The organism is Pseudomonas sp. B7 (genome assembly GCF_016735645.1).
Taxonomy (GTDB): domain Bacteria; phylum Pseudomonadota; class Gammaproteobacteria; order Pseudomonadales; family Pseudomonadaceae; genus Aquipseudomonas; species Aquipseudomonas glycinae.
The window spans coordinates 1-115343 of sequence record NZ_JAERRE010000004.1; the positions used below are offsets into that span (position 1 = coordinate 1).

Annotated in this window: 101 protein-coding genes and 1 tRNA gene (1 of these 102 running past the window's edge); 58 read left to right on the forward strand and 44 right to left on the reverse strand. The window is 60.8% G+C overall.

The window, feature by feature from the left end:
* Window positions 1-162: 162 nt before the first annotated feature.
* Window positions 163-1362, reverse strand: a complete 1200-nt coding sequence (gene tyrS, locus JKA62_RS10995; RefSeq protein ID WP_011336180.1) for a tyrosine--tRNA ligase — start codon at window positions 1360-1362, stop codon at window positions 163-165.
* Window positions 1363-1572: 210 nt separating this feature from the next.
* Here tyrS and JKA62_RS11000 point away from each other — a divergent pair, with 210 nt between their 5' ends.
* Both JKA62_RS11000 and JKA62_RS11005 read left to right on the forward strand, forming a co-directional pair.
* Complete coding sequence (locus tag JKA62_RS11000; RefSeq protein WP_041475440.1) at window positions 1573-2997, forward strand: peptidoglycan DD-metalloendopeptidase family protein; 1425 nt, start codon at window positions 1573-1575, stop codon at window positions 2995-2997.
* Window positions 2998-3000: 3 nt separating this feature from the next.
* Entirely contained in the window at window positions 3001-4092 is a 1092-nt protein-coding gene (locus JKA62_RS11005; RefSeq protein WP_011336182.1) for an anhydro-N-acetylmuramic acid kinase, read from the forward strand.
* A gap of 72 nt (window positions 4093-4164) precedes the next feature.
* On the opposite strand, the gene erpA is transcribed toward JKA62_RS11005, so the two are convergent.
* Both erpA and argC read right to left on the reverse strand, forming a co-directional pair.
* Window positions 4165-4515, reverse strand: a complete 351-nt coding sequence (gene erpA / locus JKA62_RS11010; RefSeq protein ID WP_003228776.1) for an iron-sulfur cluster insertion protein ErpA — start codon at window positions 4513-4515, stop codon at window positions 4165-4167.
* Window positions 4516-4683: 168 nt separating this feature from the next.
* A complete protein-coding gene (gene argC / locus JKA62_RS11015) occupies window positions 4684-5718 on the reverse strand; it encodes an N-acetyl-gamma-glutamyl-phosphate reductase (RefSeq protein ID WP_011336183.1) in 1035 nt (344 codons plus the stop codon).
* Window positions 5719-5853: 135 nt separating this feature from the next.
* Between argC and hemJ the strand changes: the two genes are divergently transcribed.
* The 6 genes from hemJ (at window position 5854) to coq7 (ending at window position 10330) form a co-directional block, all read left to right on the forward strand.
* On the forward strand, window positions 5854-6282 hold the full coding sequence (gene hemJ, locus JKA62_RS11020; protein WP_011336184.1) for a protoporphyrinogen oxidase HemJ: 429 nt from the start codon (window positions 5854-5856) through the stop codon (window positions 6280-6282).
* 33 nt (window positions 6283-6315) lie between these two features.
* Window positions 6316-7284 (forward strand): NAD(P)H-dependent flavin oxidoreductase, encoded by a 969-nt coding sequence (locus JKA62_RS11025; RefSeq protein ID WP_011336185.1) that lies wholly within the window; start codon window positions 6316-6318, stop codon window positions 7282-7284.
* Between the two features lie 70 nt (window positions 7285-7354).
* Window positions 7355-8305, forward strand: a complete 951-nt coding sequence (locus tag JKA62_RS11030; protein WP_011336186.1) for a DUF805 domain-containing protein — start codon at window positions 7355-7357, stop codon at window positions 8303-8305.
* 61 nt (window positions 8306-8366) lie between these two features.
* Window positions 8367-9155 carry an SDR family NAD(P)-dependent oxidoreductase gene (locus JKA62_RS11035; RefSeq protein ID WP_007956321.1) on the forward strand — a complete coding sequence of 263 codons (789 nt, stop codon included), beginning with the start codon at window positions 8367-8369 and terminating at the stop codon, window positions 9153-9155.
* 81 nt (window positions 9156-9236) lie between these two features.
* Entirely contained in the window at window positions 9237-9575 is a 339-nt protein-coding gene (locus JKA62_RS11040; RefSeq protein ID WP_007956318.1) for a histidine triad nucleotide-binding protein, read from the forward strand.
* A gap of 107 nt (window positions 9576-9682) precedes the next feature.
* On the forward strand, window positions 9683-10330 hold the full coding sequence (gene coq7 / locus JKA62_RS11045; RefSeq protein ID WP_007956317.1) for a 2-polyprenyl-3-methyl-6-methoxy-1,4-benzoquinone monooxygenase: 648 nt from the start codon (window positions 9683-9685) through the stop codon (window positions 10328-10330).
* 61 nt (window positions 10331-10391) lie between these two features.
* Here the strand turns inward: coq7 and speD are convergent, their stop codons facing one another.
* Together speD and JKA62_RS11055 are read right to left on the reverse strand one after the other, a co-directional pair.
* Window positions 10392-11186: an adenosylmethionine decarboxylase gene (gene speD / locus JKA62_RS11050; protein WP_007956315.1), complete on the reverse strand. Its 795-nt coding sequence runs from the start codon at window positions 11184-11186 to the stop codon at window positions 10392-10394.
* A 237-nt stretch (window positions 11187-11423) separates the two neighbouring features.
* Entirely contained in the window at window positions 11424-11846 is a 423-nt protein-coding gene (locus tag JKA62_RS11055) for an OsmC family protein (protein ID WP_003228794.1), read from the reverse strand.
* A gap of 236 nt (window positions 11847-12082) precedes the next feature.
* On the opposite strand from JKA62_RS11055, the gene crp reads away from it, so the two are divergent.
* Window positions 12083-12727: a cAMP-activated global transcriptional regulator CRP gene (gene crp / locus JKA62_RS11060; RefSeq protein ID WP_011336190.1), complete on the forward strand. Its 645-nt coding sequence runs from the start codon at window positions 12083-12085 to the stop codon at window positions 12725-12727.
* Window positions 12728-12737: 10 nt separating this feature from the next.
* Here the strand turns inward: crp and JKA62_RS11065 are convergent, their stop codons facing one another.
* The 4 genes from JKA62_RS11065 to JKA62_RS11080 all read right to left on the reverse strand — a co-directional run bounded on the left by JKA62_RS11065 (window position 12738) and on the right by JKA62_RS11080 (window position 16017).
* On the reverse strand, window positions 12738-13436 hold the full coding sequence (locus JKA62_RS11065; protein ID WP_011336191.1) for a lipoate--protein ligase family protein: 699 nt from the start codon (window positions 13434-13436) through the stop codon (window positions 12738-12740).
* Window positions 13437-13531: 95 nt separating this feature from the next.
* Window positions 13532-14368, reverse strand: a complete 837-nt coding sequence (gene trpC / locus JKA62_RS11070; protein WP_201817798.1) for an indole-3-glycerol phosphate synthase TrpC — start codon at window positions 14366-14368, stop codon at window positions 13532-13534.
* Entirely contained in the window at window positions 14365-15414 is a 1050-nt protein-coding gene (gene trpD / locus JKA62_RS11075; RefSeq protein WP_011336193.1) for an anthranilate phosphoribosyltransferase, read from the reverse strand. Before trpD ends, trpC begins: the two co-directional genes overlap by 4 nt.
* A gap of 9 nt (window positions 15415-15423) precedes the next feature.
* On the reverse strand, window positions 15424-16017 hold the full coding sequence (locus tag JKA62_RS11080) for an aminodeoxychorismate/anthranilate synthase component II (protein ID WP_007956309.1): 594 nt from the start codon (window positions 16015-16017) through the stop codon (window positions 15424-15426).
* Window positions 16018-16420: 403 nt separating this feature from the next.
* On the opposite strand from JKA62_RS11080, the gene estP reads away from it, so the two are divergent.
* Window positions 16421-18331 (forward strand): esterase EstP, encoded by a 1911-nt coding sequence (gene estP / locus JKA62_RS11085; protein WP_201817799.1) that lies wholly within the window; start codon window positions 16421-16423, stop codon window positions 18329-18331.
* A gap of 67 nt (window positions 18332-18398) precedes the next feature.
* Here the strand turns inward: estP and trpE are convergent, their stop codons facing one another.
* From trpE to JKA62_RS11135, 10 genes are all read right to left on the reverse strand, one after another.
* Entirely contained in the window at window positions 18399-19877 is a 1479-nt protein-coding gene (gene trpE, locus JKA62_RS11090) for an anthranilate synthase component I (RefSeq protein WP_201817800.1), read from the reverse strand.
* 71 nt (window positions 19878-19948) lie between these two features.
* On the reverse strand, window positions 19949-20767 hold the full coding sequence (locus tag JKA62_RS11095) for a phosphoglycolate phosphatase (protein ID WP_201817802.1): 819 nt from the start codon (window positions 20765-20767) through the stop codon (window positions 19949-19951).
* Window positions 20764-21438, reverse strand: a complete 675-nt coding sequence (rpe, locus tag JKA62_RS11100; RefSeq protein WP_007918813.1) for a ribulose-phosphate 3-epimerase — start codon at window positions 21436-21438, stop codon at window positions 20764-20766. The genes JKA62_RS11095 and rpe overlap by 4 nt, the downstream gene beginning before the upstream one ends.
* 114 nt (window positions 21439-21552) lie before the next feature.
* The gene (locus JKA62_RS11105) at window positions 21553-22701 is read right to left on the reverse strand and encodes an iron-containing alcohol dehydrogenase (protein ID WP_201817803.1); all 1149 of its coding nucleotides are present in this window, start codon (window positions 22699-22701) and stop codon (window positions 21553-21555) included.
* 108 nt (window positions 22702-22809) lie between these two features.
* Window positions 22810-23634: an ABC transporter permease gene (locus JKA62_RS11110; RefSeq protein WP_011336198.1), complete on the reverse strand. Its 825-nt coding sequence runs from the start codon at window positions 23632-23634 to the stop codon at window positions 22810-22812.
* A gap of 12 nt (window positions 23635-23646) precedes the next feature.
* Window positions 23647-24894: an ABC transporter permease gene (locus JKA62_RS11115; protein ID WP_011336199.1), complete on the reverse strand. Its 1248-nt coding sequence runs from the start codon at window positions 24892-24894 to the stop codon at window positions 23647-23649.
* A gap of 66 nt (window positions 24895-24960) precedes the next feature.
* Window positions 24961-26004 carry an ABC transporter substrate-binding protein gene (locus tag JKA62_RS11120; RefSeq protein ID WP_007959933.1) on the reverse strand — a complete coding sequence of 348 codons (1044 nt, stop codon included), beginning with the start codon at window positions 26002-26004 and terminating at the stop codon, window positions 24961-24963.
* A gap of 48 nt (window positions 26005-26052) precedes the next feature.
* Window positions 26053-27177 carry an ABC transporter ATP-binding protein gene (locus JKA62_RS11125; protein ID WP_007959931.1) on the reverse strand — a complete coding sequence of 375 codons (1125 nt, stop codon included), beginning with the start codon at window positions 27175-27177 and terminating at the stop codon, window positions 26053-26055.
* A gap of 218 nt (window positions 27178-27395) precedes the next feature.
* Window positions 27396-28025 carry a response regulator gene (locus JKA62_RS11130; protein WP_011336200.1) on the reverse strand — a complete coding sequence of 210 codons (630 nt, stop codon included), beginning with the start codon at window positions 28023-28025 and terminating at the stop codon, window positions 27396-27398.
* Window positions 28026-30425, reverse strand: a complete 2400-nt coding sequence (locus tag JKA62_RS11135; protein ID WP_011336201.1) for a PAS domain-containing sensor histidine kinase — start codon at window positions 30423-30425, stop codon at window positions 28026-28028.
* A gap of 73 nt (window positions 30426-30498) precedes the next feature.
* Here JKA62_RS11135 and JKA62_RS11140 point away from each other — a divergent pair, with 73 nt between their 5' ends.
* Window positions 30499-31488, forward strand: coding sequence for an alpha/beta hydrolase family protein (locus tag JKA62_RS11140; RefSeq protein WP_011336202.1), 990 nt, complete (start codon window positions 30499-30501; stop codon window positions 31486-31488).
* Between the two features lie 63 nt (window positions 31489-31551).
* Here the strand turns inward: JKA62_RS11140 and JKA62_RS11145 are convergent, their stop codons facing one another.
* The 3 genes from JKA62_RS11145 to JKA62_RS11155 are packed head-to-tail and all read right to left on the reverse strand — an operon-like array spanning window position 31552 to window position 34008.
* On the reverse strand, window positions 31552-32319 hold the full coding sequence (locus JKA62_RS11145; RefSeq protein WP_007959923.1) for a TerB family tellurite resistance protein: 768 nt from the start codon (window positions 32317-32319) through the stop codon (window positions 31552-31554).
* A gap of 1 nt (window position 32320) precedes the next feature.
* Complete coding sequence (gene murU / locus JKA62_RS11150; protein WP_201817804.1) at window positions 32321-32992, reverse strand: N-acetylmuramate alpha-1-phosphate uridylyltransferase MurU; 672 nt, start codon at window positions 32990-32992, stop codon at window positions 32321-32323.
* A complete protein-coding gene (locus JKA62_RS11155; RefSeq protein WP_201817805.1) occupies window positions 32989-34008 on the reverse strand; it encodes an aminoglycoside phosphotransferase family protein in 1020 nt (339 codons plus the stop codon). The genes murU and JKA62_RS11155 overlap by 4 nt, the downstream gene beginning before the upstream one ends.
* Window positions 34009-34138: 130 nt before the next feature.
* Here JKA62_RS11155 and JKA62_RS11160 point away from each other — a divergent pair, with 130 nt between their 5' ends.
* The 11 genes from JKA62_RS11160 to JKA62_RS11210 all read left to right on the forward strand — a co-directional run bounded on the left by JKA62_RS11160 (window position 34139) and on the right by JKA62_RS11210 (window position 48348).
* On the forward strand, window positions 34139-36952 hold the full coding sequence (locus tag JKA62_RS11160) for an LPS-assembly protein LptD (RefSeq protein ID WP_011336205.1): 2814 nt from the start codon (window positions 34139-34141) through the stop codon (window positions 36950-36952).
* Entirely contained in the window at window positions 36933-38249 is a 1317-nt protein-coding gene (gene surA / locus JKA62_RS11165; protein ID WP_041475441.1) for a peptidylprolyl isomerase SurA, read from the forward strand. Before JKA62_RS11160 ends, surA begins: the two co-directional genes overlap by 20 nt.
* Window positions 38246-39235 (forward strand): 4-hydroxythreonine-4-phosphate dehydrogenase PdxA, encoded by a 990-nt coding sequence (pdxA, locus tag JKA62_RS11170; protein ID WP_011336207.1) that lies wholly within the window; start codon window positions 38246-38248, stop codon window positions 39233-39235. The genes surA and pdxA overlap by 4 nt, the downstream gene beginning before the upstream one ends.
* Entirely contained in the window at window positions 39232-40050 is an 819-nt protein-coding gene (rsmA, locus tag JKA62_RS11175; protein ID WP_011336208.1) for a 16S rRNA (adenine(1518)-N(6)/adenine(1519)-N(6))-dimethyltransferase RsmA, read from the forward strand. The genes pdxA and rsmA overlap by 4 nt, the downstream gene beginning before the upstream one ends.
* A gap of 116 nt (window positions 40051-40166) precedes the next feature.
* Window positions 40167-40547, forward strand: coding sequence for a Co2+/Mg2+ efflux protein ApaG (apaG, locus tag JKA62_RS11180; protein ID WP_011336209.1), 381 nt, complete (start codon window positions 40167-40169; stop codon window positions 40545-40547).
* On the forward strand, window positions 40547-41428 hold the full coding sequence (locus JKA62_RS11185) for a symmetrical bis(5'-nucleosyl)-tetraphosphatase (protein WP_011336210.1): 882 nt from the start codon (window positions 40547-40549) through the stop codon (window positions 41426-41428). The genes apaG and JKA62_RS11185 overlap by 1 nt, the downstream gene beginning before the upstream one ends.
* Before the next feature lie 33 nt (window positions 41429-41461).
* A complete protein-coding gene (gene glpE, locus JKA62_RS11190) occupies window positions 41462-41791 on the forward strand; it encodes a thiosulfate sulfurtransferase GlpE (protein ID WP_007959911.1) in 330 nt (109 codons plus the stop codon).
* 296 nt (window positions 41792-42087) lie between these two features.
* A complete protein-coding gene (locus tag JKA62_RS11195; RefSeq protein WP_011336211.1) occupies window positions 42088-44010 on the forward strand; it encodes a PrkA family serine protein kinase in 1923 nt (640 codons plus the stop codon).
* 205 nt (window positions 44011-44215) lie between these two features.
* Complete coding sequence (locus JKA62_RS11200; protein WP_011336212.1) at window positions 44216-45487, forward strand: YeaH/YhbH family protein; 1272 nt, start codon at window positions 44216-44218, stop codon at window positions 45485-45487.
* Window positions 45484-47055, forward strand: coding sequence for a SpoVR family protein (locus tag JKA62_RS11205; protein WP_011336213.1), 1572 nt, complete (start codon window positions 45484-45486; stop codon window positions 47053-47055). Before JKA62_RS11200 ends, JKA62_RS11205 begins: the two co-directional genes overlap by 4 nt.
* Before the next feature lie 63 nt (window positions 47056-47118).
* Window positions 47119-48348 carry a multifunctional CCA addition/repair protein gene (locus JKA62_RS11210; protein WP_011336214.1) on the forward strand — a complete coding sequence of 410 codons (1230 nt, stop codon included), beginning with the start codon at window positions 47119-47121 and terminating at the stop codon, window positions 48346-48348.
* 39 nt (window positions 48349-48387) lie between these two features.
* On the opposite strand, the gene folK is transcribed toward JKA62_RS11210, so the two are convergent.
* The gene (gene folK / locus JKA62_RS11215; RefSeq protein WP_201817807.1) at window positions 48388-48906 is read right to left on the reverse strand and encodes a 2-amino-4-hydroxy-6-hydroxymethyldihydropteridine diphosphokinase; all 519 of its coding nucleotides are present in this window, start codon (window positions 48904-48906) and stop codon (window positions 48388-48390) included.
* Window positions 48897-49253, reverse strand: a complete 357-nt coding sequence (folB, locus tag JKA62_RS11220) for a dihydroneopterin aldolase (RefSeq protein WP_011336216.1) — start codon at window positions 49251-49253, stop codon at window positions 48897-48899. The genes folK and folB overlap by 10 nt, the downstream gene beginning before the upstream one ends.
* A 74-nt stretch (window positions 49254-49327) precedes the next feature.
* Here folB and plsY point away from each other — a divergent pair, with 74 nt between their 5' ends.
* Window positions 49328-49897 (forward strand): glycerol-3-phosphate 1-O-acyltransferase PlsY, encoded by a 570-nt coding sequence (gene plsY, locus JKA62_RS11225; protein ID WP_007959895.1) that lies wholly within the window; start codon window positions 49328-49330, stop codon window positions 49895-49897.
* Between the two features lie 23 nt (window positions 49898-49920).
* On the opposite strand, the gene tsaD is transcribed toward plsY, so the two are convergent.
* Window positions 49921-50946, reverse strand: coding sequence for a tRNA (adenosine(37)-N6)-threonylcarbamoyltransferase complex transferase subunit TsaD (gene tsaD / locus JKA62_RS11230; RefSeq protein WP_011336217.1), 1026 nt, complete (start codon window positions 50944-50946; stop codon window positions 49921-49923).
* Between the two features lie 199 nt (window positions 50947-51145).
* Here tsaD and rpsU point away from each other — a divergent pair, with 199 nt between their 5' ends.
* The 18 genes from rpsU (at window position 51146) to JKA62_RS11320 (ending at window position 72684) form a co-directional block, all read left to right on the forward strand.
* The gene (gene rpsU / locus JKA62_RS11235; protein ID WP_002551877.1) at window positions 51146-51361 is read left to right on the forward strand and encodes a 30S ribosomal protein S21; all 216 of its coding nucleotides are present in this window, start codon (window positions 51146-51148) and stop codon (window positions 51359-51361) included.
* Between the two features lie 480 nt (window positions 51362-51841).
* Window positions 51842-53809, forward strand: coding sequence for a DNA primase (gene dnaG / locus JKA62_RS11240; RefSeq protein ID WP_011336218.1), 1968 nt, complete (start codon window positions 51842-51844; stop codon window positions 53807-53809).
* 67 nt (window positions 53810-53876) lie between these two features.
* A complete protein-coding gene (gene rpoD, locus JKA62_RS11245) occupies window positions 53877-55724 on the forward strand; it encodes an RNA polymerase sigma factor RpoD (protein WP_011336219.1) in 1848 nt (615 codons plus the stop codon).
* Window positions 55725-55850: 126 nt separating this feature from the next.
* Complete coding sequence (locus JKA62_RS11250; RefSeq protein WP_011336220.1) at window positions 55851-59597, forward strand: bifunctional diguanylate cyclase/phosphodiesterase; 3747 nt, start codon at window positions 55851-55853, stop codon at window positions 59595-59597.
* Between the two features lie 15 nt (window positions 59598-59612).
* A tRNA-Ile gene (locus JKA62_RS11255) sits at window positions 59613-59689 on the forward strand.
* A gap of 375 nt (window positions 59690-60064) precedes the next feature.
* Window positions 60065-60280 carry a hypothetical protein gene (locus JKA62_RS11260; RefSeq protein WP_041475442.1) on the forward strand — a complete coding sequence of 72 codons (216 nt, stop codon included), beginning with the start codon at window positions 60065-60067 and terminating at the stop codon, window positions 60278-60280.
* Between the two features lie 60 nt (window positions 60281-60340).
* Window positions 60341-61306 carry a HesA/MoeB/ThiF family protein gene (locus tag JKA62_RS11265; protein WP_011336221.1) on the forward strand — a complete coding sequence of 322 codons (966 nt, stop codon included), beginning with the start codon at window positions 60341-60343 and terminating at the stop codon, window positions 61304-61306.
* A 22-nt stretch (window positions 61307-61328) separates the two neighbouring features.
* A complete protein-coding gene (locus JKA62_RS11270; protein WP_011336222.1) occupies window positions 61329-61793 on the forward strand; it encodes an HIT family protein in 465 nt (154 codons plus the stop codon).
* A 147-nt stretch (window positions 61794-61940) separates the two neighbouring features.
* Window positions 61941-62402, forward strand: a complete 462-nt coding sequence (locus tag JKA62_RS11275) for an Lrp/AsnC family transcriptional regulator (protein ID WP_011336223.1) — start codon at window positions 61941-61943, stop codon at window positions 62400-62402.
* Window positions 62403-62548: 146 nt separating this feature from the next.
* Complete coding sequence (locus tag JKA62_RS11280) at window positions 62549-64231, forward strand: flavin monoamine oxidase family protein (protein WP_011336224.1); 1683 nt, start codon at window positions 62549-62551, stop codon at window positions 64229-64231.
* Between the two features lie 12 nt (window positions 64232-64243).
* Complete coding sequence (locus JKA62_RS11285) at window positions 64244-65038, forward strand: carbon-nitrogen hydrolase family protein (RefSeq protein WP_201817809.1); 795 nt, start codon at window positions 64244-64246, stop codon at window positions 65036-65038.
* 38 nt (window positions 65039-65076) lie between these two features.
* Window positions 65077-67503: a pyrroloquinoline quinone biosynthesis protein PqqF gene (pqqF, locus tag JKA62_RS11290; protein WP_201817812.1), complete on the forward strand. Its 2427-nt coding sequence runs from the start codon at window positions 65077-65079 to the stop codon at window positions 67501-67503.
* A 159-nt stretch (window positions 67504-67662) separates the two neighbouring features.
* On the forward strand, window positions 67663-67737 hold the full coding sequence (gene pqqA / locus JKA62_RS11295; RefSeq protein WP_003444522.1) for a pyrroloquinoline quinone precursor peptide PqqA: 75 nt from the start codon (window positions 67663-67665) through the stop codon (window positions 67735-67737).
* An 84-nt stretch (window positions 67738-67821) separates the two neighbouring features.
* Complete coding sequence (gene pqqB / locus JKA62_RS11300) at window positions 67822-68733, forward strand: pyrroloquinoline quinone biosynthesis protein PqqB (protein ID WP_011336227.1); 912 nt, start codon at window positions 67822-67824, stop codon at window positions 68731-68733.
* Window positions 68734-68753: 20 nt separating this feature from the next.
* The gene (gene pqqC, locus JKA62_RS11305; RefSeq protein WP_011336228.1) at window positions 68754-69506 is read left to right on the forward strand and encodes a pyrroloquinoline-quinone synthase PqqC; all 753 of its coding nucleotides are present in this window, start codon (window positions 68754-68756) and stop codon (window positions 69504-69506) included.
* Window positions 69503-69778: a pyrroloquinoline quinone biosynthesis peptide chaperone PqqD gene (pqqD, locus tag JKA62_RS11310; RefSeq protein WP_201817815.1), complete on the forward strand. Its 276-nt coding sequence runs from the start codon at window positions 69503-69505 to the stop codon at window positions 69776-69778. The genes pqqC and pqqD overlap by 4 nt, the downstream gene beginning before the upstream one ends.
* Entirely contained in the window at window positions 69771-70910 is a 1140-nt protein-coding gene (gene pqqE, locus JKA62_RS11315) for a pyrroloquinoline quinone biosynthesis protein PqqE (protein ID WP_442962198.1), read from the forward strand. The genes pqqD and pqqE overlap by 8 nt, the downstream gene beginning before the upstream one ends.
* Window positions 70876-72684: a S9 family peptidase gene (locus JKA62_RS11320; protein WP_041475444.1), complete on the forward strand. Its 1809-nt coding sequence runs from the start codon at window positions 70876-70878 to the stop codon at window positions 72682-72684. Before pqqE ends, JKA62_RS11320 begins: the two co-directional genes overlap by 35 nt.
* 3 nt (window positions 72685-72687) lie before the next feature.
* Here JKA62_RS11320 and JKA62_RS11325 read toward each other — a convergent pair whose 3' ends face one another.
* A complete protein-coding gene (locus JKA62_RS11325) occupies window positions 72688-72846 on the reverse strand; it encodes a YqaE/Pmp3 family membrane protein (RefSeq protein WP_003228885.1) in 159 nt (52 codons plus the stop codon).
* 206 nt (window positions 72847-73052) lie between these two features.
* Complete coding sequence (locus JKA62_RS11330; RefSeq protein WP_011336232.1) at window positions 73053-74336, reverse strand: aspartate aminotransferase family protein; 1284 nt, start codon at window positions 74334-74336, stop codon at window positions 73053-73055.
* A gap of 169 nt (window positions 74337-74505) precedes the next feature.
* Here JKA62_RS11330 and JKA62_RS11335 point away from each other — a divergent pair, with 169 nt between their 5' ends.
* Window positions 74506-75435: a LysR family transcriptional regulator gene (locus JKA62_RS11335; protein WP_201817819.1), complete on the forward strand. Its 930-nt coding sequence runs from the start codon at window positions 74506-74508 to the stop codon at window positions 75433-75435.
* Between the two features lie 227 nt (window positions 75436-75662).
* Here the strand turns inward: JKA62_RS11335 and JKA62_RS11340 are convergent, their stop codons facing one another.
* The 11 genes from JKA62_RS11340 to bioB all read right to left on the reverse strand — a co-directional run bounded on the left by JKA62_RS11340 (window position 75663) and on the right by bioB (window position 90374).
* Complete coding sequence (locus tag JKA62_RS11340; RefSeq protein WP_011336234.1) at window positions 75663-77441, reverse strand: acyl-CoA dehydrogenase C-terminal domain-containing protein; 1779 nt, start codon at window positions 77439-77441, stop codon at window positions 75663-75665.
* 184 nt (window positions 77442-77625) lie between these two features.
* On the reverse strand, window positions 77626-79422 hold the full coding sequence (locus JKA62_RS11345; protein WP_201817821.1) for an acyl-CoA dehydrogenase C-terminal domain-containing protein: 1797 nt from the start codon (window positions 79420-79422) through the stop codon (window positions 77626-77628).
* Between the two features lie 90 nt (window positions 79423-79512).
* Window positions 79513-80802: a GGDEF domain-containing protein gene (locus JKA62_RS11350; protein WP_201817823.1), complete on the reverse strand. Its 1290-nt coding sequence runs from the start codon at window positions 80800-80802 to the stop codon at window positions 79513-79515.
* A gap of 210 nt (window positions 80803-81012) precedes the next feature.
* A complete protein-coding gene (locus JKA62_RS11355; RefSeq protein WP_064380303.1) occupies window positions 81013-83127 on the reverse strand; it encodes a cytochrome-c peroxidase in 2115 nt (704 codons plus the stop codon).
* A 260-nt stretch (window positions 83128-83387) separates the two neighbouring features.
* Window positions 83388-85193, reverse strand: a complete 1806-nt coding sequence (locus JKA62_RS11360; protein WP_011336238.1) for a phenylacyl-CoA dehydrogenase — start codon at window positions 85191-85193, stop codon at window positions 83388-83390.
* 275 nt (window positions 85194-85468) lie between these two features.
* Window positions 85469-85765 (reverse strand): hypothetical protein, encoded by a 297-nt coding sequence (locus JKA62_RS11365; RefSeq protein ID WP_011336239.1) that lies wholly within the window; start codon window positions 85763-85765, stop codon window positions 85469-85471.
* 106 nt (window positions 85766-85871) lie between these two features.
* Complete coding sequence (gene bioD, locus JKA62_RS11370; RefSeq protein ID WP_201817824.1) at window positions 85872-86552, reverse strand: dethiobiotin synthase; 681 nt, start codon at window positions 86550-86552, stop codon at window positions 85872-85874.
* On the reverse strand, window positions 86549-87355 hold the full coding sequence (gene bioC, locus JKA62_RS11375) for a malonyl-ACP O-methyltransferase BioC (protein ID WP_011336241.1): 807 nt from the start codon (window positions 87353-87355) through the stop codon (window positions 86549-86551). The genes bioD and bioC overlap by 4 nt, the downstream gene beginning before the upstream one ends.
* Window positions 87348-88079: an alpha/beta fold hydrolase gene (locus tag JKA62_RS11380; RefSeq protein WP_201817825.1), complete on the reverse strand. Its 732-nt coding sequence runs from the start codon at window positions 88077-88079 to the stop codon at window positions 87348-87350. Before JKA62_RS11380 ends, bioC begins: the two co-directional genes overlap by 8 nt.
* A complete protein-coding gene (bioF, locus tag JKA62_RS11385) occupies window positions 88072-89250 on the reverse strand; it encodes an 8-amino-7-oxononanoate synthase (RefSeq protein WP_201817827.1) in 1179 nt (392 codons plus the stop codon). The genes JKA62_RS11380 and bioF overlap by 8 nt, the downstream gene beginning before the upstream one ends.
* A 68-nt stretch (window positions 89251-89318) precedes the next feature.
* The gene (bioB, locus tag JKA62_RS11390; RefSeq protein WP_011336244.1) at window positions 89319-90374 is read right to left on the reverse strand and encodes a biotin synthase BioB; all 1056 of its coding nucleotides are present in this window, start codon (window positions 90372-90374) and stop codon (window positions 89319-89321) included.
* Window positions 90375-90465: 91 nt separating this feature from the next.
* Here bioB and JKA62_RS11395 point away from each other — a divergent pair, with 91 nt between their 5' ends.
* The 5 genes from JKA62_RS11395 (at window position 90466) to rarD (ending at window position 96045) form a co-directional block, all read left to right on the forward strand.
* Window positions 90466-91206: a ComF family protein gene (locus JKA62_RS11395; protein WP_201817829.1), complete on the forward strand. Its 741-nt coding sequence runs from the start codon at window positions 90466-90468 to the stop codon at window positions 91204-91206.
* A 58-nt stretch (window positions 91207-91264) separates the two neighbouring features.
* A complete protein-coding gene (locus tag JKA62_RS11400; protein ID WP_201817831.1) occupies window positions 91265-92029 on the forward strand; it encodes a TOBE domain-containing protein in 765 nt (254 codons plus the stop codon).
* Window positions 92030-92098: 69 nt separating this feature from the next.
* Window positions 92099-94000: a PhoX family protein gene (locus tag JKA62_RS11405; RefSeq protein ID WP_064380288.1), complete on the forward strand. Its 1902-nt coding sequence runs from the start codon at window positions 92099-92101 to the stop codon at window positions 93998-94000.
* A 116-nt stretch (window positions 94001-94116) separates the two neighbouring features.
* The gene (locus JKA62_RS11410; protein ID WP_011336248.1) at window positions 94117-95091 is read left to right on the forward strand and encodes a serine/threonine protein kinase; all 975 of its coding nucleotides are present in this window, start codon (window positions 94117-94119) and stop codon (window positions 95089-95091) included.
* A 66-nt stretch (window positions 95092-95157) separates the two neighbouring features.
* The gene (gene rarD, locus JKA62_RS11415; RefSeq protein WP_011336249.1) at window positions 95158-96045 is read left to right on the forward strand and encodes an EamA family transporter RarD; all 888 of its coding nucleotides are present in this window, start codon (window positions 95158-95160) and stop codon (window positions 96043-96045) included.
* Window positions 96046-96268: 223 nt separating this feature from the next.
* Here the strand turns inward: rarD and JKA62_RS11420 are convergent, their stop codons facing one another.
* Window positions 96269-96787: a glycine cleavage system protein R gene (locus JKA62_RS11420; protein ID WP_011336250.1), complete on the reverse strand. Its 519-nt coding sequence runs from the start codon at window positions 96785-96787 to the stop codon at window positions 96269-96271.
* Between the two features lie 454 nt (window positions 96788-97241).
* On the opposite strand from JKA62_RS11420, the gene JKA62_RS11425 reads away from it, so the two are divergent.
* On the forward strand, window positions 97242-99419 hold the full coding sequence (locus JKA62_RS11425; protein WP_011336251.1) for a malate synthase G: 2178 nt from the start codon (window positions 97242-97244) through the stop codon (window positions 99417-99419).
* A 71-nt stretch (window positions 99420-99490) separates the two neighbouring features.
* On the opposite strand, the gene JKA62_RS11430 is transcribed toward JKA62_RS11425, so the two are convergent.
* Window positions 99491-99937, reverse strand: a complete 447-nt coding sequence (locus tag JKA62_RS11430) for a response regulator (RefSeq protein ID WP_011336252.1) — start codon at window positions 99935-99937, stop codon at window positions 99491-99493.
* A gap of 253 nt (window positions 99938-100190) precedes the next feature.
* On the opposite strand from JKA62_RS11430, the gene JKA62_RS11435 reads away from it, so the two are divergent.
* The 8 genes from JKA62_RS11435 (at window position 100191) to JKA62_RS11470 (ending at window position 109108) form a co-directional block, all read left to right on the forward strand.
* On the forward strand, window positions 100191-102131 hold the full coding sequence (locus tag JKA62_RS11435; RefSeq protein WP_201817837.1) for a putative nucleotidyltransferase substrate binding domain-containing protein: 1941 nt from the start codon (window positions 100191-100193) through the stop codon (window positions 102129-102131).
* Window positions 102128-102835, forward strand: coding sequence for a 3'-5' exonuclease (locus JKA62_RS11440; protein WP_011336254.1), 708 nt, complete (start codon window positions 102128-102130; stop codon window positions 102833-102835). The genes JKA62_RS11435 and JKA62_RS11440 overlap by 4 nt, the downstream gene beginning before the upstream one ends.
* Before the next feature lie 110 nt (window positions 102836-102945).
* Window positions 102946-103464, forward strand: a complete 519-nt coding sequence (locus tag JKA62_RS11445) for an RNA polymerase sigma factor (RefSeq protein WP_011336255.1) — start codon at window positions 102946-102948, stop codon at window positions 103462-103464.
* Window positions 103461-104432: a FecR domain-containing protein gene (locus tag JKA62_RS11450; RefSeq protein WP_201817840.1), complete on the forward strand. Its 972-nt coding sequence runs from the start codon at window positions 103461-103463 to the stop codon at window positions 104430-104432. Before JKA62_RS11445 ends, JKA62_RS11450 begins: the two co-directional genes overlap by 4 nt.
* A gap of 175 nt (window positions 104433-104607) precedes the next feature.
* Window positions 104608-107034, forward strand: coding sequence for a TonB-dependent siderophore receptor (locus tag JKA62_RS11455; RefSeq protein WP_201817843.1), 2427 nt, complete (start codon window positions 104608-104610; stop codon window positions 107032-107034).
* Window positions 107035-107107: 73 nt separating this feature from the next.
* A complete protein-coding gene (locus JKA62_RS11460; RefSeq protein ID WP_201817846.1) occupies window positions 107108-108238 on the forward strand; it encodes a PepSY-associated TM helix domain-containing protein in 1131 nt (376 codons plus the stop codon).
* Entirely contained in the window at window positions 108235-108414 is a 180-nt protein-coding gene (locus JKA62_RS11465) for a hypothetical protein (protein ID WP_085697754.1), read from the forward strand. Before JKA62_RS11460 ends, JKA62_RS11465 begins: the two co-directional genes overlap by 4 nt.
* A gap of 64 nt (window positions 108415-108478) precedes the next feature.
* A complete protein-coding gene (locus tag JKA62_RS11470; protein ID WP_041475616.1) occupies window positions 108479-109108 on the forward strand; it encodes a glutathione S-transferase in 630 nt (209 codons plus the stop codon).
* An 87-nt stretch (window positions 109109-109195) separates the two neighbouring features.
* Here the strand turns inward: JKA62_RS11470 and creD are convergent, their stop codons facing one another.
* Window positions 109196-110566, reverse strand: a complete 1371-nt coding sequence (gene creD, locus JKA62_RS11475; RefSeq protein ID WP_201817849.1) for a cell envelope integrity protein CreD — start codon at window positions 110564-110566, stop codon at window positions 109196-109198.
* A gap of 167 nt (window positions 110567-110733) precedes the next feature.
* Here creD and JKA62_RS11480 point away from each other — a divergent pair, with 167 nt between their 5' ends.
* The gene (locus JKA62_RS11480; protein ID WP_201817852.1) at window positions 110734-111744 is read left to right on the forward strand and encodes an acyltransferase family protein; all 1011 of its coding nucleotides are present in this window, start codon (window positions 110734-110736) and stop codon (window positions 111742-111744) included.
* Between the two features lie 24 nt (window positions 111745-111768).
* Here the strand turns inward: JKA62_RS11480 and creC are convergent, their stop codons facing one another.
* The 3 genes from creC to rloA2 all read right to left on the reverse strand — a co-directional run bounded on the left by creC (window position 111769) and on the right by rloA2 (window position 114444).
* Window positions 111769-113187, reverse strand: a complete 1419-nt coding sequence (gene creC / locus JKA62_RS11485; RefSeq protein ID WP_201817854.1) for a two-component system sensor histidine kinase CreC — start codon at window positions 113185-113187, stop codon at window positions 111769-111771.
* Window positions 113187-113867 carry a two-component system response regulator CreB gene (gene creB, locus JKA62_RS11490; protein WP_007959816.1) on the reverse strand — a complete coding sequence of 227 codons (681 nt, stop codon included), beginning with the start codon at window positions 113865-113867 and terminating at the stop codon, window positions 113187-113189. Before creB ends, creC begins: the two co-directional genes overlap by 1 nt.
* A 73-nt stretch (window positions 113868-113940) precedes the next feature.
* Window positions 113941-114444 (reverse strand): retropepsin-like aspartic peptidase RloA2, encoded by a 504-nt coding sequence (gene rloA2 / locus JKA62_RS11495; RefSeq protein ID WP_011336265.1) that lies wholly within the window; start codon window positions 114442-114444, stop codon window positions 113941-113943.
* A 175-nt stretch (window positions 114445-114619) separates the two neighbouring features.
* On the opposite strand from rloA2, the gene JKA62_RS11500 reads away from it, so the two are divergent.
* Window positions 114620-115343, forward strand: the 5' portion of a protein-coding gene (locus JKA62_RS11500; RefSeq protein WP_201817857.1) for an acyltransferase. Its footprint extends 164 nt past the window's final position; only the first 724 of its 888 coding nucleotides appear in the window; the start codon lies at window positions 114620-114622; its stop codon lies off the right edge, out of view.

Below are 115343 nucleotides of genomic sequence, written 5' to 3' on the forward strand. Positions count from 1 at the left end.
AGACCGGCATTTCCAACTCCTTCCAGTCTTCGATGAACTGAAGCAACCCGCTTCGAAACCTACTTAACTCATTGAATCTCAAGGAGTTTTCCGTTTCGACTGCGCCGGAAGTGGGGCGAATTATAGACCTCTGGAATTCGCCGTCAACCCCTTATTTCATCTTTACTCAGATTTCAGCGTAATCCGTGCAAAAGCCTTCTTGCCGGCCTGACAAACGTGAGTCGCGCCCAGTACGTATATAAAGGAGCGATCAACCACCTCACCATCTACACGCACACCACCGGAGGCCAGCAGATCACGAGCAGCTGCCGAGTTCTTCACCAGACCTGCCTTATTAAGGACAGCAGCAATCGGCATATCCTCGGCAGCAGTCAGCTCAACCTCTGGCAGATCATCCGGCAACTCGCCATCCTTCATACGATTGCCCGCACCACGGTGAGCATTGGCCGCGGCCTCTTCACCATGGAAGCGCGCAACAATCTCTTCGGCCAGCTTGATCTTGATATCACGCGGGTTAGCACCCGCTTCAACATCAGCACGGAAAGCATTTATCTCATCCATCGAACGGAAGCTGAGCAACTCGAAGTAGCGCCACATCAACGCATCGGGAATCGAAACCAGCTTGCTATACATGACACCTGGCGCTTCCTGGATACCGACGTAGTTGCCCAGCGATTTGGACATCTTCTTCACGCCATCCAAACCCTCAAGCAGCGGCATCGTCAGAATGCACTGGGCTTCCTGGCCATAACCACGCTGCAGCTCACGCCCCATCAGCAGATTGAACTTCTGATCAGTACCACCCAGCTCAACGTCAGCGCGCAACGCTACAGAGTCATAACCCTGAACCAGCGGATAGAGGAATTCGTGAATGGCGATTGGCTGATTGGTGGTATAGCGCTTATCGAAATCGTCACGCTCGAGCATACGAGCAACGGTGTACTGCGAGGTCAGACGAATAAAGTCCGCAGGCCCCATCTGATCCATCCAGGTGGAGTTGAACGCAACTTCGGTTTTCGCCGGATCAAGAATCTTGAACACCTGAGTCTTGTAAGTCTCGGCGTTTTCCAGAACCTGCTCACGCGTCAGCGGAGGGCGAGTGGCGCTCTTGCCGCTCGGATCACCGATCATTCCGGTGAAGTCACCTATAAGGAAGATCACCTGATGACCCAGTTCCTGGAACTGGCGCAGCTTATTAATAAGCACGGTGTGACCAAGGTGCAGATCCGGCGCAGTTGGATCGAAGCCGGCCTTGATTCGCAGCGGCTGGCCACGCTTGAGCTTTTCGATCAGCTCGGACTCGACCAACAGTTCTTCCGCACCACGTTTAATCAGCGCTAGCTGCTCTTCAACCGACTTCATAACAGACCCGCAAGGCTCAGATTCAAAGGGAACCAACCATACAAGATCGCGCACCAAATACAAGGTTTGCCCGGCGCACGGACGCCAATCCACGGACAGAGCGCCCGCAGACTTGCTTCAGAGATGATTTGGTTATATTTTATACAGTTATTTCATCTTCATCATGTCATTAATCTTTTCCAATTCATCTTTTTCAAAGTCAAATTACTTATGACCACTGAACCGTCTAAAGCGCCACCGCTTTACCCGAAGACCCACCTGCTCGCCGCAAGTGGGATCGCCGCCCTTCTCAGTCTGGCGCTCCTGGTGTTTCCATCCAGTGATGTTGAAGCCAAAAAGACAACGCTGAGCCTTGAACTGGAAAGTCCTGCTGAACAACTGACACAAGATCAAGACGCTGCCGACGCAGCTCAAGCCACAAACGAATCCGTAGCCTCTCCTTTCGCGCAGATCGAAAACAGCACCGAAGAGACGCAGGAAACCGCTCAGGCCGCACCGGCGCCGATACCGGTAGTCGAAGAAAAGAAGGCCCCGAATCACAGGGAAGTGATCGTCTCCAAGGGCGATACGCTTTCTACACTGTTCGAGAAAGTCGGCCTGCCGGCCGCGGCCGTCCATGAAGTGCTGGCCAGCGATAAACAGGCCAAGCAATTCAGCCAGCTCAAACATGGCCAGAAACTCGAATTCGAATTGAACCCACAAGGCCAGCTGACCAACCTGCACAGCAAGGTCAGCGACGTTGAAACCATCACCCTGACCAAGAACGACAAGGGTTATGTGTTCAACCGCGTTACCGCCAAACCGACTGTTCGCACCGCCTATGTACACGGCGTGATCAACAGCTCGCTGTCGCAGTCCGCCGCCCGCGCAGGCCTGTCCCACAGCCTGACCATGGACATGGCCAGTGTCTTTGGCTACGACGTCGACTTCGCCCAGGATATCCGCCAGGGCGACGAATTCGATGTGATCTACGAACAGAAAGTGGTGAATGGCAAAGCGGTTGGCAACGGCCCGATCCTGTCAGCCCGCTTCACCAACCGCGGCAAGACTTACACCGCCGTGCGTTACACCAACAAACAGGGCAACAGCAGCTACTACACTGCTGATGGCAACAGCATGCGCAAGGCGTTCATCCGTACACCGGTGGACTTCGCCCGCATCAGCTCGAAATTCTCCATGGGCCGCAAACACCCGATCCTCAACAAGATCCGCGCCCACAAAGGCGTCGATTACGCCGCCCCACGTGGCACGCCGATCAAGGCTGCCGGCGACGGCAAAGTGCTGTTGGCCGGCCGTCGCGGCGGTTACGGCAACACCGTGATCATCCAGCACGGCAACACTTACCGCACGCTGTATGGCCACATGCAGGGCTTCGCCAAGGGCGTGAAGACTGGCGGCACCGTCAAACAAGGCCAGGTGATCGGTTACATCGGCACCACCGGCCTGTCCACCGGCCCGCACCTGCACTATGAATTCCAGGTCAACGGCGTTCACGTCGATCCATTGGGGCAGAAGCTGCCGATGGCCGACCCGATCGCCAAATCCGAACGCGCTCGCTTCCTGGCGCAGAGCCAGCCGTTGATGGCGCGCATGGATCAGGAAAAAGCCACCATGCTGGCTTCGAGCAAACGTTAAGCCATGGCTCTGTATATCGGCGTGATGTCCGGCACCAGTCTCGACGGGCTGGACATCGCCCTGATCGAGCAGTCCTCGGCGATCAATCTGGTCGCCACGCACTACATCCCTATGCCTGACACCCTGCGCGCCGAGCTGCTTGGCTTGTGCGCCGGCGGCCCTGACGAGATCGCCCGCTCGGCGATTGCCCAGCAAAACTGGGTAAAGCTCGCCGCGCAAGGGATCCACACCCTGCTCGAACAACAACAGCTCAAGCCCGAAGCCATTCGCGCGATCGGCAGCCACGGCCAGACCATTCGCCATGAGCCGGCGCGTGGTTTCACCGTACAGATCGGCAACCCCGCCCTCCTCACTGAACTGACCGGTATCACCGTCGTCAGCGACTTCCGCAGCCGCGATGTGGCCGCGGGCGGCCAGGGCGCTCCTTTGGTGCCAGCCTTTCATGAAGCGTTGTTCGAAGAGCGTACCGGTAACCGTGCGGTCCTGAATGTCGGCGGTTTCAGCAATCTCAGTCTGATCGAGCCGAACAAGCCTGTAGCCGGTTTCGACTGCGGGCCGGGGAATGTGCTGATGGATGCCTGGATTCATCAGCAACGGGGCGAGAACTACGACCGTAACGGGCAGTGGGCAGCCAGCGGCAAGGTCGAACCGACCCTGCTGAAAGCCCTGCTCAGCGATCCGTTTTTCGTGACCCAAGGCCCGAAGAGCACCGGCCGCGAAGTTTTCAACCTGCCATGGCTGGAGCAGCAACTGTCGTGCCTGCCAGGTTTCGCAGCCGAAAACGTACAGGCAACACTGCTCGAACTGACGGCGCTGACCATCGTCGAATCGCTGCAAAGCGCTCAATCGAATACCGAAGAGCTCCTGGTTTGTGGGGGCGGCGCCCACAACGTCACACTGATGAAGCGCTTGGCCGACCTGCTGCCCAACGCCAAAGTCGCCAGTACCGCAACCCACGGCGTCGATCCGGACTGGGTCGAGGCGATGGCCTTCGCCTGGCTGGCCCACTGCTGTCTGGAAGGCATTGCCGCCAATCGCCCGAGTGTCACCGGTGCCAAAGGCCTGCGCGTACTCGGCGCCATCTACCCCAACTGACAAATCGCAGATAACAAAACGCCGCAGAACCGTGAGGTTCTGCGGCGTTTTGTTGTGTACGGTGAAGCGCGATCAGATCGAGAACGAGGAGCCGCAACCACAAGTGGTGGTGGCATTCGGGTTCTTGATCACGAAACGCGAACCTTCCAGACCTTCCTGATAATCCACCTCGGCACCTGCCAGGTACTGGAAGCTCATCGGATCGACCACCAGACTGACGCCTTCGCGCTCGACGATGGTGTCGTCCTCGGCCACATCTTCATCGAAGGTGAAGCCGTACTGAAACCCTGAACAACCGCCGCCCGTAACGAATACGCGCAGCTTCAAGCGATCATTCCCCTCTTCATCGACCAGGCTCTTCACCTTGTGCGCGGCACCTTGAGTGAATTGCAAAGCCGTGGGGGTGAAGGATTCGACGCTCATGCTGACTATCTCCCGGCGTTACGCCGCCATAATGCGTGATGACGCGCATTATCCGCTTGTCCTAGAAAATCGGTCAACTATTGTTACGGTATATCAATAAAGCTGATCAACCGACCAGAATGCAAAAAGGCCCGTCAAACGGGCCTTTTTGCCAAGCAAGATCAGTCGTTACGGCAGCATGCCGGCGTGGGACAGACCCAAACGCTCATCCAGCCCGAACAGAATGTTCATGTTCTGCACCGCCTGGCCCGACGCGCCCTTGACCAGGTTGTCGATCACCGACAGCACCACCACCAGATCACCATCCTGTGGACGGTGAACCGCGATGCGGCAGACGTTGGCGCCACGCACGCTACGGGTTTCTGGATGGCTACCAGCCGGCATCACGTCGACGAACGGCTCATTGGCATAACGCTTTTCGAACAGCGCCTGCAGATCCACCGAGCGGTCCACCACGGTCGCGTAAAGCGTGGAGTGAATGCCACGGATCATCGGCGTCAGGTGTGGCACGAACGTCAGACCGACATCCTTGCCTGCGGCACGACGCAGCCCCTGGCGAATTTCCGGCAGATGACGGTGACCTTTCACCGCATAGGCCTTCATGCTTTCCGACGTCTCGGAGTACAGCGAGCCTACGGCAGCACCACGACCGGCACCGCTGACACCGGACTTGCAGTCGGCGATCAGGTGGGAAGCGTCGGCAATGCCTGCCTCAAGCAACGGCAGGAAACCCAGCTGTGTCGCGGTCGGATAGCAACCCGGCACCGCGATCAGGCGCGCTTTCCTGATTTGCTCACGATTGACTTCCGGCAAGCCGTAAACCGCTTCGTCCAGCAGCTCCGGTGCACCGTGCGGCTGGCCGTACCACTTGGCCCATTCATCAGCGTCCTGCAGACGGAAGTCTGCCGACAGGTCGATGACCTTGGTGCCGGCCGCCAGCAACTCGCCGGCCAGTGCGTGGGCAACGCCGTGCGGAGTGGCGAAGAACACCACGTCGCAAGCGCCCAGGGTCTTGATGTCCGGCACGCTGAATGCCAGACCGTCGTAGTGACCGCGCAGGTTCGGGTACATATCAGCCACGGCCAGACCGGCCTCGGATCGGGAAGTGATCACTACCACTTCTGCCTGCGGATGCTGTGCCAACAGACGCAGCAGTTCGACACCGGTGTAACCCGTGCCGCCGACGATACCGACCTTGACCATAAACCTGCCCTCAACGAACCCACTGGAAAGCCGTCGATAATAGGGGCCGCGCGCGCCTGCGACAACCGCCAAGGTGACGTGCGGACGCTCAAGCCTCTACTATCCGGCCTACCGTGAATCAGGGAATAACCCAAAATGCTCTATCTGTGGATCAAAGCGCTGCATATCGTCAGCATCGTGTGCTGGTTTGCCGGCCTCTTCTATCTTCCGCGACTGTTCGTTTATCACGCGCAAAGTGAAGACACGATCAGCAAGGAACGCTTCAGCATCATGGAGCGCAAGCTCTATCGCGGCATCATGGGCCCGGCAATGATCGCCGCGCTGATCTTCGGTGGCTGGCTGATCTATCTGAACCCGAGCATCTTCAGCAGCGGTGGCTGGATCCACGCCAAACTGACCCTGGTCGTGCTGTTGATCGGCTACCACCACATGTGCGGCGCGCAGGTAAAACGTTTTGCCCGTGGCGAGAACACCCGCAGCCATGTCTTTTATCGCTGGTTCAATGAAGTGCCGGTTCTGCTATTGCTGGCTATCGTAATTCTGGTCGTGGTCAAGCCGTTCTAACTTCAACAAATACAACTTTCCGGGGTACTTCCGATGTCGCTGCCCGCTCTGCTCGAACAACGTCTGCGCCTGCCCGTAGTGGCAGCACCGATGTTTCTGATCTCCAATCCTGAACTGGTGCTGGCGTGCTGCCGTAACGGCGTGGTCGGCAGCTTCCCGGCGCTGAACCAACGCGAAAGCAGCGGATTCAAGGCATGGCTGGAGCAGATCGAAGCGGGACTGGCGACACTGGAGAACCCGGCGCCTTATGCCGTGAACCTGATTGTTCACAAGAGCAATCCACGTCTGGAGGCGGACCTGAACATCTGCGTCGAACACAAAGTCCCCATCGTCATCACCAGTCTTGGTGCCGTGAAGGAAGTGGTAGACGCCGTGCACAGCTACGGCGGCCTGGTCTTCCACGACGTGACGACCCGCCGCCATGCCGAGAAAGCCGCCGAGGCCGGTGTCGATGGCTTGATCGCCGTCGCGGCCGGTGCCGGTGGGCACGCCGGGACCTGGAGCCCGTTCTCGCTGATCGCCGAGATCCGCGAGTGCTTCGACAAAACCCTGTTGCTTGCAGGATGTTTGAACCATGGGCATGAGATTCTCGCCGCACAACTGCTCGGCGCGGATCTGGCCTACTTCGGCACGCGATTTATCGGCACCACTGAAAGTCATGCGCCTGACGCCTACAAGCAGATGCTGCTGACTGCCAAAGCCGCCGACATCATTCATACTCCTGCCGTGTCCGGTGTTCCGGCCAGTTTTATGCGTCAAAGCCTGGAGGCCGCCGGTTTCGACATGGCAGCCCTGCAGGGCAAGGGTGAAGTGAACTTCGGCGACAAGCTCAAGCCGATCAACGACGAAGCCAAGGCCTGGAAAACCGTGTGGTCGGCAGGTCAGGGCGTCGGGCAGATCGACGATCTGCCAAGCGTGGATCAACTGGTGGCGCGTCTCGATGCCGAATACCGCCAGGCCCTGGAGCACGCAGCGCAACTGCCGAAACGCTGGCCACGTTGAATGAAACCAGGCCAGTCGCTGTTTGACTGGCCTTAGACTCACTTTATCTCGCGACAAGGATGCCTCGGCCATGAGCGAACCCCGTTACAAGATCGTTTTCGACGGCGCGCTCCAGCCCGGCGTCGATATCACCACGGCCAAGCTTAACCTGGCCGACCTGTTCAAAAGCGATGTCGCCGCCATCGAACGCCTGTTCAGTGGCCGCACCGTCGCGCTCAAGCGTGACCTGTCGCACAGCGATGCGCAGACCTATCTGCAAGCGCTGGGCAAGACCGGGATCGATGCCCGGATCGAAGCGGAAACGCCCATCGAGCTGAATCTGTCGGATGTCCACGAGCAAAGCGCTGCCGTCGCGGAGCCTGACTCGCCTTATGCTCCCCCTCGCGCCGCCGTCGGTGAAAGCCTGCCGGCATTCGCGCCTCTCAAGCCGCTCAGCGTCGAAGGCCGGATCGGCCGCTTGCGTTACCTGGCATGGTCGATGGTGTTAAGCCTGGCCGCCCTGCCGATCGTCAGCGTGTTCGCATTGATCGGCCTGGGCCTGGTGAGCGCCGACTCGACCACTGGCCTGATCATCGGCGGTCTCCTCGCCTTCTTCCTGTTTCTGGCCTTCGCGATTGTCGGGATCCTGTTCAGCATCCAGCGCTTGCACGATATCGGCTGGTCGGGATGGCTCTGGCTGCTGACGCTGGTGCCGTTCGTGGGCAGTTTCTTCCCGCTGGTGATCATGGTCGTGCCGGGCAATACCGGCGCCAATCGCTATGGCCCACCACCTCCGCCGAACAGCACGGCAGTCAAAGTGCTGTGCTCGCTGTGGATCGTGTTTATCGGGCTGTTTTTCGTGGGTGGCATGCTGGGCGGGATTACTGCCATCCAGCAGGAATATGAAAGCAGCCTTGAAAGCAGCTACGAGAGCGGTTCGGTGACCACCGATGAAATCGATGTCGAAGTCGAACCCGCCGCGAATTCGGCAGACGATGCAGCCGAAGCTGCTCTCACCCCTGTAGACTCTGCGAAAGAATGAACAACGCTCCCCGCCGTGACACCTGCGTCCACGGCGCGGCGCTGTTGCGATGGAGATTTGCATGACCCGTTACGCTCTGATCACCGGCGCCTCCAGCGGCATCGGCCTGGCCATGGCCGAAGCCCTGGCACGCCGTGGCCGCAGCCTGATTCTGGTGGCTCGCCAGCGTGATCAGCTGGAAAGCATTGCGATTGAACTGACCCAGCGCTTCGGTGTGGAGGTACTGTTCCGCGCCTGCGATCTCGGCGAGCCGCTGCGCCTGTCCGGTTTCCTGCTGGAGCTTGAAGAAGGCGACCGGCAGATCGATCTGCTGGTCAACTGTGCCGGCATCGGTACTTGCGGCCCGTTCCTGGCCCAGGACTGGATGACCGAACAGGACCTGATCGAAGTGAACATCCTCGCCCTCACCCGGCTCTGCCATGCCATCGGCAACAGCATGGCGTTGCAGGGTGGCGGGCAGATTCTCAATGTCGCGTCGGTGGCGGCCTTCAACCCCGGGCCCTGGATGAGCACCTACTACGCCAGCAAGGCGTACGTGTTGCACTTCTCGGAAGCACTGCGGGTGGAACTGAAGAAGTGTGCAGTCAAGGTGTCGGTGCTCTGCCCCGGCCCGACCCGCACCGCGTTCTTTCGCACCGCGCAACTGAACAACGACAAGCTCAACGCCAGCAAACTGTTGATGAGCCCCGAGGAGGTCGCGCTGTATACCGTGCGCGCCCTGGAGAAAAACCGCGCGATCATCATTCCCGGACGCCGAAACCGCTGGTTCGCCTTTCTGCCTCGGCTCGGTTCGCGCTGGCTCAATCGCACGATTGTCGGCATGGTCAACAAGGCTTACTGCCCGCGCTGAAAAGCCCTACGGCAAAACACTGGGCGGGCTTATCCCCCTATGAGTACACTCAGGCCAGCCCAAACAACGGAGAAAACAGCTGTGGATACTCTGTTCACCAAGATCATCAACCGGGAAATCCCGGCGAAGATCATCTACGAGGACGACCAGGTTCTGGCGTTCCACGACATCGCCCCACAGGCACCGGTGCATTTTCTGGTGATCCCGAAGAAGCCGGTGCGCACCCTCAACGACCTGACCGAAGACGACAAGGCACTGGCCGGGCACATCCTGTTCACCGCCCAACGTCTGGCGCTGGAGCTGGGTTGCGAGGAAGGCTTCCGGGTGGTGATGAACTGCAATGAAATGGGCGGACAGACGGTCTACCACATTCACATGCACGTGCTCGGCCAACGCCAGATGAACTGGCCTCCGGGCTGATTGAACTGCAGGCTCGGTGGGAGCGCCCTGCTCCCACATGACCCAGCGCAAACCTTCCCCGGCCGATTCGGTTAAACTGGCCGCCGAGATTCTTCCCGGAGGTCAGCATGACTACCCAACGTCACTATTCGCCCATTGATCGTCTTCTGCTGCAAGCCGATGCTGCGATGCGTACCCTGCTGCCCTTCAGCGGCCAGCCGTACCGTCCGTCGCCGGCGATCGTGCAGCCCGATGTGCAGATGAGCGATGAAGACACCCGCCACGTCGCCGGTCTGATGCGCATCAACCATACCGGCGAAGTCTGTGCCCAGGCGCTGTATCAGGGCCAGGCGCTGACCGCCAAGCTGCCGCAAGTGCGTGAGGCCATGGAACATGCGGCCGAAGAAGAGATCGATCATCTGGTCTGGTGCGAGCAGCGCATTCACCAGTTGGGCAGCCACACCAGCGTGCTCAATCCGCTTTTCTACGGCATGTCGTTCGGGATCGGCGCAGTCGCCGGGTTGATCAGCGACAAGGTCAGCCTCGGGTTTGTCGCTGCCACCGAGCATCAGGTCTGCAAGCATCTGAACGAACATCTGGAACAACTGCCGGCCGAGGATGAAAAATCCCGGGCGATTCTGGAACAGATGCGTATCGATGAAGAACATCACGCGGAAAGTGCACTGGAGGCCGGCGGTTTCCGCTTCCCGGCACCGGTGAAGTTCGGCATGAGTCTGTTGGCCAAGGTGATGACCAAGAGCACTTACCGGATCTGAAAAACGCCCATAAAAAAGGCGACTGCCGCGAAGCAGTCGCCTTTTTTTGTGCCCGGATTTCTTAGCTCGGCATATTGCGCGCGTAGAAGATTTCCAGCATTTCGTGTTTCACACGCTCGGTCACCTGAGCGCGTTGCTCGGAAGACAGGTTGCTGGTGGCATCGCCGAACAGGTAGTTGTCCAGTTCGAAGTTCTTCAGCAGCATCTTGGTGTGGAACAGGTTTTCCTGATAAACGTTCACGTCGGTCATCTGGTACGCGTCGCGGGTGTCTTCGGAGAGGTAGTTCTGGATCGAGTTGATCTCGTGGTCGATGAAGTGCTTGTTGCCTTCAACGTCACGGGTGAAGCCGCGCACACGGTAATCCACGGTCACGATGTCCGAATCGAACTGGTGAATGAGGAAGTTGAGCGCTTTGAGCGGTGAAATGACACCACAGGTCGACACGTCGATGTCCACACGGAAAGTCGCAATACCGGCGTCCGGATGGATTTCCGGGTAGGTGTGCACCGTGATGTGGCTCTTGTCGAGGTGGGCCAGGATGATTTCGGGCAACGGGCCCGGGGACTCTTCGATCTGGCTTTCGGTCGGGGTCACCGGCTCTTCCGAGATCAGAATCGTGACGCTGGCACCCTGAGGCTCATAGTTCTGACTCGCAATGTTCAGAATGTTGGCACCAATGATTTCGACAACTTCCGTGAGGATCTGCGTCAGGCGTTCGGCGTTGTACTCTTGATTGATGTACTCGACGTAAGCCTGCTGGTCTTGCGGGGTTTCCGCGTAGCAGATGTCATAGATGTTGAAGCTCAAGGTCTTTGTCAGGTTATTGAACCCGTGGAGCTTGAGTTTGCTTTTCACCGTTAAAAACTCTCTATGTATGCGGCACGGCCGCGTGATCAAGCATGCCCGTCAAGTGCGAACAACGCACCTGCGTAGGACGGTTAACACCTCTTCGCGATGGCGATTTTGGTTATCTGTTCAGGCGGATGACCCGTCGGTTGACTGATCACGGCCCTGAAAAAAGTGGCGCATTATGCAGACGTCAGCGGGGGATCGCCAGAGTCTGCACTGCTTTTATGATAGTTGAATGTCGGCTCAGCCGAGTTCGACGATTTCATAGTCGTGGGTGATCGCTACACCGGCGGCGCCGAGCATGATCGAGGCCGAGCAATACTTCTCGGCAGACAGTTCGATGGCGCGTTTGACCTGAGCTTCTTTCAGGCCACGGCCCTTGACCACGAAGTGCATGTGAATCTTGGTGAATACCTTCGGATCTTCAGTCGCGCGTTCGGCTTCCAGAAACGCCTCGCAGCTTTCAACGGCCTGACGGGACTTCTTCAAAATGCTGACCACGTCGAAATTGCTGCAACCGCCGACGCCCAGCAGGAGCATTTCCATCGGGCGGACACCCAGGTTACGACCACCGGCGTCCGGCGGACCGTCCATGACCACGACATGACCGCTGCCGGATTCGCCGAGGAACATGGCTTCGCCAGCCCATTGGATGCGTGCCTTCATCGCCAAGACTCCACTGTAGAAAAAAGGGTCGCCAGCTTAGCACAGGGCCCTGCCCGGACAGCGAGCAGGTTCCTAGGACGGATGCACCTTTAACGTAGGTGATTTCTCGAAATTTCGACGAAGTGTCTGGTAAGCTGGCGCCAATTCACTGGCGCCTTTGCCAGACTGTGTAGCAACCGCCTCAGCGCCTCATATAAAAACCAAATATAACCGTGCAGTTTTTTCGGGATACAACCATGGTTGGTATTACCCCCACACCCAAAATCAAAAACCTCGACAAGCTGCTGATGCATTGCCAGCGCCGGCGTCACGCGGCCAAGAGCAACATCATCTGCGCCGGGGATCGCTCCGACACGCTGTACTTCATCATCCGCGGTTCGGTCACGATCCTGATCGAGGACGACGACGGCCGCGAGATGATCATCGCGTACCTGAATGCCGGGGACTTCTTCGGCGAGCTGGGCCTTTTCGAAGAGGCCGGCCAGGAACAGCAGCGCAGCGCCTGGGTGCGGGCCAAGGTTGAATGCGAAGTCGCGGAAATCAGCTACGCCAAGTTCCGCGAACTGTCGCAGCAGGATCCAGACATTCTTTACGTGCTCAGCGGACAAATCGCACAACGCCTGCGCAACACCACGCGCAAGGTTGGCGACCTGGCGTTCTTCGACGTCACCGGCCGTGTCGCTCGCTGCCTGCTGGAACTGTGCAAACAACCGGACGCCATGACTCACCCGGACGGCATGCAGATCAAAGTGACCCGTCAGGAAATCGGCCGGATTGTCGGTTGTTCGCGAGAGATGGTCGGTCGCGTGCTCAAGGATCTTGAGGAACGCAACCTGGTGGATGTGAAAGGCAAGACCATGGTGGTCTTCGGCACTCGCTGAGTGCCAAAACTCAGCCGGCGTAGATCTGCGCCAGCATCAAACGGAAGAGTTCATCAAGACGCGCCAGCGCATGGGGCGCCGGGAATTTTTCATGCAGAGCGATGTGGCTGGCGGCACGAACCCGTTGCTCCAGGCCACACGCTTCGTTGAAGCGGTTGACCGCCGCGACCATCGACTCACGTTCGTCATCCACCAGCATCGCCCCGTGCACCAACCCCACCGGACGCTGACCACCCTGACTCTGGCGCCAGCGTTGGGCGGTGCCGACCATCTTGCGACCGTCGAGATTGACGTTAAAACGACCGTCGCAGAACGCACCGTCGATTTCCCCCAGCGACGAAGTGCCACCCAACTCATCCAGCAACTCACAGATCGGATCACACAGACGCCGGTAACCGGTTTCGATACGGTTCAGATCGCCTTCGCTGCGAGGCGGTGCGTAGACCAGTGCAATGTTGATGGTCGACGCCGATTGCGGAACAGGTTCGCCGCCGGTTTCACGCAGCAGTACCGGCCAGCCGGCAGCAGCGGAGACTTCGCAGGCGTGATCGAATCCGGGCAAGCGATTCAAACGGCGCGGCATGACCAAGGCGCGGTCGCTGGGCTGCCAGAACAACAAGCCGAATTCGGCATCACCCGCGCAGACCGAGGCCAGCAAATCCTGTTCGGCTTGCAGACCGGCTTCGATGGTCAGGGACGTGGGGATCATAAGGTTTCCATAGGACGTTGAGTCTGAGGTGAATCTTATGCCGCCTTCGCGGGCAAGCCCGCTCCCACAGGGGACGGGCGCCTGCGAAGACTCGATCAGTCGAGGGTCGAACCGCTCACCGGTACGCCGCGCTCAGGGAAGAACAGACGTTGTAGTTCGATGCCCGGGTTTTCGGCGCGCATGAACGCTTCGCCGACCAGGAACGCGTAAACGTCGCTGATTTCCATCAGCTCGACATCGGCACGGTTGAGGATCCCGCTCTCGGTGATGACCAGACGATCGCGCGGAATGCGCGGCAGCAGGTCGAGGGTGGTTTCCAGGCTGACGTCAAAGGTGTGCAGGTTGCGGTTGTTGACCCCGACCAGCGGCGTGTCGAGGGTTTTCAACGCGCGCTCCAACTCATCGCCGTCGTGCACTTCCACCAGCACATCGAGGCCGACGTCTTTGGCCACAGACGCCAGCTCGGCCATTTTTACGTCATCCAGTGCGGAGACGATCAGCAGCACGCAATCGGCGCCCAAGGCACGGGCCTCAACGATCTGGTACGGATCGATCATGAAGTCTTTGCGGATCACCGGCAGCGAGCAGGCAGCGCGGGCCTGTTGCAGGTAGGCATCGGCGCCCTGGAAGTAGTCGATGTCGGTCAGCACCGACAGGCAGGTCGCCCCGCCCTTCTCGTAGCTTTTGGCGATATCGGCAGGAACGAAGTTCTCGCGGATCACGCCCTTGCTCGGCGACGCCTTCTTGATTTCGGCGATCACTGCCGGTTGTTTTTTCTTGGCCTGCGCCAGCAATGCCTGGGCAAAACCACGGGGTGCATCGGCCGCCTTGGCCAGACTTTCCAGCTCGCTCAGGCTCACACGGGCGCTACGCTCGGCGACTTCCTGAAACTTGCGGGCCAGAATGTTTTCCAGAACCGTCGGTACACTCATCCCTCATTCTCCACTTTGAATACCGCGGTAAAGGCACCCAACTCCTCGAGTTTTTCCCGAGCAAGACCGGTGTGCAGAGCGTCGTGGGCCAGTGCCACGCCCTCTTTCAGACTTGTCGCCAGGTCGGCTGCGTACAGCGCCGCACCGGCATTGAGCACGATCATTTCGGCAGCCTTCTGACCGTTCTCGGTCTTGCGCTTGCCGAGTGCATCGCGGATCAGCGCCAGCGAGGCTTCCGGGCCTTCGACCGACAGACCGTGCAGGCTCTGGCTCTTCATGCCCAGATCTTCCGGCTCGACCCAATATTCGGTGATCTGATCGTCCTTCAGCTCGGCGACAAAAGTCGGCGCCGCCAGACTGAATTCGTCCAGACCGTCCTTCGAATGCACCACCAGCACATGCTTGCTGCCCAGACGCTGCAAGACTTCAGCCAACGGCCGGCACAGCGCCGGGGTGAACACGCCCACCACCTGATGTTTCACACCGGCCGGATTCGTAAGCGGGCCGAGCATGTTGAACAGGGTACGCAGGCCGAGATCGCGACGCGGGCCGGCGGCGTACTTCATGGCTTTGTGGTGAGTCTGGGCAAACATGAAGCCGATGCCGACGTTGTCGATGCAGCGCGCCACCTGAACCGGGGTCAGGTTGAGGTAGATGCCGGCGGCTTCCAGCAAGTCGGCACTGCCGCTCTTGCCCGACACTGCACGGTTACCGTGTTTGGCCACGGTGCAGCCAGCCGCGGCGACCACGAAGGAAGACGCGGTCGACACGTTGAAAATGTTCGCCCCGTCACCGCCGGTGCCGACCACATCGACCACGCGGTCGAGGGTCTTGAGTTCGACCTTGTCCGCCAGTTCGCGCATCACCGACACGGCGCCGACGATCTCGTCGATGCTCTCGCTCTTCATGCGCATGGCCATCATGAACGCGCCGATCTGCGCGTCAGTGCATTGGCCGGTCATGATTTCGCGCATCACGTCGCGCATTTCATCGGTGCTGAGGTCGAGGTGATCGACGATACGGCTCAGGGCTGTCTTGATATTCATGGAAAGTCCTTAGCGCGTGCCGCCGGTTTGTTTGAGGAAGTTGGCGAACAGTTCATGGCCCTGTTCGGTGAGGATCGATTCCGGGTGGAACTGTACGCCCTCGATGTTCAGGGTCTTGTGACGCAGGCCCATGATTTCGTCGACCGAACCGTCATCGTGCTGGGTCCACGCCGTCAGCTCCAGGCAATCGGGCAACGTTTCGTGTTTAACGATCAGGGAATGATAGCGGGTGACGGTCAGCGGGCGATTCAGACCGGCAAACACGCCCTTGTCCTCGTGGAATACCGGGCTAGTCTTACCGTGCATCACTTGACGGGCGCGAACGACATCGCCGCCAAAAGCCTGGCCGATGGACTGATGGCCGAGGCAGACACCGAGGATCGGCAGCTTGCCGGCAAAATGCTTGATGGCTTCGATGGAGATGCCGGCTTCGGTCGGTGTGCACGGGCCCGGGGATACGACGATCCGCTCCGGGTTGAGCGCTTCGATTTCGGCAATGGTCAGTTCGTCGTTGCGCACCACCTTGACCTCGGCACCCAGCTCGCCGAGGTATTGCACAACGTTGTAAGTAAAGGAGTCGTAGTTGTCGATCATCAGCAACATGGCGTTTCGAACCTCTTGAATTCTGACTTGAAGACAGCCTTCGGATGACTTGCCAGGGCGCTGCACACTGCCGGACGCGCAGGTCGCATCGGCACAGCGGCATTTCAAACGGGCAAGGAAGGCAAAGCGATACAGATCCGGCGGGGCCGGCAGAAAAGATTCAGGCGCGCCAACGCCAGCGGGCGTGTGCCTTGATGACTTGATCCAGAAGTTTGCTGGTGATCAACACGGGGAAGGTCTCGTTCATACGTTTCGGCACAGTAACTTAGCTGGGCGGAGCGCGCAATATGGCCGGGGCCGTGGGGGATAAAACAATGGGAGGCTTGACGACCGATGGCAAAGCGCCGGAAGTTTTTGGTACTGTCGTTTCGTTCACTACAACAATAAATAAACGGACTTGCTCATGATCAAACAGACGTTGTTTGTACCGCTCGCCGGATGCCTGCTCGCGATGGCCTGCGCCCAGGCGAACGCCGCACCCAATCCTTATTCGAATTTCGTGGTCTTCGGCGACAGCCTGAGCGATGCGGGGACTTTCACCGACAGCGGCGGCCCGGCCGGCGCCACACAGCGCTACACCAACCGCACCGGTCCGGTGTATTTGGACGGCAGCGGTGAACTCCGCTCGCTGAACTCGACGCAACTGCTCGGTGGCCGACTCGGCTTCACACCGGATCAAACCGCCTCCTCGTCCTCAGCAGTACGTGCCGGCCAAGGCCAGCCGGATGGTAACAACTGGGCTGTCGGCGGCTACCGCACCGACCAGATTCTCGACTCGATCACCAGCCAGTCCGCCACCGGCGAACGCACCCGCGCCGGTTATCTGCCGTCGAACGGTTTCCGTGCTGACCCGAATGCCTTGTATTACCTGACCGGGGGCGGCAACGACTTCCTTCAGGGCCGCGTCACCAGCCTGCCTCAGGCGAATGCCGCCGCCGATCGACTGGTCGACAGCGTTCGCACACTGCAAGGTGTCGGCGCCCGCTACATCATGGTCTGGCTGTTGCCGGACATCGGCCTGACCCCGGCCATCAACGGCTCGCCGCTGCAGGCCTTCACCTCGCAACTCAGCACCCAGTTCAACACCGAACTGGTCAGCCAGTTGCAGAGCGTCAATGCCAACGTGATTCCGCTGAACGTCCCGGTTCTGCTCAAAGAGGCGTTCGCCAATCCGGCGCAATTCGGTCTGGCGACCGACCAGAATCTGGTCGGCACCTGCTTCAGCGGCAGCGGCTGCACCGAGAACGCCCGGTATGGCATCAACAGCGCCACCCCGGATCCGACCAAGCTGATCTACAACGACGCCGTCCACCCGACCGAAGCCGGGCAACGCCTGATTGCCGATTACGCTTACTCGCTGCTGGCCGCGCCATGGGAAGCGACTCTGCTTCCGCAAATGGCCCAGGGCACCTTGCGCTCGCATCAGGATGAACTGCGCAACCAGTGGCTGGCGGATTGGGAAAACTGGCAGGCCGTTGGCCAATGGCGGGCGATTGTTGCCGGTGGTGGCCAGCATCAGGACTTCGACAGCCAGCGCAGCGGCGCCAGCGCCGACGGTAACGGTTACAACCTGAACATCGGCGGCAGCTACCGTCTCAACGACGCCTGGCGCGTGGGCGTGGCGGCCGGTTTCTACAATCAGAAGCTCGAGGCCGGCGACAACGACTCGGACTACAAACTGAACACTTATCTGGGCACCGCGTTCGCCCAGTACCAGCAGAACCGCTGGTGGGGTGACGCCGCCGTGACCGCCGGACATCTGGATTACGACAGCCTCAAACGCAAATTCCAGCTGGGGGTCAACGAACGCGGCGAGAAAGGCGATACCGACGGCTATGTTCTGGCCTTCAGTGGACGCGTGGGTTACGACATTGCGCCAGAGGCAAGCAGCCCATGGCACCTGTCGCCGTTCGTCAGCGCCGATTTCGCCAAGGTTGAAGTCGATGGTTACTCGGAAAACGGCGCCGACTCCACCGCGCTGACGTTCGATGACCAGTCGCGCATCTCCCGGCGCCTGGGCCTCGGGATCCAGGGCAAGTACCAGATCACCTCGCAGACCCAGGTGTTCGGCGAACTGGCCCACGAACGTGAGTACAACGACGACACCCAGAATGTGACGATGAACCTCAACAGCCTGCCGAACAACCGCTACACCCTGGCCGGCTATACCCCTCAGACCAACCTGAACCGCCTGAACCTGGGCGTGAGCCACAACCTCACCAAGGATCTGGCATTACGTGCCAGCTACGACATCCGCAAGGATGACGACTTCACCCAGCAAGGGATCAACGTCGGCGTAGCGCTCGACTTCTGATTCGCAGGCAAAAAAAATGCGGCGCCTTCACAGGCGCCGCATTTTTTTAGGCTGAATCATCAATGACTCAGTCCGGGGTTTGCTCGGCCAGCGCAACAGCGCGGAACATCGCCCGGCGCTTGTTGATGGTTTCTTCCCACTCCAGCGCCGGCACCGAATCGGCGACGATGCCGCCACCGGCCTGCACATGCAACTCGCCGTTCTTGATCACGGCGGTACGGATCGCAATCGCGGTGTCCATGTTGCCGTTCCAGGCGAAGTATCCGACCGCGCCGCCGTACACACCACGCTTGACCGGCTCCAGCTCGTCGATGATTTCCATCGCGCGGATCTTCGGCGCGCCGGACAAGGTGCCCGCCGGCAGGATCGCCCGCAGTGCGTCCATCGCCGTCAGCCCGGCCTTCAACTGGCCGGTGACGTTGGACACGATGTGCATCACGTTGGAATAACGCTCGATGACCATTTTCTCGGTAAGTTTCACCGAGCCGATTTCCGATACGCGCCCGGTGTCGTTGCGACCGAGGTCGATCAGCATCAGGTGCTCGGCGATCTCCTTGTCGTCGGACAGCAGGTCTTCTTCCAGCGCCACGTCCGCTTCTTCGGTGGCCCCGCGAGGACGGGTGCCGGCAATCGGGCGCACGGTGATCAGGTTGTCTTCGACCCGCACCAGCACTTCCGGCGAACTGCCGACGACGTGGAAGTCGCCGAAGTTGAAGAAGTACATGTACGGCGTCGGGTTGAAGCAACGCAGCGCGCGGTACAGATCGATCGGCGCCGCCTTGAAGTCGATCGACATGCGCTGGGACGGCACGACCTGCATGCAGTCACCGGCGAGGATGTATTCCTTGATGGTGTCGACGGCTTTTTCGTAGTCGTCCTGGGTAAAACTGGAGCGGAACACCGGCTCGGCCGCCTGCTGCTTTCTGAAATCCAGGCCACGGCGCGGGGTGATCGGCTGACGCAGTTTTTCCAGCAGTTGCTGCAATTGCGCCTGGCCCTGTTCGTACGCATCGGCCTGCGCCGGATCGGCCAGCACAATCGCGTGCATCTTGCCGGCGAGGTTGTCGAACACCACCACCGCATCGGAGACCATCAGCAGAATGTCCGGCACGCCCAGCGGATCCGGATTCGGGCATTTGCCGAGGCGCTTCTCTACATAACGCACACAGTCGTAACCGAAGTAACCCACCAGACCGCCGTTGAAGCGCGGCAGGCCGGCGATGGTCGGCACGTTGTAGCGGGCCTTGAAGGTTTCGACGAAGGCCAGCGGATCTTCGACGTCGTGGCTTTCGGTTTCGACGCCATCGACGGTGATGCTCACGTGATGATCGTGAACCCGCAGCACGGTGCGGCACGGCAGGCCGATGATCGAGTAACGACCCCATTTCTCGCCGCCCTGCACCGATTCGAGCAGGTAGGAGTTGGGCTGGTCGGCCAGTTTCAGGTAGATCGACAGCGGCGTGTCGAAGTCGGCCAGGGTTTCGCAGGCCAGCGGGATGCGGTTGTAGCCGTCAGCGGCCAGACGCAGGAATTCTTCGCGGATCATAAGGTGCCTCGTGGTGTGAGGTGCAAATCAGTCAGGTGTGCAAACGCGCCGGCAAGCCGGCCAGGAACAAGTCAGGCGCGCCAACGCCAGCGGGCCAGGGCCTTGATGACTTTCATCCAGAGTTTGCGGGTGACCACCACGATGGCGTTTCCAGAAGGGGATTGAGCAGCGTCGGGCAACGTTATCTCAGCGGCCGTATCCAGGCAACCGGGAATTAGCTTGCGCAGATCGTCGATCACCAGCGCCGGGGATTCCTCGGCAATCGGTCGGCCATGGTTGTAGCCATAACTCAGCCCGACACATTTGACCCCCGCCGCTTTCGCCGCCAGCACGTCGCTGCGCGAATCGCCGACGAACAGCGATTGCGAGGCTGGAATCCCGGACATCTTCATGACGAAGAACAGCGCCGCCGGATCGGGCTTCTTCTGCGGCAGGGTATCGCCGCCGATGATCCACTTGAAGTAGCGGCCGATCTTCATCTGATCCAGCAGCGGCGCGACGAAGCGCTCCGGCTTGTTGGTGATCAGCGCCATGGCCACGCCCTGCTTGTGCAGCCATTTCAGGGTGTCGCGCACGCCGGGATAGACCACGGTCAGCTCATGGCTGGCGCCGTAGGCCTCCATGAAAACCTCCAGCGCATGCTCGGCTTCGACGTCATCCACGGCGGAATGATCGATGCCACCGGCCAACGCACGGCGCACCAGCACCGGCGCACCGTTGCCGACCCACTCGCGCACCGACTCGATACCGGCAGGCTTGCGCCCGAGGGAGAGCAGCATGTTATCCACCGCCGCCGCCAGGTCGGGTACCGAATCGATCAGCGTGCCATCCAGATCGAACATCACCAACCGCGGCAGTTGCCCCGGGAACAGCTGCTCAAAACCGCTCATGGGCGAGCCAGCGCCAGTTCGGAACGCATCTTGTCGATGACTTCCTGATAGTTCGGCGCATTGAAGATCGCCGAACCGGCCACGAAGGTATCGGCGCCAGCGGCAGCGATTTCGCGGATGTTGTTGACGTTGACGCCGCCGTCGATTTCCAGGCGGATGTCACGGCCCGAGGCATCGATGATCGCGCGGGCTTCACGCAGCTTGTCGAGGGTGCCGGGGATGAATTTCTGCCCGCCGAAGCCCGGGTTGACGCTCATCAGCAAGACCATGTCGACCTTGTCGATCACGTACTTGAGCACATCCAGCGGGGTCGCCGGGTTGAACACCAGGCCGGATTTGCAGCCGCCTTCACGGATCAGTTGCAGCGAACGATCGACGTGCAGCGTGGCTTCCGGGTGGAAGGTGATGTAGGTGGCGCCGGCTTCAATGAAGTCGCCGACGATGCGATCCACCGGGCTGACCATCAGGTGCGCGTCGATCGGCGCGGTCACGCCGTACTTGCGCAGCGCGGCGCAGACCATCGGGCCGATGGTCAGGTTCGGCACGTAGTGGTTGTCCATGACATCGAAGTGGACGAAGTCGGCACCGGCGGCCAGAACATTGTCCACTTCCTCGCCCAGGCGGGCGAAGTCGGCGGAGAGAATCGACGGAGCAATAACGAAGGGCTGCATGACGCACCTTTTCTGAGCTAAATCACGATGGCGCGCATTGTATACCTCAAGTTTCCGCGCGCGCACCGTGACCGCGATGATTGGGTTGTGCCATGACCGATGACCGGCAGGTTCTCAATACGCCGCCCGGTAGATCTTCTCGATGTCGGCGGCGCTGAGCTTGCGCGGATTGTTGCGCATCAGGCGCTCGATGCCGGCGGCCTCCACGGCCATGGCCGGGATCGCCTCTTCGGGCACGCCGAAGCTGCGCAGCCCCAGTGGAATTTCCACCGCCGCGCACAGTTCGGTCATCGCCGCGACGGCGCTATCGGCGGCTGCATTGAGACTCAGATGAGCGGTCTTCACTCCCATGGCTTCGGCAATATCCTGCATCCGCTCGACGCAGGCCATCTTGTTCCAGGTCATGACATACGGCAGCAGCAACGCATTGCTGACGCCGTGAGCAATGTTGAATCGCCCGCCCAGCGGATACGCCAGCGCATGCACCGCGCCGACCCCGGCATTGCCGAACGCCATGCCGGCCATCAGGCTGGCGGTGGCCATGTCTTCCCGGGCCTGCAGGTTGGACGGGTTGGCGTAGGCCTTGGGCAATGACCGGGCGATCAACTTGATCGCGCCGATGGCCAGCGAATCGGTGATCGGCGAGGCATTCAGTGACAGATAGGATTCGATGGCATGCACCAGCGCATCGACGCCACTGGCGGCGGTGACACTGCGCGGGCAGGTCAGGGTCATCTGCGGACTGACCAGCGCCACGTCCGGCAACAGGTAATCGCTGACGATGCCTTTCTTCAGTTGGGCGACCTTGTCCGAAAGGATGGCGACGTTGGTCACTTCAGAACCGGTGCCGGCAGTGGTCGGGATCGCAATCAACGGTGGGCCTTTGCGCGGCACCTGATCGACGCCGAACAGATCTTCCAGCGCACCGTGATAGCCGGCGTACGCCGCGACGCTCTTGGCGATGTCGATGGCACTGCCGCCACCGAGGCCAATCAGACCGTCATGCCCGCCTTCGCGGTAGACGCGCATGCAATCCTCGACGATGGCGATTTCCGGATCCGGCAATACCCGGTCGAAGATTTCGTACTCGCGCTCGCCGATCTGCGCCAGCGCCAGCTCCACCGTGCCGGACTTGACCAGCGCGGCATCGGTAACGATCAGCGGGTTATCGATGTCCAGCCGCGTGAGTTCGGCCGCCAGTTGCTCGATGGCCCCGGCGCCGGTGATCAGTTTGTGAGCGATCTTGAACGAGGAAAGACTCATCGTGCGCAGCCTCTTATAGATGTGGGAGCTGAGCACAAGCGTAGCTGGGGAAATCGGGTTGTCTGTCATTCAGCGCATGAATGGCAGACAACCCGGATTGTGCAGTTGTCAGACCTGAGCGGTGCGCAGCTTCTCACTCCGCCCACGCAACCACTCCAGCGTCAGCAACAGAATCACCGAGAAGGCAATCAGCAGAGTCGCAGCCGCCGCAATCGTCGGGCTCAGGTTCTCGCGAATCCCGCTGAACATCTGCCGAGGCAACGTCGCCTGCTCGGGACCTGCAAGAAACAGCGTCACCACCACTTCATCGAACGAGGTTGCAAAGGCAAACAGCGCACCGGAAATCACCCCCGGCGCAATCAGCGGCAAGGTCACCCGACGGAAAGTGGTCAGTGGCGAGGCGCCAAGGCTGGCGGCCGCCCGCACCAGGTTGTGATTGAACCCCTGCAGGGTCGCCGACACCGTGATGATCACGAACGGCACACCCAGCACCGCGTGCACCACGATCAGCGAAAAGAAACTGTTGCCCAGGCCCAGCGGCGCGAAGAACAGGTAACTGGCCACACCGATGATCACCACCGGCACCACCATCGGCGAAATCACCAGCGCCATCACCAGCGGTTTGCCGGGGAAGTCGCCACGGGTCAGGCCGATGGCCGCCAGCGTGCCGAACACCATTGCCAGCACGGTCGCGGCCGGGGCGACGATGATGCTGTTCTTCAGCGAGCGCATCCATTCCGCCGAAGCGAAGAAGTCCTGATACCAGTGCAGCGAGAAACCTTGCAGCGGGTACACCAGGAAACTGCCCGAGTTGAACGACAGCGGCACGATCACCAGCACCGGCAGGATCAGGAACAACAGGATCAAGCCGCAGAGGATCCGCAAGCTGTAGAACCACACCCGCTCGACGGGCGACATATAAGGACTCAGCATTTCAAATTCCCCTTAGCTCAGGCGCAGGCGACTGGCGCCCACCAGCCAGCTGTAGATCAGATAAAGCACCACGGTCGCCAGCAGCAACAGCCCGCCGAGCGCGGTCGCCATGCCCCAGTTGATGCTGGTGTTGGTGTAGAACGCGACGAAGTAGCTGACCATCTGATCGTTCGGGCTGCCGAGCAGCGCCGGGGTGATGTAGTAGCCGATGGCGAGGATGAACACCAACAGGCAACCGGCGCCGACACCGGCGTAGGTCTGCGGGAAGTACACCCGCCAGAAACTGGCGAACGGATGGCAGCCGAGGGAAATCGCGGCACGCATGTAGGTTGGCGAGATGCCTTTCATCACGCTGTAGATCGGCAGGATCATGAACGGCAACAGGATGTGCACCATCGAGATGTAGACCCCGGTGCGGTTGAACACCAGCTCCAGCGGTTTATCGATGATGCCCATCGCCATCAACGCGCTGTTGATCAATCCGCCGGATTGCAGCAACACGATCCACGCGGCGACCCGCACCAGGATCGACGTCCAGAACGGCAGCAGCACCAGAATCATCAGCAGGTTGCTTTGACGCGACGGCAGGTTGGCCAGCAGGTAAGCCAGCGGATACGCCAGCACCAGGCAGATCACGGTGATGATCAGGCCCATCCAGAAGGTCCGGGCGAAGATGTCGAGGTAGATCGCCTGATCCGGGGTCGCCGGGGCAATTTCGCCGAGGTCGTCGATGCGATGATCCACCGCTGCCAGCAGATAGAACGGGGTGATGCTGCTGGTGTTGCGCTTCACCGCTTGCCAGTAGGCCGGATCGCCCCAACGCTCGTCGAGGCCTTCCAGCGCTTCTTTATAAGAGGCCGGTTCACTGGCGAATGGCAGCGAGCGGGCGGTTTTGGTCAGCAGGCTGCGATAGCCGGCCAACTCCATGTTCAGGCGCTTGGACAGATCGCCCAGGGTCTGGTTTTTCCGCGCTTCGGCGAGGTCTTCGCTGGCGGCTTTATAGACCGGTTCTGCGGGCAGGCCTCGGCCGTCCCACGCGGCAATCGCAGTCACGGTGCGCGGCATGCCGCTGACCACTTCCGGGTTGCCGACGCTTTTATAGAGCAGCGCCACGATCGGCACCAGGAACACCAGCAACAGAAACAGCACCAGCGGCGCGATCAGCGCCTGGGCCTTCCAGCGGTTGACCCGCTCGGCGTGCTTGAGCCGCTGCTTCAAGGTGGGGCTGTTGCCCTCGTTCAGGGGAACGGCGATGGCCATGACGTACTCCGCAAATCTTTTAAATGACGGCGTCACCCTGGGGGTGACGCCGCGTATGCATCAGCCTTACTTCGCAGCCCAGGAATTGAAGCGCTGCTCCAGTTGCTCGCCGTTGTCAGCCCAGAAGCTGACATCGATCTGCACCTGGTTGGCGATGTTTTCCGGGGTGGTCGGCATGTCTTTCAGGATCGCCTTGTCCAGCAATGGCACTGCCTGAGAGTTGGCCGGGCCGTAGGCGATGTTCTCCGAGTAGGTCTTCTGTTGTTGTGGCTGCACCGAGAACGCGATGAATTTCTTCGCCGCTTCGGCGCGCTTGGCGTCCAGGCCTTTCGGGATGGCCCAGGCGTCGAAGTCGTAGATGCCGCCGTTCCACACCACTTTCAGGTTGGACTCTTTCTGCACCGCAGCGATACGACCGTTGTAGGCCGAGCTCATGACCACGTCACCGGAAGCGAGGTATTGCGGCGGCTGAGCGCCGGCTTCCCACCACTGGATGTTCGGTTTCAGCTCATCCAGTTTCTTGAATGCGCGATCCTGACCGCCCTTGCTGGCCAGTTCCTTGTACACGTCTTTCGGCGCAACGCCGTCGGCCATCAGTGCGAATTCGAGGGTGTACTTGGCGCCTTTGCGCAGGCCGCGCTTGCCCGGGAATTTCTTGGTGTCCCAGAAATCCGCCCAGCTGGTCGGTGCGGTTTTCAGCTTGTCGGCGTTGTAGGCCAGCACGGTCGACCACACGAAGAAGCCCACGCCGCACGGCTGGATCGCGCCTTTGACGTAATCTTCGGATTTGCCGAACAGCGCAGGATCCAGTTGTTCGAACATGTCTTCGTCGCAGCCACGGGACAGCTCCGGCGATTCAACCTCGACCAGATCCCAGGACACGCTCTTGGTGTCGACCATGGCTTTGACCTTGGCCATCTCACCGTTGTACTCGCCGGCGACGATCTTGCCGTTGCCCGCTGCTTCCCACGGTGCGTAGAAGGCTTTGACTTGCGCCGCCTTGTTCGCCCCGCCAAACGACACCACGGTCAGATCCGGCCCAGCGGCCATTGCGCTTGCCGCACCCATCAGGCCCAGGGTCAGGGCTGTGAACTTCAGGGATCTCAACATTTATTGTTCTCTCCACGTGCAGGGTTGGTGTTGGTATTGCGGGGCGTCTCAGTGCGCCTCTAGAAGAGGATCGAGCGCGCGAACGTGCTCGACCTGCCAGCCAAGCGGAACCACGTCACCGACTGCGAGCGCAGGATCGAGCTCGGCAATCGGTTGTTTCACGAAGAAGTCGGTCTTGCCGCAGACTTCCAGGCGCACCCGGACGTGGTCGCCCAGATAGATGAATTCGGCCACCCGCCCGGAGAAGCGGTTGACGCATTGGTCGCTCGAACCGTTGAGGCTGACGCGCTCGGGGCGGATAGACAGGGTGACCGGTTCGCCGGTCTGGCCGATGTTGACCGCCAGCGCCTCGACCTTTTCCCCGCGCCCCAGCTCGACCACGCAGCGCTCGCCGTTCTGGCTGAGCAGGCGACCGTTGAGGCGGTTGTTCTCGCCGATGAAGTTGGCGACGAAGGTGTTTTTCGGTTCTTCGTAGAGGGTGCGCGGCGGGGCGATCTGCTGGATCTCGCCCTGGTGGAACACGGCGACGCGGTCGGACATGGTCAGGGCTTCGCCCTGGTCGTGGGTCACATAGACCACGGTTACGCCAAGGCGCTGGTGCAGGTGTTTGATTTCCATCTGCATGTGTTCGCGCAGTTGTTTGTCGAGGGCGCCGAGGGGTTCGTCCATCAGCACCAGCTGCGGCTCGAACACCAGCGCACGGGCCAGTGCTACACGTTGTTGCTGGCCGCCGGACAACTGCGCCGGATAACGCGATGCGAACGCGTCGAGCTGAACCATGCTCAGGACTTTCTTGACCTTGTCGCTGACGTCGCTCTTGTTCAGGCCGCGTACGGTCAGCGGAAACGCCAGGTTTTCGGCGACGGTCATGTGCGGAAACAGCGCGTAGTTCTGGAACACCATGCCGATGTCGCGCTTGTGCGGCGGCACGTTGTTGATCGCCCGCCCGGCAAGGAGAATTTCGCCGGCGGTCGGCGTCTCGAAACCGGCGAGCATCATCAGGCTGGTGGTCTTTCCGGAGCCGGACGGTCCGAGCAAGGTGAGGAATTCGCCCTTGCGAATGTCCAGGTTGAGGTCTTTGACGATCAGGTTCTCGCCGTCGTAGCTCTTCTGCACTCCACGAAAGCTGACCAGCACATCGCTGGCCCCTGCGTTTGATTCGACCTGGCTCATACCCACACCTTTGTTATTGATGACTGCTGTGGGAGTAAGCCTAGTGGCTGCTTGCAGTCACGCAAATCGGGGCGCAGGAGAGAATCGCCTCAGCCGGATGGAAGGCCGGGGGTAGGGATTGCCCTACACGGATGGCGCGTTTTGGCAAACCCGGCGCATGGGTCGGGGCTCAAGCCGCCAGAACCGGCAAAAGCGCCTGTCGCTAATGGATATGTCGCTCAGAGCAGCTTGTGTTCCATCGCGTACTTCACCAGCTCGGCGAGCGAAGTGATGTTGAGTTTCTGCATCAGCCGCGCCTTGTGGGTGCTGATGGTCTTGCTGCTCAGGGCCAATTGCTGGGCGATGTCGTTGACGTTGGCGCCTTGCGCCAGCCGTTCGAACACCGAGAACTCGCGCTCCGACAGCAACGAGTGCAGCGGCCGCGCATCGGTCAGGCCGACTTCGAAGACCATGCGGTCGGCCAGCTCCGGGTCGATGTAACGCCCACCTGCAGCGACCTTGCGAATTGCCGTCAGCAGCAGCGCCGGATCACTGTCCTTGGTCGCATACCCGGCGGCGCCGATCTTCAGTGCCCGGGCGGCCATCTGCGCTTCGTCGTGCATCGACAGCACCAGAATCGCCGGCGGATGGTTCAGCGCGCGGATCCGCGGAATCGCTTCGAGCCCGTTGACGCCGGGCATCGAGATATCCAGCAGCACCACTTCGCAGGGCACGTTGCGCAGGGTTTCCAGCAACTGCTCGCCATTGCTCGCCTCCCCCACCACTTGCAGATCCTTGGCCAGGCCGATCAATTGCTTGATGCCTTCGCGAACGATGGTGTGGTCTTCGGCTACCAGTACACGGATCACTTACTTCTCCTCATCCAGTGGCACCCGCACGCTCAGCGTGGTGCCCTCGCCCGGTTCGCTGTCGAGTGACAGCTGCCCGCCCATGATCAACACCCGCTCGCGCATGCCCACCAGCCCAAAGGATGTCGGCCTGCCGGCAGCGGCGACAAATCCTACGCCATCATCGCTGACCGTCAGACACAATTCGTCACCTTCCTGCGTCAGCGTCAGTTCTACAGTATGCGCCTGGGCATGGCGCATGACGTTGGTCAACGCCTCCTGAAGAATGCGGAACAGGCCGATGGCCTTGGCGTCGCTGAGCGGTGCAAGGTTGTCCGGCACCTGCACCAGACACGGAATCTGCGTGCGCGCCTCGAACCGCCGCGCCTGCCACTCGATGGCCGAGGCGATCCCGGCATCGAGGATCGGCGGGCGCAATGCCGTCGCCACATCGCGCACCAACTGGAACAACTGGGCGATCAGGCGCTTCATGCTGTTCAGCCGCTCGTTCAGGCCTGGGTCGAGTTGCGCGTAGGCCAGTTCGCACATCGACGTCTCCAGTTTCAGCACCGTCAGCATCTGCCCCAGCTCATCGTGAACCTCGCGGGCGATGCGCGCCTTTTCCTCTTCCCGCACGCTTTCCAGATGCGCCGACAATTCGCGCAATTGTTCACGGGAGGCCGCCAGCTCCAGTTCGATGCGTTTGCTTTCGGTGATGTCCCAGACGATGCCGTCCCAGACATAGGACCCGCCTTCCAGCTGACGGGTGATGGCCTTGATTTCGGCCCAGCGCTGCTCGCCCTGACGCGTGAGAATTCGGCCCTGCCACGACCAGTCGCTGTCGGTGTCCAGCGCCTGATCCTGGGTCTGGTGATAGGCGGCCCGGTCATCCGGATGCACCAGACTGCGCAAGCCCATGTCGCGATGGGCGATGGCGGCCGGCGCGTAGCCGACCAGACTTTCGCTGCCCTCGCTGATGTAGGCAAAGTCGATCTGCCCGGTGACCGGTGCGCGCTCGAGACGGAACACCAGCCCCGGCACATTGGCCGCGATGCCTTGCAGCCGCGCCTCGCTTTCCTGCAACGCCGCCAGGGCACGACGGCGCTCGGTGACATCGGTGAGGTAAACCACCAGGTACTCGCCATCGCGAAATCGCAGGAAGCTCAGCGACACGTCGGCCGGCAGCACACTGCCATCGGCCCGCACGCAGTTGGTTTCAAAACTCAGCGGCCCTTCTTCGCTGGCCCGGGCGCGCTTCCACAGGTTGAGCCAGCGATCCATGTGCAGGCCCGGTTCGAAGTCGATCAACGGTCGATCGATGATGGCGCCCTGCGGATAACCGAGCATGTTTTCTGCCGCACGGTTGGCGTAGCGCACATGGCTGTCCCAGTTGACCCAGAGAATGCCGACGGTGCTCTGATCGATGGAAAACTGGGTCAGGCGCAGGGCTTCTTCGCTGGCGGCACGCAGGGCGATGTCTTCACGCGCGTCGAACAAACGTTGTTCAAGACTGCGTTGCTGGCGGCGTTGCCAGAACACGATGGCCACGCAGCTGAGCAGCAACACTGCGAACAACAGACTCAGGTTCTGCCAGAAGCCCGGCGACTCGGAAAGCCGTGGATACTTGGGTTGCAGCCATTGCGCATGCAGGCGTTCCAGATCCTTGGCCGGGATTGCGCGCAGGGCGCTTTCAACGATTCCGGCCAGTTCCGGCCAGTCGCGGCGGGTGCCGATGCGCAGCAGTTGCGGCAGACCGATATCACCGACCACCACCAGCCCGGCAAACTCCGGCTCCGCCGACAGTCGACCGAGCTGCGCCTCATCGACCACCGCGTAGGACGCCTGCTGACTCAGCAACAGTTGCAGCGCCTGACGCTCCATCGGTACGCCTTGCAGATTCAGGTGCGGATAGTTGCCGCGCAGGTAATCGGCGGTGACGCCGGGCATGCGCACGGCGACGCGGGTCTGGCTGTCGAGTTTTTCCAGCTCCACGGTCGCGCTGCTTTTCTGGTCGCTGACCACCAGTTGCGGCACGCGCATGTACGGGTCGGAGAACTGCCACAGACGCAGCCCGCCCGGGGTCTGGGTCAGGCCCGGAGCGATGTCGATCTCGCCGTCCCGGGCAGCGGCCTCGAGTTGGGCCAGATCCTGAAAGTTGCGCCAGCTCAGCTCGACATTCAGCGCCCTCGCCAATGCCTTCATCACCTCGACGTTGGCCCCCGACAGCCGCTGCAAGCGCCGGTCGTATTGCGCGTACGGCGCCTGCAACACCAGGCCCACGCGCAATTCATTGTGCTGTGCGAGCCACTGTTGTTCGCTCGCCGACAACCGTGCGAGGTGACTCGGGGGCGCAGGCGCCGCCCAGCCCATCAAGGGAAACGCCAGACAGCCGATAACCCACAGGCAGCAAAAACGCATCATTGAAGTCTCATACACTGACAAATTCTGACCAACCCATTAGGCTGCCGGGATAACTTCTGGCCTGGAATAACCGATGCCCCCTGTCTATCGCCTGGCAATGCCAGCATTGTGCCTGTCGCTGATCCTGCCTTGTGCGTTTTCCGTCGAAGCCGCGGATCCGGCATCCGCCCCCGCCGCAGAAAAAGCCACCGAAGAAAAACCGGTCGAACGCCAGCCTCTGCTTGAGCGTAGTCAGGAAGAAGCCGCGGCACTCGAACGCAAGGTTCCGGCCCAGGAACAACAGCAATTGCAAGCCGGCAGCGACACCTTCCTCGCCCTGTGGAAACCGGCCAACACCGCCGAACCCAAAGGAGCGGTGATCCTCATTCCCGGCGCCGGCGAAACCGCCGACTGGCCCCAGGCGATCAGCCCGTTGCGCCGCAAGTTGCCGGACGTCGAGTGGAGCAGCCTGAGTATCACACTGCCCGATCTGCAAAGCGATGCCATCGCACCGCGCGTGGTCGAAGCACCCGCCGCGCCGAAAACCGTCGACCCGGGCAGTAAGGATTCGACCACCGCCGAGCCGATCGAACAAGCCGCCGGTGGCGAAGCCGATGTGGCCGACAAGGTCGTGGCTGAATCCACCGAGGAACAGTCCAAGGCCGACGCCGAGCGAATCTTCGCCCGCATCGACGCCGCGCTGGCCTACGCCGAACAACAGAGCGCGCGCAGCATCGTCGTGCTCGGTCATGGCACCGGCGCTTACTGGGCGGCGCGCTACATGAGCGAGAGACAGAGCTCGCAGGTCGAGAAGCTGCTGCTGGTGGCCGCGCAGACCCCGGCCAAGGCCAAACCGGAGCTGGTGGAACTGACGCCGACCCTGAAGCTGCCGACGGCGGACATTTTCTACATGGATAAAGCGCTGGACCGCAACGCGGCACTGGAGCGCCTGCAGGCGAGCAAGCGACTGAAGACGTCCGCGTTCAGTCAGGTCGCACTCAAGGCCTTGCCGGACAACAAGGCCGAACAGGAGCAATTGTTCCGCCGGGTGCGTGGCTGGCTGAATCCGCAGAGCCCAGACTAATAGTCCGGACCGTCAAAACGCAGACAAAAAAAATCGCAGCCCGACGCTGCGATTTTTTTATGCCTAACGAAAATCCCGCCGTTCGCGAATCAACGTGTAGGCATTGTGCAATTCGCGGGTCCTCTCGGTGGCCTCACGCACCTGCGCCGGCGTGGCACCCGTCCCGGCGACCTTGTCCGGGTGATGCCGGCTGAGCAGGCGTCGATAGGCACGTTTGATCTGCGCCGGTTCGCTGGTGGCTGAGACACCGAGCAGGCGCATCGCCTCCTGATAGCTCACCGCCGCGCTGACGATCGGACGCTTGTGCGGCTCGTAGTCCGCCGCCAGCGCCTGGATCTGATGGGTCGTCCAGCCCAGCCACTTGCCCCACTGCGCCAGCAATTCTCGCTCGCTGACGCCGGCCCGGCCATCGGCCCAGACCATTCGCCAGCAGGCGCGCAATACACCTTCAGCCGCATGGGGTTGAGCACTCAAGCGACGCAGATAACCGCGCAGATTGTCGTTGCCGGACTTGCCGCGATTGAACGCGGCAATCGCACGGCGCTGTGCCGGTTCGCTCATTTCCAGCGCGCGCATCTCCTGCCGCGCCTGCTGAATGTGACCGTCCGTGACCCGCCCGTCGCTCTTGGCCAGACGCCCGAGCAACACAAACAACAATTCGTCGTTGCGCAGCATCGGCCGGCCGCCGAGTTTTTCCCGCAAATGCCCCCAGCTCTGCAAATGCAGGCGCCGATCCAGCGCCTGCCCCAACAAAGCCCCAAGCATGGCCCCCGGAATGCTGGCGATAGCAAAACCCGCTCCGGCTCCAATCAGAGTCCCTGGCCACAACATATCAGCGACTCGCTTCTATCAAGGCTTCAGCTTCGGCCAGACGCTCGTGCGTACCGACATCGACCCAGTGCCCCTTCAACCGCTCGCCGGTCACCTGCCCGTCCGCCATGGCTTTACGCAACAGCGGCGCCAGTTTGAAGGCACCGTCGCGGCAGCCGTCGAACAACTGCGGATGCAGTACGGCTATGCCGCTGTAGGTCAGGGTTGCCAAATCGGCCTGGCCATCACGCACCAGGCCGTCGGTCAGGGTGAAATCCCCTGTCGGGTGATGCGCCGGATTGTCCGCCAGCACCAGATGCGCCAGGCCGTTGATCGGCTGATGCAGCACGCTGAAGTCGTAATCGGTCCAGATGTCACCGTTGACCACCAGAAACGCGTCTTCGCCCAACAGCGGCAAGGCGCGGAAAATTCCGCCGCCGGTTTCCAAAGGTTCCCCTTCAGGCGAGTACTGGATCGACACGCCGAATTGCGAACCATCGCCCAGATGATCTTCGATCTGCTGTCCGAGCCAGGCATGGTTGATCACGATCTCGTTGAAACCGGCCGCGGCCAGGGCACGCAGGTGATATTCAATCAGCGGCACGCCGCCGGCTCGCACCAGCGGTTTGGGGGTGGTCAGGGTCAGCGGGCGCATGCGCTCGCCTTTGCCGGCCGCCAGAATCATTGCCTTCATGCCGTCGCTCCACCACGCAGGCTGGCGAGCAGTGCCTGCAAATCCGCCAACTCGGGACGGCGCGCGATGACCGCTTCTATATAAGAGAAGAACCGCGGCACATCGCCGAGGTAACGCGGCTTGCCGTCGCGATGGCAGATGCGGGCGAAGATTCCGATGACTTTCAGATGACGCTGCACGCCCATCAGGTCGCTGGCGCGCAGGAACTCCTCGAAGTCCGGCTGCACCGGGATGTTCAGTGCTGACGCCTGCTGCCAGTAGCTTTCCAGCCAGCCGCGCACTCGCTCTTCAGGCCAGCTGAGGAAGGCGTCCTTGAACAGGCAGGTCACGTCGTAGGTCACCGGGCCGTACACAGCGTCCTGGAAATCCAGCACACCGGGGTTCGGCTCGCTGAGCATCAGGTTGCGCGGCATGTAGTCGCGGTGCACCAGCACTTTCGGCTGGGCCAGGGCACTGTCGATCAGCAGTTCACTGACCTTTTGCCACTGCTGCTGTTGAGTGGCATCGAACTCGACGCCCAACTCGCGTTTCACGTACCACTCGGGAAACAGTTCCAGCTCGCGGCGCAACAACGCGACGTCATAGCTCGGCAGTGGTGCCACCATCGGCAGCTGCTGAAAAGCCAGCAGCGCTTGCAAGGCATCGCTGAATAACGCGTCGGCATTTTCGCTGTCGATCACGTCCAGATAGGTCTTGTTGCCCAGGTCATTGAGCAAAAGAAAACCGCGTCCGAGGTCCTCGGCATAAATTTTCGGCACGTTGATGCCGGATTTCGCCAGCAAAAAAGCGATATCCACGAACGGTTTGCAGTTTTCCTGAGGCGGCGGCGCGTCCATCACGACGAAACTGCGACCGGCGCCTTCCCAGCGGAAATACCGGCGGAAACTCGCGTCGCTGCTGGCCGCGGTCAACGTGGCCGGGGGTACGGCTCCCCAGCCCTGAGCTGCAAAAAGGGTTGCCAGCTGTTCATCGAGCCAAACTTTCAGGTGTTGCAAGCGTACATCTTGATCAGGCATTGCAAGGGTCTCCGACGGCGCTAGCCGTCAAGCGGGTCATGCTTTATTATCCAGCATCTTTTTCAGACCATCGAGAGGCGTGCGGCCCACACCGCGGGCAGATGGCACGCAGGAAGCCCGGACTAATAAGATGGCATTGAAATCCCCCGCGTTTCGTAAAAAATTTCCGTTGTTGGTAACCGGCAGTCTGCTGGCTATGCAACCTCTGGCCAGTTCATTCGTTGTTGCCGCCGAGCAGTATGACTGCGCCGTCTCGGCAACGGGTGGCTGGGCCTGCTCGCCGAAGACGCCGGCCGCTGCCTTGCCGCCGCGTCCCGTGCATGACGGCAGTGCCGTCAGCGCCGCTGGCGAAGCCCCGGCCGAGAGCGGCTCCACTGCGGAGTCCGGGCCCAAGCCGGTACTGGTTACCGAGTCCAAGGGCCGTGGCCTGAAATCCCGTAGCGAAGACTACAGTCACCTCGACTGGGTTCCGCGCGAGAAGCTCACCGCCGCCCAACTGGCCGAGACCGGTCCTTACTGCTCTGGTTCCTATATCGAACCGATTCGTCCTGGCATGAATGACAAGACGAATAAAAGTGACGCCCCGACCTTCATCGGCGCCAAGGCGTCGCGTTATCAGCAGGATTCGCAGGTTGCGAGTCTGGCCGGTGACGTGGTCATGCGTCAGGGCAGCATGCAGGTCGAAGCCGACGAGGCCAACCTGTATCAGGCCGAAAGCCGTGGCGAACTGGCCGGCAACGTGCGCATTCGCGACAACGGCGCGCTGATCGTCGGTGACCACGCCGATGTGCAGCTCGACACCGGTGAAGCCAAGGTCGATAACGCCGAATACGTCATGCACAAGTCGCGCATCCGCGGTAACGCGCTGTACGCCAAGCGTGCCGAAAACGCGATCATCCGTCTGAAGGACGGCACGTACACCACGTGCGAACCGAACAGCAACGCCTGGCAGCTCAAGGGCAACAACATCACCCTGAACCCTGCCACCGGCTTCGGTACCGCGACCAACGTGACGCTGCGGGTCAAGGACATTCCGGTCCTGTACACCCCGTACATTTACTTCCCGATCGACGATCGTCGTCAGTCGGGTTTCCTGCCGCCGACCATCGGCACCGGCAGCGACACCGGCTTCATGCTGGTGACCCCGTACTACTTCAACCTGGCACCGAACTACGATGCCACGTTGTATCCACGCTACATGGCTAAACGCGGTCTGTTGATGGAGGGCGAATTCCGCTACCTCACCAAGTCCAGCGAAGGGCAGTTCGGTGCGGCGTTCCTCAACGACGAGGAAACCGAGCGCAGCAAACAGACCGACTACCAGAAGAATCGCTACATGTACAACTGGCAACACAAGGGTGGTCTCGACTCCCGCGTGTTCACCCAGGTGGACTACACCAAGATCAGCGATCCGTACTACTTCCAGGATCTGCAGACCGATCAGATCGGTGTGAAGAGCGCCGACTTCGTGAACCAGCAGGGCTCGGTTACCTATCGTGGCGACAACTACACCGCGCGCCTGAATGCGCAGGCCTACCAACTTGCCACCGTATCGAACATCACACCGTATGACCGTCTGCCGCAGATCACCTTCAATGGTCAGCTGCCGTATCACCCGGAAGGTCTGAACTTCGATTACGAGACCGAGGTCGTTCGCTTCGACCGTGACCTGCAAAATGGCAACTTCGTTAATGAAGACGGCACTGTGGAACGCCGCCTGGACAATAACGTCATCGGCCTGGCCCGTGCCAACGGCGATCGTTTGAACCTGAAGCCAAGCGTCAGCCTGCCGCTCAACTGGACCTACGGTTTCCTCAAGCCATCGCTCAAGTACCAGTACACCCAGTACCAGCTGGATCTGGACGGGACCGGCAAGAGCCAGATCGTCGCTCAACAGAACGCGGCAGCCGCGACCGGCACCCGCTATGTCGGCGGTGAATTCGGCAGCAGCCAGAACCGTGGCGTACCGATCGCCAGCATCGATGGCGGCCTGTACTTCGACCGCAACACCACCTGGTTCGGCAAGAATTATCGCCAGACCCTGGAACCTCGCCTGTTCTATCTCTATGTACCCGAGAAAGACCAGGAAGACATTCCAGTCTTCGATACCAGCGAATACACCTTCAACTATGCGTCGCTGTTCCGTGACAACCGCTTCTCCGGCTCCGACCGCGTCGGTGACGAGAACAAACTGTCGCTGGGCATCGACAACCGCTGGATCGAGGAAGACGGCTTCGAGCGTCAACGCATCAGTATCGGTCAGGCACTCTACTTCAAGGATCGTGAAGTCCAGTTGCCGGGCATTGATCCGAAGACCCGCGACGACGCGCATTCCAATGTTTCGCCGTACGCTCTGGAATACGAGTACCGCTGGAACCGCGACTGGCGCACCACTGCCGATTACAACTGGGATCCGGACAGCCGCAGCCCACGCTCCGGCAGTGCAATGCTCCACTACCAGCCTGAAGACAACCCGAACAAGGTGGTCAACGTCGGTTATCGCTATCGCAACGACCAGGTTCGTTACGACCAGAACACCGGTAAATGGTCGGTGGGCGGCGGTGACTACGGCACACCGGGCCAGCCTGGCTACGTGAAGGACTACTACAAGATCCAGCAGCATGACTTCTCGGTCATCTGGCCGATCGTTCCGCAGTGGAGCGCGATCAGCCGCTGGCAGTACGACTACAACCGCAATCGCACGCTGGAAGCCTTCGGTGGTTTCGAATATGACAACTGCTGCTGGAAACTGCGCCTGATCAACCGTTACTGGGTCAGCTATGACGAATTCAGTCAGAACGCCCCGGAAAACGAAAAAGGCGACCACGGCGTCTTCCTCCAAATTGTTCTGAAGGGACTCGGCGGCCTCACCGGCGCCAAGGTAGAGAGCTTCCTCGACAAAGGCATCCAAGGTTATCGTCAACGTGAAGACCAAGCTTTCTGATTGTCTGCGCCCGCTGATGCTGGGCGCGCTGTTCCTGGGTACCGCGGCCAACGCCGCGGTGCAGTCCATCGATAGAGTGGTGGCCATCGTCGACAACGATGTGGTCATGCAGAGCCAGCTGGATCAACGCGTCCACGAAGTTCAGCAAACCATCGCCAAGCGTGGCGGCGGTCTGCCGCCTCCGGGCGTGCTGGATCAACAGGTGCTCGAGCGCCTGATCGTCGAAAACCTGCAACTGCAGATCGGCGAACGCTCCGGTATCCGCATCACCGATGAAGAACTGAACCAGGCTGTCGGCACCATTGCCCAGCGCAACAACATGACCCCGGAACAGTTCCGTATCGCCCTGTCCCGTGATGGCCTGTCCTATGAGGACGCTCGCGAGCAGATCCGCCGCGAAATGGTCATCAGCCGTGTGCGCCAGCGCCGCGTGGCCGAGCGCATTCAGGTCTCGGAACAGGAAGTGAAGAACTTCCTCGCCTCCGATCTGGGCAAGATGCAACTGTCCGAAGAACTGCACCTGGCCAACATCCTGATTCCGACCCCGGAAAGCGCCAACTCCGAAGCGATTCAGAGTGCTGCCCGCAAGGCGATGGAGGTTTACCAGCAGCTCAAGCAAGGTGCTGACTTCGGCCAGATGGCCGTGGCCAACTCCGCCAGTGACAACGCGCTGGAAGGCGGCGATATGGGCTGGCGTAAAGCCGCTCAACTGCCACCGCCGTTCGACCGTGAACTGAGCAGCATGGCGACTGGCGACATCACTCAACCGGCACGCACTCCGGGTGGTTTCATCATCCTGAAGCTGCTGGAAAAACGTGGTGGCGAGAGCCAGATGCGCGACGAAGTGCATGTGCGCCACATTCTGGTCAAGCCAAGTCCGGTTCGCGACGAAGCCAAGACCAAGGAACTGGCCCAATCGCTCTACAACCGCATCGAAGCCGGTGAAGATTTCGCCGAACTGGCCAAGAAGTATTCGGAAGATCCGGGCTCTGCCCTCAACGGCGGCGACCTGAACTGGATCGACCCGAACGCACTGGTACCGGAATTCCGCGCCGTGATGGCCAAGTCCCCGCAGGGTCAGCTGTCCAAGCCGTTCCAGACCCAGTACGGCTGGCACGTTCTGGAAGTCCTTGGCCGTCGCGCCACTGACAGCACCGAACAGGCCCGTGAGCAGCAAGCGATGACCGTACTGCGTAACCGCAAATACGACGAAGAGCTGCAGACCTGGCTGCGTCAGATCCGTGACGAAGCGTACGTTGAGATCAAACTCCCTGGTGCAGACCAGGCAGCGCAGTGAAACCCAAGCGTTTCGCGCTGACACCCGGCGAACCGGCCGGCATCGGTCCCGACCTGTGCCTGCTGCTCGCCTCGCAAGCCCAGCCACACCCCCTGATTGCCATCACCAGCCGCGACCTGCTCCAAGAGCGGGCCGCGCAGCTGGGGCTGGCTGTCAGCTTGCTGGAAGTGGCGCCTGACAACTGGCCGGACGCTCCCGCGCCCGCCAACAGCCTGTACGTCTGGGACACCCCGCTCAGCGCCCCCGTGGTCGCCGGGCAACTGGACAAGGCCAACGCCGCATTCGTCCTCGAAACCCTGACCCGCGCCGGCAATGGCTGTCTGAACGGCGACTTCGCCGGGATGATCACCGCGCCTGTGCACAAAGGCGTGATCAACGAATCGGGCATCGCGTTTTCCGGTCACACCGAGTTTCTCGCCGACCTGACCCACACCGCCCAAGTGGTGATGATGCTCGCCACCCGCGGTTTGCGCGTGGCGCTGGTCACCACTCACCTGCCCTTGCGCGACATTGCCGATGCGATCACGCCGGAGCGCCTGGAACGGGTCACGCGGATTCTGCACGCCGACCTGCAACAAAAATTCGGCATCGCCCAACCGCGTATCCTGGTCTGCGGACTCAACCCGCACGCCGGCGAAGGCGGACACCTGGGCCATGAAGAAATCGACATCATCGAACCCACATTGGAGCGCCTGCGCGGCGAGGGCATGGACCTTCGTGGCCCGCTGCCTGCCGACACTCTGTTTACCCCCAAATATCTGGAGCACTGTGACGCAGTGCTGGCGATGTACCACGACCAGGGCCTGCCCGTGCTGAAGTACAAAGGCTTCGGCGCTGCAGTCAACGTGACCCTGGGCCTGCCGATCATCCGCACCTCGGTCGACCATGGCACCGCCCTGGATCTGGCCGGCAGCGGCAGGATCGACACCGGCAGCCTGGAAACCGCCCTGGAAACCGCCTACCAGATGGCCGAGACCCGTTTATGACCGAGCAATACCAACACAAGGCGCGCAAACGCTTTGGCCAGAACTTCCTGCACGATGCCGGCGTCATCGACCGCATCCTGCGCTCCATCAATGCCAAGGCCGGCGACCGCATGCTGGAAATCGGGCCGGGCCAGGGCGCACTGACCGCCGGCATCCTCAACTCCGGCGCACAGCTGGATGTGGTGGAACTGGACAAGGACCTGATCCCGATCCTCAACCAGCAGTTCGCCGGCAAGAGCAATTTCAACCTGCATCAGGGCGATGCGCTGAAGTTCGACTTCAACAGCCTGAACGCTGCGCCGAACAGCCTGCGTGTGGTCGGCAACCTGCCGTACAACATCTCCACGCCGCTGATTTTCCATCTGCTGAACAACGCCGGCATCATCCGCGACATGCACTTCATGCTGCAGAAGGAAGTGGTCGAGCGTCTGGCCGCCGGTCCCGGTGGCGGTGACTGGGGCCGTCTGTCGATCATGGTTCAGTACCACTGCCGGGTCGAGCACCTGTTCAACGTCGGCCCGGGCGCATTCAATCCGCCGCCGAAAGTCGACTCGGCGATCGTCCGCCTGGTACCGCACGCGGTGCTGCCGCATCCGGCCAAGGATCATCGCCTGCTCGAGCGCGTGGTGCGTGAAGCCTTCAATCAGCGCCGCAAGACCCTGCGCAACACCCTCAAGCAGTTGCTGAGCAATGCCGAAATCGAAGCCGCCGGAGTCGATGGCAGCCTGCGCCCCGAGCAACTCGATCTGGCCGCGTTCGTACGTCTGGCCGACAAGCTCGCCGAACAGCCGGCGAAAGCACCTGAAGCCGACTGACCGGCAATGATCGCTATCGGGCAGGATGCCAACTCTGGTCTACTGCCCGATACTTGCCTAGACTGAATCCCAATCAGCTACGCCCCGCGTCCCGCTTCGTTTTTAAGGCCTTTTGCATGTCCGATCCTCGCTACCAGGTCGATGTCAGTGTCGTTACCCACTATCTGGCAGACCAATCGCAACCCGAGCACGAGCGCTTTGCCTTCGCCTACACCATCACCGTGCAGAACAATGGCGAGCAACCGGCCCGCCTGATGTCGCGCCACTGGGTGATAACCGATGGCGACGGGCATGTCGAAGAAGTGCGCGGCGCCGGCGTGGTTGGCCAGCAACCGTTGATCGGCGCTGGCAAAAGCCACACCTACAGCAGCGGCACGGTGATGACCACCAAGGTCGGCACCATGCAAGGCAGTTACGAAATGGTCGCCGACGACGGCAAGCACTTCGATGCGATCATCAAGCCCTTCCGCCTCGCCGTTCCCGGAGCCCTGCACTGATGGCGACGTATGCCGTCGGCGACCTCCAAGGCTGCCTCGAACCGCTCAAGTGCCTGCTCCAGCAGGTCGCGTTCGACCCGGCTCTGGATCGCCTGTGGCTGGTCGGCGATCTGGTCAATCGTGGTCCGCAGTCACTGGAAACCCTGCGCTTCCTTTATGGCATGCGCGAGTCGCTGGTGTGTGTTCTCGGCAATCACGACCTGCACCTGCTGGCAGCGGCGAAGAACATCGAGCGCCTGAAGAAGTCCGACACGCTGCGTGAAATCCTTGAAGCGCCCGACTGCGCCGAACTGATGGAATGGCTGCGCCAGCAAAAACTCATGCACTACGACGAGCAGCGCGAAGTGGCCATGGTACATGCGGGCATCCCGCCGCAGTGGTCGCTGCGCAAGGCGCTCAAGTACGCTGAAGAAGTCGAGACCGCGCTGCGTGACGACAACCTTCTTCCACCCTTCCTCGACGGTATGTACGGCAACGAGCCGGCGAAATGGGACAGCGACCTCAAAGGCGTGACACGCCTGCGGGTGATCACCAATTATTTCACCCGCATGCGTTTCTGCACCGCCGAAGGCAAGCTCGACCTCAAGAGCAAGGAAGGCCTCGACACCGCGCCGCCGGGCTACAAGCCCTGGTTCCAGCACAAGGAGCGCAAGACCCGTGGCCTGCGGATCATTTTCGGTCACTGGGCCGCGCTGGAAGGCAACGTCCACGAGCCCGGCATCTGCGCCCTCGACACCGGTTGCGTCTGGGGCGGCAGCCTGACCCTGATGAATGTCGACAGCGGCGAACGGCTGTCATGCAAATGCGACGAACACGGGGCCGCCCTGCCCACCGTCGCACCACTGATCACCGAATCTTCTCCCGTCAGCGCCCCGCGCTAGACTGCGTTTTCAGCCGAGCCAAAGGAGCCCGCCATGAGCGAATTCAAACGTATCCCCCCGGAACAGGCCCAGGCCCTGCGCGAACAAGGCGCCGTGGTCGTCGACGTCCGTGACCCGGCAACATTTGCCGCACTGCACATCAGCGGCTCGAAGCATCTGGATAATCATTCCCTGCATGCTTTCATCCAGGGCGCCGACCTCGATGCCCCGACCGTCGTGGTCTGCTACCACGGCAACTCGAGCCAGGGTGCCGCCGCGTATCTCGTAAGCCAGGGCTTCTCCGACGTCTACAGCATGGACGGCGGCTTCGAACTGTGGCGTACGACTTTTCCTTCGGAAACCGCGCAAGGCACCTCCGAATAATTTTTTTGTAACGTGCAAGCCCCGGCTCCCGTGGGCTCGCGCGGTGGCAGACGAACGGTCTGCCACAACTAATTACGTATCTCGCCTTTACCTCCCGAATTCCCAACTATCCTTAAGCCCAGGCCATCCAAAACAGGGGAGAGCCGGTACACCGGCGCACGGGTCATCGGGAGTGACTTTCGCGATTGTCGATCGCGGAAGGGTTCTGGGGGGTAAACAACAGCTGCCATCGCGGCTGCTGCCAGCATCGACTGAGTGATCCGGCGTCGGCTCCACGTATCGAGCGAGGTGACGTCATGAGTATCTTTAGCCACTTCCAACAACGCTTCGAGTCCACACGCCAGGAAGAATTCTCCCTGCAGGAGTACCTGGAACTGTGCAAAAAGGATCGCAGTGCCTACGTTTCCGCCGCCGAGCGTCTGTTAATGGCCATCGGCGAACCGGAACTGCTCGACACCTCGACCAATTCGAGGCTGTCGCGCATCTTTTCCAACAAGGTGATCCGCCGCTATCCGGCCTTTGAAGACTTCCACGGGATGGAAGAATGCATCGACCAGATCGTGTCGTATTTCCGCCATGCCGCTCAGGGCCTGGAAGAAAAGAAACAGATCCTCTATCTGCTCGGCCCTGTCGGCGGCGGTAAGTCGTCCCTGGCCGAGAAGCTGAAACAACTGATGGAAAAAGTGCCCTTCTATGCCATCAAGGGCTCGCCGGTATTCGAATCGCCACTGGGTCTGTTCAACGCCACCGAAGATGGCGCGATCCTCGAGGAAGACTTTGGCATTCCACGGCGCTACCTGAACACCATCATGTCGCCATGGGCCACCAAGCGCCTGGCCGAATTCGGCGGAGACATCAGCCAGTTCCGCGTGGTCAAGCTGTACCCGTCGATCCTCAACCAGATCGCCGTGGCCAAGACCGAACCGGGTGACGAAAACAACCAGGACATCTCCGCGCTGGTAGGCAAAGTCGATATCCGCAAACTCGAAGAATTCCCGCAGAACGATGCCGACGCCTACAGCTACTCCGGTGCGCTGTGCCGGGCCAACCAGGGCCTGATGGAATTCGTCGAAATGTTCAAGGCACCGATCAAGGTGCTCCACCCATTGCTGACTGCGACCCAGGAAGGCAACTACAACAGTACCGAAGGCCTCGGTGCGATTCCGTTCACCGGGATTCTGCTGGCCCACTCCAACGAATCGGAGTGGCACACCTTCCGCAACAACAAGAATAACGAAGCGTTCATCGACCGGATCTATATCGTCAAGGTGCCGTACTGCCTGCGGGTCAGCGACGAGGTGAAGATCTACGACAAGCTGTTGTTCAACAGCTCCCTGGCCAAGGCCCATTGCGCGCCGGACACCCTGAAGATGCTGGCGCAGTTCACCGTACTGTCACGCCTGAAGGAGCCGGAAAACTCCAACATCTATTCGAAGATGCGCGTGTATGACGGCGAAAATCTCAAGGACACCGATCCGAAGGCCAAGTCGATTCAGGAATACCGCGATGCGGCGGGCGTCGACGAAGGCATGAACGGTCTGTCGACCCGGTTCGCTTTCAAGATTCTGTCCAAGGTCTTCAACTTCGATCCGCACGAAATTGCCGCCAACCCGGTACACCTGCTCTATGTGCTGGAACAGCAGATTGAACAGGAACAGTTCCAGGCCGAAACCCGCGAGCGCTATCTGCGTTACCTGAAAGAGTACCTGGCGCCGCGTTATATCGAATTCATCGGCAAGGAGATCCAGACCGCCTACCTCGAGTCTTACAGCGAGTACGGCCAGAACATCTTCGACCGCTACGTGCTGTATGCGGACTTCTGGATTCAGGATCAGGAATACCGCGATCCGGAAACCGGCGAGATCCTCAATCGCGTCGCCCTCAACGAGGAGCTGGAAAAGATCGAGAAACCGGCCGGCATCAGCAATCCGAAGGACTTCCGCAACGAAATCGTCAACTTCGTGTTGCGTGCCCGGGCCAACAACAACGGCAAGAACCCGACCTGGCTCAGCTACGAAAAACTGCGGGTGGTCATCGAGAAGAAAATGTTCTCGAACACCGAGGATCTGCTGCCAGTCATCAGCTTCAACGCCAAGGCCAGCAAAGAGGATCAGCAGAAACACAACGACTTCGTTACACGAATGGTCGAACGCGGCTACACCGACAAACAGGTACGACTGCTTTCTGAGTGGTATCTGCGGGTCAGAAAATCACAGTAAACCGCGGCCGGTCAGACCGGTTGTCGTCAGCCCGAGGCCTGTGCGCGCATTTTCTGCTACACAGGCCTCTGGAAGGTGTTCGAAAGGCGGTAGCGAGGTGCAGGCAGCACCCAGAGCGCTTGGGGGAGCGTGTACGTCCCTTGGCATTCGGTTCAATGCTGCATGACCGCTCGCCCCTTGGCAGGACAGCTTCTAAGGAGCAGTCATGAGCTATGTGATCGACCGACGTCTCAATGGCAAGAACAAGAGCACGGTGAACCGTCAGCGCTTCCTGCGGCGTTACCGTGACCACATCAAGAAGGCTGTCGAAGAGGCGGTCAGCCGGCGTTCCATCACCGATATGGAGCACGGCGAGCAGATCAGCATCCCTGGTCGCGATATCGACGAACCGGTGCTTCACCATGGTCGCGGCGGCAAGCAGACCGTGGTTCATCCCGGCAACAAGGAATTCACCGCTGGCGAACACATCGCGCGTCCGCCGGGAGGTGGTGGTGGCCGTGGGCCGGGCAAGGCCGGCAACTCCGGTGAAGGCATGGACGAGTTCGTCTTCCAGATCACCCAGGAAGAATTCCTCGAATTCATGTTCGAGGACCTCGAACTGCCCAACCTGGTCAAGCGCAACCTGACCGGCACCGACACTTTCAAGACCGTACGTGCGGGGATCAGCAACGAGGGCAACCCTTCGCGGATCAACATTATCCGTACCCTGCGCTCGGCCCATGCCCGGCGCATTGCGTTATCGGGCAGCAGCCGCGCCAAACTGCGCGAGGTCAAGGAGGAACTGGCGCGACTCAAACGCGAAGAACCGGACAACTTCGGGGATATTCAGGATCTTGAAGCAGAAATCGAACGACTCAGTGCGCGTATCCATCGCGTGCCGTTTCTCGATACGTTCGATTTGAAATACAACCTGCTGGTCAAGCAACCCAATCCAAGCTCCAAAGCCGTGATGTTCTGCCTGATGGACGTTTCCGGCTCCATGACCCAGGCAACCAAGGACATCGCCAAGCGGTTTTTCATCTTGTTGTACCTTTTCCTCAAGCGGAACTACGACAAGATCGACGTGGTGTTCATCCGCCACCACACCAGCGCCCGCGAAGTCGACGAAGAGGAGTTCTTCTATTCCCGCGAGACCGGCGGCACCATCGTTTCCAGCGCCTTGAAACTGATGCAGGAGATCATGGCCGAGCGCTACCCGAGCAATGAATGGAACATCTACGCCGCCCAGGCTTCCGACGGCGACAACTGGAACGACGACTCGCCGATCTGCCGCGACATCCTGATCAACCAGATCATGCCGTTCGTGCAGTACTACACTTACGTGGAGATCACCCCGCGCGAACATCAGGCCTTGTGGTACGAATACGAACGCATCGCCGAAGCTTTTTCCGACACTTTTGCCCAGCAACAACTGGTCTCGGCCGGGGATATCTATCCGGTCTTCCGTGAACTCTTCCAGCGCAGGTTAGTGACATGACCGCCAAGACCGCCAAAGAGCAGAAGCGCCAACCCATTTCCACCGGCTCGGAATGGACATTCGAGCTGATCCAGACGTACGACCGTGAAATCGCCCGTATCGCGGCCCGTTATGCCCTGGATACCTACCCCAACCAGATCGAAGTGATTACCGCCGAGCAGATGATGGACGCCTACGCGTCGGTCGGCATGCCGCTGGGCTATCACCACTGGTCCTACGGCAAGCACTTCCTCAGCACCGAAAAATCCTACAGTCGCGGGCAGATGGGGCTGGCGTACGAGATCGTGATCAACTCGGATCCGTGCATCGCCTACCTGATGGAAGAAAACACCATCTGCATGCAGGCACTGGTGGTCGCGCATGCCTGCTACGGCCACAACAGCTTCTTCAAGGGCAACTATCTGTTCCGCACCTGGACCGACGCCAGTTCGATCATCGATTACCTGGTGTTCGCCAAGCAGTACATCATGCAGTGCGAGGAGCGCCACGGGATCGATGCCGTGGAGGATCTGCTGGATTCCTGCCACGCCCTGATGAACTACGGTGTCGACCGCTACAAACGTCCGTACCCGATTTCCGCCGAAGAAGAGCGGCGTCGGCAAAAGGATCGCGAAGAGCACCTGCAGAAGCAGATCAACGACCTGTGGCGCACCATACCCAAAGGCGCGGACAAATACAGCGACAAGGACAACGCTCGTTTCCCGGCCGAACCGCAGGAAAACATCCTGTATTTCATCGAGAAACACGCCCCGCTGCTGGAACCCTGGCAGCGCGAGATCGTGCGGATCGTGCGCAAGATCGCCCAGTATTTCTATCCGCAGCGCCAGACTCAGGTGATGAACGAAGGCTGGGCGACGTTCTGGCACTACACGCTGATGAACGACCTGTACGACGAAGGCCTGGTGACGGACGGCTTCATGATGGAGTTCCTGACGTCCCACACCAGCGTGGTGTTCCAGCCGGGGTTCGACAGCCCTTATTACAACGGTATCAACCCTTATGCGCTGGGTTTTGCGATGTATCGCGACATCCGGCGCATGTGCGAAGAGCCCACGGAAGAAGACCGCCGCTGGTTCCCGGAAATCGCCGGCAGCGACTGGCTGTCGACCATCAAGTTCGCCATGAGCAGCTTCAAGGATGAGAGCTTCATCCTGCAGTACCTGTCACCCAAGGTGATCCGCGACCTGAAGCTGTTCAGCATCCTCGATGACGATCAGAAGGACGATCTGCTGGTGCCCGCAATCCATGACGAGGGCGGTTACCGGATCATCCGCGAGACCCTGGCCGCGCAATACAACCTGGGCAACCGCGAACCGAACGTGCAGATCTACAGCATCGACCGCCGCGGCGACCGCTCGCTGACCCTGCGCCACCAGCAACACGACCGCAAACCGCTGGGCGACTCCACCGAGGAGGTCCTCAAACACCTGCACCGGCTGTGGGGCTTCGACATTCATCTGGAAACCCTGCAAGGCGACCAGATCATGAAGACCCATCATGTTCCGCCCCGCAGCGAACACAGCGAGGGGGATTACGGTCGACTCGACCTGGCCGTCATTCATCTTTGACTCCGTTGAGACCTCCAGAAGTCCGGCGCAAGGGTTATCCTGTCGGGCCAACGGAGGTTTTTTATGCAGATTTACAAGGTCGGCGGTGCGGTACGTGATCGCCTGCTGGGCAAACCGGTCACCGATATCGATTGGGTGGTGGTCGGGGCGACTACAGAAGAAATGCTCGCCAAGGGATTTCGCCCGGTCGGCGCGGATTTTCCGGTGTTTCTTCACCCGAAAAGTGGCGAGGAGTACGCCCTCGCCCGCACCGAGCGCAAGAGCGGTCGCGGTTATGGTGGTTTCACCTTTCACGCCAGCCCCGAGGTCACGCTTGAAGAAGACCTGATCCGCCGCGACCTTACGATCAACGCCATGGCCGAGGATGATCAGCAAAACCTGACCGATCCCTACCACGGTCAGCGCGATCTCGAAGAGCGGATTCTGCGCCACGTTTCCCCCGCGTTTGCCGAAGATCCGCTCAGGGTCCTGCGTGTTGCACGCTTTGCCGCTCGCTACGCGGAGCTTGGTTTCAAGGTAGCACCCGAGACCCTGGAGCTGATGCGTCAGCTCAGCGAATCGGGTGAACTGGAAGCCCTTACGGCCGAACGCAGCTGGAAAGAGATTTCCCGCGCACTGATGGAAGATCAGCCCCAGGTGTTCATTCAGGTGTTGCGCGATTGCGGCGCCTTGAAGGTGCTGATGCCGGAGGTCGATGCCTTGTTCGGCGTGCCGCAACCGGAAGCCCATCACCCGGAAATCGACAGCGGCCTTCACACCCTGAGCGTACTTGAGCAGTCAGCCTTGCACAAACAACCGCTGACCGTGCGCTGGGCCTGCCTGCTGCACGACCTCGGCAAAGGTCTTACTCCAGAGGAGGAATGGCCACGGCACATCGCCCATGAGCACAAAGGCCTGAAGTTGATCAAAGCAGTCAACGAACGCTTCAAGGCACCGAAGGACTGTCAGGAACTGGCCTTGCTGGTCGGCCAATATCACACCCACGGGCATCGCGCCCTGGAGCTGAAGGCTTCGACCTTGCTCGAGTTGCTGCAAAGCTTTGACGTTTACCGTCGGCCACAGCGTTTCGAAGAGTTCATCGTCGCGTGCGAGATGGATGCCCGAGGCCGCAAAGGGCTCGAGCAACGCAGTTATCCACAGGCGGATTACCTGCGCGGCGCGGCCAATGTGGCACGCGGCGTGGCGGTGCAGCCGTTGCTGGAAAAGGGATTCAAAGGCCCGGAACTGGGCGAGGCACTCAAGCGCGAACGGCTCAAGGCGTTGAAGGTTTACAAGGAATCGGCGGCGTCCTGAAAGCACCTGATCCGCCCTCGCGAGGGCGGATCAAACTGTTCAAGACAGATCTGAAGGCGTGAGCTGAATACCGCGCCACTCGAATCCGACCGGTGCCAGCACCTGATCGATCTGCGCTTCGGCCCACAACGTGGCAAAGCTTTTTCCTGCACCGGGATGCACCCGATCCGGCGCAATCAGCGACAGCGGCCACAGCACAAAGGCATTTTTCAGGATTTCCGCACGAGGCAGGATCAGCCCGTCGAAGTTGCCCGCCAGCTCGCCGTACAACAACACGTCGATGTCCAGCGGCAAGCCCTTGCGATCCGGCGCATAACGACCGTTGTCCGCTTCAATGAACTTCAAGCGGCGATCCAGCTCGATCAACGGCAGATCGGTGAACGCCGACACCACGAAGTTGAAGAACGGCCCGCTCTTGATTCCCACCGGCTGGCTTTCGAACACAGGCGAACAGCGTATATCCACCAGAAACGTGGACAAGGCATCCAGACCGGCCTGCAAATGGGTTTCGCGCTCGATATTGCTACCGAGCCCGAGATAGACCTGGGTCAGCGGCATCCGCGCTCGATCTCCACACCCACACCACCCTTGGCGGCCGGTACGGCACCTGGCTTGGTCAGCTTCAGGCGCACCCAGGTGATCTTGAATTCATTCATCAGCACTTCAACCAGACGCTCGGCGAAGGTCTCGACCAGTTGATACTGGGATTGCTCGGCAAAGGCCTGGATCCGTGTGGACACACTGGCGTAATCGAGCGCCAGGGTCAGGTCGTCACCGGCGGCGGCCGGGCGATTGTCCCAGGCGAAGCTCAAATCAAGACGCAGGCACTGTCGGATGCCGCGCTCCCAGTCGTAGGCACCGATCACGGTGTCGACTTCCAGGCCCTCGATAAACACTCTGTCCAAGCACTTTTCTCCGCTGCACGACAAGGGCGCAATGCGCCGTTAGAATCAGGGCGTCCTCGCCCGGAATAGTTAGCATGTTTTGGTTACTGGCGATCCTCGCCTACCTGCTCGGCTCTCTGTCCTTCGCCATTTTGCTCAGCCGCCTGACCGGGAATCCGGACCCGCGAATGAGTGGCTCGGGTAATGCCGGCGCCACCAACATGCTGCGCCTGGCCGGACGCAAACTCGCGATCCTGACCCTGCTGGGTGATCTGTGCAAAGGCCTGTTGCCGGTGCTGATCGCTTCGGCAATGGGCCTTTCGCTGCAGGATCAGGCGTGGATCGGCGTCTGCGCCGTGATCGGTCACCTGTTCCCGTTGTACTTCCGCTTTCGCGGTGGCAAGGGCGTTGCCACGGCGGCCGGCATGCTGCTGGGCCTGTATCCACCCGCCGCGCTGCTGGCCGTGTGCGCCTGGTTGCTGACGTTCTACCTGACCCGCACCAGCTCGCTGGCGGCGTTGATCGCCACTCCGCTGACCCTGCCGTTGCTGGCCTGGCAGGAACCGGCAGCGCTGTTGCCGATGAGCACGCTGACACTGCTGATCGTCTGGCGCCACCGGGGCAATCTACGCGACCTGTTCGCCGGGCGCGAACGGCATTTTTAAATACCGCATGTGAGCGCTGCTTATCACAGCGCTGACAATTGCTCCATCGGCCAGCGCGCCTGTACGCTGATCGCCAGGCTTTCCTGCTGGCCGGCCTGCAAACGCTGGCAGCCGGCAAACGCAATCATTGCGCCGTTATCGGTGCAAAACTCGGGACGGGCATAGAACACATCGCCCTTCATGTCGCCGAGCATCTTCTCCAGCGAAACACGCAGCGCCCTGTTGGCACTGACGCCTCCGGCGATCACCAGACGCTTCATGCCGGCCTGCTTCAGGGCACGCTTGCACTTGATGGTCAAAGTCTCCACCACGGCCTGCTGGAACGCCAGCGCGATGTCGCAACGGGCTTGCTCGCTGTCGTCCCCGGCGCTGACGCATTGCTGCCAGGTGTTGAGGGCGAAGGTCTTCAGGCCGCTGAAGCTGAAATCCAGACCCGGGCGATCACACATCGGACGCGGGAAGGTGAAACGTCCTGCGACACCCTTCTCTGCCAGCTTGGCGATTTCCGGTCCGCCCGGATAATTCAGGCCCATCATTTTTGCAGTCTTGTCGAAAGCTTCGCCCGCGGCATCATCCAGCGTCTCGCCGAGCAGACTGTATTGGCCGATGCCATCGACCTGAACCAGCTGCGTATGACCACCGGACACCAACAAAGCGACGAACGGAAATTCCGGCGGTTTTGGCTCCAGCATCGGCGCCAGCAAATGGCCTTCCATGTGGTGCACGCCGAGCGCCGGAATGCCCCAGGCAAACGCCAGCGCCTGGGCACACGAAGCACCCACCAGCAGCGCCCCGACCAGGCCGGGACCTGCGGTGTAGGCGATGGCGTCGATTTCGGTCGGCACGCAGTCGGCCTCGGCCAGCACCTGACGAATCAGGGGCAGCATGCGCTTTACGTGGTCGCGCGAAGCGAGCTCCGGCACCACGCCGCCATAGACGCGGTGCAGGTCGATCTGACTGAACAGCGCGTCGGCCAGCAGTCCGCGCTCGCTGTCGTACAAAGCGACGCCGGTTTCGTCGCAGGAAGTTTCTAATCCCAGTACTAGCATGGGTTTGCGCCTTGTTTAGGCTGAATTCGAAGGCGCGCATAATAGTCGCCGCGTGATGCCCCGACCAGCGGTTTTCGATCAGAGGCTTTGCATTCCGAGCGATGAGGGGTTAACATCCGCAACCCTTAAAAACCGACGTCTTCAAGTGCTCTTTTGCCGCGAGGATGTTGACCCCGGTAATGAATGAAGGTAGCTCTGGATGCCAGCCGTCAAAGTTAAAGAGAACGAACCCTTCGACGTAGCTCTGCGTCGTTTCAAGCGCTCCTGCGAAAAAGCCGGTGTACTGGCTGAAGTTCGTAGCCGCGAATTTTACGAGAAGCCAACTTCTGAGCGTAAGCGCAAGGCAGCTGCTGCTGTTAAGCGTCACGCCAAGAAAGTTCAGCGCGAACAGCGCCGCGCCGTTCGTCTGTACTAATACACAGACGATCGTAGCAAGCTTCTGCCAAGCCCGGCCCTCAGCCGGGCTAATGGCATTTGCGTAAAACGCTTGATGCTTCACCGTCGAAGCCGCAGATGCGACCGAGACAAACCCGCTTCACCGCGTCAGGCCTGGCTCTTTTGCCAGCGGTGCACGTCTTTTCTGACGAGCCTTTCAAGGCTACTGACGAGCACACCCACTGATTCCTCTTACGACGATCAGCCCAAGGCACCTGCTTGCGTGCCCGCTTCATGAGCTATCCGAGGCCGATTACAGGCCGTCAGCGGATTCAGCGCAACATTTTCGAATAGTCGAAGACTGATGAACACTAACGTCAGTGGATTTTCGGCAGATACACTTCCCGACAGCGATTACGCAAACGACACCGGTCGAGCCGCCCTACGTGCGTGCATCACTCAATGACCCGCGTCCGGCCGCCTTTCGCATCGGATCCATTACAGCGCAGACGAGAACGCCATGGCCGGGCTGATTCCCCAGAGCTTCATTGACGACCTTCTGAACCGCACCGACATCGTCGACGTGGTCAGCTCGCGCGTGCAATTGAAGAAGGCCGGCAAAAACTACACCGCCTGCTGCCCGTTCCATAAAGAGAAAACCCCGTCGTTCAGCGTCAGCCCCGACAAACAGTTCTATTACTGTTTCGGCTGCGGCGCCGGCGGCAACGCCCTCGGCTTTCTCATGGATCACGACAACCTGGACTTCCCCCAGGCTGTCGAAGACCTGGCCAAAGCCGCCGGCATGGAAGTGCCGCGTGATGAAGGCGGTCGTTCGAACAAACCGCGCCAGCCGACCGACTCACCGCTGTACCCGCTGCTCACCGCCGCCGCCGACTTTTATCGACAGGCGCTCAAAAGCCATCCGGCACGCAAGGCAGCGGTGGATTACCTCAAGGGTCGCGGCCTGACCGGCGAGATCGCCCGCGACTTCGGTCTCGGATTCGCACCACCGGGCTGGGACAACCTGCTCAAACACCTGAGCAGCGACACCTTGCAGCAGAAAGCCATGATCGAGGCCGGCCTGCTGATCGAAAACGCCGAAACCGGCAAACGCTACGATCGCTTTCGCGATCGCGTGATGTTCCCGATCCGCGACACCCGTGGACGGATCATCGCTTTCGGCGGTCGAGTGCTCGGCGACGACAAGCCAAAGTACCTGAACTCGCCGGAAACCCCGGTTTTCCATAAAGGCCAGGAACTCTACGGCCTGTACGAAGCACGCAAGAACAATCGCAACCTCGACGAAATCATCGTCGTCGAGGGCTATATGGATGTCATCGCCCTGGCCCAGCAAGGCCTGCGCAATGCCGTCGCGACACTGGGCACCGCCACCAGCGAAGAACACCTCAAGCGCCTGTTTCGCGTCGTGCCGAACGTGCTGTTCTGCTTCGACGGCGATCAGGCCGGCCGCAATGCTGCCTGGCGCGCACTGGAAGCAACACTGCCCAGCCTGCAAGACGGACGCCGTGCACGCTTTCTGTTTCTGCCCGAAGGCGAAGACCCGGACACATTGATTCGCGCCGAGGGCACTGACGCCTTCCGCGCCCGGATCAATCAGCACGCGCAGCCGCTGGCGGACTACTTCTTCCAGCAACTGACCGAAGAAGCCGACCCGCGCTCGCTGGAGGGCAAGGCCCACATGGCCACGCTCGCAGCACCGTTGATCGACAAGGTCCCCGGCGCCAACCTGCGCATCCTGATGCGCCAGCGCCTGACGGAAATCACCGGCCTGAGCAGCGAGAGCGTCAGCCAGCTGGCCCAGAGCGCACCGCAGGAAGCGCCGCCGGCCTACGACCCAGGCATCGATTACGACGCCATGCCGGACTACAGCGACTACCATCAGTCGCAGGCACAGGACATGTATGTGCCGCAGCAGGAATGGACGCCGAAGAAATCCGGTGCCGGCGGCAAGAAATGGGACAAGAAACCGTGGGACAAAAATGGCAAGCGTGGCGGTGATCGCGATCAGCCCCGTGCCCCACGCGTGCCGGCCGCCGTCGAACCACCGACCCTGGCCGCCCTGAGAACTTTGCTGCATCACCCGCAACTGGCGGAAAAAGTCGAGGACGCCGGGCACTTCGCGGACGAGAACCAGACCAACGCACAGCTGCTGGTGGCACTGCTCGAAGCCGTACAGAAGAATCCCAAGCTAAACTCATTTCAGTTGATCGCGCGATGGCACGGAACCGAACAGGGTCGCCTGCTCAAGGCGCTGGCGGAAAAGGAATGGCTGATTGACGGAGACAACCTTGAACAACAGTTTTTCGACACCATTACTAGCTTGTCAGCCCGCCAACGCGAGCGAAATCTGGAACAACTGCTCAGGAAAGCGCGTCAAAGCGAACTGAGCGCCGAAGAGAAAAATCAACTGCGCGACCTTTTAAGTCGCAATGTTTCCGCATCAAACCCGACCTCAACTGGCGCGTGAGGTCATAGCTCAGGTATAATCCTCGGCTTGTTTTTTGCCCGCCAAGACCTTCAGTGGATAGGGTGTTATGTCCGGAAAAGCGCAACAGCAGTCTCGTATTATTGAGTTGATCAAACTGGGTCGTGAGCAGAAGTATCTGACTTACGCCGAGGTCAACGACCACCTGCCCGAGGATATTTCAGATCCGGAGCAGGTGGAAGACATCATCCGCATGATTAACGACATGGGGATCCCCGTACACGAGAGTGCTCCGGATGCGGACGCCCTTATGCTGGCCGACGCCGATACCGACGAGGCCGCTGCGGAAGAAGCAGCCGCTGCGTTGGCGGCGGTGGAGACCGATATCGGTCGCACCACTGACCCGGTGCGCATGTACATGCGTGAAATGGGTACGGTCGAGCTTCTGACTCGTGAAGGCGAAATCGAAATCGCCAAGCGTATCGAAGAAGGCATCCGTGAAGTGATGAGCGCCATCGCGCACTTCCCTGGCACGGTTGACCATATTCTCTCCGAGTACACTCGCGTCACCACCGAAGGTGGTCGCCTGTCCGACGTTCTGAGCGGTTACATCGACCCGGACGACGGCATTACGCCGCCTGCCGCCGAAGTACCGCCACCGATCGACGCGAAAGCCGCGAAAGCGGATGACGACTCCGAGGACGATGACGCCGAAGCTTCCGATGACGAAGAAGAAGCCGAAAGCGGTCCGGATCCGGTCATTGCCGCACAGCGCTTCGGTGCTGTCGCCGACCAGATGGAAATCACCCGCAAGGCCCTGAAAAAGCACGGTCGTCACAACAAGGCGGCAATTGCCGAACTGTTGGCCCTGGCCGAGCTGTTCATGCCGATCAAGCTGGTGCCGAAGCAGTTCGAAGCCCTGGTCGAGCGTGTTCGCAGCGCCCTGGATCGCCTGCGTCAGCAAGAGCGCGCGATCATGCAACTGTGCGTACGTGATGCACGTATGCCTCGTGCCGACTTCCTGCGCCAGTTCCCGGGCAACGAAGTCGACGAAAGCTGGTCCGACGCCCTGGCCAAAGGCAAGAGCAAGTACGCCGAAGCCATCGCCCGCGTGCAACCGGACATCATCCGTTGCCAGCAAAAGCTGACCGCGCTGGAAACCGAGACCGGTTTGACCATCGCCGAGATCAAGGACATCAACCGTCGCATGTCGATCGGTGAGGCGAAAGCCCGCCGCGCGAAGAAAGAGATGGTTGAAGCGAACTTGCGTCTGGTGATCTCCATCGCCAAGAAGTACACCAACCGTGGCCTGCAATTCCTCGACCTGATCCAGGAAGGCAACATCGGTCTGATGAAAGCGGTGGACAAGTTCGAATACCGTCGTGGTTACAAGTTCTCGACTTACGCCACCTGGTGGATCCGTCAGGCGATCACTCGCTCGATCGCCGACCAGGCCCGCACCATCCGTATTCCGGTGCACATGATCGAGACGATCAACAAGCTCAACCGTATTTCCCGGCAGATGCTGCAGGAAATGGGTCGCGAACCGACCCCGGAAGAGCTGGGTGAACGCATGGAAATGCCTGAGGACAAGATCCGCAAGGTATTGAAGATCGCCAAAGAGCCGATCTCCATGGAAACCCCGATCGGTGATGACGAAGACTCTCATCTGGGTGACTTCATCGAAGACTCGACCATGCAGTCGCCAATCGATGTCGCCACTGTCGAGAGCCTGAAAGAAGCGACCCGCGAAGTGCTGTCCGGCCTTACTGCCCGTGAAGCCAAGGTACTGCGCATGCGTTTCGGTATCGACATGAACACCGACCATACGCTTGAAGAAGTCGGCAAACAGTTTGACGTGACCCGCGAGCGGATCCGTCAGATCGAAGCCAAGGCGCTGCGCAAGCTGCGCCACCCGACGCGAAGCGAGCATCTGCGCTCCTTCCTCGACGAGTGATACCAGAACCCCCGGCCCAGGCCGGGGGTTTTGTTTATATGGCAGATTAAATACTCAGCTCCGCCCTCCCCCGCGCACAGCCCGTCTACACTCGAAACATTCCCCCCGAGCCATAACGAGACCGTTATGCCCAGACTGGCGTCCGTGCTTTTTTTGCTGCCACTGATGATCTGGACCGCAACGGCTGACGCGCTGACTCTGAACGATGAAGAACGTAGCTGGCTGGCGGCTCACCCGGATTTGCGCCTGGGTGTCGATGCGTCGTGGCCACCCTTCGAGTTCCGCGACGATCAGAGCCGCTATCAGGGCCTGGCTGCGGACTATATCGATGTGATTCGCCAACGCCTGGCGATCAAACTCACGCCCATCGAGCCGGTGAGCTGGACGGTAGTGCTCGAACAGGCGAAAAACGGCACGATCGACCTGCTGCCGGGGATCATGTCTACCCCGGAACGCCAAAGCTACCTCTCATTTACCCGCCCTTACCTCGACTTTCCGATCGTCATCCTGGCCCACGTCGGCGGCCCGCAACCACACAAGCTCGAGGATCTTTACGGCCTGAAAATCGCCGTGGTCGAAAACTACGCGCCCCACGAACTGCTGCGCACCCATCACCCCGACCTCAACCTGGTGGCGATGCCCAACGTCAGCTCCGCGTTGCAGGCCCTGGCTACCGATGAAGTCGACGCCGTGGTCGGAGACCTGGCATCCAGCGTCTGGAGCCTGCGCCAGCTCAAACTGGATGGTTTATATGTCAGCGGCGAAACCCCTTACCGCTACCAACTGGCAATGGGCGTCCCGCGGGACAACAAAATGCTGGTGGGGATTCTGGACAAGGTGCTGGCCGACATGTCCCCGGAAGAAATCAGCAGCATCCAGGAGCATTGGGTCGGCAACGTCCTCGATCACCGGACATTCTGGTCGGATCTGCTGATTTACGGGTTACCGGGCCTCTCGCTTCTGGTCATCGTGCTGGCGGTGGTGATCCGCATCAACCGTCGTCTGAGCTCGGAAATTGCCCGACGCATCGACCTCGAACAGGAGCTGCGCAGCAGCGAATACCATTATCGCGGACTGGTGGAGAGTCTTTCGGCCATCGCCTGGGAAGCGCGGATCAGCGATTTCACCTACAGCTATGTTTCGCCCCACGCCGAAGACCTGCTCGGTTATCCACTGTCCCATTGGCTGATTCCGGGCTTCTGGCGCAACATCATTCACCCGGCAGACCTGACTCGTGCTCAGAGTTTCTGCGATCATGAAGTGCTGGCCGGGCGCGACCACAGCCTCGATTACCGGGTGATCACCGCTGACGGACGTTGTTTGTGGGTGCGCGACATTGTCAGCCTGATCGAACACGGCCACGAACCGGTGATGCGCGGCCTGATGATCGACATCAGCGAAACCAAGCGCACCGAAGAGGCGTTGCGCCTGTCAGAACAAAAGTTCGCTTCAGTGTTCCAGCAATGCCCGGACATTCTGGTCATCGCCCGGCTCTCCGACGGCTGCCTGCTGGAGGTCAACGAAGCTTTTGAAGAACAGATCGGGCTCAAGGCCGAAGAAGTGATTGGCCAGACCGCCACCGAACTCAACATCTGGGGCATTCCCGGAGTCGGCCCGGGCCTGCTTCAGCGCCTGCAAGCCGGCAGCATTCGCAACCTGGAGATGCCCTTTCGCCGCAATAATGGCCAGGTGTTCACCGGGCTGATTTCCGCCGAACCCTTCGAACTCGACACCACACCGGCGCTGGTCGTGGTGGTGCGCGACATTACTCAGCTCAAGGAAACCCAGCAGCAACTGCAAACCTCCGAAGAAAAGTTCGCCAAGGCCTTCCACGCCTCGCCGGACGGCCTGCTGCTGTCGCGCCAGAGCGATGGCCTGTTGCTGGAGGTCAACGAAGGCTTCAGTCGTATCACCGGTTTCAACAGCGCCATGTCTGTAGATCGCTCGGCGCTGGACCTGGGCATCTGGGTCAACCTCAACGAACGCAAGCAAATGCTCGACCTGCTGCACCGCGACGGGTTCGTTCGTGACTTCAGCTGCCACATCCGCCGCAGCGACGGGCAGATACGCCTCTGCGAGGTGTCCAGCCGTCCGCTGCCGATCGGCGACGAAGACTGCATGTTGACCATCGCCCGGGACATCACCGAACGCCACTTGATGCAAGAAAAGCTGCAACAGGCCGCGACCGTGTTCGAAAGTACCGCCGAAGGCGTGTTGATCACCGACACTCAGCAACACATCAGCGCCGTGAACCGGGCCTTCACCGAAATCACCGGTTACAGCGAAAGCGAAGCGCTCGGCCACACCCCGCGCCTGCTTGCGTCCGGCCTGCACGACAGCGCGTTCTACGCAGCGATGTGGCATCAATTGACCGATGAAGGTCACTGGCAGGGAGAAATCTCCAACCGGCGCAAAAATGGCGAGCTGTACCCGAGCTGGCTGACTATCAGCGCCGTGCGCAACCGCGACAAGTTCATCACTCACTTCGTTGCGGTGTTCGCCGATATTTCCAGCCTGAAGCACGCCCAGGCCAAACTCGACTATCAGGCGCATCACGACCCGCTCACTGGCCTGCCGAACCGCACGCTGTTCGAAAGCCGTCTGTTGACGGCACTCAACAGCCAGCAGGAAAACGGCGGCCAGGGCGCAGTGCTGTTCCTCGACCTCGACCGCTTCAAGCACATCAACGACAGCCTCGGTCATCCGGTCGGCGATTTGTTGCTCAAGGGCATCGCCGTGCGCCTCAAGGAGCAACTGCGGGATATCGACACCGTCGCGCGGCTGGGCGGCGACGAATTCATCATTCTGCTGCCCGGCCTGCAGCAACCCGGCGATGCCGACAACATCGCCACCAAACTGCTGAACTGCTTTGGCGCGCCGTTCCAGGCTGGCGAGCATGAGTTCTTCATCAGCGCCAGCATCGGCACCAGTCTCTACCCGCGCGACGGCTGCGATGTCGCAACCCTGATCAAAAACGCGGACGCAGCGATGTATCGCTCCAAGGCCAAGGGCCGCAACCGGGTCGAAAGCTACACCCGCGATCTCACCGCCCAGGCCAGCGAGCGTGTGGCGCTGGAGCACGAACTTCGCCGCGCCATCGAGCGCGAGGAGCTGTACCTCTATTACCAACCGAAAATCAGCCTCGACGATCACAGCCTGGTCGGCGCCGAAGCCCTGATCCGCTGGCGTCATCCGAACTTCGGCGAAGTACCGCCAGAGCATTTCATTCCGCTGGCGGAAGAAAACGGGATGATTCTGCAAATCGGCGACTGGGTGCTGGAAACCGCCTGCCGGCAGATGTTCGAGTGGGGCCAGATCTATGAATCCCTCGGCCCGCTGTCGGTCAACCTCGCCGGCGCGCAACTGCGCCAGCCGAACCTGCTGGGACGCATCGAGCAACTGCTCAAGGACAACCGCCTGCGGCCGGAATTACTGCAACTGGAAATTACCGAAAACTTCATCATGAGCCAGGCTGAAGAAGCGCTGGCGGTGCTGCACCAGCTCAAACACCTGGGCGTGCAACTGGCCATCGACGACTTCGGCACCGGTTATTCCTCGCTGAGCTACCTCAAACGCCTGCCACTGGACATCCTCAAGATCGACCAGTCTTTCGTCCGCGGCCTGCCCGATGACCCGCACGACGCGGCGATTGTCCGCGCCATCATCGCCCTGGGCCGCAGCATGCAATTCACCGTGATCGCCGAAGGCGTGGAAACCCAGGCCCAGCAACAATTTCTCGCCGCCGAAGGCTGTGAGCAGATCCAGGGCTACATCGTCAGCCTGCCGCTGCCACCCGAGGAATTCGCCGCGACGTTTCTTCGCATATCCGTATCGGATTTTTCGGATAGCACAGCCGAGAAACCGTCGCTATAATCCGCGGCCTACTGAGGGCCTATAGCTCAGTTGGTTAGAGCAGAGGACTCATAATCCTTTGGTCCACGGTTCAAGTCCGTGTGGGCCCACCAAACATGAAAAAGCCGCGCTTATGTGCGGCTTTTTCGTATCTGCGTTCCCCCCCTCAGACAACGCATAAACGAGACCGCACAGTCTCTACAATCCGGCGATTGTCGTACCTCCCATCTCGATGCTGCCGGCTCACGCCGCGATCTGATTCACAGGATCATATAGCTCATCTGTTTGCTGCCGAGTTTGTGCATGCAATCGCTGTTCTCCTTGGTTAAAACCGCCAAAACAATGTAACGAAAAATTAATTATCACAAGTTATCGCAGACGCCCCTTTTACAGTCAGAAACTACCAAGAGTTGACAGACAATAGATCAGAAACACAATATGGAAATGCTGGAAAGAATCATTAGTATTAATAATATGGAGCTAAAAATATGGAAATTAAGGCTGCTGCAGGTATCGCTGCACTCATACTGGGTGCCTCCATCTTGAATGCACAGGCTGCGCAAACCAAAGACGCTATAACTTCGGGCAGCGAACCTTTGACAACAGTCATGGGTAAGAAAACCGTCGCATCGGGCACTACAGCCATGATTGGAATCATGTGTTCTGATGGCCGCATTGTGTTCTCCAAGCCTCGCTGCAACTAAGTAAACTCCCAGGTTGCAGCACCGCTGCCCTGGGATTTTCATTTCGATCAGAGAAGCAATATGGACAGTGCAGCAATCGATTTTTATCTAAAGGATGAACAAGGAAACGTTTTGGGCTTGATCGCCCCCTCGACTTTTTTTGCCGAAACAGATAGCGGCTTGTTGATTGATGGCCCTAAAAGCACAGTCAGAATCAATCAACGATCAATTGCCGGTCTTGCAAAAGGCTTGGTCGAAGCTGGCTCACTTGCAACCGGCACCCTCGAAGAACTGGCCCAAATCCATGCTTTATTAGAAAACCCGGCAACGAGCAGAACGACTAGTTACTTTCTGTGCGGGACATCGTCTTGCAGCGCAATCATCGAAGACACGAACACCATCGAAAAAAGTACCGCACTGGTTGTTGGCTGCGGAGGGATCGGTAGCGTGACTGCGATGGTGCTGGCAGGTTGCGGCATTAAAAAATTTATATTGGTGGACGCCGACGCCATTGAGGAAAGCAACCTCAATCGGCAGCTGTTCTGGACGAGGGCAGACATAGGCCAGCCTAAAGTCTCGACGTTGAAGTACGCCATTGAAGCGCGTTTTCTGAATACAACGATCGAAACTCTAGCGATAGAAGCGGACAAATTCGCTATCGAGAACCTGCAGCGTCAATACGACGCCAACATCATTATCATCACCGCAGATAATCCGTCCTCTCTGGCTGAAGACGCGGCAGGCATTGCTCAGGCAAGTGGAGTTCCTGTTGTGAGTGGAGGCTACAACCACTCCAATTGTAAGGTTTACCTGCATTCCGGTGAACAGGTTGAAACCTTATCCGCCACGACCGAAATCACACCCTGGCAGCGGCTCCCACACTCAATCATGCCCAGTTTCGGCCCGCTAAATGTAAATATGGCATCGCTGTTGGCTTCCGGATCTATCGCAATGCTAGCCAAACGGAGTTTCGAGTCGAACAAAGATCACACTATCGAATGGGACGCTTGCCACTTTCCTTTAAACTTCCAAACTGAAACTTATTGACCGGTCAATATTGGATAAATAAATGAGCTGCATTTTCTGCGATATCGCATCAGGCAAGGCACCTGCACACGTAATCTGGGAAAGCGAAAGCCATCTGGCATTTCTGTCAATATGTCCTAACACCCCGGGGTTCACCGTTGTCATCCCTAAAGCACACGCGTCCAGTTACGCGTTTGCACAGTCAGATCAGGCACTCACTGAGTTGACCCTGGCTGCAAAAGCCGTTGCTTTATTACTCGATAGCGCCCTTCCAGATGTTGCACGCACAGGAATGATGTTTGAGGGTTACGGTGTGGATCATCTTCACGCAAAACTGTTCCCGATGCACGGCACCGGTAATAGCAGCGAATTCAAACCTATCAGTTCAAATATCGATAAATATTTTACTCGCTATGAGGGATATATCTCATCGCATGACTGGAAGCGTGCCGATGATCAGGAATTGGCCGAACTTGCGAGAAAAATCAGAAATCACGCATCTCTGTAACTTACTCGACGATTTGCATCGTGTTGCCGGGCTCGATATTGGCAATAGTCGCGCGCCCTCTCCAATAGACAGGAGGTTTGATAGATGCGCTAATTGACTGATTCGCATACGTCGAAGCACGTAGGCAGGCCAATTCCGAGATAACCCATGTCCAAAATCGCCTCCACAGGTCTTGATGAAATCGACCGCCAGCTGATCGCAGCCCTGCAAATCAACGCCCGCGAAAGCGTGGCGATGCTGGCCCGGCAATTGGGGATCGCCCGCACGACCGTGACTTCACGACTGGCGCGGCTGGAAAAGGCCAAAGTCATCACCGGCTACAGCGTGCGTCTGGGCCAGCGCGTGGTGGACGGCGGATTGCAGGCTTACGTCGGGATCAAGGTGCAGCCACGCTCCGGCAAAGAGGTGTTGCGCCGTTTGAGCGCAATGGCTCAGGTGCAGCAATTGTGCGCGGTGAGTGGCGAATTCGATTATGTGGCGTGGCTGCGGACCGATTCGCCGGAGCAGCTTGATCAACTTCTGGATCAGATCGGCAGCGTAGACGGTGTGGAGAAAACCACGACCTCGATCATTCTCAGCAGCAAGATTGATCGCGGCCATCCAGTCTGACCAATAAAATCGTCAGATTGCAGCATATGCACTCAAAACGACGACACATTGCGTCTTATTAACGTGTTCTACGCTCCCTAGAATGGCTGGCATCTTTTCCTATACTCAGACGCGCCTCCAGCGTCGGGTCGCCAGCAAGGTCAGCCATGAACAAGAACAATCGCCATCCTGCAGACGGTAAGAAACCGATCACCATTTTTGGCCCGGACTTTCCTTTCGCCTTCGACGACTGGATCGAACACCCGGCCGGTCTCGGCAGCATTCCCGAGCACAACCACGGCGCCGAAGTGGCCATCGTCGGGGCCGGCATCGCGGGTCTGGTGGCGGCGTATGAGCTGATGAAACTCGGCTTGAAGCCGGTCGTTTATGAGGCCTCGAAGCTTGGCGGTCGTCTGCGTTCGCAAGCGTTCAACGGTACCGACGGCATCGTCGCCGAGCTCGGCGGCATGCGTTTCCCAGTGTCGTCCACCGCGTTCTATCACTACGTCGACAAACTCGGCCTCGAGACCAAGCCCTTCCCCAACCCGCTGACCCCGGCCTCCGGCAGCACCGTGATCGACCTGGAAGGCAAAACCCATTACGCACAGAGCCTGAAGGATCTTCCTGCACTGTTCCAGGAAGTGGCTGACGCCTGGGCCGACGCTCTGGAGGCCGGCTCACAGTTCGCCGATATCCAGCAGGCGATCCGCGACCGTGACGTGCCGCGCCTGAAAGAGCTGTGGAACACGCTTGTTCCTCTTTGGGACGACCGCACCTTCTACGACTTCGTCGCCACGTCGAAAGCCTTCGCCAAACTGTCGTTCCATCACCGCGAAGTGTTCGGCCAGGTTGGTTTCGGTACCGGCGGCTGGGACTCGGACTTCCCCAACTCGATGCTGGAAATCTTCCGTGTGGTGATGACCAACTGCGACGATCACCAGCATCTGGTGGTCGGCGGCGTCGAACAAGTACCGCAAGGCATCTGGCGTCATGCGCCGGAGCGGTGCGTACACTGGCCGGCAGGTACCAGCCTCAAGTCGCTTCACCACGGTGCCCCGCGCTCCGGGGTAAAGAAAATCGCCCACGCGCCTGACGGTCGTTTCGCGGTCACCGACAACAATGGCGACACCCGCGAATACGCCGCCGTACTGACCACCTGCCAGAGCTGGCTGCTGACCACCCAGATCGAATGCGACGAAAGCTTGTTCTCGCAAAAGATGTGGATGGCCCTGGACCGCACGCGCTACATGCAATCGTCGAAGACCTTCGTGATGGTCGACCGCCCGTTCTGGAAGGACAAGGACCCGGAAACCGGTCGCGACCTGATGAGCATGACCCTCACCGATCGCCTGACCCGTGGCACCTACCTGTTCGATAACGGCGACGACAAGCCGGGCGTGATCTGTCTGTCGTACTCGTGGATGAGCGATGCGCTGAAGATGCTCCCGCACCCAGTGGAAAAACGCGTGAAGCTGGCACTGGATGCGTTGAAGAAGATCTACCCGAAAGTCGACATCGCCGCGCGGATCATCGGCGATCCGATCACCGTGTCGTGGGAAGCCGACCCGCACTTCCTCGGTGCGTTCAAGGGCGCCCTGCCCGGCCACTATCGCTACAACCAGCGCATGTACGCGCACTTCATGCAGGACGACATGCCGCAGGAGCAGCGCGGGATTTTCATCGCCGGCGACGACGTATCATGGACGCCTGCGTGGGTCGAAGGTGCGGTGCAGACCTCGCTCAATGCAGTCTGGGGAATCATGAAGCACTTCGGCGGGTCCACACATAAAGAGAACCCTGGCCCGGGTGATGTGTTCAACGACATCGGCCCGATCGCCCTGCCCGAGTAAGAGGAATCTTCAATGCGTGTAGCCCTTTACCAATGTCCACCGCTGCCACTGGAACCCGCCGCCAACCTTCAGCGCCTGCACCAACTGGCGAAGGAGGCCAAAGGCGCCGACCTGCTGGTGGTGCCGGAGATGTTCCTGACCGGCTACAACATCGGCAAGGAGGCGGTCGCGACATTGGCCGAGGTCTACAACGGTGAGTGGGCGCAGCAAGTCGGACGGATCGCCAAGGCTGCCGGTCTGGCGATCCTTTACGGTTACCCTGAGCGCACCGCCGAAGGGCAGATCTATAACGCCGTGCAGTTGATCGATTCGAGCGGCGAGCGCCTGTGCAATTACCGCAAGACGCATCTGTTCGGCGATCTGGATCGTTCGATGTTCAGCCCCGGCGATGGCGAGTTTCCCATCGTCGAGCTCAACGGCTGGAAGCTCGGTTTCCTGATCTGCTACGACCTGGAGTTCCCGGAGAATGCCCGGCGCCTGGCCCTTGAGGGCGCCGAGCTGATTCTGGTGCCGACCGCCAACATGATTCCTTTCGATTTCATTGCCGATGTTTCCGTGCGCTCCCGTGCCTTCGAAAACCAGTGCTACGTGGCTTACGCCAACTACTGCGGCCACGAAGGCGACACCCATTACTGCGGACAAAGCAGCATTGCCGCGCCGGATGGCAGCCGCATTGCTCAGGCCGGGCTGGATGAAGCCTTGATCGTCGGCGAGCTGGATCGCCAGTTGATGGTCGACTCGCGCAGCGCCAACCGTTACTTCAACGACCGCCGTCCCGAACTTTACGACGCGCTCAACAAGCGCTAATCCGCTAGCATTGGCACTTCACTGTTCTGGAAGTGCCCATGCCTGCGCCGACCCATCCCCGTCCCCACACCGAAACCCTGGCCAACGGCTTGCGCGTGACCCTGCGCCACGTGCCCGGCCTGAAGCGCAGCGCCGCGGCGTTGCGGGTGGCTGCCGGCAGTCATGACGTGCCGTTGGCGTGGCCGGGGCTGGCGCATTTTCTTGAGCATTTGCTGTTCCTCGGCACCGAGCGTTTTCCCGCAAGCCAAGGCCTGATGGCCTACGTGCAAGGTCACGGCGGCCAGGTGAATGCCAGCACCCGTGAGCGAACCACCGATTTCTTCTTTGAATTGCCGCCGCCGTCCTTCAGCGGTGGGCTGGAGCGTCTGTCAGACATGCTCGCCCGTCCGTGTATGAATCCGGACGATCAGTTGCGGGAACGGGAAGTGTTGCAGGCGGAGTTTGTCGCGTGGTCGCAGGATGCTGGAGCTCAGCAAAAAGAAGCGCTGTTCGCAGGGTTGTCAGCAGCGCATCCGTTGCGCGGCTTTCATACCGGGAACCGCGACAGTCTGCCGGTAGAACACGCGGATTTTCAGCAGGCGTTGAAAGACTTTCATCAGCAGTTTTACCGCACCGGACAGATGATCCTGAGCCTGGTCGGGCCGCAAAGTGTTGAAGAGCTGCGCACGCTGGCCGAACAGTTTGCCGCCGCGCTGACGGCTGGGGATCAAACTTCACAGGCAGCCCCCGTTCGCTTGATGGACACTCCACAGGCAAGTTATCAACAGGTCGGCGAACGGAACGGCAATCTGTTGTTTGCGTTGGAGGACTTGCCGGAGTCGTCGGCCGAAGCGCTGGCGTTTCTCTGTCACTGGTTGAACAGCGCCAAACCCGGTGGGCTGCTCGCTCACTTGCAACAGCAGGGATTCGCGGAAGGCTTACAGGCCTGTGTGCCCTATCAATTTGCTGAGCAGGCAGTTCTGCATCTTCAGTTCACTGGGGCATCCGGGTCACTCGACGCTCTCCGCGCGCAGTTTCTCGACTGGTTGAGCTTCTTCACAGCGCAGCGGGACTGGCCAGCGTTGCGTCAGGAGTATGCAACGCTGCTTGAACGGCAGCAGCAGGTCAGCGGCGCGTTTCAGCTGGCGCGACTCGACAGCGAACGACGTGAAAACGGCCTCTGCGATTCGGCCGTTGCGGCGCTGAAAGTGATTCTCGGCAAAATCGGCACTGTGGATAACTTCAGCAGCCACTGGCATCTGCCTGCCGCCAATCCGTTCCTGCGCACAGCCAAGCCGCTGGCCAACGCCGGCCTGATCCGCGGCCAGACCAGCGCCCACCGTGGCCTGCGCACGTTCGCTCAGGATCGCTCGCGCAGCCGTCGCGAACGCTCGCCGATGCAATTCAGCCAAGCGCTGCCGGATAACGGTGACGAAGGTGCGGTATATGTTCGCTGGCAGACGGAAGCAGCGGCCACGGCCGAGCTGCAAGCGAAACTGCAACGCAGTCTGCGGGAGGTTTCCGACGACGCGCGTCAGGCCGGGGTCGAGTTGTCCTTCAGCGCCGCAGCTAATCAGTGGCTGCTGAAACTCACTGGCCTGCAGGACACGCTGCCCGTTGTGCTGGAGCACGCGCTGAAATCTCTGACACAAGTGGGCGCCGACTCCGCGAAAGGCGAGCCGCAACCTGCGCTGATACCGATCCGCCAACTGCTCAAGGCATTGCCCGAAAAGTGCCTGACAGCGGTAGGCGAATCCGATGACGCCGCGCAGCTGTGGACAACTTCCCGCTGGGACGGTCTGGCTTTGGGGCTAAACCAACAAACCCAGTCAGCCATGGGCCTCGCCCTGAGCCGTATCCCCGGCATCCCGGACAATCAAATTCCCCCACCGTCGACAATCAACTCTGGATACCTGTGGAGTCAGATCGACAGCGCGTCCAGCGAACACGCCTTGTTGCTGTTCTGCCCAACCGCCAGCCACGAAATCGCTGACGAAGCCGCGTGGCGCCTGATCGCCCACCTGTGCCAGACGCCGTTCTACCAACGCCTGCGCGTTGAATTGCAACTCGGTTATGCGGTGTTCAGCGGCCTGCGCCAGCTCCACGGCCAGACCGGATTGCTGTTCGGTGTGCAATCGCCCACGGCCACCGCCGCGCAATTGCTCGACCACATTCAGCAGTTTCTCGATGGCCTGCCAGCCCTTGTCGAACAGCTGGATGCCGCCAGCCTCACTCAGCAACGCCAGACGCTTGCCGATCAGTTCGATGACAACGTCCTGTCCGGCAAAGATGCGGCCGAACTCCTGTGGCAGGCCCGCCTCGCCGGCCACTCGTCGGATTATCTGCTGCAATTACGCAGCGCAGTCGCTCAACTGGATCGCCCGGCGTTGCTGGCCGCCGCACAACGTCTGATCCGCGCCGAGGGCGGCTGGCACGGCCTGGCCAACAGCCCTTCGCCGGGCGCGCCCTGGCACGCGGCTAAATGATCATTACCGGGGCTGCAAGGAGCTTTCTCAAAGATTCACGGGCAAAGCCCCTGAAATTTTGAGTAACATAGCCACCTAACTATTTGGAACATCCCCGCGCTGCCGTGGACTATACCTATGGATAGCGCTATCTCACCCACCTGAAAAAGGAGTCACCCGATGGCTTGGACTAAACCTGCTTACACCGACCTGCGCATCGGCTTCGAAGTCACCATGTACTTCGCCAGCCGCTGAGTCCTGCCTCAAGCAGAACACTGCAGTGCAACGCCTCGGCTCGCCGGGGCGTTTTATTTTCAGCGTTGAAATGATGGAGCGTTCATGTTCGTCCAGATTCTGGGTTCGGCCGCCGGTGGCGGTTTTCCGCAGTGGAACTGCAACTGCGTCAATTGCGCCGGTTTTCGCGATGGCAGCCTGAATGCCCAGGCCCGTACCCAATCGTCCATCGCGATTTCCGATGACGGCGTGAACTGGGTGCTGTGCAATGCCTCGCCGGACATCCGCGCGCAGCTTCAGAGCTTCGCCCCGATGCAACCGGGCCGGGCCCTGCGCGACACCGGCATCAGCGCGATCATCCTGATGGACAGCCAGATCGACCACACCACCGGCCTGCTCAGCCTGCGCGAAGGCTGCCCGCATCAGGTCTGGTGCACGGACATGGTCCACGAAGACTTGAGCACCGGTTTCCCGCTGTTCACCATGCTCAAGCACTGGAACGGCGGGCTGGACTGGAACCGCATCGAACTCGACCAGAGTTTCACCGTCGCCGCATGCCCGAGCCTGCGCTTCACCCCGCTGCCGTTGCGCAGCGCCGCACCGCCCTACTCGCCACACCGCTTCGACCCGCATCCGGGCGACAATATCGGCCTGATCGTCGAAGACCTCGGCACCGGCGGCAAATTGTTCTACGCGCCGGGTTTGGGCAAGGTCGACGCGCCATTGCTGGAAATCATGGCCGGCAGCGACTGCGTGCTGGTGGACGGGACGATGTGGGACGACGATGAAATGCAGCGTCGTGGCGTCGGCACCCGCACCGGCCGCGAAATGGGCCATCTGGCGCAGAATGGCCCTGGCGGCATGCTCGAAGTGCTGGAACAGCTTCCCGAGCAACGTAAGGTGCTTATCCACATCAACAACACCAACCCGATTCTCGACGAAGACTCGCCGGAGCGCGCGGAACTGGTTCGACGCAATGTTGAAGTGGCGTATGACGGCATGAGCATCGTCCTGTAACGAATGCCCGGAGAACCGCAATGACCGACACCCCGCTGTCCCCCGCCGAATTCGAAGCGGCCCTGCGCGCCAAGGGCGCCTATTACCACATTCATCACCCGTATCACGTGGCGATGTATGAAGGCCGGGCCACCCGTGAGCAGATACAGGGCTGGGTCGCCAACCGCTTCTACTATCAGGTGAACATCCCCCTGAAAGACGCGGCGATCCTCGCCAACTGCCCGGATCGCGAGATCCGTCGCGAGTGGATTCAGCGCCTGCTCGACCACGACGGCGCGCCCGGTGAAGATGGCGGCATCGAAGCCTGGCTGCGCCTCGGCCAGGCCGTCGGTCTCGATCCGGATCAATTGCGCTCCCAGGAACTGGTGCTGCCCGGCGTGCGTTTCGCCGTCGACGCCTACGTCAACTTCGCCCGCCGCGCCAGTTGGCAGGAAGCCGCCAGCAGCTCGCTGACCGAGCTGTTCGCGCCGCAGATCCACCAGTCGCGCCTCGACAGCTGGCCGCAGCATTACCCGTGGATCGACCCGGCCGGCTACGAATATTTCCGCACCCGTCTCGGCCAGGCCCGGCGCGATGTCGAGCATGGTCTGGCGATCACGCTGGAGCACTACAAGACCCGCGAAGGCCAGGAACGCATGCTGGAAATTCTCCAGTTCAAACTGGACATCCTTTGGAGCATGCTCGATGCCATGAGCATGGCCTACGAACTGAACCGCCCGCCGTATCACAGCGTCACCGATCAACGGGTCTGGCATAAAGGAATCGCCTTATGAGTTTCGACCGCAGCAAGACCCCGACCTGGCGTCCCGGCTACCGTTTCCAGTACGAACCGGCGCAGAAAGGCCATGTGCTGCTGTACCCGGAAGGCATGATCAAACTCAATGAAAGTGCCGCATTGATCGGCGGCCTGATCGACGGTGAGCGGGATGTCGCGGCGATCATTGCCGAACTCGACAAACAGTTCCCCGGCGTGCCCGAGCTCGGTAACGACATCGAGCAATTCATGGAGGTTGCCCGTGCGCAGCACTGGATCACCCTTGACTGATCTGCCGCCCAAGCCTGAGGTCGGCCTGCCGCTGTGGCTGCTCGCCGAGCTGACTTACCGCTGCCCGCTGCAATGCCCGTACTGCTCCAATCCGCTGGATTTCGCCGAGCAGGGCAAAGAGCTGAGCACCGAGCAGTGGATCAAGGTGTTCCGCGAAGCGCGGGAGATGGGTGCGGCGCAACTGGGCTTTTCCGGGGGCGAACCGCTGGTGCGCCAGGATCTCGCCGAGCTGATCCGCGAAGCGCGCCAGTTGGGTTTCTACACCAACCTGATCACCTCCGGCATCGGCCTGACCGAGCAGAAGATCAGCGACTTCAAGAAGGCCGGGCTCGATCACATCCAGATCAGTTTCCAGGCCAGCGACGAGCAAGTGAACAACCTGCTCGCCGGCTCGAAAAAGGCCTTCGCGCAGAAACTGGAAATGGCTCGCGCCGTGAAGGCTCACGGCTATCCGATGGTGCTGAACTTCGTCACTCATCGGCACAACATCGACAAGATCGACCGCATCATCGAACTGTGCATTGCGCTGGAGGCCGACTTCGTCGAACTCGCCACCTGCCAGTTCTACGGCTGGGCGCAGCTCAATCGTGTCGGCCTGTTGCCGACCAAGGAACAACTGGTTCGTGCCGAACGCATCACCAACGAATACCGCGCAAAACTGGAAGCCGAAGGGCATCCGTGCAAGCTGATTTTCGTCACCCCGGACTACTACGAAGAGCGCCCGAAAGCCTGCATGAACGGCTGGGGCAGTCTGTTTCTGACGGTCACACCGGACGGCACCGCCCTGCCCTGTCATGGCGCCCGACAGCTGCCGGTACAATTTCCCAATGTGCGCGACCACAGCATGCAGCACATCTGGTACGACTCGTTCGGTTTCAACCGCTTTCGCGGTTATGACTGGATGCCCGAGCCGTGCCGCTCCTGCGACGAGAAAGAGCAGGACTTCGGCGGCTGCCGCTGCCAGGCCTTCATGCTCACCGGCGATGCCAGCAATGCCGACCCGGTGTGCAGCAAGTCCGAACATCACGGCGTGATCCTCAAGGCCCGCGAAGAAACCGAGCACGCCACCCAGACCATCGAACAACTGGCCTTTCGCAATGAACGAAACTCGCGACTCATCGCCAAAGGCTGAGCCTTTCAGCGCCACCGCTGCGGTTGCTGCCGGCGTGGATTTCGCCGAATTGCAACTTGGTGCCCATGGCTTGTTCTGGAATGAATATCGCCCAACAGACGCCGCGTGCCGGATCTGGCACTGGCGCGATGGCGCGGCGAAATGTCTGACGCCTACGGGTTTCAGCGTGCGCAGCCGGGTGTACGAATATGGCGGTGGGGCGTTTTGCCTGACGCCTGACGGGGTGGTTTTCGTCAACGAGGCGGATCAACAGCTGTATCGCCAGACGCTGGACGGCGAGCCCGTGGCATTGACGTCTGGCGAGTGTCGTTATGGCGATCTGAATTACGCCGACGGGCAGGTGCTGGCCATTGAAGAGAACGGTGATCGCCATCGGCTGGTGGCTATCGATCTGGCGAATGGCGAGCGTCATAGGCTGATTGAAGGCGCGGATTTTTATGCATCGCCGATCATCAGTCCGGACGGCCAGCGCTTGGCGTGGATCGAGTGGAGCCGTCCGTATCAGCCGTGGACATCCACACGACTGATGCTCGCCGAGCGCTCGGATAGCGGGTTTTCCGTCCCACGCTGTGTGGCGGGTGAAACCCTTGAAGAGTCGATCCAGCAACCGCGTTTCGATGCCAATGGCCGACTGGGCTGTCTGACCGATCGTGGTGGTTATTGGCAACCGTGGGTCGCGTCGGCAAACGACTTGCAACCGTTAGCTAGCGCCAAAGCCGATCACGCACCAGCTCCATGGCAACTTGGTGGCTGCACTTGGCTGCCCACCGACGAAGGCTTTTTGGCGAGCTGGAGCGAAGGCGGTTTCGGTCGTCTGGCGCTCAACGGTGAAGACTTCACCGGCGACTACAGCCGCTTCCGTCATCTGGCTGTCGATGATCAATTTATTTACTGCATTGCCGCCTCACCGATCAGCCCTTCAGCGGTGATCGCCATTGATCGCGAATCGCGTGAAGTGAACATCCTGGCCGGCGGAGTCGCACCGCTACCCGCCGAGCGCATCAGCCGCCCGCAAACTCTGCGCTATCCCAGCGGTTCGGGTGAAGCCCACGGCTTCTTTTACCCGGCCACGAATGGTGATGTGAAGCCGCCGCTGGTGGTGTTCATTCACGGCGGCCCGACGTCGGCCTGCTACCCGATGCTCGACCCGCGCATTCAGTACTGGACGCAGCGTGGCTTCGCCGTCGCCGATCTCAACTACCGAGGCAGCAGCGGTTATGGCCGGGAGTATCGGCAGGCGCTGCATCTGAGTTGGGGCGCGGTGGACGTCGAGGACGCGTGTGCGGTCGTGGCCTACCTTAATGATCGCGACATGATCGACGGTGATCGTGCATTCATCCGTGGCGGCAGCGCCGGTGGTTACACCACGTTGTGCGCCCTGGCGTTCCATCAGGTATTCCGCGCTGGCGCCAGTCTGTACGGAGTCAGTGACCCGGTGGCACTGGCCCGCGCTACGCACAAGTTTGAAGGCGATTATCTGGACTGGCTGATCGGCGATCCAGAGAAAGATGCCGAACGCTACGCCGCCCGCACGCCGTTGCTGTACGCAAGCAACATCCGCGTACCGGTGATTTTCTTTCAGGGCGAACTGGACGCCGTAGTCGTGCCGCAACAGACCCGCGACATGGTCGCGGCCCTGGAGCAAAACGGCATTGAGGTCGAAGCGCATTACTACGCCGATGAACGCCACGGCTTCCGCCGGGCCGCCAATCAGGCCCATGCGCTGGAGCAGGAATGGCGGTTCTACCGGCGAGTGATGGGTTTGACGGACTGAGACTCAGCGTTTGGCGATGATGTACACCGCATGCACGATCCCCGGGATGTAACCGCACAACGTCAGCAGAATGTTCAGCCAGAACGCGCCGCCGAACCCGACCTGCAGAAACACACCCAGAGGCGGCAACAGAATGGCAATGATGATGCGGATAAAGTCCATGGGGCAGCTCCTGATTGGGGGTTGGCTCACCTGAGCCATACAAGCTAATCGACCTGTGCCGTTTGTCAGGGTTCAGTGCAAACCGCAATCTCGCCATCTGATTGCCATTATCCGGCCACAAAAAAACGCCCCACGCCAAAAGAATCAGGAGTGGGGCGTGCGTTATACCGCGAGACGGTTCTTGAATTCGGGTGGGAAATTTCAGCTCAGACGGCAATCCCTTTGCGGCATTGCAGTTGCGCGGTGCGTACCCGGGAGAAGGCGCGGGCCAGGCGCAGGAGCATTTCGTCGATGTTGGCCTTGCTGACGTTGAGCGCCGGTGTGAAGCGCAGGCAGTCGGCTTGTGGGGCGTTGAGCAGCAAACCTTCGTGAAGCGCGGCTTTGACAACGGCCTCGGCGGAGTCTTCCGACAGGCTCAGTCCCCAGAACAGCCCCTGCCCGCGTAACTCGCCATGCTCATAACGATAGGCCAGACGGGCGAGCCCTTCGCGCAGATGCTGGCAGTTGTCGCGGATCTGTTCGAGGAATGCACGGTCCTGCACGCTGTCGAGCACCACCAGCCCTGCGGCGGTCATTAGCGCGTTGCCATGATGAGTACCGCCCAGCTCGCCAGAATCGAAACAGCAGGCCTTGCCTCGCGCCAGCAGCGCCGCCAGTGGAACACCGCCGCCGAGGCCTTTGCCGAGCACGACGATATCGGCGCGCACGCCGTAGGACTGTTCGGCGAGTAAGGTGCCACAACGGCCGATGCCGGTCTGAACCTCGTCGAGAATCAGCAGAATCCCCAGCTCACGGCAGAGGCGCTCGACACCCTTGAGGTAATGCTCGGTCGCAGGGATTACTCCGGCATCGCTCTGGATCGGTTCGAGCATGATTGCTACGGTCTGCGCATCCACTGCTGCATGCAGCGCCGGCAGGTCATTGAACGGTACCGGATCGAAACCGGGCAGCAACGGTGCGAAACGGTTGTGCAGGTTGCAACTGTCCGACGCCGAAATCGTCGCCAGACTACGTCCGTGACAGCCTTGTCTGGCGACAATGATCCGCGAGGCGCCGCCGCGATGCAGCTGGCCCCATTTGCGCGCCAGTTTGATCGCCGCCTCACAGGCTTCGCTGCCACTGTTGAGCAGGTATGCCTGATCACTGCCAGTGCTCGCACAAAGACGTTCGGCAAGGCTGAGCATGCCGCGGTTGTGCAGATTGAAACCGGGATTGATCAGGGCCTGGGCCTGGTTGGCAATGGCTTTGACCAGCGCCGAAGGGCTGTGGCCGAGGCTATTGGCGCCTCCGGCCTGGGAAAAGTCCAGGTAGGCGCGGTCATTGCTGTCCCATAGCCAGGAGCCTTGACCGCGAACGAATACCTGCTGCGGACGCTCGACGCTGGGCATCAGACGTTCGGCATTCAGGCCATCAGCGGCATCCGATTCTTGGGTTTCAAAAGCCAGGTCATCGAGGCTCGGCGTCTGGCGCCGCAAACTGAACAGATTCATTGAAAAAAACCTCGATCGAGGTTTTTTGAACTGCCTATGCAAACACTTTCAAAACAAACGCTGGTCATTGCGCTTTCCGGCCCTGTAAGCCTTGTGAATGCGGTTAGACTAGGCCGGTTCACGGCGTCAAGCCATTTCGATTTCCCAGCATTTTCGATAAGTGTTACTTATGGATTTCAAACAACTGCGTTATTTCGTCGCGGTCTACGAAGAAGGGCATGTCGGACGCGCCGCCGAGCGCCTGTCGATCTCTCAGCCCGCGCTGTCCCAGCAGATTCGCCAGCTGGAACAAAACCTCGACGTCACCCTGTTCGAACGCAGCAGCAAACGCCTGCTGCCGACCCTCGCCGCCCACACCTTGTACAACCACGCCTTGCCACTGCTCGACGGCATGCAGCGGGCGCGTGAGGCGTTGGGTAACTTCAAAGGGCAGGCACTGCGCACATTGGCGATCGGCGTGCTGCAAACCGTGCACACCAGCCTGGTGCCGCAAATGCTGGAGAGAGTGCGCAAGGCCCAGCCGCATCTGGTGGTGCAGATTTATGAACTGACGGGGCTTGAGATCGAGCGGCGACTGCTCAACGGCTCGCTGGACATCGGCATCAGCTATCTACCGCCACGCCAGCCGGGGCTGCACGGCGTGATGTTGTACGAAGATGAACTGACGCTGGTCATCCCGGCGGATCATCCGCTGCGGGAATTCAAGAAAGTCTCGATGAGTCAGGCGGCCGAATTGCCGATGTTGCTATTGGGCGAAGAATTTCAGATCCGCCAGATCTGGCAGGCGCAACTGGCCAACCTCGGACGTCGTCCGCAAGTGCAGGCCGAATTGAACAATATGGTGGGGATTCTCGACAGCCTTCCGCATACCCGTCTGGCGACGGTGCTGCCCGGTCGTTCGCAAAAAGAGTACGACGATCAGGATCTGCTGTGGAAACCGTTGAGTGAGCCGCGCGTGCCGTTGAAGGTCGGGCTGGTGTGTCGCGATGTGCAACGCCAGCAGGCGCCATTGGCCTTGCTGCGAACGTTGCTGGAAGAGGTGATGCAGCGTGAGGACAAACCGCTGAAAGGGGCGCCGCCGCTGGACGCGCTGAGCTGAAAACTTTTCTGCGGGCATAAGAAAACCCCGCCGAAGCGGGGCTTTGCAGACTGTTTCCCTGACATCCATTTCACTCCGCCACCCTGGCAGAATCCTACGTGTCCGTGTTGTTGCTTTGCGCTTCCTGCGCGACGTCCATGGAAAGTAGATTAGCTGTGGATCCAATCTACGCCTATGGGAGAACAGCAGCACGTCATGTAAGAGATCGCTTACATGACGTTACCTCATCAGAACTGCGCAGCGTCCAGCAGGAACAGCGACTCGCTGCCGGCCTTGACCGACGCGCTCAACGAGTGAATCCGCGGCAGCAGACGGGCGAAATAGAACCGCGCCGTGCCGAGCTTGCTCGCGTAGAAATCGTCCTGCGCTTCTTTGCCCAGCGACGCCTTGGCCATCAGCGCCCACATGTACGCGTAAGCGGTGTAGCCGAATACTTGCAGATACTCGACCGACGCCGCGCCGATTTCGTTCGGGTTGGTTTTCGCCCGGTCCAGCAGCCATGAGGTCAGCTCGTCGAGGGTGTCGACGGCGTCATTCAGCGGCTTGGTGAACTCGCCCAGATCGGCACTGGCGGTTGCGGTGAAATGGCGGATCTCGTCGGCGAACAGTTTGTAGAACGCGCCGCCGCTGCCGACGATCTTGCGCCCCACCAGGTCCAGCGCCTGAATGCCGTTGGTGCCTTCGTAGATCTGGGTGATGCGCACGTCACGCACCAGTTGCTCCTGGCCCCACTCACGGATGTAGCCGTGGCCGCCGAAGATCTGCTGGCCGTGGACGGTGGTTTCCAGTCCCAGATCAGTCAGGAACGCCTTGGCCACTGGCGTCAGCAAGGCCACCAGATCTTCCGCACGTTTGCGGGTCGCGGCGTCTTCGCTGAACTTGGCGGTGTCGAGCTGCATCGCCACGTAAGTGGAGAACGCACGGCCGCCTTCGTTCGAGGCTTTCATGGTCAACAGCATACGACGCACGTCCGGGTGGACAATGATCGGGTCGGCCACCTTGTCCTTGTTCTGCGCGCCGGTCGGCGAACGACTTTGCAGGCGGTCACGGGCGTATTCGATGGCGTTCTGGTACGAGCGCTCGCCGGTGGCCAGGCCCTGGATACCGACGCCCAGACGCTCGTAGTTCATCATGGTGAACATCGCGGCCAGGCCCTTGTTCGGCTCGCCGACCAGGTAACCCACGGCTTCGTCGAAGTTCATCACGCAAGTGGCAGAGGCCTGGATGCCCATCTTGTGTTCGATCGAACCGCAGTTCGCCGGGTTGCGCGCGCCCAGGCTGCCATCGGCATTGACCATGAACTTCGGCACCAGGAACAGTGAAATGCCTTTCGGCCCCGCTGGTGCGTCCGGCAGTTTGGCCAGTACCAGGTGGATGATGTTTTCGGTCAGGTCGTGCTCACCGCCGGTGATGAAGATCTTGGTGCCGCTGACCTTGTAGGAACCGTCGGCCTGAGGTTCGGCCTTGGTGCGAATGATGCCCAGGTCGGTGCCGGCGTGTGGCTCGGTCAGGCACATGGAACCGGCCCAGACACCGGCGTACATGTTCGGCAGGTAAGCGGCTTTCAGCTCTTCGCTGGCGTGGGCGTTGATCGACAGGCAAGCGCCGGCGGTCAGCATCGGGTACAGACCGAAGGATAGGCTGGCGGAGTTGACCATCTCTTCGACCTGGGCCGAGACGGCTTTTGGCATGCCCATGCCGCCGTAGGCCGGATCACCGCCAACACCGACCCAGCCGCCTTCGGCATACGTCTGATAAGCCTGTGGGAAACCGGCCGGCGTAGTGACGGCACCGTCGGCCCAGTGGCAGCCTTCTTCATCGGCGGCACGGCTCAGGGGCGCAATGCTTTTGCTGGTGACCTTGCCGGCCTCTTCGAGAATGGCTTCAACGGTTTCCGCGTCCACCGTCTCGGCCAGGGCCGGCAGTTCGGCCCAGAGTTTGGCGACTTCGAACACTTCATTGAGGACGAAGCGCATATCGCGCAGCGGCGCTTTGTAGTCAGCCATGGCAAACCTCGCAAAGATCTAAACAGGTGATTCGTGGAAGGGTGTTTTCGTTGAGCTGGAGTGTAACCCAACAACTTTTGCGACACATAGGGTCAGGCGGTGACTGATTTGTTATTTTTAGTCACCAGCAATCAACTATAAAGAAGCCCGCAATCAGCGGGCTCTTTTGTTTAACAGTGGCGTGTTACAGCAAGAACAACTGCGCCGGCAGTTTCATCAGGCAATCGCTACCCGCCTCGATCGCCGCACGATGCGCAGCGGTGCGCGGCAGCAACCGCTTGAAGTAAAACTCGCACGTCGCCAGTTTGCCCTGACAGAAATCGCCATCACCCTCCCCCGACTCCAGCTGAGTCTGAGCGACCAGCGCCATGCGCAGCCACAGGTAGCCGAGAACGATGTAACCGCTGTACATCAGGTAATCCACCGAAGCCGCGCCGACTTCATCCGGGTTCTTCATCGCGGCCATACCGACCTTCATGGTCAGCTCGCCCCATTGCTGATTGAGGTCATCGAGTTGCGCGACAAACCCGCCCAGTTGCGCATGACCGGCATTGGCAGCACAGAACTTGTGAACGATTTTGGTGAAGTTGCGCAGCAGTTTGCCCTGGCTGCCGAGCACTTTGCGCCCGAGCAGATCCAGCGCCTGAATGCCGTTGGTGCCTTCGTAGATCGGTGCAATGCGGCAATCGCGAACCAGTTGCTCCATACCCCACTCGCGGATAAATCCATGGCCGCCGAACACTTGCATGCCGAGGTTGGTCACCTCCAGGCCGGTGTCGGTCATGAACGCCTTGCAGATCGGTGTCAGGAACGCCAACAGGTCTTCGGCCTCGTGACGCACCTCGGCGTCCGGGCTCAGGTGCGCGACATCGAGCATCTGCGCGGTGAAATAGGTCAGCGCGCGGTTGCCTTCGTTGAAGGCTTTCATGGTCAGCAGCATGCGTCGCACGTCCGGATGGACGATGATCGGGTCGGCCGGTTTGTCCGGGGACTTGGCACCGGTCAGGGCCCGCATCTGCAAGCGGTCGTTGGCGTATTTGATTGCGCCCTGGAAGCTTGCCTCGCCCAGACACAGGCCCTGCATCCCGGTGCCGAGGCGCGCGTGGTTCATCATGGTGAACATGCAATTCAGGCCTTTGTTCGGCTCGCCGATCAGGAAACCTTTGGCGTCGTCGAAGTTCAGCACGCAGGTGGCCGATGCCTTGATGCCCATTTTGTGTTCGATCGAGCCGCAGGAAACGCCGTTGCGCTCGCCCGCTTCACCGGAGGCGTCCGGGAGAAATTTCGGCACGATGAACAGCGAAATGCCTTTGGTGCCCGCCGGTGCGTCCGGCAGTTTGGCCAGCACCAGATGAATGATGTTGTCACTCATGTCGTGCTCGCCGGCGGAGATGAAAATCTTGCTGCCGGTCACCGCATAACTGCCGTCGGCCTGCGGCACCGCGCGGGTCTTGATGATGCCCAGGTCGGTGCCGCAATGGGCTTCGGTCAGGCACATGGTGCCGGTCCACTGGCCTGCAGTAAGTTTGCGCAGATAGGTGTTTTTCTGTTCTTCGGTGCCGTGGGCGTGGATCGCCGACATGGCGCCGTGGGTCAGGCCCGGGTACATGCCCCAGGAGGTGTTGCTGGAGGCGACCATTTCGCTGATCACCAGCCCCAGCGAACTCGGCAGCCCCTGGCCACCGTAGGTCGGATCTGCCGCCAGACCGTGCCAGCCACCTTCCACGTATTGTGCGAAGGCCTGCTTGAAGCCTGTAGGCGTTGTCACCACACCATTGTCGAAATGGCAGCCCTCTTCGTCGCCGCTGCGATTGAGCGGTGCCAGAACGTTCTCACAGAACTTCGCGCCCTCGTCGAGGATCGCGTTGATCATGTCCGTGCTGGCGTCGTGGGCGCCGAGGGCCGCGTACTGAGTGTGGAAGTCAAAGACGTGGTCGATCAGAAAGCGCATGTCGCGCAGGGGAGCTTTGTACTCGGGCATGGTGGCTTCTCCTTCAGCAGATTGCTTCAACCTACTGCCGGCCACCCTGCCCCACAATCACTGTCCAGACGCTGAATGCGCCGTCATCACTCAACCTGCGGCGTTGTCCATGCGCACCGCGCCACGGCGGTTCTGCCCGAACGCCATCACACAGTTTCGCCCTGCGCCCTTGGCGCTGTAGAGCGCCTGGTCGGCGGATTTCAGCACTTCTTCCGGGGTGCGCTGCTCCAGACGCTCGGCCACGCCGATGCTGACCGTGACCGACACGCTGGACGCCCCCGAACCCGAGCGGCGCTGACGGCCCTGCTGATCATCCTGCGGGCGACTTTCCTGATTGCGCAGCTGAATGTTGTAGGACGCAATCGACTCGCGGATGACTTCCAGGTGCGGCATGCACTCTTCGAGGGTCTTGCCCGCAAACACCAGGGCGAATTCCTCACCGCCATAGCGATACGCCCTACCGCCGCCGCTGATTTTGGACAGCTTGCTGGCGACCAGACGCAACACCTGATCCCCCACGTCGTGGCCGTGGGTGTCGTTGAATTTCTTGAAATGATCGACGTCGCTCATCGCCAGCACATAGTTGCGACCCAGACGCTGCATGCGCTCGTTGAGTGCGCGGCGGCCCGGCAAACCGGTAAGTTCGTCGCGAAAGGCCATTTGATACGCCTCGTGCGCTACCGCTGCCGCAATCATCAGCATGACCTGGCTGCACATGATGTTCAGGGTGAACGGCAGGATGAAGGTTTTCGGCAGCATCCAGAACACCCCGAGCAACCCCACCAGTTGCGCCGCGTGCAGCGGACGCGGGTTGCGCCAGTATTGCCAGGCCAGAAGCAGGAACGCCGAGATGAACACCGGATACGACAACTGGATCAGGCTCATCCACGCGCCGTGCAGCGCCGGCCAGCGGATCTCGGAAAGCCACATCAGCAAGGCCTGCGGGTAGCTTTGCTCGAGCCCCAGCGCCACGCTGCCAAAGGCCAGCAGCACGGCGAAGCGCGCGATCATGTCCTGAAACAGATGCGTGCGTTCCTGCCATGCGGCGAACAGACCGAACAGCAACGGCAGCAACAGACAGACCAAGTGGAACACCACGGCCGCATCTTCGCGCACCTTGCCGTTGTCGCGGTAATAGTCAGTCTGGGTGTCGAGCAGGAAGTAGGCGATGTACACCGTGACCATCAGAAACAGCTCGCGCTGGCGTCGGTAAACCGCACAGTACGAACCGCCCAACAGCAGCACCAATGTCGGCAACACGTTAAACAGCGAGGTGAAGAACACGTTGAGGTCTTTGACGTACGCAGCCGCTAACCCCGCGAGCAACAACAGCAGTGACGGCAGGAAATGACTGAAACGTACAGCGGAAGAACGCGGCAAGGGTAAAAGCTCCGACCCGTCATGGCAAAGAGATGGCATTGTGCCTGCAATGTGGCCAGTTAAGCACACACAATGTGATCCAGATCACAGGCTGTCTCTTTAACGGCCGAAATCGGCAGTTGCTGAGTAATTCAGTAAGGTTTTTTGCGCAATGGCCGCTAGACGGCCACCATGGCCATCATTCTTGATGGCCATGGTGTGTTTTTATGCTCAGAGATCGTTGTAGAACGGCTGCAATGGCCCCTCTGCCGCCGGCCGGCCTTCAGCACCGTAAGGCTTGAGATTGAGCGATGCGTCCATCGCCTGACGGGTCGTGACTTTCGGACTGGCCGGACGCTGGGTCACGGCATTTTCATCGCCGATGTGGCCCTGCGGAATCACCAGCGACGGATGATCGAACGGTGCGCGCTCCCATGCCACGCGAGGATCGGTCAGGCCGACCTCCATGAATTTCACCAGCGCGTCGATTTCATCGGGCGTCAGGTTCAGCGCCGTCATGTCCGGGTCGAGGTTGGAAGTGTTGTGCTGGTTCACCGCCGGATGCTCAAAGCCGCTGGTGTTGTTGGCATCTTCACCGCGCCGGTCACCGCCACGGTTGTAGAACTCCATCACCTGCTTGAGCGTCGAGCGGCTGCCGTTGTGGAAGTACGGCCCGGTCAGGGCGATGTTACGCAGGGTCGGGGTCTTGAATGCGCCGTCGACCGAGTCGCGGAAACCGACATTCGGTTTGAGCGTGGCATCGCACGGAATCGCCGCACTCAACGGTGCCTCGAACGTGCAGACATCGACGTCCAGCGGATCGACCGAGCGACCGCCCTGCAACACGCTGTTGTACTGCCGGGTGAACGACCATGGATTGCCCCAGGCATCCGCGCCGCCGAGGGCCAGGTCTTCCGAGGTCGGGCGCACACCGGTGTTGTAGAAGCCGTTGTCGTAAAGGGTGGTCAGGTTGTCGGCCATCACCATCCGCTCAATGCGTTCGCGCGGGTGCATCAGCAGGCGGCTGGCGGCGTTGGTCAGCTCCGGACCGCCGTGGCAATTGACGCATTTGCCCTTGCCGAGAAACAGGTTCATGCCCTCCACCTGTTGCGCGTTCATTGCCGTGTGATCGCCCTGCAGGTAAGCATCGATCGGCGCCTGATCGGACACCAGCGTCGCCTCATACATCTGGATCGCCAGGCCGAAAAACAGCGGGAAGTTGGCCTCCATCTGGGTGTACGGCACGCCGCCCACCAGAACGTTTTGCGTGGCGTTCCACAGCCGGGGCTGGAAGGCGTTCTTGATCAGTTCGCGATAGGTCGGCCGCCGTGCGCCCGATACTGGAGCCAGCACCGAGTCGGTGGATGAAATCCTTTGCTGCTTTAGCATCAGCGTGTCGAGCATCCTGCGGCCGATGTCGGCAAAGGTACGGCCACCGCAGGACATTTCCACCGGGCTGCCGGGCGGGCCGACGGCTTGCGAGGCGGCAGACGCATCGTTGAGCGCCAGCCGCACTTTGGTCGCAACCGTGCTGCGTTCGCTGGTCACGTAGATCCCGGCATCCGGATCGCGATTACCGAACGGCGAGAAGCCGTTGAACACGTTGTTGGCCCGACCGTCCCAGAAGTTGCGCACGTTGAACGCGGCATTGATCACCGACGGCGCATTGCGCCCGGTGCTGCGACGCACGTTGATGCCACCGACCTGGAAAATACCGTCCGGCTGCTGAGTACATTTGTCGAAACGCGCCTGATTGGGTTTGACGAAGTTGGCGTCGAACACGCCTTGCGAGCCGACCACATCGTCCGTCGAGTACACGATGGGCGAGTTGCGCTCCAGCGGATTGCTCAGCACGTGGGTCGGGAAGTCGGTTTTCTTCAGCGTGTAGTTCGGGCCGCCCTTGCCGCCGGACAACGTCGCGTAGGACGCCACATCACCGGGAATGTCCGAGGCTACAAACGGCTTGTTGAAGATCGACGCGACATTGGCGTTGGTATGGGCCTGGCCGGGGTTGAGCTGGTTGGTGATGCGGTGGTCGACGCCGGCGTGGTAGTGGCAGGAAGCGCATGCCGTGGAGCCGTCGCTGCCGATCTCCATGTCCCAGAACAGCGCTTTGCCCAGCAGGATCGCGGCCTGGCGATTGAGCACGTAGTCGGTCATCAGGTCGACCTTGCGCCCGCCTTCGGTTCCGGACGGATCGGGGGGCACCATCCCGCGCAGTGATTGCAGCGAAGGCACCTCCGGCACGGGAGGATCGACCACGGCGGGGTCGGCGGCCCATGCGCTGTGGACTGACAGCGCGATGGGTAACCAGAAGGTCAAACGAGCGAGTCGACTGATGTTCATAGGCTTCACCCTGACTGTTGTTGTTAAGTGCCGGGCGTCTTGCTTCTTTGAGCAGGCAGTTCTGGTTAGCACCGGTAAATCGGGCAGTGCAATTAATTGGCCAGTCCTCTGGAAACATTTTGAATCAATAAGCGCAAGGGGTCGGCTGAGCAGCGACCTCATCAATGCTGGGGAATCAGCCCCGGGATTGGGGAAATCCGGGCACAAAAAAACCGCTGCCCCCGAAGGAGCAGCGGTTTTTCGAAAGACCGCGTTAAGGCTTAGTAGCCCAGTGCGAAGTCTTCTTCTTTCATGTCCATCAGGTTGTTGGCGCCCGACAACATGGTGGCCACGTGCGTACGGGTACGCGGCAGGATGCGCTGGAAGTAGAAGCGCGCGGTTTGCAGCTTGGCGGTGTAGAACGCCTCGTCGGTGGTGCCGGCAGCCAGTTTTTCGGCAGCCAGACGCGCCATGTCAGCCCAGAAGTAGGCCAGGCAGGCGTAACCGGAGTACATCAGGTAGTCCACCGAGGCCGCGCCGACTTCTTCGCGATCTTTCATTGCAGCCATACCGACCTTCATGGTCAGCTCGCCCCACTCTTTGTTCAGTGCAGCCAACGGTGCGACGAATTCCTTGACGGCTTCGTTGCCTTCGTTGTTCTGGCAGAACTTGTGGACGATCTTGGTGAAGCCTTTCAGCGCCTCGCCTTGAGTCATCAGCACTTTACGGCCCAGCAGGTCGAGTGCCTGGATGCCGGTGGTGCCTTCGTACAGCATCGAGATGCGGCTGTCGCGAACGTTCTGCTCCATGCCCCACTCGGCGATGAAGCCATGGCCGCCGTAGATCTGTACGCCGTGGTTGGCGGATTCGAAACCGACTTCGGTCATGAACGCTTTGGCGATCGGAGTCATGAAGGCCAGCAGTGCGTCGGCTTTCTTCTTCTCTTCTTCATCCACGCCGTATTTGACGATGTCGACCTGTTTGGCGGTGAAGTACACCATCGCACGGTTGCCTTCGGCAAATGCCTTCATGGTCAACAGCATGCGGCGTACGTCTGGGTGAACGATGATCGGGTCAGCGGCCTTGTCCGGCGCTTTCGGGCCAGTCAGGGAACGCATTTGCAGGCGATCGCGAGCGTATTTCAGGCCGCCCTGGAAACCGATTTCGGCGTGGGCCAGACCTTGCAGTGCGGTACCCAGACGTGCGGTGTTCATGAAGGTGAACATGCAGTTCAGGCCTTTGTTCGCCGGGCCGATCAGGAAACCGGTCGCGCCGTCGAAGTTCATCACGCAGGTCGCGTTGCCGTGGATGCCCATCTTGTGTTCGATCGAACCGCAGGTCACGGCGTTACGGGTACCGACGGTGCCGTCGGCGTTCGGCAGGAACTTCGGAACGATGAACAGGGAAATGCCTTTGGTGCCGGCCGGTGCATCCGGCAGGCGGGCCAGTACGATGTGGACGATGTTGTCGGCCATGTCGTGTTCACCGGCCGAGATGAAGATCTTGGTGCCGGAAACTTTGTAGGAACCGTCGGCCTGAGGTTCGGCCTTGGTACGCAGCATGCCCAGGTCGGTGCCGCAGTGCGGTTCGGTCAGGCACATGGTGCCGGTCCATTCGCCGGAGACCAGTTTGGTCAGATAGGCTTCCTGCTGCTCTGGGGTGCCGTGTTCGGAGATGGTGTTCATCGCGCCGTGCGACAGGCCCGGGTACATGCCCCACGACCAGTTGGCTTCGCCGACCATCTCGCTGACAGCCAGACCCAGCGACTCAGGCAGCCCCTGACCGCCGTGCTCGACGTCATGGGCCAGACTTGGCCAGCCGCCTTCGACGAATTGCTTGTAGGCCTCTTTAAAGCCGGTCGGGGTTTTCACGCCGGACTCGCTCCAGGTGCAGCCTTCGGTGTCACCCACGCGGTTCAGCGGTGCCAGCACTTGCTCACAAAACTTGGCGCCCTCTTCGAGAATGGCGTCAACCATGTCCGGCGTTGCTTCTGCGCACGCTGGAAGGCTCTGATAGTGCGCTTCGTAGCCGAGCAGTTCGTCACGAACGAAGCGAATATCACGCAAGGGGGCCTTGTAGTCAGGCATAGCGATAAACCTCTGCTGATGTAACCGGGAATGAACGACCGCATTGATTTGTTGTGACGGTCAAACAGTTGTTTGAAACATACGTTTACGCCGAAATCTTGTCAAGCGTCGTTCTTTTGCCATTCGTCATCACATTTTCCGAACGCCGGACACAGCAGCGCGACATGTGCCCGACCGAGCCATGTGCACTGAAAAAAGATTAGTTGAGGGAGAAGGACTTACAACGAAAAACGCCGCGAACAGTCGCGGCGTCTGGCAAAGCGCGGATCAAAAAATCAGGCGAACGTATCGATGATCGTACCGAGCATTTCATCGGAAGCCTTCGCGACTTTCGTGCCCAGCTCCACTTGAAACTTGCCTTGGGCCATCTCGGCCATGGCGCTGCCCGGATCCATTTGCTGGCTGCGATCCACTCCGCGCAGGCGATCGATCTGGGCTTCGGAAGACTGGCTGGTGACCGAGCGCTCGATGGTGTTGTTGGCGATCTGGCTGGCGGCCTGATCGACGCGGTTCTGCCCGGTCTGGATGGTGCTCAGACCTGCATAAAAAGCTGTGTTTCCGGAGATTTCCATGGGAGCTCTCATCCTTGGGAAGGATCGATGGGTGCCATTGAACCAGAGGCGTCAGAAAAACACCCGTCAAAAACACTAATGGCACAGTGCCTTGTCATAGCCAAAATCAGTCGAGCAGATCCAGTTGCAAGTGATCGGCGACCGCTTCAGCGCTAACCGCCTTCAGCTTCGGCACCCGCCCCAGGCACGGCGCCGGAATCCGCTCGGCGAGTGTCGCGAGGTTTTCCTCCAGCCGCGACGTCTTCGGATCAATGATGTTCGCCACCCAACCGGCCAGTTGCAGCCCGTCACGAGCGATCGCTTCAGCGGTCAACAGCGCGTGGCTGATGCAACCCAGACGCACGCCGACCACCAGAATCACCGGCAACTTCAGCGCAATCGCCAGATCCGACAGATTGTCCTGATCCGCCAACGGCACCCGCCAGCCGCCTGCGCCTTCGATCAGCGTGAAGTCGGCGTTCATGGCCAGAATCTCGCGCATCGGCCCCAGCAACGATTGCACGGTCAGCGCCACACCCGCCTCACGCGCTGCCAGATGCGGCGCGATCGCTGGCTCGAACGCCACCGGATTGACCTGTTGATACGTCAGCGGCAACGAGCATTCGGCCTGCAACGCCAGCGCATCGGAATTGCGCAGACCTCTGGTCGTCACCACGCAACCGGACGCTACCGGTTTGCCCGCCGCCGTACTCAGCCCCGCCGACCGCGCAGCGTGCAGCAACCCGGCGGCGACGGTGGTCTTGCCAACGTCAGTGTCGGTTCCGGTGATGAAATAGGCTGCGCTCATAAGGGTTTCTCCAACACGGCGTAGACCACCTGGTAGGTCGCCGGCAATCCCGCAGGCTGACGGAACTGCTCGTAGGCCTCGACCAGCCCCAGAATCCGCGCCCGCCCGGTCAATCCACCCGGCCGGCCAGGGTTCAGGTTATGCGCGCCCAAGGCCTTGAGTTCATGGGTCAGGCTGCGCACATCCGGGTAATGCAGCACATGCGGCCGGTTCTCCAGACAAACACTGCGCAAACCACTGGCCGCGCACAATTGCTCGTAGCGGGCGAATTCGCGGAAGCGGTTGACGTGCACCAGACCATCGACCTGACGCCAGCTATCGCGCAATTCGTAAAGCGTCCCTGCACAAAGACTAGCAAACGCGAAAATCCCCCCCGGCTTCAGCACCCGAAACGCTTCACCGAGCACCGCTTCAAAGTCCGCGCACCACTGCACGGCAAGGCTGGAGAAGATCAGATCGCAGGTCGAATCCTGTAATGGCAAACGTTCGGCATCGCCAGCAATAAAGTGCATGGCCCCACCCAACGGCCGCGCGTGATGGAGCATGCCCTCAGCGATATCCAGTGCCAGCCCCTCACCAAATCGCTCGGCCAGCGCCCGAGTGAAATACCCGGTGCCACAGCCCAGATCCAACCAGCGTGCCGGGCGAAAATCCACCGGCAAGCGATTCATCAACTGCGTACCGACATCGCGCTGCAACTCGGCGACGCTGTCGTAGCTGGCCGCTGCGCGAGAAAAAGAAGCCGCGACCTGGCGCTTGTCAGGCAAGCCGCCGGGCAACGCCGCAACAGACAAATCAGTCATCACCGCACTCACTTAAAAACGCCTGGATAGCACCCGCCACACCGTGGGGATCCTCCAGAAGAAACGCATGGCTGGCCTGCTCGATCAGGCCGACCTCGACATCCGCCAGCAACGCGAACAGCTCGCCCGCGGCCTCCGCCGGCACCAACCCGTCCAGCCCGCCGAACAGATGCAATTGCGGGCCACGAAACGCCTGCAAGGCAGCGCGCGTATCGATCTGCGCCAACAATTCCAGACCGGCCATCAACGCGGCCGGCGAGGTATTCGGCGCGCCGCCGAGCAACAGCCGCGACAAGCCGCGCGCGTCTTGCGCGCCCTGGGCACACAGCAGAGAGAATCGCTTGAGGGTCGTGCGCGGGTCGGCGCTGCAGCCGGCCAGAAACGCATCGAAAGTCTCGCCGGGCATCGCGCTCGGCCATTGTTCATGGGCGACAAACGAAGGATTGCTCGCCAGGGTCAGCAAGCCGCAGCAATGTTCGCCACGCCGCGCCGCCAGCTCGGAAGCGAGCATCCCGCCCAGTGACCAGCCGCCGAGCCAGGCATCTTCGGGGATGCGCTCATCGAGCTCGTCGAGCCAGTCGTTCAGATCGCTGGAGTCCAGCTCCGGCAACGGCTCGATGTCGACCTGCAGGTGCTCGTCGAGTCCGCGTAACGCAGCGGCCAGCGGCTCCAGCGGCGAAACGCCGAGGCCCCAGCCCGGTAGCAGAATCAGGCGATCACGCATGGCTTGGCTCCGACTTGAGTTGCGCAAAGCAATCGGCCAGTCCTTCCAACAATAGCTGCACCTGTGCCTCGCTGTGAGCGGCGGTCAGCGTCACCCGCAACCGCGCGCTGCCGGCAGGCACGGTCGGCGGGCGGATCGCGGTGACCATCAGTCCACGCTCGCGCAGCATCTGCGACAGACGCACGGCGCGACCGGCATCGCCGATCAGGATCGGCTGAATCGGCGTGAAGCTGTCCATAAGTTCCAGACCGATCTGTTCGGCGCCGTGGCGGAATTGACGAATCAGCGACTGCAAATGCTCGCGACGCCAGTGTTCGCTGCGCAGCAGCTCCAGACTCTTCAAGGTTGCGCAGGCCAGCGCTGGCGGCTGGCTGGTGGTGTAGATGTACGGACGGGCGAACTGGATCAGGCTTTCAATCAGCTCTTCACTGCCGGCGACGAACGCCCCCGCCGTGCCGAACGCTTTACCGAGCGTGCCGACCAGCACCGGCACATCTTCCTGGCTCAAACCGAAATGCTCGACGATCCCGCCACCGTTTGCCCCCAGCGGGCCGAAACCGTGGGCGTCATCGACCATCAGCCAAGCGCCTTTGGCCCTGGTTTCCCGGGCCAGCGCCGGCAGATCGGCGAGATCGCCGTCCATGCTGAACACGCCGTCAGTGACCACCAGCGTATTGCCGGTGGCTTTCTCCAGACGCTTGGCGAGGCTGTCAGCGTCGTTGTGCAGATAACGATTGAAGCGCGCGCCGGACAACAATCCGGCATCCAGCAACGAGGCATGATTGAGCCGATCTTCGAGCACCGTATCGCCCTGCCCGACCAGCGCCGTGACCGCGCCGAGATTGGCCATGTAACCGGTGGTGAACAACAGCGCGCGCGGCCGTCCGGTGAGGTCTGCCAGAGCTTCTTCCAATTCGTGATGCGGGCCGCTGTGGCCGATCACCAGATGCGAGGCACCGCCGCCGACGCCCCACTTCGAGGCACCGGCGCGCCAGGCTTCGATCACTTGCGGATGATTGGCCAGCCCCAGGTAATCGTTGTTGCAGAACGCCAGCAGCGGCTGACCGTCGACCACCACTTGCGGCCCTTGCGGGCTTTCAAGCAGCGGTCGCTGGCGATAGAGATTGTCGGCACGACGGGCAGCAAGGCGTGCGGCGAGATCGAAAGACATGCAAGCCTCACGGGTGGCAAATGAATCAGCAGGCACAGCCCGAGGCAGCGCCTGAGAAGAACGGGCGATCAGACCGCCGCGTTGTAGAACTGCTCGCTGCTCTTCTGCTCCACCAGCGCCTGTTCGATGGCAGCCTGATGTACTTCGTCAGCATGCTCTTCGCGTGCTTCCGGCTGAATGCCCAGACGTGCGAACAGCTGCATGTCCTTGTCGGCCTGCGGGTTGGCGGTGGTCAGCAGTTTGTCGCCGTAGAAGATCGAGTTGGCGCCGGCGAAGAACGCCAGGGCCTGCATCTGCTCGTTCATCGCTTCGCGTCCGGCGGACAGGCGCACGTGGGATTGCGGCATCAGGATCCGCGCCACGGCGAGCATGCGGATGAAGTCGAACGGATCGACGTCGTCAGCGTTTTCCAGCGGCGTACCGGCGACTTTCACCAGCATATTGATCGGCACCGATTCCGGGTGCTCCGGCAGGTTGGCCAACTGGATCAGCAGGTTCGCGCGGTCATCGAGGGACTCGCCCATACCGAGGATGCCGCCGGAGCAGATTTTCATCCCCGCATCGCGCACATAGGCCAGGGTCTGCAGACGCTCGGCATAGGTGCGGGTGGTGATGATGCTGCCGTAGAACTCCGGCGAGGTGTCGAGGTTGTGGTTGTAGTAGTCGAGGCCGGCCTTGGCCAGCGCTTCGGTCTGATCCTGATCGAGACGACCGAGGGTCATGCAGGTTTCCAGGCCCATGGCCTTCACGCCTTCGACCATCTTCAGCACATAAGGCATGTCCTTGGCCGACGGGTGCTTCCACGCCGCGCCCATGCAGAAACGGGTCGAACCGATGGCCTTGGCGCGTGCAGCCTCTTCGAGGACTTTCTGCACTTCCATCAGCTTTTCTTTTTCCAGCCCGGTGTTGTAGTGACCGGACTGCGGACAATATTTGCAATCTTCCGGGCAGGCGCCGGTCTTGATCGACAGCAGAGTGGAAACCTGGACGCGGTTGGCGTCGAAATGCGCGCGGTGCACCGTCTGCGCCTGGAACAGCAAGTCGTTGAATGGCTGAACGAACAGTGCTTTGACTTCGGCCAAAGTCCAGTCGTGACGCAGGGTGGCAGTGGTGCTGGCGCTCATGGGCGTTTCCTTGGTTATGCTTGGCTGGCGCCTGGGGAAACGGAATACCCACAGGCACGACACGGATGTTCGGCATATTTAAGGAAGAGTCATGCGCTGTCAACCAGACTACGAAAGACCGGTTTACATCTGGTTAAAAAACAAACAACACTGCTTGTTGTGTGACGAACCGGCAGACGCGCAAATCCCGATCTGCACCGCTTGCGAAACCGATCTGCCGTGGCTGGGCGATCAATGCCTGACCTGCGCCCTGCCCTTGCCCGCTTACGGCCTGACCTGTGGCGGCTGCCTGCAGGAACCGCCGGCCTTTGAAACGGTGGCCGTGCCCTGGACTTACAGCTTTCCGGTGGACACGCTGATCACCCGTTTCAAACACAACGGCAAATGGCCGCTTGGCCACTTGCTCGCCGACGTTCTTGGCCAATTCCTGCAACATCGCTTCGAAGAAGACCTGCCGCGCCCGGACGCCCTGCTGCCGGTGCCGCTTGCACCCAAACGCTTGCGCCAGCGCGGCTTCAATCAAGCGGCGATGCTGGCGCAGTGGCTGGGCAAGTCACTCGACCTGCCTTGCGAGGAGCACAGCCTTTTGCGCGTGCAGGATACCGACGCCCAGCAGACCCTCAACGCCAAGGCGCGTAAACGCAATCTGCGTCACGCCTTCGCCTTGAGCCCCGATGCCCTGGTGCAAGGCCGGCACCTGGCTCTGGTCGACGACGTGCTGACCACCGGCGCCACCGCTCAGGCACTGGCCCGTTTGCTGATGGACGCCGGCGCCGCGCGGGTGGATGTGTACTGCCTGGCCCGCACGCCAAAACCCGGCGACGCGGCTTGACGGATACGCTTCGAGCCGCCAACGTCCTCCCTCAACCCTTCAGCACAAAGCGTCCGCCATGGCCCTGCCCTCTTTGTTGTCCCAGCACATCGTCCGCCGTCCACAGCGCATAGCCTTGCTGCAACACATCGCCGAACAGGGTTCGATCACCCGCGCCGCAAAAAGCGCCGGCCTGAGTTACAAGGCGGCGTGGGATGCCATCGATGAGCTGAACAACCTTGCGCAAAAGCCTCTGGTCGAGCGCGCGGTCGGCGGCAAGGGCGGCGGTGGCGCCAGACTCTCGAGCGAGGGCGAGCGAGTGCTGCGCCTGTATCAAAAGCTGCAAGCCTTGCAGGCTCAAGTACTGGAAGCAGCCGAGGACGCCAGCGATCTGGACCTGCTCGGTCGGCTGATGCTCAGGACCAGCGCGCGCAATCAGTTGCACGGCAAAGTCGTGCTGATCGAAGGTCAGGGCCGCAACGACCTGATCCGCCTCGAACTGGCCGAAGGCCTGTCGATCGACGCGCAGATCACCCACGACAGCACCGTGCACCTGGAGCTGCAACCGGGCACCGAAGTGGTGGCACTGATCAAGGCCGGCTGGCTCGAACTGCTCGCTCCACAGGCCACACCTGCCGTTGGCCAGAATCTTTTGAGCGGCCGGATCGAGGCGATTCTCGACGCCGAAGACGGCCCGAGCGAAGTGCGCATCGCCCTGCCCAACGGCCAGACCCTGTGCGCGCTGGCCGAACCGCTGGACTTGCGCACCCGGGGCCTGACGGTCGAGCAAGCGGTGCAGGTGCAGTTTTCCCCGTCGAATGTGCTGCTCGGAACACCGCTCTAAACAGCGCTGCAACGAAAGCGTCATCGACCCGCATTAAGGTGGCTGCCAAAACCATGCAGGGAGCCTGATGTGAGCCTATTAGAAGAAAACCAATCCACAGACCTGGAAAAAATGGTCGGCCTGAGCCGTCGCGGGTTCATCAGCGCCGGCGCGCTGTGCGGCGCGGCGATGTTCCTCGGCGGCAACCTGCTGAGCCGCAGCGTGCTGGCCGCCAGTGTCAGCGCCGGAAACAGCCGTCTGCTCGGCTTCGACAGCATTCCGGCGGCCACCACCGACACCATCAGCCTGCCCAAGGGCTACAAGTCGTCGGTGCTGATCAGCTGGGGCCAGCCGCTGCACAAGAACGGCCCGGCCTTCGACCCGAGCGGCAATGGAACCGCGGCCGCACAGGAAGTGCAGTTCGGCGACAACAACGACGGCATGAGCCTGTTCGAATTCCCGGGCGAGAAAAACCGCGCGTTGATGGCGATCAACAACGAATACACCAACTACCGCTACCTCTACCCGCACGGCGGCATGCCGCAGTCGGCCGAGGACGTGCGCAAGGCTCTGGCCTGCGAAGGCGTGTCGGTGATCGAAGTGCAGCGCAAGAACGGCCAGTGGCAGTTCGTCCAGGGCTCGCGCTACAACCGGCGCATCCACGGCAACTCGCCGCTGCGTATCAGCGGCCCGGCCGCCGGTCACGAGCTGATGAAAACCAGCGCCGACAAGCACGGCAAGAAAGTCCTCGGCACCTTCCAGAACTGCGCCAACGGCAAAACGCCGTGGGGCACTTATCTGACCTGCGAAGAGAACTTCACCGACTGCTTCGGCAGCAGCAACGCCCAGCAACAATTCGACCCGGCGCAGAAACGCTACGGCGTGTCGGCCGCCAGCCGCGAGATCAACTGGCACCTGTTCGACCCGCGCTTCGACATGGCGAAGAACCCCAACGAGCTCAACCGTCACGGCTGGGTCGTGGAGATCGACCCGTTCGACCCGCAATCGACCCCGGTCAAACGCACCGCGCTGGGCCGCTTCAAACATGAAAACGCCGCACTGGCCGAGACCGACGACGGTCGCGCCGTGGTGTACATGGGCGACGACGAACGCGGCGAGTTCATCTACAAATTCGTCAGCCGCGACAAGATCAATCACCGCAACGCCAAAGCCAACCGCGACATCCTCGATCACGGCACGCTGTACGTCGCCAGGTTCGATGCCGGCGACGGCAATCCGGATCACCCGAAAGGCCAGGGCCAGTGGATCGAACTGACCCACGGCAAGAACGGCATCGACGCCAGCAGTGGTTTCGCCGATCAGGCCGAAGTGCTGATTCACGCACGTCTCGCCGCCAGTGTGGTCGGCGCCACGCGCATGGACCGTCCGGAATGGATCGTGGTCAGCCCGAAAGACGGCCAGGTTTATTGCACCCTGACCAACAACGCCAAACGCGGCGAAGACGGGCAACCGGTGGGCGGGCCGAACCCCCGCGAGAAGAACGTCTACGGGCAGATCCTGCGCTGGCGCACCGACCGCGACGATCACGCGTCGAAGACCTTCGCCTGGGATTTGTTCGTGGTCGCCGGCAACCCGAGCGTCCACGCCGGTACGCCGAAAGGCGGCTCTTCGAATATCACCCCGCAGAACATGTTCAACAGCCCCGACGGCCTCGGCTTCGACAAGGCCGGGCGGTTGTGGATCCTCACCGACGGAGATTCGAGCAACGCCGGTGATTTTGCCGGGATGGGCAACAACCAGATGCTCTGCGCCGATCCTGCGACCGGGGAAATTCGCCGGTTCATGGTCGGGCCGATCGGCTGTGAAGTCACCGGGATCAGTTTCTCGCCGGATCAGAAAACCCTGTTCGTGGGGATTCAGCACCCGGGCGAGAACGGCGGTTCGACCTTCCCCGAGCACCTGCCGAACGGCAAGCCACGCTCATCGGTGATGGCGATTACCCGTGAAGATGGCGGGATCGTCGGCGCCTGATCGGGCGACGCTCTGCTCGTTCCCGTGCGCTGCGCGGGAACGATCCCACTCAAGACCGCCCGTCTGCGCTACCATGCTGAGCCGGACGCGGCAGCCTGCTGCGCGCAGGAGTCAGCATGGCCCACCCGTTTGAAACCCTCACCCCAGACCTCGTGCTCGATGCCGTCGAAAGCATCGGCTTCCTGAGCGACGCGCGCATTCTGGCGCTCAACAGTTACGAAAACCGCGTCTATCAGGTCGGCATCGAAGACTCGGAACCGCTGATCGCCAAGTTCTATCGCCCACAGCGCTGGACCAACGAAGCCATTCTCGAAGAACACCAGTTCACCTTCGAACTGGCCGACGTCGAGATCCCGGTGGTGGCGCCATTGATCCACAACGGCGAAACCCTGCACGAACACGCCGGATTTCGTTTCACTCTGTTTCCCCGTCGCGGTGGCCGGGCGCCGGAACCGGGCAATCTCGACCAGTTGTATCGCCTCGGCCAATTGCTCGGGCGCATGCATGCAGTCGGCGGCACCAAACCGTTCGAACACCGCGAAGCACTGGCGGTGAAGAACTTCGGCCATGACTCGCTGACCACTTTACTGGAAGGCAACTTCATTCCCAGGAGCCTGCTGCCGGCCTACGAGTCTGTCGCCCGCGACCTGCTCAAGCGTGTGGAAGATGTCTACGCCAACACCCCGCACCAGAACATCCGCATGCACGGCGACTGCCACCCCGGCAACATGATGTGCCGCGACGAGATGTTCCACATCGTCGACCTCGACGACTGCCGCATGGGCCCGGCGGTGCAGGACATCTGGATGATGCTCGCCGGCGATCGTCAGGATTGTCTCGGGCAGCTGTCGGAGTTGATGGACGGCTACAACGAATTCCATGACTTCGACCCGCGCGAACTGGCGCTGATCGAACCGCTGCGCGCCTTGCGCCTGATGCATTACAGCGCCTGGCTGGCCCGGCGCTGGGACGATCCGGCGTTCCCCCGCAGCTTTCCGTGGTTCGGCAGCGAGCGGTATTGGGGCGATCAGGTGCTGGCGTTGCGTGAGCAGCTGGCGGCGCTGAACGAAGAGCCGTTGAAGCTTTTCTGACACGACACGTCTATACAACTGCCCGTACAATCGCTGCTTTGTTAGCTGCCTAAGCAAGGATTCTGCATGCAAGCCGCCAACCCGCGTCGCGGGTACATTCTGGGCCTCAGCGCCTACATCATCTGGGGACTGTTCCCGCTCTACTTCAAAGCCATCGCCGAAGTGCCGGCGGTGGAAATCATCATTCATCGAGTGCTGTGGTCGGCGCTGTTCGGCGCGCTGCTGTTGATGGTGTGGAAGCATCCCGGCTGGTGGCAGGAACTGCGCGACAACCCGAAACGCCTGGCGATTCTTGCGCTCAGCGGCACCTTGATCGCGGCCAACTGGCTGACCTACGTGTGGTCGGTGAACAACGGCCGGATGCTGGAAGCGAGCCTCGGTTATTACATCAACCCGCTGGTGAACGTGCTGCTGGGCATGCTGATCCTTGGCGAACGCTTGCGCCGCATGCAGTGGCTGGCGGTCGGTCTGGCGGCTATCGGTGTGGCGCAGCAGGTGTGGCAGGTCGGCAGCCTGCCGTGGGTATCGCTGGTGCTGGCGCTGACCTTCGGTTTCTACGGGCTGATCCGCAAGCAGGCGCCGATCAAGGCGTTGCCGGGGCTGGTGGTGGAAACCTGGATGCTGGTGCCGATCGCCCTCGCGTGGCTGCTGTTCAATCCGACCGCCACCAGCGCTCAGGCCGAGTTCTGGACCACCTCCGAAGCCTGGTGGCTGGTGGCAGCCGGTCCGGTGACGCTGGTGCCGCTGGTGTGCTTCAACGCGGCCGCGCGGCATCTGCCTTACACCACCCTCGGCTTCCTGCAATACCTGGCGCCGACGCTGGTGCTGCTGCAAGCCGTGCTGCTGTTCGGCGAGCACTTGTCGTCCAGCACACTGATCGCCTTCATGTTTATCTGGGCCGGTCTGGCGGTGTACAGCGTCGATGCTTGGATGAGTCTGCGTCGGCGCAGCTGATCAAAAAACGCACAAACCTTCACAGGCCACGGTTCTCGTGGCCTGTATCGTTCCTTCCCAAGGTTATCCACAGCGTGATCCCCGCCGTTTGTGCGCAAGTCACTGAATGCTGGCGGTTTTTTGATCAATCTTCGGCAAGCCACGGCGGACGTGGCCTGGCGCTCAGTCTCTACAGGTTATCCACAGGCAGGTGCACGTTTAAACTGGATAACCCGATCCGTCTTCACAGGTCGGTGCGCAGCACCAGTTCCACCATCAAGTCATCGGCCAGGGTTTCCAGGCGCGATTGCAGCACGTCCAGCGACAAAGTCAGCGGCACCGCGAGAATCGCTTCGGCATGGAACAGCGGTTCACTGCTCATCGGTGCCGGACGTACTTCGGTCACCAGCCGTTCGAGATTCACGCCCTGCTCGCTCAGCAGCCGGGTGATGTCACGCACGATCCCCGGACGATCATTGCCCACCAGTTCCATGGCGATCGGTTTCCAGGTGCAGGCCTGTTCGATACCGCTTTCGGCCACCAGCACGCGAATCCCCTGTGCCGACAGTGCTTGTAAGGCATCGACTAATTCGTCGTAAGCCTCCGCCGGCACGCCGACCCGCAGGATCCCGGCGAACTGCCCGGCCATGCGTGACATGCGGCTTTCCAGCCAGTTGCCGCCGTGTTCGGCGATGCATTGGGCGATGCGCTCGACCTGCCCGGGCTTGTCCGGTGCGAAGACGGTGAGTACGAGGTGATCCATGGCGCAGCCCTCTTGTCATAACTTTTGTTATAGAAGAGCAAGTATAGGCAAGCGTTCGACAGACGCCTCAGACGCTCGAAATCACAAATCGTGTACAACTTTTTATATTTAGCTGGAACAATCCATTGGTTTTTTGAGAACATCCCGTTCCGCGCCGTGACCGCAATGCGTCATGGGGTCGCAGAACGACGTAATTAGTCCGATTTTCACAACCGCAACTCATCATGTAGTATGCCGCAGCGCGCACTACATAACGCTGGATCGATGTCTGCCCAAGGCACGTTCGCAACCCTGAAAGCCCCGTCAGCAAGGCCCCCAAGCCGTTGATTGGTCCCAGCCCAGCCGCCAGCGATGGCATGTACTGGTCGAGGGGTTTGTGGTTTAAATGGCCAGAGGCTTCATTGTTAAATTGAAGAGCTGAAAAGCGAAATAGCTGAGCAGAGTGAGGCAAGCAATGACTGAACACGTTCAAGTCGGTGGCCTGCAGGTCGCCAAAGTCCTGTTCGACTTCGTGAACAACGAAGCCATTCCCGGTACCGGCCTCACCGCCGACAAATTCTGGGAAGGTGCCGACAAGGTCATTCACGACCTGGCGCCGAAGAACAAAGCCCTACTCGCCAAACGCGATGACTTCCAGGCTCGTATCGATGGCTGGCACCAGAGCCGTGCCGGTCAGCCCCACGACGCCGTGGCCTATAAAGCCTTCCTGCAAGAGATCGGTTATCTGCTGCCAGAAGCGGCTGATTTCCAGGCAACGACGCAAAACGTCGATGACGAAATCGCCCGTACCGCCGGCCCGCAACTCGTGGTCCCGGTGATGAACGCCCGCTTCGCCCTCAACGCCTCGAACGCCCGCTGGGGTTCGCTGTACGACGCCCTGTATGGCACCGACGCCATCAGCGAAGCCGGCGGCGCGGAAAAAGGCAAAGGCTACAACAAGGTGCGTGGCGACAAAGTCATCGCCTTCGCCCGTGCGTTCCTCGACGAAGCCGCGCCATTGGCGACCGGCTCCCACGTCGATTCCACCGGCTACAAGATCGCTGACGGCAAACTGGTCGTCACCCTCAAGGGCGGCAGCACCAGCGGCCTGCGCAACGACGCACAGCTGATCGGCTTCCAGGGCGATGCCAATGCGCCGATTGCGATCCTGCTGAAGAACAACGGCCTGCATTTCGAAATCCAGATCGACGCCAGCACCCCGGTCGGCCAGACCGATGCCGCCGGCGTCAAAGACATCCTGATGGAAGCGGCGCTGACCACCATCATGGACTGCGAAGACTCCGTCGCTGCCGTCGATGCCGACGACAAAGTGGTGATCTACCGCAACTGGCTCGGCCTGATGAAGGGCGATCTGGCGGAATCCGTGTCCAAGGGCGGCCAGACCTTTACCCGCACCATGAACCCGGACCGCACCTACACCAAGGTCGACGGCAGCGAACTGACCCTGCACGGCCGTTCGCTGTTGTTCGTGCGTAACGTCGGTCACCTGATGACCATCGACGCGATCCTCGACAAGCATGGCAACGAAGTGCCGGAAGGCATCCTCGATGGTCTGGTGACTTGCCTCGCGGCGATGCACAACCTGAGCGGCAACACTTCGCGCAAGAACACCCGCACCGGTTCCGTGTACATCGTTAAACCGAAAATGCACGGCCCTGAAGAAGCGGCGTTCACCAACGAGCTGTTCGGTCGCATCGAAGACGTGTTGGGCCTCAAGCGCAACACCCTGAAAGTCGGGATCATGGACGAGGAACGCCGCACCACGGTCAACCTCAAGGCCTGCATCCAGGCGGCCAGCGAGCGCGTGGTGTTCATCAACACCGGTTTCCTCGACCGCACCGGCGACGAAATCCACACCTCCATGGAAGCCGGCCCGATGGTGCGCAAGGCTGACATGAAGGCCGAGAAATGGATCGGCGCCTACGAGAACTGGAACGTCGATATCGGTCTGAGCACCGGCCTGCAGGGTCGTGCGCAAATCGGTAAAGGCATGTGGGCGATGCCCGACCTGATGGCAGCGATGCTCGAACAGAAAATCGCTCACCCGCTGGCCGGCGCCAACACTGCCTGGGTTCCGTCGCCGACCGCCGCTGCGCTGCACGCGCTGCACTACCACAAGGTCGACGTGTTCGCCCGTCAGGCCGAGCTGGCCAAGCGTGCCCGCGCTTCGGTCGATGACATCCTGACCATCCCGCTGGCGGTCAACCCGAACTGGACCCCGGAGCAGATCAAGAACGAACTGGACAACAATGCCCAGGGCATTCTCGGTTACGTGGTGCGCTGGATCGACCAGGGCGTGGGTTGCTCGAAGGTGCCGGACATCAACGACGTCGGCCTGATGGAAGACCGTGCGACGCTGCGTATCTCCAGCCAGCACATCGCCAACTGGCTGCGCCACGGTGTCGTCACCGAAGCGCAAGTGATGGAAAGCCTCAAGCGCATGGCGCCGGTGGTGGACCGTCAGAATGCCAACGACCCGCTGTACCGTCCGCTGGCCCCGAACTTCGACAGCAACATCGCCTTCCAGGCGGCGGTCGAACTGGTGATCGAGGGCACCAAACAGCCGAACGGCTACACCGAGCCGGTCCTGCACCGTCGTCGTCGCGAGTTCAAGGCTGCCAACGGCCTTTAACCTGCGCGGATGCCGGACACGAAAAAGCCCTGATCTTTCGATCAGGGCTTTTTTTGTTTGCGCCGGATTGGCTAGGGCTCGATCCCCAACTCATGCCTGACCAGTCCAAGCAATTTGGCGGTATCGATAGGTTTGAGCAGGAAATCCACTACGCTCAAATGCATCGCCGCAATCGCATCCTTCACGTCGGCATCACCGGACACAATGATGATCGGCAGCGCCGCCCTGACGGATTCGCGCACCTGGCGGATCAGCTCCAGGCCATCGACGTTGCCCATGCGCAGGTCGGTGATCACCAACCCGATCGAAGGTTTTTCCGCGAGCATTTTCAGCGCGGTTTCGCCGCTGGCCGCGGTCAGGCAGCGAATGCCATCCAGTGCCAGGATCTCCGACAACAACTCGCGGGCATCCTTGTCGTCGTCGACAATCAGTACCCGCTGCGGCGGCAGGTCGGGTTCCAGCATGACGGCGCTGAGCGCTTCCCGCTCGGCGTCGCTCAAAATATCGTGGTCGGACATGGCGTTCTCTACGTTTTCAATTCGATCCCCTGGCACAGTGGTCAGACATCGCTGGGCAGAGCTTCAATGTGCACTTCGTCGGATTTTTTTCCAAGGGGCGAACCGAAGAATTTCCGACTGATTTTGTAGGGCATATCCGAAAACTCCCCAACGGCATGCCCAACCTAGACTTACGTCCAATGGGCACCCCGCGCGATGGGGTCGACCATGGCTGCAACGATCCGACAACAACAATTCGAAAAAGACTGCGGTAATGGTTATGAGTAAAGCGGACGCCTTCACCCAGGCAGGGAAAACCGCGGTGTTGCAGAACATTCAGGGCACTTTGCAATTCCTCCAGCGCTTCCCCCCTTTCAATCAAATGGAACACGCTCACCTGGCCTATCTGGTGGAGCAATGCCAGCTGCGCTTCTACGGTCAGGGCGAGAGCATCATCAAACCCGCTGACGGGCCGGTCGAACACTTCTACATCGTCAAGCAGGGCCGGGTGGTGGGCGAGCGTCCGCACACGGCCAAGGGCGGCACCGAAACCACGTTTGAAATTACGACCGGCGAGTGTTTTCCCCTTGCCGCGCTGCTTGGCGAACGGGCAACCCGCACCGAGCATCTGGCCGGTGAAGACACCTTCTGTCTGCAACTGAACAAACTGGCGTTCATCAAGCTGTTTGCTCTCTCCAACACCTTCCGCGATTTCGCCCTGCGCGGGGTCAGCAGCCTGCTCGATCAGGTCAACCAGCAAGTCCAGCAGAAAGCCGTGGAAACCCTCGGCACCCAGTATTCGCTGAACACCCGTCTCGGCGAATTGGCCATGCGCCATCCGGTGACCTGCAGCTCTTCCACCCCACTGCGCGAAGCAGTGAAGCTGATGCACGAACAACAGGTCGGCAGCATCGTCGCGGTGGATGAGCACAAGGCGCCGCTGGGGATTTTCACCCTGCGCGATCTGCGGCATGTAGTGGCTGAAGGGGTTGACGATTTCAGCGAGCCGATCGACCGTCACATGACCCGCTCGCCGTTCTATCTGTCGCCGGATCACAGCGCCTTCGACGCGGCGATTGCCATGACCGAACGGCACATCGCCCACGTCTGTCTGGTCAAGGATCGGCGCCTGTGCGGCGTGGTCTCCGAGCGGGATCTGTTCTCGCTGCAGCGGGTGGATCTGGTGCATCTGGCGCGGACCATTCGCAGCGCCCAGCGGGTCGAACAACTGGTGACCCTGCGCGGCGAGATCGGCCAACTGGTGGAGCGCATGCTGGCTCACGGCGCCTCGTCGACCCAGATCACCCACATCATCACCCTGCTCAACGATCACACCGTGTGCCGGGTGATCGAACTGACCCTCGCCGAAAAAGGCGATCCCGGTGTGCCGTTCAGTTGGCTGTGCTTCGGCAGCGAAGGCCGGCGCGAGCAGACGCTGCACACCGATCAGGACAACGGCATTCTGTTCGATGCGCGGGATGCGGCCCATGCGGCGGAGATTCGCGGCAAGCTGCTGCCCATCGCCCAGCAGATCAATACCAGCCTGGCGCAATGCGGTTTCACCCTGTGCAAGGGCAACGTCATGGCCGGCAATCCGCAGCTGTGCCTGTCCCGTGCCGAATGGGCCCGACGCTTTGCCGCGTTCATTCGCGAGGCGACGCCGGAGAACCTGTTGGGCTCCAGCATCTATTTCGACCTGCGCGTGGTCTGGGGTGATGAACAGGGTTGCGAACAATTGCGCCGGGGGATTCTCGATCAGGTCGGCGACAATCGTCTGTTCCAGCGGATGATGGCCGAGAACGCCTTGCGCAACCGCCCGCCGGTCGGAAGATTCCGTGAGTTCGTGCTGACGAAAAAGAACGGCGAGAAAGCCACCCTGGACCTGAAGATTCAGGGCCTGACCCCGTTTGTCGACGGTGCGCGCCTGCTGGCGCTGGCCCATGGCATCGACGCCAACAACACCCTCGAACGCTTCCGCCAGCTGGTGGATAAAGAAGTCATCGACCGGCTGGATGGCGCCGCGTACGAAGAGGCGTACCACTTCATTCAGCAGACGCGCATGCAGCAGCATCAATTGCAGACCCGGGAAAACCTGCCGTACTCGAACCGGGTCGATCCCGACAGCCTCAATCATCTGGACCGGCGCATCCTGCGTGAATCCCTGCGCCAGGCCCAGCGCCTGCAAAGCAGCCTGACCCTGCGGTATCAGCTATGAGCCTGTTCTCGTGGCTGCGTCCGGCCAGCCCCGTTGTGCCGGACGACCTGCAACAGCGCCTGACGAAACTGCCGGCCATCGGCGAACTGCGCGAGTGCAGCCTGCGCGAGCAGCGCTGGGTAGTGCTGGATCTGGAAACCACCGGGCTGAACCTGAGCAAGGATCGGGTGCTGTCGATCGGCGCGGTAGTGATCGAGGACGGTGCGATCGACTTCAGTCAGCAGTTCGAACGCACCCTGCAATGTCACGAGTTGAAACTCGGCCCGAGCGTGTTGATTCACGGCTTGGCCCCGAGCGCGATTGCCGCCGGCAGCGAGCCCACCGAAGCTTTGGTCGAGCTGCTGGAGTTTATCGGCGACAGTCCGGTGCTGGCGTTTCATGCTTCGTTCGACCAGCACATGCTCGGCCGCGCACTGAAGGAGCACCTGGGGCACAAGTTGCAGACGGTGTTTCTCGATGTGGCGCAGATCGCCCCGCTGGTTTGCCCGCAGGCGCACATTCGAGAGGCGGGGCTGGACGAGTGGATCGACTGGTTCAAGCTCGAAGTGTTCGAGCGCCACCATGCGAGTGCCGATGCCCTGGCCACGGCGGAACTGGCGCTGATCCTGTTCAGCCGGGCGCGCCAGCAGCAGATCCACAGCCCGCTGAATCTGCAGCAACGCCTGAGTCAGTGGAAGCGCCGCCAGCAGACGCATTCGTTCTGAATCCGGGTTGTCGCCCGACAACCCGACCGGTGGCCAATTGCTAACCATTCCCACCTCTGCCACAATCGCGAACAATTCTCGTTAGTTAACACTTCCCAATCGGTGTCGTCGTGTCTTCAGCCCAAAGCCCTCACAGCGAGCTCGTCGGTGCGTTGTATCGCGACCACCGTGGCTGGCTGCTGGCCTGGCTGCGCCGTAACGTGGCTTGCCCACAACGGGCCGAAGACCTGAGCCAGGACACTTTCGTCCGCCTGCTCGGCCGCGACGAACTGCTGACACCGCGCGAACCCCGGGCATTTCTGGTGGCGATCGCCAAAGGGTTGTTGTTCGACTACTTCCGCCGGGCGGCGCTGGAACAGGCGTATCTGACCGAACTGATGCTGATCCCCGAGGGCGAACAGCCCTCGGTCGAAGAACAGCAACTGATCCTCGAAGACCTCAAGGCCATCGACCGCATGCTCGACAAGCTGTCGACCAAGGCCCGCGCCGCTTTCCTCTATAACCGCCTCGACGGCCTGACCCACGCCGAAATCGCCGACAAACTCGGCGTGTCGGTCCCCCGCGTGCGTCAGTACCTGGCCCAGGGCATCCGCCAGTGCTACATCGCGCTGTACGGTGAGCCGACATGAGCCCGGCCAGTTCTAGACCGGTCCCGGCCCATGTGCTGGACGCGGCGATTGCCTGGCAATTGACCCTCGATTCCAGCACGCCGCTGGAGCGCGAAGAGTTTGCCAAATGGCACGCGGCCAACGAAGAACACGCTCGCGCCTGGCGTCAGCTGGGCATGCTCGACCAGCGTTTCAGCGTGGCCAAGGGCCCGGCACGCAACGCGTTGCTGCAATCGCGCGAAGGCATCCGCCGTCGGGTACGCAAACTGGGCAGCGGGCTGGCCAGTGTCGTGGCAGTGGTCGGTCTGGCGTTGTTTGCCGGCGAACGTTATCTGCCGCTGGATTACTGGCTCGCCGATCAACGCACCGCCACCGGTGAACAGCGCACCGTGCGGCTGGCCGACGGCACCGTACTCAATCTGAATACCCACAGCGCCGTAGATGTCCGCTTCGATGACAAGCAACGCCTGATCGTGTTGCAGGAAGGCGAAATCCTCGTCGAAACCGGTCACGGCGATGCACGGCCGTTCATCGTCGAAACCGCCGAGGGCAGCATGCGCGCCCTCGGCACGCGGTTTCTGGTCAAGCGCGAAGACGCCGGCACGCGCCTGAGCGTGTTGCAGTCGGCGGTGGCGGCGCATCCGCAATCCGATCCGCAGGAACAGATTCTGCGCGAAGGCCAGCAAGTGCTGATCCGCAATAACGGTCTGGATTCGGTGGTGGCGCTCACCCCCGGCGCCGATGCCTGGACCCGCGGTATGCTGGTAGTGGACAACGCACGCCTGGAAGACCTGGTGCATGAACTCGGCCGTTATCGTCGCGGCCATCTGGGCATCGCGCCGGAAGTCGCCGACCTGCGCATTACCGGCAGCTTCCCGCTGCACGACACCGACAAGGCGCTGAACGCCCTGCTGCCGACCCTGCCGGTGCAGATCGAACAGCACACGCCATGGTGGGTGACCGTGGCCAAGGCGGATCCGAAGCCCTGACATTCGCTGCTGCCTGCCCGCGACAGGCCACCTGCCCCCCTGAAAACGGACTTTCTGCTGACTTGCACAGCGATGCCGTTCGTTAATCGAAATTATTTTCATCCAGCCCTATTACTTTTCGAATCTCGTCCGGCACACAGGCAATTGAGAAATATTTCCATTCAGGAGCCGCCGTATGTCCCGTTCGCTAGACACCTTGTTGCGCCCCAGTTTGCTGGCGGTCGCCATTGCCCTCTGCACCCCGCTGGCCAGCAGCCAACTGATCGCCGCTGAACAGGCGTCGAGCGTACGCGCCTACAACCTGCCGGCGGCTCCGTTGTCGACCACCCTGAACCAGATCGCCAGCCAGGGCGGCCTCACGCTGTCGCTGAACCCGTCGCTGGCGGCGGGCAAGACCTCGGCGCCGGTCAACGGCCAATATGACGCGGCCGGCGCCCTGCGCGCGGCACTGCGCGGCACCGGTCTGCAACTGGAACAGAGCGGCGCCGGCACCTACACCCTGGTCGCCGTGCCGGAAGGCGTGATGGCCCTGCCGGAAACCTCGGTGATCGGCGTGGAAAACTATGAAAGCGCCTGGGGCCCGGTCGAAGGCTACACCGCCACCCGCACCGCCGCCGGCACCAAGACCGACACCGCGCTGGTCGAAGCGCCGCGTTCGATTTCGGTCGCCACGCGCCAGCAAATGGAAGACCGAGGCGTGCACAGCCTCGATGACGCCGTGCGCTACATGCCGGGCATCACCGCCAGCAGCTATGGCAGCGACACCCGCGCCGACTGGCTGCGCGTACGCGGCTTCGAACCGACCCAGTTCCTCGACGGCCTGCCCCTGCCAAAAGGCGTGTACGCCAACCCGAAACAGGAAACCTGGAACCTCGACCGCCTCGCCCTGCTGCGCGGCCCGGCCTCGTCCGTCTACGGCCAGACCCCGCCGGGCGGCCTGCTGGACATGGTCAGCCGTCGTCCGAGCGATGTGCAGAGCAGCGAAATCCAGCTGCAATACGGCAGCGACAACCACCGCCAGATCAACTTCGCCAGCACCGGCAAGATCGATGACGCTGGCCAGTTTCTCTACGGCCTCAGCGGTGTGGTACGTGACAGCGGCACGCAGATCGACCACGTCGACAACAAGCGCTACAACATCGCGCCGAGCCTGACCTGGAACATCGACGACGACACCAGATTCACCCTGCTGACCCAGTTCACCCGCGACGATACCGGCATCACCAGCCAGTTCCTGCCGGTGCAGGGCACCAAGATCGACATGCCGTTCGGCAAGGTTTCCCATCACAAGAACCTCGGCGATCCGGACTGGGAATACTACGACCGCACCTACTACGCGTTGGGCTATGCCTTCGAACATCGCCTGAACGATGTGTGGCAGTTCAAGCAGAACCTGCGCTACACCAAGTCGGATCTGTCGTTCCAGGGCATCACCGTCGGCTCCTACCCGTTCACTCAAGTGGACAATGACGGCAACGTCGGCCGCACGACCACCATCGTCGACGAAGACATCAGCCAGTTCGCCGTGGACAACAACTTCCAGGCCGACTTCGCCACCGGCGACATCCGCCACACCCTGCTGCTGGGTCTGGATCACCAGCGCAGCAACACCAACTACACCTCGATCTTCGGCAGCGCGCCGGAGATCAACGTGAACAATCCGATCCATGGTCAGCCGATCGTGCGTCCGGCGCGCTCCACCGCGTTCTATGACTACAACCAGAAGACCTACCAGACCGGCCTCTACGTTCAGGACCAGATGGCCCTGGACCAATGGCGCCTGACCCTGGGCGGTCGTGAAGACTGGGTGCACACCAGCACTCAATTCATCAACAAGGGCGACGCCACCAACACCCAGCGTGACAAGGCGTTCAGCGGTAACGCGGCGATCAGCTATGTCTTCGACTCCGGTTTCGTGCCGTACCTGTCCTACGCCGAATCGTTCCAGCCGACCACTGGCGCCGACGCCTCGTCGACCGAATCGCTCAAACCGACCGAAGGCAAGCAGTGGGAACTGGGCATCAAGTACCAGCCACCGGGCAGCAAGACCCTGCTGACGGCGGCCGTGTATGACCTGACCCAGAAAAACGTTTCGGTCAGCTCGTTCGTCAACGGCGTATCGATCACCAGCCAGACCGGCGAAGTGAAGGTCAAAGGCCTGGAGCTGGAAGCCGTCTCCGACGTCACCGATAACCTGAAGGTCATCGCCGCGTACACCCTGGCCAAATCCGAAGTGCAGAACGGCGCCGACAAGGGCAACCGCCTGCAACTGATGCCGAACCAGCAAGCCTCGCTGTGGGCCGATTACACCTGGCACAGCGGTGTGCTCGACGGCTTCGGCATCGGCGCCGGCGCGCGCTACACCGGCAACACCTACGGCGACAAAGCCAATACCTGGCTGGGCAAGGCGGACGCGTACACCGTGTTCGACGCCGCCGTGCATTACGACCTCGGCCGTCTGGACAACAGCCTCAAAGGCGCGTCGCTGGCACTCAACGCCACCAATTTGCTGGACAAGGACTACATCTCCACTTGCGACAGCTTCTACTGCTACTACGGCGACCAGCGCAGTGTCGTCGCCAGCGCCACTTACAAGTGGTAAGCGCCTGAGCTGAACAGGCCCTGCAACCAGGCCGTCCCTCGTGGACGGCTTGGGTGTTTTTGAAGGTCATGAAATGAAAAGTAAAACAATTCGCCGCTGGTCCTTCGTCCACACCTGGACCAGCCTGATCTGCACCGTGTTTTTGCTGCTGCTGGCCCTGACCGGCCTGCCGCTGATTTTCCATCACGAGATCGACCACCTGCTGGGCGATGCGCCCGAGTTGCGGGTGATGCCGGCGGACACGCCGCATCTGAACCTGGCGCAACTGGTCGAAGCGGCGGAAAAGCATCGGCCCGGCGAGGTCGTGCAGTATTTCGGCTTCGAAGACGACGAGCCGAATGCCGTGCTGACGATCATGGCCAGGACCGCCGGCACCGAGCCCAATTCCTCGCACACCTTCATGCTCGACGCGCGTACCGGCGAAGCCCTGGAAATGCCGTCGGCCAACGGTGGGCTGATGCTGTTCATCCTGCGCCTGCACGTCGACATGTTCGCCGGGCTGCCGGGCAAGCTGCTGCTGGCTTTCATGGGTTTGCTGTTCGTGGTCGCGATCGTGTCCGGCACGGTGTTGTACCTGCCGTTCATGCGCCGCTTGAAGTTCGGCACCGTGCGCCAGGACAAGTCCACCCGCCTGCGCTGGCTCGACCTGCATAACCTGATCGGCGTGGTCACCTTGACCTGGGCGCTGGTGGTCGGCGTGACCGGGGTGATCAGCGCCTGCGCCGATTTGATCATCGCTGCATGGCGCAACGATTCGCTCAACGCCATGATCGCGCCCTACCGCGATGTCCCGCCGCTGATCCACCTCGCCCCGGCCACGCGACTGCTGGATTTCGCCAACGAAGTCGCACCGGGCATGAAACCGGACTTCATCGCCTTCCCCGGCACCCGTTTCTCCAGCGAGCACCATTACTCGGTGTTCATGAAGGGCGGCACCCACCTGACCTCGCACCTGCTGACCCCGGTGCTGATCGACGCCAGCACCCTGCAAGTGACAGCGGTGGCAGAGCGACCGTGGTACATGGACGCCATGGGCATGTCGCAGCCGCTGCACTTCGGTGACTACGGCGGCATGCCGATGAAAATCCTCTGGGCCACGCTGGACGTGCTGACCATCATCGTCCTCGCCAGTGGCGTGTACCTGTGGGTGGTGCGGCGCAAGGCCGCGAAACCGGTGTTGGAAACGGCAGAGGCCGCTGCATGAAACCGCGTCAGTCGAATTTCTGGAAAGTCTTCAGCACGCCGCTGGTGATCGCGCTGCTGAGTGCGGCGGGCCTGTTCGCGGCGCTGCTGGGCGACGGGATCTGGGATGGCTTGAGCTGGATTGGTCTGGGCGTTCCGGCCGCCATTGCCCTGCGTGGATTGCTGCAACGCCGCTGAACGGCTTGAGCCTGACGGGCAACGCGCTATGCTGCCCGTCTTGCCCTTGACCGAGACCCTGCCAATGTCCGCTCCCAGCATGACCCTGTTCCACAACACCCTGTCCCCGTTCGTGCGCAAAGTCATGGTGCTGTTGCACGAGACCGGCCAGCAGGATCGCGTCGCGCTGCAGGACTGCGTGCTCAGCCCTGTCAGCCCGGACGCCGCGCTCAACGAAGACAACCCGCTGGGCAAGATCCCGGCCCTGCGCCTGGCCGACGGCAATGTCATCCATGACAGCCGGGTGATCCTTGATTATCTCGACCACCAGCACGTCGGCAACCCGCTGATCCCCCGCGACGGCTCGGCCCGCTGGCGGCGCCTGACCCTGGCCTCGATGGCCGACGGGATCATGGACGCCTCGGTCATGGTGCGTTACGAGCAAGTGCTGCGCGCCCCGGAAAAACACTGGGACGAATGGCTCGAAGCCCAGCGCGAGAAGATCCGCCGCGCCCTCGCCTTGCTGGAGCGCGACGCGATTGCCGAACTGACCTGCCACTTCGACGTCGCCGCGATCAGCGTGGCCTGTGCACTGGGTTATCTCGACCTGCGCTTCCCGGATCTGGGCTGGCGTGACGCCAATCCGCAACTGGCCAACTGGTTCTTTGAAGTGAGCCAGCGGCCGTCGATGATTGCGACCATGCCGAAGGCTTGACGCACCGGGCGGGAGGCAACGAGGCAAAGATCAGCGTCATCAACACCTCGGCCTCCCGCTGCTCCTCACGCAATCCCACAAACCGGCTCATTGCACCGCTCCGATATCGAATTCCAGCGGTTTGGCCGGTTTCTGCCCGATCCCGTACCAGTCCAGATTGCGGGTCAGCACCATGAACACACCGAGCAGACCGAACAGCAGCAGCGAACCCATCAGCAGCGCGTAATCCTCGGCGCTCAGCAAGCCGTAGAGCAAACCGTACAACGCCGCCAGCCCCGCCGAAAAACTCAAGCCATGCCGCACGCTGCGCAGCACGTGGCAGACATAGAACCCGATCAACAGCACGCAACCGCTGGCCGACAACAGATACGCCAGGGCAAACCCGATGTGCTCCGACAACGACAGCAGCAACAGATAAAAGAACGCCAGCGCCACGCCCACCAACGCGTATTGCACCGGGTGCACCGCCAGGCTTTTCAGCACTTCGAACAGGAAGAAACCGGCGAACGTCAGGACGATGAACAGCAGCGCATATTTGATCGCCCGGTCGCTCTTCAGGTATTGATCCACCGGATCGATGAAGCTCACGCCGAAACTGCGCCCGTTGAACGCCTCGCAATCGTTGCCCGACACGCAGCGGCTCATCGCTTCTTGCAAATTGGTGGAGAAAAACGAGGTCTGCCAATCGGCGGTGAAACCCTGATCGTTGATCTCGCGTTTGGCCGGCAGAAAGTTGCCGATGAAGCTTGGGTGCGGCCAGTTGGCAGCGAGGTTCACCCGACTGGTCTTGCCCACCGGCAGCACCTGCAACGAACCGGTGCCTTGCAGGCGCAGGTCGAAGCCGAAGGCCAGTTCCGTGGTTTTGCTGGTGTCCAGCGCCGGCAGTGTCACTCGCACACCCTCACCCAGCCAGCCGACCTGAGTGCCAGGCACGAAGTCCAGGCGTTGCGCGCCGAGTTCCAGCTTCAGGGCATTTTCGATCCCGCGAATGTCGCTGATGCCGACCGCCAGGAACGGCGCATCGAAGGTGTAATCGGCAAAATCTTCCTTGATCCCCAACTGCGCCGGCAGCGAGAAATGGCCACTGATACGGTTATCGGCATGGAACAGCCGCGCCTCGTAAATGCCCCGGGCGCGCAGTTCGGTCTGTACCTGGCCATCGAGTTCAAAACGCTCCGGCAGGAAATACAGGCGTCCGCGCTCTTCTCCGATTTCCTGGTAGCGCTCGTCGCTCTTCTCTTTGGTCTTCCAGGTGCGCACCACTTTGCGATACGGCACAACCATCACCGGCCCGCTGAGTTGCTGGCTGTAGCTTGAGCTTCTGGCGATGTCTTCGAGCACACCGTCACGCAGTTGCTGGCGATCGTCGATGATGCCGTCGATCATCAGCAGCGGCACCAGCAATACCAGGATCAGCAGGGCAATGGCCCCGAGTTTGAATGTCAGATTTCGGTTCATCGGAACGCTCCCTTGTTGGAATGGAGCGAGTCTGCAAACGCTGTATGGATTTGTTATGGAGGTTGTGTGGGCTTTACGTGGAAATACCTGTAAAACGCTTTTCCACAAAAGCTACCACCCGCCCTTCCGGGCACCGACGGACAAGACTGGAATAAAGGACTATCGGATTGCGCAACAACTCATTTGATCTGGTCAGGCACGTTGCCGCGATATTGGTACTGGTCAGCCATCACTTTGCCCTGAGCGGATTGCAGGAACCGGGCATCACTGGCTACAACTCGCTGGGTGGCATTGCGGTCATTGCCTTCTTTTCGATTTCCGGCCTGCTGATCACCCACAGCTTCCTCAACGCCAAGGGCATCACTGACTATCTGAGCAAACGTGTCGCGCGGATCTTTCCGGCGCTGATCGTTTGCGCCTTCCTCATGACATTTGTGGCCGGTGCGGTGTTTGCCGACGGCTATGTGACGAGCCCCGCCGCCCTGATCGATTTCCTGCGCATCTCGCTGTTCGGCCGCGCGAACATCGAGCCCGTCACTGACGGGTTTATCTTCAGCGAGTCGTTCAACGGCAGCCTCTGGACGCTGAAAATCGAATTCGCTTTCTATCTGCTGGTGGCGGTGGTGCTGAGTCTGCACCGACGGGCGACGGCAGCGGCTGCTTTGCTTGTGTTGTTCTGTGTGGCGACCTTTGTACTGGGCAACGGCCCGGCTACCGCACTGACTCAGAAACTGGCGGTGTATGGATGTGCCGGCATCGCATTTTTTGCCGGATCGCTGCTGGCCTTCTACAAGCAACTGCTGGGCGACAGACGCCGATTGGCAATCATGCTGGCGGTCTGTATCGGGATTGCTTCGCTGGCGATCGGGACACCGATGGCCGGGGTGATCGTCACTCTGTGCGTCTGCCTGGCCACCCTGGGTGTCGGCCTGCTCTACGTCGATCGCACCATCCGCGGTCGATTCGACCTGTCCTACGGCATCTACCTGTATGCGTTTCCCGTCCAGCAGTTGGTGATCAACAAGACATCGCTGACGTTCGTACCGTCCATGATGCTGTCGGCGCTGATCGTGATCGTGCTGGCCATCGCCTCCTGGCACTGGGTCGAGCGACCGGCGCTGCAATGGGCGCATCGCCGAAACAAGGCTCGACTCAACGAGGCCGCAACGCCGTCCTGAGCGGGCGACGGTTTGCCGGGCGGGTCACGGCAGTTGCACCTGCACCTGCACGCCGCCTGCGAGGTTCTCGATGCGCAGAGAACCACCGTGCAACTTGACCACTTCCTCAACGAAATTCAGCCCAAGCCCTGTGCTTTTGCGCCCGCTGTCAGGACGCGGCAATGAGTAAAAGCGCTCGGTCAGACGCGTCAGCGCGTAATCGGGAATGGCCGCGGCCTCGTTGAACAGACGAAACACAATCTCCTCGCCAACCCGCTCGGCATCGAATCGCAACAAGCCCTTGGCTGGCGTGAAGTCCAGCGCGTTTTCCAGCAGATTGCCCAAGGCCTGGCGCAGCAGAAACGGCTCGCCGAGCAACGCCAGATCGGCGGGGATGGCCCGTTCGATTCTCAATTGCCGCCCTGCAATCCGTGCGGTCTGTGCCTGCAAGACTTCATCGACCAGCGCCACGAGCGGCACGGCGACGCGCTCTTCAAGACCCTGACGCTGCTCCACCTGAGCCAGATCGAGCAGGCGCTCGATCAACTGCTGCATCCGAGCACTTTCACTGTCGATGTTGCCGACAAAACGCAATCGCTGATCCGCCGACATCTCGTCCTGCAACAACTCGGCGGCACCACGAATGGCGGCCAGCGGGCTCTTCAATTCATGGGTCAGGGTGTGCACATAGCGCTCGACGTAGGCCTTGCCTTCGAGCTGGGTGCGCATCTGCTCGACGGCGGTCGCCAACTGCTCCAGCTCGCCGCCGCGATAGTGCGGCACCGCCACCCGACGACCCTCGCTCACGGCCTGGGCGTACACGGTCAAGCGGTGCAGCGCGCGGCTCAGCCACCACGACAGCACGGCGCCGAGCAGCAGGCCGAGGACGATCAATCCGGCGCCGTAACCGAGCAAGCGGCGCTCGGTGCGATCGACATAGGGTTGCAGTGAACTGTTGGGTTTGGCGACCGTGACCACGCCGATGATCGCGCCGTTGTCGCGGATCGGCGCGCCGACGTGCATCACTGAAGAATTCGGATCATTCGGGTCACTGCGGCTGGAGCGTGCGCCGTATTCACCGCGCAGGGTCAGGTAGACGTCGTTCCAGCGCGAGTAGTCCTGACCGACCGCAACACCGCTGGAGTCCAGCACTACGATGCCCTTGGCGTCGGTAACGTAGATCCGGTGGTTGACCTGGTTTTTTGCCAGGCCCCAGATCGTCGCCTTCGGCTGGCGTTCGCCATAGGCGCGAAGCAGCTGCGGCCAGCGATTCTGGTTGAGGGTGCCGGCCTTGAAATCGTCCCGCAAGATTTCTGCCATCAGGTTGGCGGTGTCGACCAGGGTTTCTTCGGTGGACTGGCGCACGCCCGGGCGGATTTCTTCCATCACCGTGTTGAGCACGAAATACCCGGTCAGGCCGATGAACAGGACGTACACCAGGAAAATCCGCAGCCCCAGCGACATCAGCTGTGCCCCGGACTGTAGCTGTAGCCGAGGCCGCGGTGGGTCTGGATCGGCTCGGCCTCGGCGCGTACGAGACGCAATTTGGCGCGCACGCTTTTGATATGGCTGTCGATGCTGCGCTCGTATCCGGCATCCGCCGCCACGCCCAACGCATCGAGCAATTGCTCGCGGCTGAATACCCGCTCGGGTTGCTCGAGCAGGCATTGCAACAATCGGAATTCATGGCGGGTCAGGCTCAGGGGCTGGCCGCGATAGCTGATCTGCACGCGTTCGGGATCGATGCGAAACAGCGCCGAGGATGCTTCGATGACCGGGCGTGGCGCCATGCGCTTGAGAATCGCCCGGACCCGGGCCGCCACCTCTCGCGGTGAAAACGGTTTGACGACGTAATCGTCGGCTCCGATTTCCAGGCCCACCACCCGGTCGATTTCGGCATTGCGCGCGCTGAGGAACAGCACCGGTACTTCACTGAAGCGACGAAGCTGTTTACAGGTCTCGAAGCCGCTGATGTCCGGCAGGCCGATGTCGAGGATGATCAGATCGGCCGGAGTCTGACGCTGATGCTCCAGCGCCGCCGCGCCCAGGCTCAGCCAGGTCGTGGTGAAGCCCTCGCCCTGCAAGGCAAAAATCAGCGTGTCGGCAATCGCCGCTTCGTCTTCGACAATCAGGATATGAGGCATGGCGTCCGAGCCTGTGGGTTAAGTGCGCGAACGGTGCCCCAAGCCCGGCGTTACGTCAATGAGACCACTTGGTTTAGCAGTCCGGCTTGTCCGCCGTGAAGCGCCGCGCCGGGTTCACCGCCGCGCCGAACTCGCGCAGGGCCTTGGCACCGATCAGCAACGGGTAGTTGAAGTTGCTGCGGTCGGTCAGGTTGACCTCCACGGTACGCTTGACGTCGCCCAGGCACAGCTCCAGATCGACTACCGGGCGCTTGGCCACTTCGGTGCTTTCGCCCTCGTCTTCTTCATCCGAGCGACTCTTGATCTTGCTGATCCGCGCAATCTTGTGCTCGTACACCTTGTTGCTGGCGTCCTTGGTGGCCAGACGGAAACGCACCCAGTCTTCGCCGTCGCGTTTGAACGTCTCGATGTCCTTGGCCGACAGCGAGGCGGTCAGCGCGCCAGTGTCCATCTTGGCCTTGAGCACTTCGCCGCCGATTTCCGGCAGTGCGATGTATTCATAGCGTCCGTAAAGGGTCGGCTCGGCTGCCAGGACCGGCAGGGCGACGAGGGAAAGCAGTGCAAGGAGGGATTTCACGTAAGGGGCTTCCTTGGGAAATGGGGGCGTCAGACGCGAGATTTTAGACCGTTGTTCGCATGAACGTTCCCGGCAGGTTATCGCGCCACAGGTGAAACATTCGTCACCGGCGGATTTGGCCTGCCGGCCGAAGCCACTTATCATGGCGCGCCCATCCGTTTTCCAAGAGTTGCTTATGCGCCGCCTGCTCACCGGCTGTTTCGTCACCCTGCTGCTGTTGTCCAACACCCTCGTGCTGTTCGGCCCGCTAATGGTGTTCGCCCTGCTCAAGCTGATCCTGCCGGGGCGCTTTCGCGACTACGCTTCGTGGGCGGTGATGTGGATCGCCGAAACCTGGGCGGAAATCGACAAGCTGATCTTCCGCCTGTGCATCCCTACCCAATGGGACATTCGCGGCGGCGAAGACCTGCGCAGCGATACCTCCTACCTGGTGATCAGCAACCATCAGTCCTGGGTCGATATCCCGGCGCTGATCCAGACCCTCAACCGGCGTACGCCGTTCTTCAAGTTCTTCCTCAAGAAAGAGCTGATCTGGGTGCCGTTCCTGGGCCTGGCCTGGTGGGCGCTGGATTACCCGTTCATGAAGCGCTACACCAAGGCGTTCCTGGCGAAGCACCCGGAACTGGCCGGCAAGGATCTGGAAATCACCAAAGCCGCCTGCGAGCTGTTCAAGCGCCAGCCGGTGACGGTGGTGAATTATCTGGAAGGCACCCGTTACACCGCCGCCAAAAGCACTCAGCAGCAGTCTCCGTTCAGTCACCTGCTCAAGCCCAAGGCGGGCGGCGTGGCGTTCGTGCTGGCGGCGATGGGCGAACAGCTGGACGCGATTCTCGATGTGACCGTGGTTTATCCACAGCAGAAGATTCCGGGGTTCTGGGACCTGATCAGCGGCAACGTGC

Bases quoted from the DNA above. Each gene is read 5' to 3' on its own strand.
- tyrS (WP_011336180.1), bottom strand. From the start codon at position 1,362: ATGAAGTCGGTTGAAGAGCAGCTAGCGCTGATTAAACGTGGTGCGGAA.
- JKA62_RS11000 (WP_041475440.1), top strand. From the start codon at position 1,573: ATGACCACTGAACCGTCTAAAGCGCCACCGCTTTACCCGAAGACCCAC.
- JKA62_RS11005 (WP_011336182.1), top strand. From the start codon at position 3,001: ATGGCTCTGTATATCGGCGTGATGTCCGGCACCAGTCTCGACGGGCTG.
- erpA (WP_003228776.1), bottom strand. From the start codon at position 4,515: ATGAGCGTCGAATCCTTCACCCCCACGGCTTTGCAATTCACTCAAGGT.
- argC (WP_011336183.1), bottom strand. From the start codon at position 5,718: ATGGTCAAGGTCGGTATCGTCGGCGGCACGGGTTACACCGGTGTCGAA.
- hemJ (WP_011336184.1), top strand. From the start codon at position 5,854: ATGCTCTATCTGTGGATCAAAGCGCTGCATATCGTCAGCATCGTGTGC.
- JKA62_RS11025 (WP_011336185.1), top strand. From the start codon at position 6,316: ATGTCGCTGCCCGCTCTGCTCGAACAACGTCTGCGCCTGCCCGTAGTG.
- JKA62_RS11030 (WP_011336186.1), top strand. From the start codon at position 7,355: ATGAGCGAACCCCGTTACAAGATCGTTTTCGACGGCGCGCTCCAGCCC.
- JKA62_RS11035 (WP_007956321.1), top strand. From the start codon at position 8,367: ATGACCCGTTACGCTCTGATCACCGGCGCCTCCAGCGGCATCGGCCTG.
- coq7 (WP_007956317.1), top strand. From the start codon at position 9,683: ATGACTACCCAACGTCACTATTCGCCCATTGATCGTCTTCTGCTGCAA.
- JKA62_RS11055 (WP_003228794.1), bottom strand. From the start codon at position 11,846: ATGAAGGCACGCATCCAATGGGCTGGCGAAGCCATGTTCCTCGGCGAA.
- crp (WP_011336190.1), top strand. From the start codon at position 12,083: ATGGTTGGTATTACCCCCACACCCAAAATCAAAAACCTCGACAAGCTG.
- JKA62_RS11065 (WP_011336191.1), bottom strand. From the start codon at position 13,436: ATGATCCCCACGTCCCTGACCATCGAAGCCGGTCTGCAAGCCGAACAG.
- trpC (WP_201817798.1), bottom strand. From the start codon at position 14,368: ATGAGTGTACCGACGGTTCTGGAAAACATTCTGGCCCGCAAGTTTCAG.
- trpD (WP_011336193.1), bottom strand. From the start codon at position 15,414: ATGAATATCAAGACAGCCCTGAGCCGTATCGTCGATCACCTCGACCTC.
- JKA62_RS11080 (WP_007956309.1), bottom strand. From the start codon at position 16,017: ATGTTGCTGATGATCGACAACTACGACTCCTTTACTTACAACGTTGTG.
- estP (WP_201817799.1), top strand. From the start codon at position 16,421: ATGATCAAACAGACGTTGTTTGTACCGCTCGCCGGATGCCTGCTCGCG.
- trpE (WP_201817800.1), bottom strand. From the start codon at position 19,877: ATGATCCGCGAAGAATTCCTGCGTCTGGCCGCTGACGGCTACAACCGC.
- JKA62_RS11095 (WP_201817802.1), bottom strand. From the start codon at position 20,767: ATGAGCGGTTTTGAGCAGCTGTTCCCGGGGCAACTGCCGCGGTTGGTG.
- rpe (WP_007918813.1), bottom strand. From the start codon at position 21,438: ATGCAGCCCTTCGTTATTGCTCCGTCGATTCTCTCCGCCGACTTCGCC.
- JKA62_RS11105 (WP_201817803.1), bottom strand. From the start codon at position 22,701: ATGAGTCTTTCCTCGTTCAAGATCGCTCACAAACTGATCACCGGCGCC.
- JKA62_RS11110 (WP_011336198.1), bottom strand. From the start codon at position 23,634: ATGCTGAGTCCTTATATGTCGCCCGTCGAGCGGGTGTGGTTCTACAGC.
- JKA62_RS11115 (WP_011336199.1), bottom strand. From the start codon at position 24,894: ATGGCCATCGCCGTTCCCCTGAACGAGGGCAACAGCCCCACCTTGAAG.
- JKA62_RS11120 (WP_007959933.1), bottom strand. From the start codon at position 26,004: ATGTTGAGATCCCTGAAGTTCACAGCCCTGACCCTGGGCCTGATGGGT.
- JKA62_RS11125 (WP_007959931.1), bottom strand. From the start codon at position 27,177: ATGAGCCAGGTCGAATCAAACGCAGGGGCCAGCGATGTGCTGGTCAGC.
- JKA62_RS11135 (WP_011336201.1), bottom strand. From the start codon at position 30,425: ATGATGCGTTTTTGCTGCCTGTGGGTTATCGGCTGTCTGGCGTTTCCC.
- JKA62_RS11140 (WP_011336202.1), top strand. From the start codon at position 30,499: ATGCCCCCTGTCTATCGCCTGGCAATGCCAGCATTGTGCCTGTCGCTG.
- JKA62_RS11145 (WP_007959923.1), bottom strand. From the start codon at position 32,319: ATGTTGTGGCCAGGGACTCTGATTGGAGCCGGAGCGGGTTTTGCTATC.
- murU (WP_201817804.1), bottom strand. From the start codon at position 32,992: ATGAAGGCAATGATTCTGGCGGCCGGCAAAGGCGAGCGCATGCGCCCG.
- JKA62_RS11155 (WP_201817805.1), bottom strand. From the start codon at position 34,008: ATGCCTGATCAAGATGTACGCTTGCAACACCTGAAAGTTTGGCTCGAT.
- JKA62_RS11160 (WP_011336205.1), top strand. From the start codon at position 34,139: ATGGCATTGAAATCCCCCGCGTTTCGTAAAAAATTTCCGTTGTTGGTA.
- rsmA (WP_011336208.1), top strand. From the start codon at position 39,232: ATGACCGAGCAATACCAACACAAGGCGCGCAAACGCTTTGGCCAGAAC.
- apaG (WP_011336209.1), top strand. From the start codon at position 40,167: ATGTCCGATCCTCGCTACCAGGTCGATGTCAGTGTCGTTACCCACTAT.
- JKA62_RS11185 (WP_011336210.1), top strand. From the start codon at position 40,547: ATGGCGACGTATGCCGTCGGCGACCTCCAAGGCTGCCTCGAACCGCTC.
- glpE (WP_007959911.1), top strand. From the start codon at position 41,462: ATGAGCGAATTCAAACGTATCCCCCCGGAACAGGCCCAGGCCCTGCGC.
- JKA62_RS11195 (WP_011336211.1), top strand. From the start codon at position 42,088: ATGAGTATCTTTAGCCACTTCCAACAACGCTTCGAGTCCACACGCCAG.
- JKA62_RS11200 (WP_011336212.1), top strand. From the start codon at position 44,216: ATGAGCTATGTGATCGACCGACGTCTCAATGGCAAGAACAAGAGCACG.
- JKA62_RS11205 (WP_011336213.1), top strand. From the start codon at position 45,484: ATGACCGCCAAGACCGCCAAAGAGCAGAAGCGCCAACCCATTTCCACC.
- JKA62_RS11210 (WP_011336214.1), top strand. From the start codon at position 47,119: ATGCAGATTTACAAGGTCGGCGGTGCGGTACGTGATCGCCTGCTGGGC.
- folK (WP_201817807.1), bottom strand. From the start codon at position 48,906: ATGCCGCTGACCCAGGTCTATCTCGGGCTCGGTAGCAATATCGAGCGC.
- plsY (WP_007959895.1), top strand. From the start codon at position 49,328: ATGTTTTGGTTACTGGCGATCCTCGCCTACCTGCTCGGCTCTCTGTCC.
- tsaD (WP_011336217.1), bottom strand. From the start codon at position 50,946: ATGCTAGTACTGGGATTAGAAACTTCCTGCGACGAAACCGGCGTCGCT.
- rpsU (WP_002551877.1), top strand. From the start codon at position 51,146: ATGCCAGCCGTCAAAGTTAAAGAGAACGAACCCTTCGACGTAGCTCTG.
- dnaG (WP_011336218.1), top strand. From the start codon at position 51,842: ATGGCCGGGCTGATTCCCCAGAGCTTCATTGACGACCTTCTGAACCGC.
- rpoD (WP_011336219.1), top strand. From the start codon at position 53,877: ATGTCCGGAAAAGCGCAACAGCAGTCTCGTATTATTGAGTTGATCAAA.
- JKA62_RS11250 (WP_011336220.1), top strand. From the start codon at position 55,851: ATGCCCAGACTGGCGTCCGTGCTTTTTTTGCTGCCACTGATGATCTGG.
- JKA62_RS11260 (WP_041475442.1), top strand. From the start codon at position 60,065: ATGGAAATTAAGGCTGCTGCAGGTATCGCTGCACTCATACTGGGTGCC.
- JKA62_RS11265 (WP_011336221.1), top strand. From the start codon at position 60,341: ATGGACAGTGCAGCAATCGATTTTTATCTAAAGGATGAACAAGGAAAC.
- JKA62_RS11270 (WP_011336222.1), top strand. From the start codon at position 61,329: ATGAGCTGCATTTTCTGCGATATCGCATCAGGCAAGGCACCTGCACAC.
- JKA62_RS11275 (WP_011336223.1), top strand. From the start codon at position 61,941: ATGTCCAAAATCGCCTCCACAGGTCTTGATGAAATCGACCGCCAGCTG.
- JKA62_RS11280 (WP_011336224.1), top strand. From the start codon at position 62,549: ATGAACAAGAACAATCGCCATCCTGCAGACGGTAAGAAACCGATCACC.
- JKA62_RS11285 (WP_201817809.1), top strand. From the start codon at position 64,244: ATGCGTGTAGCCCTTTACCAATGTCCACCGCTGCCACTGGAACCCGCC.
- pqqF (WP_201817812.1), top strand. From the start codon at position 65,077: ATGCCTGCGCCGACCCATCCCCGTCCCCACACCGAAACCCTGGCCAAC.
- pqqB (WP_011336227.1), top strand. From the start codon at position 67,822: ATGTTCGTCCAGATTCTGGGTTCGGCCGCCGGTGGCGGTTTTCCGCAG.
- pqqC (WP_011336228.1), top strand. From the start codon at position 68,754: ATGACCGACACCCCGCTGTCCCCCGCCGAATTCGAAGCGGCCCTGCGC.
- pqqD (WP_201817815.1), top strand. From the start codon at position 69,503: ATGAGTTTCGACCGCAGCAAGACCCCGACCTGGCGTCCCGGCTACCGT.
- JKA62_RS11320 (WP_041475444.1), top strand. From the start codon at position 70,876: ATGAACGAAACTCGCGACTCATCGCCAAAGGCTGAGCCTTTCAGCGCC.
- JKA62_RS11325 (WP_003228885.1), bottom strand. From the start codon at position 72,846: ATGGACTTTATCCGCATCATCATTGCCATTCTGTTGCCGCCTCTGGGT.
- JKA62_RS11330 (WP_011336232.1), bottom strand. From the start codon at position 74,336: ATGAATCTGTTCAGTTTGCGGCGCCAGACGCCGAGCCTCGATGACCTG.
- JKA62_RS11335 (WP_201817819.1), top strand. From the start codon at position 74,506: ATGGATTTCAAACAACTGCGTTATTTCGTCGCGGTCTACGAAGAAGGG.
- JKA62_RS11340 (WP_011336234.1), bottom strand. From the start codon at position 77,441: ATGGCTGACTACAAAGCGCCGCTGCGCGATATGCGCTTCGTCCTCAAT.
- JKA62_RS11345 (WP_201817821.1), bottom strand. From the start codon at position 79,422: ATGCCCGAGTACAAAGCTCCCCTGCGCGACATGCGCTTTCTGATCGAC.
- JKA62_RS11355 (WP_064380303.1), bottom strand. From the start codon at position 83,127: ATGAACATCAGTCGACTCGCTCGTTTGACCTTCTGGTTACCCATCGCG.
- JKA62_RS11360 (WP_011336238.1), bottom strand. From the start codon at position 85,193: ATGCCTGACTACAAGGCCCCCTTGCGTGATATTCGCTTCGTTCGTGAC.
- JKA62_RS11365 (WP_011336239.1), bottom strand. From the start codon at position 85,765: ATGGAAATCTCCGGAAACACAGCTTTTTATGCAGGTCTGAGCACCATC.
- bioD (WP_201817824.1), bottom strand. From the start codon at position 86,552: ATGAGCGCAGCCTATTTCATCACCGGAACCGACACTGACGTTGGCAAG.
- bioC (WP_011336241.1), bottom strand. From the start codon at position 87,355: ATGACTGATTTGTCTGTTGCGGCGTTGCCCGGCGGCTTGCCTGACAAG.
- JKA62_RS11380 (WP_201817825.1), bottom strand. From the start codon at position 88,079: ATGCGTGATCGCCTGATTCTGCTACCGGGCTGGGGCCTCGGCGTTTCG.
- bioF (WP_201817827.1), bottom strand. From the start codon at position 89,250: ATGTCTTTCGATCTCGCCGCACGCCTTGCTGCCCGTCGTGCCGACAAT.
- bioB (WP_011336244.1), bottom strand. From the start codon at position 90,374: ATGAGCGCCAGCACCACTGCCACCCTGCGTCACGACTGGACTTTGGCC.
- JKA62_RS11395 (WP_201817829.1), top strand. From the start codon at position 90,466: ATGCGCTGTCAACCAGACTACGAAAGACCGGTTTACATCTGGTTAAAA.
- JKA62_RS11400 (WP_201817831.1), top strand. From the start codon at position 91,265: ATGGCCCTGCCCTCTTTGTTGTCCCAGCACATCGTCCGCCGTCCACAG.
- JKA62_RS11410 (WP_011336248.1), top strand. From the start codon at position 94,117: ATGGCCCACCCGTTTGAAACCCTCACCCCAGACCTCGTGCTCGATGCC.
- rarD (WP_011336249.1), top strand. From the start codon at position 95,158: ATGCAAGCCGCCAACCCGCGTCGCGGGTACATTCTGGGCCTCAGCGCC.
- JKA62_RS11420 (WP_011336250.1), bottom strand. From the start codon at position 96,787: ATGGATCACCTCGTACTCACCGTCTTCGCACCGGACAAGCCCGGGCAG.
- JKA62_RS11425 (WP_011336251.1), top strand. From the start codon at position 97,242: ATGACTGAACACGTTCAAGTCGGTGGCCTGCAGGTCGCCAAAGTCCTG.
- JKA62_RS11430 (WP_011336252.1), bottom strand. From the start codon at position 99,937: ATGTCCGACCACGATATTTTGAGCGACGCCGAGCGGGAAGCGCTCAGC.
- JKA62_RS11435 (WP_201817837.1), top strand. From the start codon at position 100,191: ATGGTTATGAGTAAAGCGGACGCCTTCACCCAGGCAGGGAAAACCGCG.
- JKA62_RS11440 (WP_011336254.1), top strand. From the start codon at position 102,128: ATGAGCCTGTTCTCGTGGCTGCGTCCGGCCAGCCCCGTTGTGCCGGAC.
- JKA62_RS11450 (WP_201817840.1), top strand. From the start codon at position 103,461: ATGAGCCCGGCCAGTTCTAGACCGGTCCCGGCCCATGTGCTGGACGCG.
- JKA62_RS11455 (WP_201817843.1), top strand. From the start codon at position 104,608: ATGTCCCGTTCGCTAGACACCTTGTTGCGCCCCAGTTTGCTGGCGGTC.
- JKA62_RS11460 (WP_201817846.1), top strand. From the start codon at position 107,108: ATGAAAAGTAAAACAATTCGCCGCTGGTCCTTCGTCCACACCTGGACC.
- JKA62_RS11465 (WP_085697754.1), top strand. From the start codon at position 108,235: ATGAAACCGCGTCAGTCGAATTTCTGGAAAGTCTTCAGCACGCCGCTG.
- JKA62_RS11470 (WP_041475616.1), top strand. From the start codon at position 108,479: ATGTCCGCTCCCAGCATGACCCTGTTCCACAACACCCTGTCCCCGTTC.
- creD (WP_201817849.1), bottom strand. From the start codon at position 110,566: ATGAACCGAAATCTGACATTCAAACTCGGGGCCATTGCCCTGCTGATC.
- creC (WP_201817854.1), bottom strand. From the start codon at position 113,187: ATGTCGCTGGGGCTGCGGATTTTCCTGGTGTACGTCCTGTTCATCGGC.
- creB (WP_007959816.1), bottom strand. From the start codon at position 113,867: ATGCCTCATATCCTGATTGTCGAAGACGAAGCGGCGATTGCCGACACG.